This is a genomic window from Vibrio sp. 2096 (assembly GCF_033339595.1).
GTDB lineage: Bacteria > Pseudomonadota > Gammaproteobacteria > Enterobacterales > Vibrionaceae > Vibrio > Vibrio alginolyticus.
The window spans coordinates 519045-634387 of the sequence record NZ_JAWOUX010000002.1 but is presented as its reverse complement, the minus strand read 5'-3'; the positions used below and the strand labels follow the sequence as shown (position 1 = coordinate 634387).

General features: G+C 43.9%; 89 protein-coding genes (2 of these 89 cut by a window edge). 40 read left to right on the top strand and 49 right to left on the bottom strand.

The annotated features are described in order from the left end of the window. Positions 1-887: the start of a methyl-accepting chemotaxis protein gene (locus R7Q41_RS06110; protein WP_005377618.1), read on the bottom strand. 1132 nt of this gene lie to the left of the window's left edge; only the first 887 of its 2019 coding nucleotides appear in the window; its start codon is at positions 885-887; its stop codon lies beyond the left edge, outside the window. Between the two features lie 134 nt (positions 888-1021). Here R7Q41_RS06110 and R7Q41_RS06105 point away from each other — a divergent pair, with 134 nt between their 5' ends. Continuing rightward, the gene (locus R7Q41_RS06105) at positions 1022-1516 is read left to right on the top strand and encodes an NlpC/P60 family protein (RefSeq protein ID WP_054579488.1); all 495 of its coding nucleotides are present in this window, start codon (positions 1022-1024) and stop codon (positions 1514-1516) included. A gap of 45 nt (positions 1517-1561) precedes the next feature. On the opposite strand, the gene R7Q41_RS06100 is transcribed toward R7Q41_RS06105, so the two are convergent. The 3 genes from R7Q41_RS06100 to R7Q41_RS06090 form a co-directional block, all read right to left on the bottom strand. Continuing rightward, a complete protein-coding gene (locus R7Q41_RS06100) occupies positions 1562-1906 on the bottom strand; it encodes a DUF3802 family protein (RefSeq protein WP_005377620.1) in 345 nt (114 codons plus the stop codon). Between the two features lie 190 nt (positions 1907-2096). Then, positions 2097-3059, bottom strand: a complete 963-nt coding sequence (locus tag R7Q41_RS06095; RefSeq protein WP_005377621.1) for a GGDEF domain-containing protein — start codon at positions 3057-3059, stop codon at positions 2097-2099. Beyond that, positions 3059-4033, bottom strand: a complete 975-nt coding sequence (locus R7Q41_RS06090) for a response regulator (RefSeq protein WP_262606076.1) — start codon at positions 4031-4033, stop codon at positions 3059-3061. The genes R7Q41_RS06095 and R7Q41_RS06090 overlap by 1 nt, the downstream gene beginning before the upstream one ends. Before the next feature lie 224 nt (positions 4034-4257). Here R7Q41_RS06090 and R7Q41_RS06085 point away from each other — a divergent pair, with 224 nt between their 5' ends. Beyond that, on the top strand, positions 4258-5124 hold the full coding sequence (locus tag R7Q41_RS06085) for a fructosamine kinase family protein (protein WP_005377623.1): 867 nt from the start codon (positions 4258-4260) through the stop codon (positions 5122-5124). 253 nt (positions 5125-5377) lie between these two features. Next, positions 5378-5572, top strand: coding sequence for a CPXCG motif-containing cysteine-rich protein (locus tag R7Q41_RS06080; RefSeq protein WP_005377624.1), 195 nt, complete (start codon positions 5378-5380; stop codon positions 5570-5572). A gap of 75 nt (positions 5573-5647) precedes the next feature. On the opposite strand, the gene R7Q41_RS06075 is transcribed toward R7Q41_RS06080, so the two are convergent. Beyond that, positions 5648-6259: a riboflavin synthase gene (locus tag R7Q41_RS06075; protein WP_005377625.1), complete on the bottom strand. Its 612-nt coding sequence runs from the start codon at positions 6257-6259 to the stop codon at positions 5648-5650. 392 nt (positions 6260-6651) lie between these two features. Between R7Q41_RS06075 and R7Q41_RS06070 the strand changes: the two genes are divergently transcribed. Together R7Q41_RS06070 and R7Q41_RS06065 are read left to right on the top strand one after the other, a co-directional pair. After that, positions 6652-8022 (top strand): MATE family efflux transporter, encoded by a 1371-nt coding sequence (locus R7Q41_RS06070; RefSeq protein WP_005377626.1) that lies wholly within the window; start codon positions 6652-6654, stop codon positions 8020-8022. A gap of 134 nt (positions 8023-8156) precedes the next feature. Next, positions 8157-9155 (top strand): DUF3080 domain-containing protein, encoded by a 999-nt coding sequence (locus tag R7Q41_RS06065; RefSeq protein WP_031778966.1) that lies wholly within the window; start codon positions 8157-8159, stop codon positions 9153-9155. A 15-nt stretch (positions 9156-9170) separates the two neighbouring features. Here R7Q41_RS06065 and R7Q41_RS06060 read toward each other — a convergent pair whose 3' ends face one another. Further along, positions 9171-10016: a DNA ligase gene (locus tag R7Q41_RS06060; RefSeq protein ID WP_005377629.1), complete on the bottom strand. Its 846-nt coding sequence runs from the start codon at positions 10014-10016 to the stop codon at positions 9171-9173. A 422-nt stretch (positions 10017-10438) separates the two neighbouring features. On the opposite strand from R7Q41_RS06060, the gene R7Q41_RS06055 reads away from it, so the two are divergent. From R7Q41_RS06055 to R7Q41_RS05980, 16 genes are all read left to right on the top strand, one after another. Then, positions 10439-10759: an STAS domain-containing protein gene (locus R7Q41_RS06055; RefSeq protein ID WP_005377630.1), complete on the top strand. Its 321-nt coding sequence runs from the start codon at positions 10439-10441 to the stop codon at positions 10757-10759. Positions 10760-10785: 26 nt separating this feature from the next. After that, complete coding sequence (locus tag R7Q41_RS06050; RefSeq protein ID WP_005377631.1) at positions 10786-11652, top strand: OmpA family protein; 867 nt, start codon at positions 10786-10788, stop codon at positions 11650-11652. Beyond that, the gene (locus R7Q41_RS06045) at positions 11649-13751 is read left to right on the top strand and encodes an SLBB domain-containing protein (protein ID WP_005377634.1); all 2103 of its coding nucleotides are present in this window, start codon (positions 11649-11651) and stop codon (positions 13749-13751) included. The genes R7Q41_RS06050 and R7Q41_RS06045 overlap by 4 nt, the downstream gene beginning before the upstream one ends. Continuing rightward, positions 13751-14437: an AAA family ATPase gene (locus R7Q41_RS06040; protein WP_005377635.1), complete on the top strand. Its 687-nt coding sequence runs from the start codon at positions 13751-13753 to the stop codon at positions 14435-14437. The genes R7Q41_RS06045 and R7Q41_RS06040 overlap by 1 nt, the downstream gene beginning before the upstream one ends. Positions 14438-14448: 11 nt before the next feature. Further along, the gene (locus R7Q41_RS06035) at positions 14449-14829 is read left to right on the top strand and encodes an Hpt domain-containing protein (RefSeq protein ID WP_005377636.1); all 381 of its coding nucleotides are present in this window, start codon (positions 14449-14451) and stop codon (positions 14827-14829) included. Between the two features lie 308 nt (positions 14830-15137). Beyond that, entirely contained in the window at positions 15138-16664 is a 1527-nt protein-coding gene (locus tag R7Q41_RS06030; RefSeq protein ID WP_031778967.1) for a sigma-54-dependent transcriptional regulator, read from the top strand. Then, on the top strand, positions 16639-17709 hold the full coding sequence (locus tag R7Q41_RS06025; RefSeq protein ID WP_005377638.1) for a glycosyltransferase family 4 protein: 1071 nt from the start codon (positions 16639-16641) through the stop codon (positions 17707-17709). The genes R7Q41_RS06030 and R7Q41_RS06025 overlap by 26 nt, the downstream gene beginning before the upstream one ends. A gap of 144 nt (positions 17710-17853) precedes the next feature. After that, the gene (locus tag R7Q41_RS06020) at positions 17854-19038 is read left to right on the top strand and encodes a glycosyltransferase (protein WP_005377639.1); all 1185 of its coding nucleotides are present in this window, start codon (positions 17854-17856) and stop codon (positions 19036-19038) included. A gap of 11 nt (positions 19039-19049) precedes the next feature. After that, positions 19050-20222 (top strand): glycosyltransferase, encoded by a 1173-nt coding sequence (locus R7Q41_RS06015; protein WP_005377641.1) that lies wholly within the window; start codon positions 19050-19052, stop codon positions 20220-20222. Beyond that, on the top strand, positions 20215-21645 hold the full coding sequence (locus tag R7Q41_RS06010) for a lipopolysaccharide biosynthesis protein (RefSeq protein ID WP_005377643.1): 1431 nt from the start codon (positions 20215-20217) through the stop codon (positions 21643-21645). Before R7Q41_RS06015 ends, R7Q41_RS06010 begins: the two co-directional genes overlap by 8 nt. After that, positions 21642-23006, top strand: coding sequence for an O-antigen ligase family protein (locus R7Q41_RS06005; RefSeq protein WP_005377645.1), 1365 nt, complete (start codon positions 21642-21644; stop codon positions 23004-23006). The genes R7Q41_RS06010 and R7Q41_RS06005 overlap by 4 nt, the downstream gene beginning before the upstream one ends. Positions 23007-23121: 115 nt before the next feature. Next, a complete protein-coding gene (locus tag R7Q41_RS06000) occupies positions 23122-24246 on the top strand; it encodes a glycosyltransferase (protein WP_005377646.1) in 1125 nt (374 codons plus the stop codon). Continuing rightward, entirely contained in the window at positions 24243-25676 is a 1434-nt protein-coding gene (locus R7Q41_RS05995) for a chain-length determining protein (protein WP_318144417.1), read from the top strand. Before R7Q41_RS06000 ends, R7Q41_RS05995 begins: the two co-directional genes overlap by 4 nt. 221 nt (positions 25677-25897) lie before the next feature. After that, positions 25898-27016, top strand: a complete 1119-nt coding sequence (locus R7Q41_RS05990; RefSeq protein ID WP_318144416.1) for a glycosyltransferase — start codon at positions 25898-25900, stop codon at positions 27014-27016. Beyond that, entirely contained in the window at positions 27009-28196 is a 1188-nt protein-coding gene (locus R7Q41_RS05985) for a glycosyltransferase family 2 protein (protein ID WP_006742949.1), read from the top strand. Before R7Q41_RS05990 ends, R7Q41_RS05985 begins: the two co-directional genes overlap by 8 nt. A 10-nt stretch (positions 28197-28206) precedes the next feature. Next, positions 28207-28845 (top strand): sugar transferase, encoded by a 639-nt coding sequence (locus R7Q41_RS05980; RefSeq protein ID WP_005394228.1) that lies wholly within the window; start codon positions 28207-28209, stop codon positions 28843-28845. A gap of 20 nt (positions 28846-28865) precedes the next feature. Here R7Q41_RS05980 and R7Q41_RS05975 read toward each other — a convergent pair whose 3' ends face one another. From R7Q41_RS05975 to hrpA, 5 genes are all read right to left on the bottom strand, one after another. Next, entirely contained in the window at positions 28866-29255 is a 390-nt protein-coding gene (locus tag R7Q41_RS05975) for an ATP-binding protein (RefSeq protein ID WP_065646747.1), read from the bottom strand. Between the two features lie 121 nt (positions 29256-29376). Next, the gene (locus R7Q41_RS05970) at positions 29377-30957 is read right to left on the bottom strand and encodes a BCCT family transporter (protein ID WP_124008885.1); all 1581 of its coding nucleotides are present in this window, start codon (positions 30955-30957) and stop codon (positions 29377-29379) included. 372 nt (positions 30958-31329) lie between these two features. Beyond that, positions 31330-31845, bottom strand: coding sequence for an outer membrane beta-barrel protein (locus tag R7Q41_RS05965; RefSeq protein ID WP_318144415.1), 516 nt, complete (start codon positions 31843-31845; stop codon positions 31330-31332). Positions 31846-32044: 199 nt separating this feature from the next. Continuing rightward, positions 32045-32524, bottom strand: a complete 480-nt coding sequence (locus R7Q41_RS05960; RefSeq protein ID WP_005394221.1) for an outer membrane beta-barrel protein — start codon at positions 32522-32524, stop codon at positions 32045-32047. 182 nt (positions 32525-32706) lie between these two features. Continuing rightward, complete coding sequence (gene hrpA / locus R7Q41_RS05955; RefSeq protein ID WP_318144414.1) at positions 32707-36693, bottom strand: ATP-dependent RNA helicase HrpA; 3987 nt, start codon at positions 36691-36693, stop codon at positions 32707-32709. A 185-nt stretch (positions 36694-36878) separates the two neighbouring features. On the opposite strand from hrpA, the gene R7Q41_RS05950 reads away from it, so the two are divergent. Beyond that, positions 36879-37463: an FMN-dependent NADH-azoreductase gene (locus R7Q41_RS05950; RefSeq protein ID WP_005377667.1), complete on the top strand. Its 585-nt coding sequence runs from the start codon at positions 36879-36881 to the stop codon at positions 37461-37463. A 94-nt stretch (positions 37464-37557) separates the two neighbouring features. Here the strand turns inward: R7Q41_RS05950 and R7Q41_RS05945 are convergent, their stop codons facing one another. Both R7Q41_RS05945 and R7Q41_RS05940 read right to left on the bottom strand, forming a co-directional pair. Further along, on the bottom strand, positions 37558-37947 hold the full coding sequence (locus R7Q41_RS05945) for a hypothetical protein (protein WP_225452445.1): 390 nt from the start codon (positions 37945-37947) through the stop codon (positions 37558-37560). Between the two features lie 62 nt (positions 37948-38009). Next, positions 38010-39314: a MipA/OmpV family protein gene (locus tag R7Q41_RS05940; protein WP_170897094.1), complete on the bottom strand. Its 1305-nt coding sequence runs from the start codon at positions 39312-39314 to the stop codon at positions 38010-38012. A gap of 235 nt (positions 39315-39549) precedes the next feature. Between R7Q41_RS05940 and R7Q41_RS05935 the strand changes: the two genes are divergently transcribed. The 3 genes from R7Q41_RS05935 to R7Q41_RS05925 all read left to right on the top strand — a co-directional run bounded on the left by R7Q41_RS05935 (position 39550) and on the right by R7Q41_RS05925 (position 42480). Next, complete coding sequence (locus R7Q41_RS05935) at positions 39550-39900, top strand: hypothetical protein (protein WP_005377676.1); 351 nt, start codon at positions 39550-39552, stop codon at positions 39898-39900. Positions 39901-39909: 9 nt separating this feature from the next. Then, positions 39910-41850, top strand: a complete 1941-nt coding sequence (locus R7Q41_RS05930; protein WP_170897095.1) for an alkaline phosphatase D family protein — start codon at positions 39910-39912, stop codon at positions 41848-41850. 189 nt (positions 41851-42039) lie between these two features. Next, positions 42040-42480 carry a TerB family tellurite resistance protein gene (locus R7Q41_RS05925; protein WP_017820644.1) on the top strand — a complete coding sequence of 147 codons (441 nt, stop codon included), beginning with the start codon at positions 42040-42042 and terminating at the stop codon, positions 42478-42480. Positions 42481-42722: 242 nt separating this feature from the next. On the opposite strand, the gene R7Q41_RS05920 is transcribed toward R7Q41_RS05925, so the two are convergent. Both R7Q41_RS05920 and R7Q41_RS05915 read right to left on the bottom strand, forming a co-directional pair. Next, positions 42723-43253, bottom strand: coding sequence for a 3'-5' exonuclease (locus R7Q41_RS05920; protein WP_005377684.1), 531 nt, complete (start codon positions 43251-43253; stop codon positions 42723-42725). A gap of 83 nt (positions 43254-43336) precedes the next feature. Beyond that, positions 43337-44878 (bottom strand): sensor domain-containing diguanylate cyclase, encoded by a 1542-nt coding sequence (locus tag R7Q41_RS05915; RefSeq protein WP_005377686.1) that lies wholly within the window; start codon positions 44876-44878, stop codon positions 43337-43339. A gap of 291 nt (positions 44879-45169) precedes the next feature. On the opposite strand from R7Q41_RS05915, the gene R7Q41_RS05910 reads away from it, so the two are divergent. The 3 genes from R7Q41_RS05910 to R7Q41_RS05900 all read left to right on the top strand — a co-directional run bounded on the left by R7Q41_RS05910 (position 45170) and on the right by R7Q41_RS05900 (position 50638). Next, entirely contained in the window at positions 45170-45802 is a 633-nt protein-coding gene (locus R7Q41_RS05910) for a DUF2760 domain-containing protein (RefSeq protein WP_017634945.1), read from the top strand. Continuing rightward, a complete protein-coding gene (locus R7Q41_RS05905) occupies positions 45802-47766 on the top strand; it encodes an Hsp70 family protein (RefSeq protein WP_318144413.1) in 1965 nt (654 codons plus the stop codon). Before R7Q41_RS05910 ends, R7Q41_RS05905 begins: the two co-directional genes overlap by 1 nt. 61 nt (positions 47767-47827) lie before the next feature. Beyond that, positions 47828-50638 carry an Hsp70 family protein gene (locus R7Q41_RS05900; RefSeq protein WP_318144412.1) on the top strand — a complete coding sequence of 937 codons (2811 nt, stop codon included), beginning with the start codon at positions 47828-47830 and terminating at the stop codon, positions 50636-50638. 85 nt (positions 50639-50723) lie between these two features. On the opposite strand, the gene R7Q41_RS05895 is transcribed toward R7Q41_RS05900, so the two are convergent. After that, entirely contained in the window at positions 50724-50918 is a 195-nt protein-coding gene (locus R7Q41_RS05895; protein WP_005377692.1) for a hypothetical protein, read from the bottom strand. An 86-nt stretch (positions 50919-51004) separates the two neighbouring features. Here R7Q41_RS05895 and R7Q41_RS05890 point away from each other — a divergent pair, with 86 nt between their 5' ends. Continuing rightward, complete coding sequence (locus tag R7Q41_RS05890; RefSeq protein ID WP_005377694.1) at positions 51005-51691, top strand: DNA-3-methyladenine glycosylase I; 687 nt, start codon at positions 51005-51007, stop codon at positions 51689-51691. An 84-nt stretch (positions 51692-51775) separates the two neighbouring features. On the opposite strand, the gene R7Q41_RS05885 is transcribed toward R7Q41_RS05890, so the two are convergent. Further along, positions 51776-52753: a Gfo/Idh/MocA family protein gene (locus tag R7Q41_RS05885; protein ID WP_262647597.1), complete on the bottom strand. Its 978-nt coding sequence runs from the start codon at positions 52751-52753 to the stop codon at positions 51776-51778. Between the two features lie 11 nt (positions 52754-52764). Beyond that, the gene (locus R7Q41_RS05880; RefSeq protein ID WP_169697506.1) at positions 52765-53052 is read right to left on the bottom strand and encodes a putative quinol monooxygenase; all 288 of its coding nucleotides are present in this window, start codon (positions 53050-53052) and stop codon (positions 52765-52767) included. Positions 53053-53155: 103 nt separating this feature from the next. Here R7Q41_RS05880 and R7Q41_RS05875 point away from each other — a divergent pair, with 103 nt between their 5' ends. The 6 genes from R7Q41_RS05875 to R7Q41_RS05850 all read left to right on the top strand — a co-directional run bounded on the left by R7Q41_RS05875 (position 53156) and on the right by R7Q41_RS05850 (position 61087). Then, positions 53156-54034, top strand: coding sequence for a LysR family transcriptional regulator (locus R7Q41_RS05875; RefSeq protein ID WP_005389067.1), 879 nt, complete (start codon positions 53156-53158; stop codon positions 54032-54034). A gap of 424 nt (positions 54035-54458) precedes the next feature. Further along, entirely contained in the window at positions 54459-55802 is a 1344-nt protein-coding gene (locus tag R7Q41_RS05870; RefSeq protein WP_318144411.1) for a sodium/glutamate symporter, read from the top strand. A 204-nt stretch (positions 55803-56006) separates the two neighbouring features. Further along, positions 56007-56498, top strand: coding sequence for a type II secretion system protein (locus R7Q41_RS05865; RefSeq protein ID WP_005377704.1), 492 nt, complete (start codon positions 56007-56009; stop codon positions 56496-56498). 271 nt (positions 56499-56769) lie between these two features. Further along, positions 56770-58509, top strand: a complete 1740-nt coding sequence (locus R7Q41_RS05860) for an ABC transporter transmembrane domain-containing protein (protein WP_065274505.1) — start codon at positions 56770-56772, stop codon at positions 58507-58509. Positions 58510-58512: 3 nt separating this feature from the next. After that, positions 58513-60288 carry an ABC transporter transmembrane domain-containing protein gene (locus R7Q41_RS05855; RefSeq protein ID WP_169644495.1) on the top strand — a complete coding sequence of 592 codons (1776 nt, stop codon included), beginning with the start codon at positions 58513-58515 and terminating at the stop codon, positions 60286-60288. 250 nt (positions 60289-60538) lie between these two features. Next, complete coding sequence (locus tag R7Q41_RS05850) at positions 60539-61087, top strand: hypothetical protein (RefSeq protein WP_017820633.1); 549 nt, start codon at positions 60539-60541, stop codon at positions 61085-61087. Between the two features lie 42 nt (positions 61088-61129). Here R7Q41_RS05850 and R7Q41_RS05845 read toward each other — a convergent pair whose 3' ends face one another. The 8 genes from R7Q41_RS05845 to R7Q41_RS05810 form a co-directional block, all read right to left on the bottom strand. Then, positions 61130-63352, bottom strand: coding sequence for a TonB-dependent siderophore receptor (locus tag R7Q41_RS05845; protein ID WP_315957020.1), 2223 nt, complete (start codon positions 63350-63352; stop codon positions 61130-61132). Between the two features lie 200 nt (positions 63353-63552). Next, on the bottom strand, positions 63553-65529 hold the full coding sequence (gene fhuB, locus R7Q41_RS05840) for a Fe(3+)-hydroxamate ABC transporter permease FhuB (RefSeq protein WP_318108056.1): 1977 nt from the start codon (positions 65527-65529) through the stop codon (positions 63553-63555). Next, positions 65526-66410 carry an iron-siderophore ABC transporter substrate-binding protein gene (locus R7Q41_RS05835; RefSeq protein ID WP_318108054.1) on the bottom strand — a complete coding sequence of 295 codons (885 nt, stop codon included), beginning with the start codon at positions 66408-66410 and terminating at the stop codon, positions 65526-65528. The genes fhuB and R7Q41_RS05835 overlap by 4 nt, the downstream gene beginning before the upstream one ends. A gap of 10 nt (positions 66411-66420) precedes the next feature. Next, positions 66421-67185, bottom strand: a complete 765-nt coding sequence (locus tag R7Q41_RS05830) for an ABC transporter ATP-binding protein (protein ID WP_005394180.1) — start codon at positions 67183-67185, stop codon at positions 66421-66423. 325 nt (positions 67186-67510) lie between these two features. After that, positions 67511-67729: a hypothetical protein gene (locus R7Q41_RS05825; protein ID WP_005377723.1), complete on the bottom strand. Its 219-nt coding sequence runs from the start codon at positions 67727-67729 to the stop codon at positions 67511-67513. An 87-nt stretch (positions 67730-67816) separates the two neighbouring features. After that, complete coding sequence (locus R7Q41_RS05820; protein ID WP_054574122.1) at positions 67817-68941, bottom strand: HD-GYP domain-containing protein; 1125 nt, start codon at positions 68939-68941, stop codon at positions 67817-67819. Positions 68942-69215: 274 nt separating this feature from the next. Further along, positions 69216-70421, bottom strand: a complete 1206-nt coding sequence (locus R7Q41_RS05815) for an aromatic amino acid transport family protein (protein WP_158156337.1) — start codon at positions 70419-70421, stop codon at positions 69216-69218. Between the two features lie 161 nt (positions 70422-70582). Then, positions 70583-71776: an iron-containing alcohol dehydrogenase gene (locus tag R7Q41_RS05810; RefSeq protein WP_213971266.1), complete on the bottom strand. Its 1194-nt coding sequence runs from the start codon at positions 71774-71776 to the stop codon at positions 70583-70585. Positions 71777-72405: 629 nt separating this feature from the next. On the opposite strand from R7Q41_RS05810, the gene R7Q41_RS05805 reads away from it, so the two are divergent. After that, positions 72406-73671, top strand: coding sequence for an HD domain-containing phosphohydrolase (locus tag R7Q41_RS05805; protein ID WP_258481446.1), 1266 nt, complete (start codon positions 72406-72408; stop codon positions 73669-73671). Between the two features lie 54 nt (positions 73672-73725). Here R7Q41_RS05805 and R7Q41_RS05800 read toward each other — a convergent pair whose 3' ends face one another. Both R7Q41_RS05800 and R7Q41_RS05795 read right to left on the bottom strand, forming a co-directional pair. Then, positions 73726-74328 carry a 2OG-Fe(II) oxygenase gene (locus R7Q41_RS05800; RefSeq protein ID WP_005377733.1) on the bottom strand — a complete coding sequence of 201 codons (603 nt, stop codon included), beginning with the start codon at positions 74326-74328 and terminating at the stop codon, positions 73726-73728. A gap of 160 nt (positions 74329-74488) precedes the next feature. Continuing rightward, positions 74489-75259 carry a TerC family protein gene (locus tag R7Q41_RS05795; RefSeq protein WP_017820626.1) on the bottom strand — a complete coding sequence of 257 codons (771 nt, stop codon included), beginning with the start codon at positions 75257-75259 and terminating at the stop codon, positions 74489-74491. A gap of 411 nt (positions 75260-75670) precedes the next feature. Between R7Q41_RS05795 and R7Q41_RS05790 the strand changes: the two genes are divergently transcribed. Beyond that, complete coding sequence (locus R7Q41_RS05790; protein WP_318144410.1) at positions 75671-76609, top strand: LysR family transcriptional regulator; 939 nt, start codon at positions 75671-75673, stop codon at positions 76607-76609. 19 nt (positions 76610-76628) lie between these two features. On the opposite strand, the gene R7Q41_RS05785 is transcribed toward R7Q41_RS05790, so the two are convergent. From R7Q41_RS05785 to R7Q41_RS05770, 4 genes are all read right to left on the bottom strand, one after another. Next, positions 76629-77510: a YjjW family glycine radical enzyme activase gene (locus R7Q41_RS05785; RefSeq protein ID WP_170890610.1), complete on the bottom strand. Its 882-nt coding sequence runs from the start codon at positions 77508-77510 to the stop codon at positions 76629-76631. A gap of 22 nt (positions 77511-77532) precedes the next feature. After that, entirely contained in the window at positions 77533-79077 is a 1545-nt protein-coding gene (locus tag R7Q41_RS05780) for a YjjI family glycine radical enzyme (RefSeq protein WP_172563279.1), read from the bottom strand. Between the two features lie 211 nt (positions 79078-79288). Further along, a complete protein-coding gene (locus R7Q41_RS05775) occupies positions 79289-79912 on the bottom strand; it encodes a LysE family translocator (RefSeq protein ID WP_021033866.1) in 624 nt (207 codons plus the stop codon). Positions 79913-80112: 200 nt separating this feature from the next. Continuing rightward, positions 80113-81330: an HD-GYP domain-containing protein gene (locus R7Q41_RS05770; RefSeq protein ID WP_149191818.1), complete on the bottom strand. Its 1218-nt coding sequence runs from the start codon at positions 81328-81330 to the stop codon at positions 80113-80115. Between the two features lie 487 nt (positions 81331-81817). Between R7Q41_RS05770 and R7Q41_RS05765 the strand changes: the two genes are divergently transcribed. Beyond that, entirely contained in the window at positions 81818-83521 is a 1704-nt protein-coding gene (locus R7Q41_RS05765) for a putative bifunctional diguanylate cyclase/phosphodiesterase (protein ID WP_226083630.1), read from the top strand. A gap of 107 nt (positions 83522-83628) precedes the next feature. On the opposite strand, the gene R7Q41_RS05760 is transcribed toward R7Q41_RS05765, so the two are convergent. The 5 genes from R7Q41_RS05760 to R7Q41_RS05740 all read right to left on the bottom strand — a co-directional run bounded on the left by R7Q41_RS05760 (position 83629) and on the right by R7Q41_RS05740 (position 87959). Then, positions 83629-84102 carry a response regulator gene (locus R7Q41_RS05760; protein WP_005377744.1) on the bottom strand — a complete coding sequence of 158 codons (474 nt, stop codon included), beginning with the start codon at positions 84100-84102 and terminating at the stop codon, positions 83629-83631. Next, positions 84089-85426: an ATP-binding protein gene (locus tag R7Q41_RS05755; protein WP_318144409.1), complete on the bottom strand. Its 1338-nt coding sequence runs from the start codon at positions 85424-85426 to the stop codon at positions 84089-84091. The genes R7Q41_RS05760 and R7Q41_RS05755 overlap by 14 nt, the downstream gene beginning before the upstream one ends. A 3-nt stretch (positions 85427-85429) precedes the next feature. Further along, a complete protein-coding gene (locus tag R7Q41_RS05750) occupies positions 85430-86848 on the bottom strand; it encodes an SLC13 family permease (RefSeq protein WP_104979129.1) in 1419 nt (472 codons plus the stop codon). A 248-nt stretch (positions 86849-87096) separates the two neighbouring features. Continuing rightward, a complete protein-coding gene (locus R7Q41_RS05745; RefSeq protein WP_017820619.1) occupies positions 87097-87561 on the bottom strand; it encodes a GNAT family N-acetyltransferase in 465 nt (154 codons plus the stop codon). Positions 87562-87596: 35 nt separating this feature from the next. Then, a complete protein-coding gene (locus tag R7Q41_RS05740) occupies positions 87597-87959 on the bottom strand; it encodes a hypothetical protein (protein ID WP_017634013.1) in 363 nt (120 codons plus the stop codon). A 479-nt stretch (positions 87960-88438) separates the two neighbouring features. On the opposite strand from R7Q41_RS05740, the gene R7Q41_RS05735 reads away from it, so the two are divergent. Next, the gene (locus R7Q41_RS05735) at positions 88439-88996 is read left to right on the top strand and encodes a DUF3750 domain-containing protein (protein WP_064353879.1); all 558 of its coding nucleotides are present in this window, start codon (positions 88439-88441) and stop codon (positions 88994-88996) included. A gap of 51 nt (positions 88997-89047) precedes the next feature. Here the strand turns inward: R7Q41_RS05735 and R7Q41_RS05730 are convergent, their stop codons facing one another. The 11 genes from R7Q41_RS05730 to R7Q41_RS05680 all read right to left on the bottom strand — a co-directional run bounded on the left by R7Q41_RS05730 (position 89048) and on the right by R7Q41_RS05680 (position 113277). Next, positions 89048-90625 carry a sensor domain-containing diguanylate cyclase gene (locus tag R7Q41_RS05730; RefSeq protein ID WP_005389121.1) on the bottom strand — a complete coding sequence of 526 codons (1578 nt, stop codon included), beginning with the start codon at positions 90623-90625 and terminating at the stop codon, positions 89048-89050. A 184-nt stretch (positions 90626-90809) separates the two neighbouring features. Beyond that, a complete protein-coding gene (locus tag R7Q41_RS05725) occupies positions 90810-91280 on the bottom strand; it encodes a heme-degrading domain-containing protein (protein WP_053350586.1) in 471 nt (156 codons plus the stop codon). Next, entirely contained in the window at positions 91277-92317 is a 1041-nt protein-coding gene (locus R7Q41_RS05720) for an oxidoreductase (protein WP_167415181.1), read from the bottom strand. Before R7Q41_RS05720 ends, R7Q41_RS05725 begins: the two co-directional genes overlap by 4 nt. Positions 92318-92328: 11 nt before the next feature. Then, positions 92329-93102 carry a DeoR/GlpR family DNA-binding transcription regulator gene (locus R7Q41_RS05715; protein WP_025766712.1) on the bottom strand — a complete coding sequence of 258 codons (774 nt, stop codon included), beginning with the start codon at positions 93100-93102 and terminating at the stop codon, positions 92329-92331. Between the two features lie 178 nt (positions 93103-93280). Then, a complete protein-coding gene (locus R7Q41_RS05710; RefSeq protein WP_054574114.1) occupies positions 93281-94123 on the bottom strand; it encodes a hypothetical protein in 843 nt (280 codons plus the stop codon). Further along, on the bottom strand, positions 94113-94733 hold the full coding sequence (locus R7Q41_RS05705; protein WP_054574113.1) for an OmpA family protein: 621 nt from the start codon (positions 94731-94733) through the stop codon (positions 94113-94115). The genes R7Q41_RS05710 and R7Q41_RS05705 overlap by 11 nt, the downstream gene beginning before the upstream one ends. Next, entirely contained in the window at positions 94726-96039 is a 1314-nt protein-coding gene (locus tag R7Q41_RS05700; protein WP_258494240.1) for a TolC family outer membrane protein, read from the bottom strand. Before R7Q41_RS05700 ends, R7Q41_RS05705 begins: the two co-directional genes overlap by 8 nt. Before the next feature lie 15 nt (positions 96040-96054). After that, complete coding sequence (locus R7Q41_RS05695) at positions 96055-97368, bottom strand: HlyD family type I secretion periplasmic adaptor subunit (RefSeq protein WP_021033865.1); 1314 nt, start codon at positions 97366-97368, stop codon at positions 96055-96057. Then, on the bottom strand, positions 97365-99536 hold the full coding sequence (locus tag R7Q41_RS05690) for a type I secretion system permease/ATPase (RefSeq protein ID WP_258494239.1): 2172 nt from the start codon (positions 99534-99536) through the stop codon (positions 97365-97367). The genes R7Q41_RS05695 and R7Q41_RS05690 overlap by 4 nt, the downstream gene beginning before the upstream one ends. Next, entirely contained in the window at positions 99533-111673 is a 12141-nt protein-coding gene (locus tag R7Q41_RS05685) for an Ig-like domain-containing protein (protein ID WP_318144408.1), read from the bottom strand. Before R7Q41_RS05685 ends, R7Q41_RS05690 begins: the two co-directional genes overlap by 4 nt. A 152-nt stretch (positions 111674-111825) precedes the next feature. After that, positions 111826-113277 carry an arylsulfatase gene (locus tag R7Q41_RS05680; RefSeq protein WP_047100656.1) on the bottom strand — a complete coding sequence of 484 codons (1452 nt, stop codon included), beginning with the start codon at positions 113275-113277 and terminating at the stop codon, positions 111826-111828. 232 nt (positions 113278-113509) lie between these two features. Here R7Q41_RS05680 and R7Q41_RS05675 point away from each other — a divergent pair, with 232 nt between their 5' ends. Further along, the gene (locus R7Q41_RS05675; protein ID WP_005377761.1) at positions 113510-115027 is read left to right on the top strand and encodes an arylsulfatase; all 1518 of its coding nucleotides are present in this window, start codon (positions 113510-113512) and stop codon (positions 115025-115027) included. A 107-nt stretch (positions 115028-115134) separates the two neighbouring features. Here the strand turns inward: R7Q41_RS05675 and R7Q41_RS05670 are convergent, their stop codons facing one another. Beyond that, positions 115135-115343 carry the 3' portion of an HAD family hydrolase gene (locus tag R7Q41_RS05670; protein WP_054579698.1) on the bottom strand. It continues 790 nt past the right edge of the window, so only the last 209 of its 999 coding nucleotides appear in the window; its start codon lies beyond the right edge, outside the window; it ends in the stop codon at positions 115135-115137.

Here is a 115343-nt window from a genome sequence, read left to right as displayed (position 1 = left end):
GTTTGGGAGATTTGATCAAGTAACCGCATGGTTTCATCCGCAAGCATCGAAGCCTGTTTAAACTCTGAACGTTGCAATTCCCCTTGTTCTAGTTTGGCGAGGATCAAACGCAGCACGCCCTTTTCACTAAAGCCTTGTTTCACCATCTCATATGGTGCGGTTAAGCTTGCATATTCACTTACTTCAGGATGGAAAGATTGGAAGTCTTCATAGGCGAGTTTAATACCTGCTATGCGATTTCGCATTTCTCGGTATTCTTTTTCGGCTTTGTTTAATTCTGAGTGCATCATCATGACTAAGAACGTACTTTCCATTGAGCTTGCAGAAGCAATGAAACGGTTAGCGGCATCGCTCGACTCAGGATTATCAGCACTAAGGAACGAACTGATTCGATTCATTTCCGGGCCGATAGAGCTAAGCCCATAGCGAAAACCACCAACAGCGGCATCAATATCCATTTGAATTTGTATCACCGAAGATTGCTTCAACAAAATGGACTGCGTGATGTTATGTAAACGCGCTAGTTTGGTGTCTAACTCCTCCGAGAGTTGCTGAGCTACACCAGACGCTTTCACAACCAAAGTTGTGCTTTGAGTTGCAAGAGAGTCGATTTGCTCTTTTATGAGAGGCAACTCTTTCGGCTCAGTAATCTGCATACCATGGTTGAGTAGCTTAACCATCTCCAATACATTCCTGGTTAACTTTGCGTTTGCCATCGCGATTGGTAATGCTTTTTGCGACAAGTCTTCAAATTGTTCCCCTACCTGTTCCATTCCTTTGAAACTTGAGACAGAAAGGGCTATAACAAGAGCAATGATAGTTAAAAATGTTGCACTGACAGCCTGAATCAGTGAAAGTGATGTGCGTGAGCGTTTTCGCTTTGCCATAATCAATTTTTATTCTTTCTTAAGGTTGAATCGGTTCTGCAGTGATTCCGTCACATTTGTGAGACAAAACCGTGATTTGCAGCCCATACTATGGATTGGTTATGACACTAATATTTCAGTTGTGGGTCATAGAGATGACAGGTGGTGATTTGCGTCGAGTATATTTTCCTTTGATAATCAGTGTGCTACTAAGCGCCTGCTCTTCTGGGCCTGAGCCTAGTGAGCAAGCACAGGTGACAACACCTACAAATCAGCTATTGTCGGACAACCCTGACTTGTTCGACTTTTACACAGAGTGGCACGGCACGCCTTATCGCTTAGGCGGGACACAGAAATCTGGAATTGATTGCTCAGCATTTGTACAAAAAGCGTTTGTTGAGGCTTATCAGCTCTCGTTACCGAGGACAACTAGGCAGCAATCAAAGCAAGGTGTGGAGTTAAGTTGGACAGATGCCAAGCAAGGGGATCTAGTGTTTTTTAAAACAAGACGTACAACTTATCATGTCGGAATTTACTTGGGTAACAAGCAGTTCATGCATGCATCGACGTCTAGAGGTGTGATTATTTCAAGAATCGACAACCCATACTGGGCATCTAAGTTTTGGCAAATAAGAAGAGTTACAATGTAACTCCTCTCACTCTTTAACCGGACATTGCTGTAAGTTAAAACAATATCAGTCGTAAGTCGCAACAGCATTATCGAACAGATTTTTGACCAGAGCGATGTATTCATCAAGGAACGTGATCTGTTCATTGGTCGCTTTTTTATGCCATACCCCAGCCAATATCTCACCAAGATCTTCAACAACTGCATCAGCCTCTTTCAACAATTTGAAGCGTACGCTCGAGTGAAGTTCTGGATTTTGCTCAAAAATCGCCATGATGTTTGAAGCCACCATATCGGTGACAACATCTTCGATGCTTTCGGATCCAGTGTCGCCAATTTCGGTCGTAAAAATATCTAGATTTAGAGACAAGTGCTCGATAAGAGCGAGATATCCATCGGTTTCTAAAACCACTGTTTTTCTCCGTTTATTGCAAGCCTTCGAAGCTGAAAGCAGAATAGTTTCAATAGTAAGACATGCCGAGAAAATTTCATTAACTTATTTCATATTAACAAACATTCACGAACCAACTGGATGATTTTCAAACAATTGAGCTTTGCTTCACTGAATTCGGATGCAGGGTTTCTTCAAACCTTTTTATATTTCAGCCATTTTCATGCAAACAGGTTTGGTTACGACCATTTTCTTTTGCACGATACAGCGCAGCATCGGCACTCTTTAACCATTGAGTGTGAGTTTCAAAATAAGGCTTATACTCGCAAACACCAATACTTATCGTGTAATTAATCAAAAAATCTTCCACTTTCACGATCTCTTGCTCAATTCTTTTGCGCAAACGCTCTGCGAAATAGCAAGCTTGCTCCTGGTTTGTGTGAGGAAGTAGTACCGTAAACTCTTCACCACCAAAACGACCGCAGATATCACTGCTCCTTGCTGTTTTTCTCAACAATGCAGAGGTTCGACGAATGACTTCGTCCCCTGTCGGGTGACCATAAGTATCATTCACCTTCTTAAAGTGGTCGATATCGAATATTACTAATGAGCATGGTCCGTCGATAACTTTTAAGTGAGCAAACTCATCTTTCAATGATTGCTCCCAATAAGCGCGATTAAATAAACCTGTTAAACCATCTTTGCGACTGATTTCCGACAAATGTTGATTTGTTTCTTTCAAATGAATGCGATTTCTCGCAGTTTCAGAAACATCATTGACTTGAATCGCTATGTGGCTGACCTCTCCTGAGAGCCCAATTAACGGCGTGATCACGATATCTTGATACATAAAATCACTGCTGTTTGAAACCGGAGAAAAATTGTTGAACTTAAAAAGATACGGTCGGTTTTCCCAGCTAGAAAAAGAACGAGTTTCCAGATCGGCGGCAGCTTTTATCTTGGTTTCTAGCCAAGTTCTTGGCAGCTCTTCAAAATGCTCAAATAAACATTCACCAAGAATTTCTTGTGATAGAATGCCACTGTATGACTGCATAAAACTGTTCCACACACACACTTTATACTCTTGATCCAAAACAATAAGCCCTGAATCCATCGTATCGAGAATTTGTGTGACCCAATGAAAGTCTGCTATGTCCAGCGTGATATCGGACATTAGATTAGCTCCATGATTTCATAGATTATTTCTACGGATGGCTTATCAATTAAAAACAGTACCTCGCACTCGAAATCGAGCGCTTCTGCCATGTAGGTGTATTCGATAGTAAAGAGCTCACCCAACTCGCCTTGCTCTTCACAATAAGGTGTTAAGGTATCCACAATGCCTGGCTGACGAAGTGAGAACTGCTTGTCGAGTTGATCGCCCAATGATGTGAGAAATGACGAAACCAGTAGGTTAGAGATATTCAAGATGATTTCATTATGAGGCGTAAACTCAAGGAGGTAACCTAATTTTTCCCCAATCTGATTGATATCCCTACCACGTAAGCACACCAGTGCCTCTCCGTGAATACCACCACCGACAAACCTCTGCGCTACCGCAACGGAACTGTCACGCCCAACCACATCAACCAGTGTCATATGAAGCTCGCCGTAGGACAACGGTCCAACATGAGGAACAGGAAGTTGTATGAACTCATGTAAATGGTCGGCCATAATCGCAGCCCCTTTACCAAGGGCAATGTTCGCAATTTCACGGAATTTGGCTAGTAAGGAAAGCTCTTCGCAACCCTGGTTTTTAGAATCAACCGAATGACTAGGTTTGAACGCATAATGCAGTCCTAATTGTTCGTATAGTGGGAGCACCTGCTCTTCTGTCAGAGGCTTAGCGATAAAAGCTTGAGCACCAAGACCGAGACAGCGCTGTTTTGCCTCTTGTTGAACATCTCCAGAAATAATGACGATTTTGGTCGGGTACTGACTAACAGGTAATGATTCGAGGACCTCAAAACCATCCATTATGGGCATCGTTAAATCGAGAAACAAAATATCGATATTTTGCTCAGCAAGAATATTAAGCGCCTCATAACCATCTTGCGCTTCAATAAGATGCAATGATGTATCTTGTACGATAGAACGCGCAATAAGCTTTCTTGCAACAGCTGAGTCATCACATATCAGTATTTTCATGCCACCAATGGAACTAACGTCAAAAAAATCATAATACCTGTTGTAAACGTTCATCTCCATATGCTAAGCCAACAAATCAGAGGCTTATAAGCGATTTGATTCACATTTATACAAATTGACTACACTAAGAGGAAGGTTTCTTTACTAAGTATGCTCAACATAGCGCCAACTCCCTGCTATTTATCCTAAACTATTGGTGGTCAAATAGATTCGCGAGGTTTTGTATGTGGCAAGCAATATCGCAACAGCTTTCTGATACTTTATTGTTCGATTACCAGATCACGGAAAAAGTAAGGCTGTCTGGTGGGGATATCAGTGAAAGCTACATGATCAATGATGGCGAGCAACGTTATTTTGTGAAAATTAACGATCGCGAGTTTTTGTCTAAATTTGAGGTAGAAGCTGAAAGCCTGCATCTTTTGCGTGAAACATCCACCCTATTTGTACCTGAGGTGGTATTGGTTGGTAAAACCAAAAATGCCTCATTCCTAATTCTTAACTACCTTCCAACGAAACCATTAGAAGATGGTCCCAACAGCTTTAAATTTGGGCAGCAATTAGCTCACCTACACCAGTGGGGCGAGCAAAAAGAGTTTGGTTTTGATACCGACAACTATCTCGGTTCGACTCTACAGCCCAACAAATGGCACAAGAAATGGTGTGTATTCTTTGCTGAGCAACGCATAGGTTGGCAATTACAGCTCCTTAAAGAAAAAGGCGTCACCTTGGTTGATATCGATGACTTTATCGATGTCGTAAAACAGCGGCTAGCAAACCATGCTCCGGAACCTTCTTTGTTGCATGGCGATTTATGGAATGGAAATGCGGCACTCACTGCATTCGGTCCTATCTGTTACGATCCTGCGTGCTATTGGGGGGACAGGGAGTGTGATATTGCGATGACAGAGCTTTTTGGTGGATTTCAACCAGAATTTTATCAAGGCTACGAATCGGTTATGCCACTTTCTTCAAGCTATGAGGAACGTAAAGATATCTATAACCTTTACCATGTTCTCAACCATTGTAATTTGTTTGGCGGCCATTACTTGGAACAGGCTCAACTGGTTATTAATAAAATCATTTCTTATTAATTTGGAAGCCACTGCATATTTCAAGATGTAAAATCTCGAGGCACATCACTACAGAAAATCACCCTAAGCTCAAGGTTGAGTTTGGGGTCAAGTTTTGTACTTATTTCGACTCAATTAGCAACAACTCGACCTAATATCAAAGGAGACTTAACTTTGGATTGTGCCTATTTTCCTTGTAGGCAAAGTAAGTAAAGGGCTGTACTTCCTTGATGAATAGTGTGTTTAAAAGCCCTGCGAGATTAGGAGTTGTTGTATGAAAAATTATACCGAAAGGTATGTAAAGTGCCCGCATTGCGGACACTCTATCGGCATTACATTGGATGCAAGTAATGGTGACCAAGAGTTTTATGATGATTGCCCAGCTTGTTGCCACGCTATCCACCTAAATATGCGAGTGGATGAGTTACAAGATAAGGTCGAACTAATTATCGATGACAATTACGAATAACAGCTCGAGCATGTGAACATCAGAAATATAAAAACGCTTAAATGAAAAAGGAGCATTATGCTCCTTTTTCTCATTCTAAAGCTGTTTTGCTGCAAGAACGCGCTCAACAGTATCAACAATTGCTTGAGTCTGAGGATCAAACTCAATATTAACACGCTCCCCTACTTGTCTCACTCCGAAAAGCGTTCGCTGCAAGGTTTCTGGAATTAGGTGTACCGAAAAACGACACGCTTCAACTTCACCAATAGTTAGCGAGCAGCCATCTAAACCAATGTAACCTTTCGCTAATACATATTTCATTGATTCTTGCGGCAGTTGAAACCAAATCGTGCGGTTATTGGGCGTATCGATGATATCGACAATATCTGCCGTCAAACTAATATGACCAGACATGCTATGCCCGCCTATTTCGTCACCAAACTTAGCCGCGCGCTCAATGTTTACGCTATCCCCTTCCACCAGCCGACCTAAATTAGTAAGAGCCAATGTCGCTTGCATTAAATCAAAACTGATAAGGTTGCCTTCGATCTTAGTCACAGTTAGACAACATCCGTTGTGTGCAACGGATGCACCAATTTCTAACCCTTTACAAAGTTCATCGCTTAACTCGACAACGTGCGTTTGAAAGCGTTCTTTTTTATCAATTTTAACGACCTTCGCCGTACCCTGAACTATTCCTGTAAACATTTCTTTTTACCTATTGATTTAATACCAACTGTAGTCGAAGACTAAGCTCTAAACACTGCGCTACAGGTCGGAAATAAAGACCGCAGACGATAAAGCCATGGCTTAATGAACACTGGTTTGTTCTCATGCATGCTTCAACATTACCATGATTCGCTGCTGTTCTCAGTAAAAGCGTATCCTTAGCGTGGAGAGCGTCCAGTCAGTGTTATCGACTATTCGCTACCTAGCTATGGAATATAAACATACAATTGTTTATCATTTGCGCGGAGTTTCTCCGAGGCATTTTTTCACCTTATCGTGACTAAAATCAACCATCAGATCCGTTCACCACATCTTTTGCCCTCGAGTACTCTCATTCTTTCAACTTATTGTTCCGCTCTGGAGTATTTTTCGTGCATCGCTATAAAGAAGAAGCATCAAGTCTTATCAAATTGGCGACCCCGGTATTGATCGCATCTGTCGCTCAAACTGGTATGGGGTTTGTTGATACCGTAATGGCTGGAGGCGTTAGCGCCACCGACATGGCTGCGGTTTCTGTCGCTTCAAGTATTTGGCTACCATCCATTTTGTTTGGGGTGGGTTTATTAATGGCATTGGTCCCTGTTGTCGCACAGTTAAATGGCTCTGGTCGTCGAGTGAAAATCCCGTTTGAAATTCAGCAAGGCGTCGTTTTGGCATTGCTGATCAGTGTGCCGATAATTGCAGTCCTGCTTCAAACCCAGTTTATTCTCGGGCTGATGGATGTTGAAGCACTGATGGCTGAAAAAACGGTGGGATACATTCATGCCGTTATATTAGCAGTACCCGCTTTTTTACTTTTCCAAACGCTTAGAAGCTTTACGGATGGTATGTCATTGACGAAACCGGCAATGGTTATTGGCTTTATCGGTTTGCTGCTCAACATTCCTCTAAACTGGATTTTCGTGTACGGCAAGTTTGGTGCACCTGAATTAGGCGGTGTTGGCTGTGGTGTAGCAACCACGATTGTTTACTGGGTCATGTTTGCCATGCTATTGCTGTATGTGATGACATCAGAGCGATTGAAAAGCATCAACCTATTTGGAGAATGGCATCGCCCACAATGGAAAGCGCAAGTTCGTCTATTCAAGCTCGGCTTTCCTGTTGCAGCAGCGCTGTTTTTTGAAGTGACACTGTTTGCTGTTGTTGCACTGCTCGTTTCACCACTGGGTCCTATCATTGTGGCAGCGCATCAAGTCGCGATTAACTTCTCCTCGTTGGTATTTATGCTACCAATGAGTATTGGTGCAGCAGTAAGCATTCGTGTCGGCCATCGACTTGGTGAAGAAAACGTAGATGGCGCGCGCGTAGCGTCACGAGTCGGCATTATGGTTGGTCTAGCTTTGTCCGTTCTCACAGCGATTTTAACCGTCTTGTCTCGCGAGTGGATCGCCGAGCTTTATACTAGCAACCCAGAGGTCATCACTCTGGCGATGCACCTGCTCGTGTTTGCCGCTGTTTATCAATGTACGGATGCGGTTCAAGTGATCGCAGCTGGTGCATTACGCGGCTATAAAGACATGCGAGCCATCTTCAACCGTACTTTTATTGCTTATTGGATTCTTGGCTTGCCAATTGGTTACGTCCTTGGCCGTACAGACTGGATTGTTGAGCCAATGGGAGCACAAGGCTTCTGGCTTGGTTTTATCATCGGCCTATCTTCTGCGGCCTTTATGTTAGGCGTCAGAATGCGTTGGATGCATCGCCAAGAGCCAGAAGTGCAATTGAACTTTTCAGTTCAATAAAAAGTAAAAAAAGCCAGCATCCGCTGGCTTTTTTGATCGAATAATCACACGGTTGAGTATACTTATAACAAGATTACGAAGCGGTTGATTTTGCTCTCTAGACAACGGATACGAAGTTATAAAAAAGGATATTTGTGCGGTCTATTTTATTGTTCTTAATCTTGATTCTTAATGGTTGTGATAACTGGTTCAATCCAGAGAACGCCATGTTTGATAAGTATCATCAACGTGTAGCCAATGTATTGGACGTTCCTGCTATTCCAATAACATTACAGTCTACGGTAACGATTCCTGCGAAACGCGTTTTGTTCGAGCCATTGCCAAGGCTATCTATTGGCCTGCTAGAGAGCTATCAATTACGACAGTGCGGACTCTTCAATTTACTTGCTGAGAAAAACTCGCAACTTGGAAAGGTGCAGGATGCCTTTCATGATTTTGATTATCAAACTACCCTTTTAAGAGTCATGCATCGATGTTTATCCGAATTTCCACTTAGCGATGAAGAACGCGCGACATTGACAGAGCTTTACTCAACCAAGTGGCAACATTTAGACATTCATCTCGACAACTTACTACTCGTAAGTGACGCCATGCAAAAGCAACTAACTGCCTCTGATTGGCTATCTCAAAATACGACGAATGATATTGCACGCATTAACGATGTCTATCGTATTTTCAGCGAAATGTATGATTTACCCCACCGCGCGGTCTCACGTCTACCCGATGTGGAAGTTACGCAATATCAAGAAGAGTTAGAGAAATCTCGTTTACTCGGACGACTTTACTATTCAATGGTAAACACATCCCTTTGGTTAAAAGCGACAACTCAACTACTTGAGCAGAACCAGAGCAATGTATTGTGCGGGCCGAACAGAGACACCACTCAGTTCCGCTACTTAAGAAATGTCTTTCAATCCATTTACGTTGAAGAAGTGCAACCTTATTTGGCTTATTTAGACAGTACCTATCAACAACTTAATGATGGTGCCACTTTGGTGGAGAACCGTATGCAACTCCATGGTCACCAGTATGGCATCATTGAGGCACATAGGACATTTAGGCAAGAAACCCTAAACCACGTTCAGTTTTGGCAGGGTCTCTTCAAACGATGTGGCGTAACCGTTGGCAACTAGTAAGTGCAGAGCGTTCTATTCCTTCAATCTTTCACGCAAGAATCGAGCAAAACGTGGTTTACCAGTATGTGTAAAACCGTTATATCTAAATGTAATGGTTGAACCAATTTTCGGAGGCTGGCGACGTACTTCATCGGTAAATCCGCTACCGATGTAAAACTCAATGCCATTTGGTAAGCGAACTAACATTGCTCCCATCATACCTAACAAGCGCCCTGTTCCTGGCTTATAACCCACAACTAACGCTTCATCATCTGAGTATCGTTTTAGTTTAAGCAAATCACTACCGCGTCCAGCCTGATAGCGGCTTGATACCTTCCGCAACATCACCCCTTCACCGTCGGATATTGAAATTTTATCCAACTGTGTAAACAGATGAGCTTCATTTTGAATCGCTCGGTGCTCGACATATTTGATATGAGGCTGGTCGACTTCAAGCACTAAGTCTTTGATGTTGTAATAACGCTTCCGATAATCACCAGCGGAATATGGCATATCAAAGATCATAAAGTCGATATGTCGCCAAGCAGACTCTACAGGAGTTTTATCTAACACCGTTTGCTGAACAAGATGGAAATTACCTCTCCCAGCCCAAAGTTCACCGTCCAACGGATAATCAGGTAAAGGTCCTGTAAACCAATCTGGAGCGTAGATTCGATTACCATTTCTCGTCACGAGATGTTGCCCAGTCCAATAAGCGCGAACACCATCAAGTTTTTCGCTATACCAATATTCAGACACATCAATACCATCCTGATAGCTTTGTGCAAGAGAAACTGGTGGTGCGAGAGAAGTATCCGCTTGAAGCTGTGAAGACGCTGCCATAACAGCCAGCGCAATTAATGTCATTTTTAATGGCATAAGAAGACCTTGTACAAAAAATCGTCTTTATTGAAACGTAAGTCCTCTCGATGACCTATTTATTACTAGTTGTTCTTCGACTCATAACAATCAACATTAGTAATAATTTGCAAAGATAATCATAAACTTTAGACAGGTTTTGCATTTAGTCGTTACACGTTGTTCACTTAAGGCGGATGGTTCGTCAATCGAGTTGGAATCTAATCATGACGAGATCCCCCGCTCTAATGACTTCTTTAGGTTCAACACCTCTTATAAGCAAACCATTTCTCTGTGCATTTTTGATTCTCAATTTGAGAATCAGTCCTTTCTCAAATTGAACAATATCATTAACAATATTTAACTGTTTGATTTTTCATTAATTTCAAATTGGCACGTTACCTGCTCTATATCCAATTAGAAAAACAAACGGAGACAGAGTCATGGAATTACGCAAACTAGAAATCAATCAAGACAAGTTAGCCATTGAGTTTTTTGGTGACTTAGACGCAAGTGGCTGTCGACAAGCACAACATCACATTGATGAAGTAATTCACAACAATCATCACAAAGAAGTCGAAATTAACCTACAGCACGTCCAATTTCTTGATTCTTCAGGGATTGGTGCCATTGTTTACTTATATAAGCGTCTAGTTGAACGTGAAAGAAGCATGAGTATTGAAAACGTATCAGGCCAACCTTTAGAAATCATGAGCTTGCTTCGTATCAACCATGCCATTCCCGTTAACTCAAAAAGACACTAAAAATACCGGTTTAAACGGAGGTTGGCATGGTAAATCTTATACGACGATATGCAGTAAGCGGTCTTGTTGTCGGCATGTTTGGTTGTTCGTCGTTTGACTACCCAGAACACGGAAAAGGTGGCTTGGCGGAAAGCTATCAAGATATCTCGATCGAGAATTATCAGTTTTCCCCTGTGATGCCTGACGAGCCTTTAGGTCCAGAACATGGGTTAAGGTTTGATTGGCAACTGACCAAGTTACATCTAGACGCACTAATCCAAGAGGGAGCGCGCTGGTGTTTTCCTGCGGCAGTTGTTCAGGCCCTTGAAAAACAAAATAGAATTGCGCGCGAGTTAGAAGGTGGGCTTTTACTCGACGCTGCCAACGACCTTGTGATTCAGCGTCGACGCTTAAACCAGCTCGAACAACAACTCGACTACGTACTGAGCCAAACCACTTGCACACCGCCCGATGATATTGAAGCACTACGTAGCGACCTAAACATAGTCTCGGATATCTATGCACTACTTAATATCGACAACCAGTTTGCTGTCGATTCAGCAGAAATCAACCCGAAGTACATGGGACATTTGGCAGAAGCAGCCTACATTTTACGTGACCACCCCAACCTATCTCTTGTAGTAACGGGGCATGCGGATGCAACTGGAACACCCGATTACAACCAGAAACTTGCTCAAGCGCGTGCGGAACAAGTAAAGCGTTACCTAACCGTATTTGGTATCACTTCAGAGAGAGTCACTACCAAATCTGTCGGAGATAACCTGCCACTCTATGAAGGTGAAACATCCGCCGTGCGTTTAACTAATCGTCGAGTAAGCATCGAGGTTATTAGCCCTAATTCAGATAGCGATACCTCAATAAACCGCAACCCAACGGCAGGAGGCGCGCTATGAACACGATGAAACCATTTATCCTCTTAATGTTGTTGTGTCTGGTTGCGTGGGTACCATCTTCCATAGCGGATGAGAGCAATATTGTTAAGGTCGGTGATTTAATACAGATTAACTTACCCGGAGAGGCGTCGTTAAACCAAGGGTTTCAGGTTGATCGTCGTGGACGAATTAATTTACCAGAAGTCGGCCCTGTATTAGTGGCCGGCTACAATGAACAACAACTACAAGACGTGATTATCGACAGGCTAAAGACCGTGTATCGTGACGTTAACAACGCTCGAGTTTTTATTAAACAGCAACAGTTGTTAGTGTCCGTTCAAGGCTACGTGGTCAAACCCGGTGAATATACCTTACCTTCTGGGTCCAACATTCAAATGTTTGTGTACGAAGCTGGCGGCCTGCGCGCAGGGGCTCAGCTCGATAAAATGATAGTGAAACGTGGAAATAAAAACATTGAATTTGACTACAAACGCTTCCTTGATACGGGTGACAATAGCCAGCTGCCAAAACTAGAATCACTGGATGTCTTATTTGTCCCCGCTTCCCCACTCGTAGGGAATATTGAGCAAGAGTTTGATGCAGCAAAACTCGCGAATTCAGGTGACAGCGCAGATTCCGCTCGTGCAATCAAAGTCTTTGGTGAAGTCAACGCACCTGGCTCGTTCTCATACAAGCCAAACACCACGCTAGTTGATGTCGTAATGCGAGCTGGCGGCGTGACACGATATGCCAGTGTTGAGCAAATTCGCGTGATAACAAACAATAACCCAACCATGTTTAACCTGAAAAAGTACCTTGATACTGGAGACCAAAGCCTACTGCCAGAGATCCTGCCAGGTGCCACCATCTTTGTCCCAAAACAGGAAGAAGAAATCAAAGCAGGTGCAAATGTGGTTTACGTGATGGGTGAAGTCGCCCATCCTGGGGCATACGAAGGCAAGCAAGGCGCTAGCTTCATGGATATCCTCGCCAACGCTGGCGGGCCCACTCGCTACGCAGAATCTCGCCAAATTCGCGTTATAAAATCCGATGGCAAAGTCATCAAATTCGATCTTACCGCGCATACAGAAGGACTATCTTCAGCCAGACCACCAAATGTTGGACCAGGAGACGCGATTTTCGTACCGGAGAAAACCGATTTCAATGAGAAGTCTTGGTTAAAAGTAGCACCTAGTCGAGCGGTCGCAGTGATGGGAGAAGTTGTTCGCCCTGGACGCATCGAGTGGTCAGACGAAATGGATTTGATTGATCTGCTTGCACACGTTGGAGGCCCAACTCGACGAGCTGATACCACCAAAATTGAAGTCGCCAATAACGGTCAAATGACACAATTTGACTTAGACCAATACATTCTGGATGGCTCACCAACATCAAGCCTACCTCAAGTTTCCGCTGGTACAGTCGTAAGGGTACATGCATTGCCTGACGACCCATCCGATAATAAATCGCAATGGGTAAGCCAAAGCTCTGACGCATCGATATACGTTTTCGGGCAAATCAATGCACCTGGGCGCTATCGTTTCACTGAAGATATGCATTTTCTGGATATTTTGTCTGCCGCCGATGGACCGACAATGGATGCAGATATTCACAACATCCGTGTCACACACCGAGGCCTAGGTTATGCCAAAGTGAGTAAATTGAATTTATCGATGTACTTTGAAACAGGTGATGAATCAATTCTGCCCCACGTTCGTCCTGGTGATACCATTTACATTCCAGAAAAAAACAAAAACTGGTTAGATCGTTCAAAAGAGTCCACGGTACGCGTATTAGGTGAAGTAAGAGACCCAGGGCGATACGTATTCAATGACAACATGACTGTGCTTGATCTGTTAGCGGAAGCAGGAGGACCAACTGACAATGCCTACCTTGAAAAGATCAGTGTGGTCAATATGTCTTGCTGCCAGGGCCAAGCCCGAACATTTGATTTGGTGAACTTTAGTAAAACAGCCAACATTTATGAGCTGCCAGTCATTCGCGCAGGCGACACGATTTACATTCCCCATAAAGACGAAAGCTTTGTTGAAAAAGCGAGGGCCGGATTAAGAGATATTTTACAAATCACCACAACCATCGTGTTAATAGGAGCGTTGTAATGACTATTCCTGCAACTCACGCTGAGATTGAGCAAATTTATCTTCAGAGTGAACAGAAAGGCCACAAAACGATTTGTGTTGTGGGTTGTAAATCTGAAGATGGTGTCACTTCCGTGGCTTCATCTCTTGCAGAGCGCTTGGTTTTAGCAGGCCACAATACTTTGTATGTAGACCTTAACTTATTCAAACCCGCTTATCACACTGTTCACGAATTTGATGATGACGAGAAGGTTGGCCATTTGATCACACGAGAGAATACACACCAAACTTTAGTCGGCCTCCCTGCTCCGTCTCTCGCCAGTACTCAGTTAGCGTACCGAGACCCAACAACGCTGAAACAAAACATTGCACAATGGTTAACGCAGTACGAGCGCGTCGTGATAGATACATCACCACTTCTTAGTGTCAACCGAAGCAATATTGCGCCTCAAGTGATTGCTGGCGTATGTGATGCTACTTTGTTAGTAGCGCATTATGGCTCTACGACTGCAACCCAGCTCGAGCAAGCCAAAAAGCTACTCGATGCTAGCGATGCGAACTTGATTGGTTCTGTACTGAACATGAAGCACACTCCAAGCCTGAAAGATGAGTTAATCCGCCAAGTTTCCAAGCTGCGTTTCTTACCAAAAAAGTGGAAAGAAAAACTGTCTCAGCAAATTAAAAAAAGCGAACTGTTTATGTTATAGGGAGCGCTATTATGACGATAAATAATACATTGACTATCGAGCAAGAATTAGTGGATGAGCATATTCTTCAGCAAATGATCAAAGATACGTGCGCCGAAATCATCCCTACCTTGATTGATCACTATGTCGAAGAGTCACGCGATCGCATGGAGAAAATAGAGCAAGCATTAAGCACAAAAGACCTTCAAACATTAGAGTTCGAGGTTCACACACTGGGCAGTTCTGCTCTCGCTTTAGGCAATCGAACGCTTTCAAGACAAGCAAGAATGATTGAGAAGTACTGTGTCGAAGGAAAAATACCAAAAGCATTGGAGCTTTGTGAAACACTTCCGCAACTCGCCAATGAATCGTTTGATGCGTTAGAAAAGCGAAAAGCTCAAGGGTTTGAGTAGTATTAGTGTCTTACTCCCTAGCGAAGCATCGCGTTTGATAAAGCGCGATGCCGACATCATCTCAGAAATTTAGGCTCCAAATTCAGTCACCCTCTCCAAGCCACATACCTTGAAATTATTTGGGTATAACTTAATCAATTAAAAAGTATGGATTTTTCGCAAATTTCCTACCTTGTGCTAATACTTAAATAACGCTTTTCTCAAATTGAGAATTTTCAGCACTAGAGAGCTATAAACCACTCATAATGCCAAATAGTAGTGCTGACAAAAATCATAAAAAATGAAACAAACTACGTTGGGATGGGACTATGAGACCAAGGGTGTTACTGGTAGAGGACTCTACTTCACTAGCCATACTTTATAAGCAGTATGTGAAAGACGAACCTTATGACATTTTTCATGTCGAGACAGGTCGCGAAGCGATTCAATTTATTGAAAGAAGCAAACCTCAGCTCATCATTCTCGATTTGAAACTGCCCGACATGTCTGGCGAAGACGTGTTGGATTGGATCAACCAGAATGACATTCCTACGTCCGTTATTATTGCTACGGCACACGGCAGCGTCGACTTAGCCGTTAATCTAATTCAAAAAGGTGCGGAAGATTTCTTAGAAAAGCCCATAAACGCTGATCGCCTAAAAACATCAGTCGCATTGCACCTCAAACGCGCCAAATTGGAAGATTTGGTGGAAAATATTCAGTCCAAGTTTGATCGCCACAACTATCACGGATTCATCGGTTCAAGCCTCCCGATGCAGGCGGTATACAAGACCATTGATGCTGTTGCGCCAACTTCTGCCAGTGTGTTTATTGTGGGAGAAAGCGGCACAGGTAAAGAAGTTTGTGCTGAAGCCGTCCACCGCCAGAGCGACCGTAAAGACAAGCCTTTTATTGCAATTAACTGTGGGGCTATTCCACGAGATTTGATGGAAAGTGAGATTTTTGGTCACGTTAAAGGGGCCTTTACTGGAGCAACAACAGATCGAAAAGGTGCGGCGACGCTGGCACATGGTGGTACGCTTTTTCTTGATGAGCTGTGTGAAATGGAACTTGAGATGCAAAAGAAGTTGCTCCGTTTTCTACAAACGGGCACTTACACCCCTCTTGGTGGCACTCGAGAAATGAAAGTAGATGTGAGAATCATTTGTGCCACTAACCGAGATCCATTAACAGAAGTAGAAGAAGGTCGTTTTCGTGAAGACTTATACTACCGTGTGCACGTTATACCTATCGATATGCCCCCATTACGTGAACGAGGAAGTGACATCGTCACGCTTGCCAAGCACTTCTTGACCACTTACGCCAAACAGGACAAAAAGAAATTCTCAACAATCGACAGCGAAGCTCAACATATCATCAAGCATTACGAATGGCCGGGTAATGTAAGGCAACTACAAAACATCATACGTAACATTGTGGTGCTTAATAACGACGAAAAAGTCACGGTGAGCCACCTACCCGCTCAACTTACTAAAAAGTCTAAAGTGACGAAAACAACGACGCCTGCGCATGTTGCTCAAGAGTCAGCAAACATTGCACCAATCACACCACCACCTGTTTATACTGAGGAACCTTCACCTTCTGCGGTCGAACCGTCGATTACCGCAGCGGAGCTGCCTGGTACACCGTCCTCTGCTGCTACCTCACCGTACTTTAACGCTGATGGAACCATTCGTCCTATGTGGCAAGTAGAGCGTGAAGCAATTCAAAACGCAATCGCGTACTGTGATGGCAACGTCCTCAACGCCGCTGTCATGCTGGAGTTAAGCCCATCTACGGTTTACCGAAAAAAACAAGCGTGGGAAGCGGATGAAATTAATCTCGAACAATCTTGATAAACCTGCCATTGGTGAAATTTGGATCTTGCTTGATAGCCGTCTATTCGGCGGCATTGAAAGTCACGTTATCGAGCTAGCTCGGGGATTAATCGCCTTTGGAAACAAAGCTCGAGTTGTGCTAACCACTGAGTATTCGCCAGCCGCTCAGATTGTACAGAAGGCAAAAGAAGCCGCGATCCCTGTGAGTTACTTAAACTATTTGTCTGGCGAGCCCAATAAAGCTTTAAAAATTAAGCACCTAACAAGCGCCGTCGCCAATCACCAACCCTCAGTGGTTCACTCCCATGGTTATAAAGCGTCGATTTTGTCGCGCTGCGCCAAACTGCTCACCCGAACGTTTCCTCGTTTGATTTCAACTTATCATGCTGGTGAATCGTCCTCAGGGAAGCTATGGCTATACGATTGGCTTGATAGAAGCTCAGGCAGCCTATCTGACCATTGCTTTGCTGTCAGTCCAAGTATTCAGCGCAAAGTTTTTTGTTCTTCAGAACTGCTGAATAACTTTGTTTCGATTCCCAACAGTCAACTCAACTATCAGGAAATCGCTTTTGTCGGCCGATTGAGTCAGGAAAAAGGCGCCGATCAATTTATTGAGGTAGCGAGGGTCTGTCCAACATTACAGTTTAGTGTGTACGGTGATGGCCCAGAAAAAGAGTCGCTTAATCAAACTGCCCCTTCAAATGTGACTTTCTTCGGCCATCAAACCGATATGGAAGGTGTTTGGGAAAATATCAGCGTACTTATTATCTCTTCTCGTTATGAGGGTCTTCCAATGGCGGCGCTTGAAGCCATGTCGAGAGGCATTGCCGTGATGAGCTTACGTGTAGGTCGTCTTCCAGATATTATCCAAACGGGTAAAAATGGTTTTATCGTCGAAGACATTCCCTCTCTTGCTAAATGTCTTCATGACTGGATGTCGATTGGTGAAGCGCAACAATCACTCATTCGCCAGAATGCTCGACAAACCATCATTGATGATTTCTCAGCGCAAAGTGTGATTCCCGTATTGCTACAAAAATATCAAATTGAAGCGGATCACTAATCCATATTGGTTCTCAATATGAGAATGATGAGTTCCAAACATAAATATCATATAAGATTCAATCACATAAACTAATGGCATATTTTGGCATCTCTATTGCAGCTCAGCAGTTAACGCAGATTAATGATGAGACAGAGGTGACTTATGACTACGCCAAAACGCATTCTATATGTTCATTATGGTGATAATTGGATTCGCGGCAGTGAAGTGGTGCTTCTGGATCTCATTTCAGGAATCGACCGCAATAAGTTTGAGCCATTCGTATGGTCAAACTGCCAACCATTAATCGATAAGTGCCAATCGCTCGGAATTGAAGCGGAACATTCAGCCTTCAATTTGGTGGGTGGTTGGAGCGCTCCACGCTGGGATATTAGCGGGTGGAATAGCCTTATCAAACAAGGCTCAGATTTGATCGAAAAGCACAGCATCGACTTGGTACACGTCAATAGCGGCGGCCCTTGTCAATGGATGTGTTTGGCTGCTCGCATGAATCATATACCACTTGTCACGCAACTTCATTGCCATTATACATTGCGCGATCGCTTCTCTCTCGGACTTCACCTCTCTCCAAAATTGATTTGCGTTAGCAAAGATGTTGGACGCGAAATTATTCAGGACGGCTACCCACAAAACCAACTTCATGTCGTACACAACGGCGTGTCACTTCAAGGCGTGGATACACCCATCGACATTAAAGATCGCCTCGGAATCCCATCACAGGCCTTTACCTTTCTGTCGGTGGGTTCGCTGATTAAGCGCAAAGGGTTCGACCGCCTTATTCGCGCAATGCGCATGCACAACTACCACCACCACAACCCTCACCTTGTTATTGTTGGTGACGGCGAAGAAAGAGAAGCATTGCAACAGCTTGCCGCGGATCTTGGTATCCAAGAACGAGTGCACTTTGTCGGGGAGCAACACAATGCCGGAGCGTGGATGTGTGGTAATGCAGACGCTTTTATTAGCGGCGCCTATGAAGAGGCCTTTGGTCTCGTGCTCGGGGAAGCGGCTTTAGCTCAACTGCCTATCGTGGCTCCTAAAACGGGAGGCATTCCTGAGTTGTTCGAGCATAATCACTCTGCATTGCTGTACCAGAACAGTGGAATGGCGAGCCTGTTAAACGCGATTCAACAAGTCATGCAAGACGCGGCATTAAGAAACAAGCTGGCGGAAAACGCTTACCTACATGCTAGCCAGCACTTAACGACGACTGCATCTATCAACGCTATTGAACGTATTTACGAAGGTGAACTTAATAACAACGCCATTACACCAATGCCAATGACTCACTGCATGAAGCCTCTTTCACGCTGGTTGAGCATCAATTGAGGAGCCCGGTCATGAAACGTGTATTGATGTTCGACGCCATCCCAATGCAAGGTGGATCCAAAATCGCGAATGCAGAGCTCCTTAAGCAGTGCGATAAGCTGAACGTGATTGGTTATCTACTCACTACAAATCCAGAGCATTGGGCGTCACTGCTTAGTGATACACCGCGTGTGCAAGTTATAAAAATAAAACCATCACCATTTAACTCGACTCATGGACTGACCTACTGGTTGATGAACGCTTACTACTTTCTCCAACTTCTCTACGCGTGCATGAAGCTGCCAAAAATAGATAGCTTTTTGGGCCTATCTTGCCCAAGTAATGATATGCCTTTGTACTTACTACGATTAATTAGCAAAAAGCCTGTGGTACAGATGGTTCATGGCCCTATTGGACGATCGAGATCTGCTGGCTACTGCTTAGTAAAAGCATCGGCAATTTACTACTTGGCAAACACCCGCGAATCAATGGTAGAAGCATTACAGGCCTACCTCAAAACAGAGAAGCCAGCCACCGAACGCTATTGGTGTGGTTTGAATACATCTACGTTTGTTAATGGATTATCGAAAGATCGCTGGCCAAAACAAGCGAATCCGATTTCAAGCCGCGTTTTCTGGGCAGCTAGCTTACTAAAATGGAAGAACATCGATCTTTTGCTTGATGCTTTAACACTTGATGAGTCGAAAAAGATCAAATCCACCGTGTGTTACATCAAACCTAACGTGGCAGGTGTGGAATATTCAACACCGGACTTCAACACACAAGGTGTTGAATGGCATGAGTGCCCAAACAACTTAGATGAATTGCGTTCACAGTGTGGTGTGTTTGTTTCCACCAGTCTCAACGAACCTTTTGGGTTATCTATTTTGGAGGCGCTCGCTGCAGGTATGTGTGTCGTCATTCCACATGATGATAGTTATTGGGACCGCGTGTTAACTCACGGCCGAAATTGTATTAAATACACGCCTAACAATGTGGCTTCGTTACACAACGCAATTCGCCTTTTGAATGAATCGCCGTGGATGAAAGTAACGATGGGTATCGAAGCACTCAATGTTTCTCAACTATACACAGCCGAACGTTGTTATTTGCCAATCGCCCAGCACCTTGCTGCCGAAATTGCTACCAACAATGATTGCACACTCAAGACACCGCGAGACATCAAAGGATATGACCATGTCTAAAGCAATGACCAACATGACGCTATTTGCTATCGCCTTAGTGATCAATAAAAGCATCAGCCTAATCATGCTGCCTGTATTGCCCCACTTTCTCTCACCAGAACAAATGGGCAAGCTTGAGCTTTTAACAACCTTTGGTGTTGTTACGACCTTGTTTGTCAGTTTCGTTTTGCATGAAGCGCTTTATCGATTCGTCGGCGTTGAAAAGGATAAAAATACACGCACAAGCCTACTAAACCAGCTGTACTCACTTGCTTTACTCATCGCTGGCGTCGTCGCTCTTAGCTTGCTCACTATCATTTTAATCGCCCCCATTCCCGCGCCTTTTACGCGAGTCGAATTTGCTATTGTTATGTTTGCTATCGTTCTAGAAGGCAGTATTGCAATCGGCACTGCCTGGTTAAGAACACAAGACGACAAAGCAAGAACACTGCTTAACGTCATGGTCACTACCACCATTTTTCAGGTCATTTTTATCGTCGCGGCGCTGTCTGTTCATCCCCATGTTATTTCTGTTTTGTGGGGTGGCTTGTTGGCTGCTATTACTCAATTTGTTTGGCTGCACATCGTTAACCGTTACAATGTCACCCTTCCTAAACTGACATTGGCAAAACAATACCTAAACTACTGCCTACCAATGATGATGGCCGGTTTAGTAGCATTTTGTCTCAATGGCGCTGAACGCTGGTTCATTGGTGCCAACACTTCTCTTGCGACGTTAGGGATTTACGCGATAGCGGTAAAATTTGCAGTGGGCATGTGTATTTTAGTGCAGCCATTTGGCATGTGGTGGATGCCACGTCGATTTAACTACTTAGAAGGGCGCAAGAGCACTGAAGCAGTGCGCATCACACACTTAGGTATGATTTACATTACAGGTTTGAGTGTAGTGGTCGGCACATTAGCAATGGTGATGATCACCCACTTACTGCCAGAAACCTATCATGACGCGGTATTATTCAGCTTATTCTTGCTGCCTATCTCCATGTTAAAAGAATGGAGTGAGTTGATTAACATCTCCATTTTGTACAAGCGTCGTACTCGCTGGCTACTGGGTATAAATGTCGTCTCTGCGTGCGTTGCGATTGCTTTGCTGTTTGGCTTATCTTCTCTGGGTATTTATGGTGTGTTCATTGCGCTTTATTACGCACAACTGTGTAAGCTGGGCCTGACTTATGTAGTAGGCCAACAATGTATGACGTTGCCTTTTCACCTCAGTCTGATGGTTTTATTACAGATTATATCCGGTGTGGCACTGTTCCTGCTTCACTCTTCACAATCAATAGGAATCGCCATCGCAATTTGCATTTTGACATGCAGTTTGCTGGCATGGATAGCCACTCGCTACATGAGTAAAGAGACGCTCAATGCTCTCACTCGATACATAGTGAAAAGGCGTGGACAGGTGAAGAGATACTCGTTATGAATGAAACCAAGGTGAGAACAAAACAGTCCATCGCAGCACTGACGATTACAGTCTGTATCGGCCTGCTTTGGATTGTTATGCCTCATCCCATTTTGATTGTTGCGTTGTGTTTCGCACCACTCGCGTTACTGTTTGTTCTCAATCAAACGTTTTGGCTTGTCACACTGTTCGTTATTTTTTCATTCTTTCGTATTCACGAAGCCTTTCCTGTTATCTATAACTTCAAGATCCCATTACTGTTATCACTGGGGGCACTCGCCGCACTCGCCTTTCACCTTCTTATAAGCCGCCAGATTACAGCTTTTTGGCACCCTTCATTAAAGTGGCTGTGTATATTTTGGGGTCTGGTGATCATCGGAATAATATTCGCTTCCAGTCGTGATATCGCAATAACGGTGTTCAAAAATACCTATTGGAAAATCATCATTATGACGTTGGCCATCACCTGGCTTATTACTAAACCTTCACAGCTCGCTCAGATGTCAAAAGCAATTATTTTCGCCGGATTATTGATTGGCTTAGTGGCATTACAAAACGCTGCGAATGGCATTGATTTAGTCGAAGGAACGCGCGTGTCAATAGGACGATCCATAGGTTCAGTACTTGGCGATCCTAACGATTTGGCACTAGTGCTGATGTTTCCCCTTGCCTTTACCGTTAGTCAATTGATGGAGAAGCATTCCCCCAAGCATCTCAGGCTCTTTGCCCTTATCACCTGTTTGGTTTTGTTCTTTGCGATAATTGAGACTCAGAGCCGCGGTGGGTTACTCGGTTCACTGTCTGTATTTGCCTACTTTGCTTTTAAACACATCAAAAGCAAAACATTAGTCTTGGTACTAGGCGCCATCGCAGCGATCGTACTCTACGCATTCGCTGGTATTTCAGGACGAGAATCGGGGGGAGCCGCTGAGGATGGTATAGATGCCTCTGCGATGGGGCGACTTTATGCGTGGGAAGCGGCATTTAAAATGGCGCTGCATCATCCGTTGACTGGCGTAGGTCTAGATAACTTCTACTTTAATTACTATTTCTACAGCCCACACTGGGATGGTATCAACCACGCCGTCCATAGTACTTGGTTTGGCGTGTTAGCAGAAACGGGTTTTGTCGGGCTCGCGGTGTTCATTACTTTAATTGTGTCATTGATCCGCACCTCTTTGCATTCCATCTCATTGCTGACACCAAAATCAGATTACACCCTCTCTGTAGGAGCAAACGCCGTGTTAAGTGGGCTTATCGGTACCATCGTATCAGGTACGTTTCTGACTCAAGGTTTCACTTGGCCAATTTACATTCTAGCGGCATTAACAGTTGTCGTTAGCCGTATTGTTCAAAGTGACTGTCAAAATGAGAAATCCTAGTTTCAAACATAAACAAAACCCATAACTCACTGTTTTAAAATGGCTAATTCCTTGGCACGCATTGTGATTACTCACTTAATTAGTAATCAAATAACCAAGACTCAAGGAGAGCCACATGACGGACATCGTAGTATTTGGAGAAGATTTTGGTGGGTTACCCTCTTCCACTCAGCATATTGTCAAGCAACTAGCAGCGAACCATCGAATCCTTTGGGTGAACTCCATTGGCCTTCGTCAACCTAAGCTGGATTCTAAAGACATACAGCGTGCGTTAAACAAACTCACTCGTGTATTTCATAACGTAGGCTCACACAAGCCAACATTGGACTCTGAAACAAGCCCAAACATTCACATCATCAACTTGCTCACCATTCCTGCCCCTAGTTCTGCATTAGCAAGAAAAGTGGCCGCTAAGATGATGAAACACCAGCTCAATAAACAATTACAAGCTCTTGGTTTTGATAAGCCTGTATTTTGGACGTCGCTCCCGACTGCTGCCGATCTTTGTTCAGAAATGAACCCACGTGGACTGATTTACTATTGTGGCGATGACTTTAGCGCTTTAGCTGGTGTTGACCACGACACGGTGGCCAAGCACGAACGTACTCTTGTTAATGCGGCCAGCGTTATCTTTACGGCAAGCGAAACACTCTCCACCAAATTTCCATCTGGTAAAACCGTCACTTTGCCTCACGGTGTCGACTTTAGTCTGTTTTCTGAGCCAGCACCTAAGGCTGAAGATTTTCCTAATAATGGTCGCAAAGTGCTGGGCTTTTATGGCAGTTTGTCGGAATGGTTAGACTACGACTTAATTGCCCAAGTCGCAGACCAAGCGCCTGACTGGGATCTCGTGTTCATCGGCCCTAACGAGTTCAGTGATAATCCACTTCCACAAAGATGCAACGTATACTACCTGGGCCCGAGAGCGCATCACACTCTGCCACGTTACTCCCAACACTGGGATGCCAGTTGGTTGCCCTTTGTTGATAACGCTCAAATCAAAGCGTGTAATCCGCTTAAACTTCTTGAGTACTTGGCAACAGGAACCCCTGTTATCAGCACACCGTTTCCTGCATTAATGCCCTACAAACATATGCTTCATGTGGTTCAAGATGTCGAAGACGTGCGTGCCAGTCTCGATCACCTCCTACCGCCACCGACAGATTCAAAGTCATTTGTTCAACAGCAAAGCTGGGAAGCAAGAGCCAACCAAGTTGATAAATTAGTGAGGGCGCTATGAACGATTTGAGAGAGAACCTTAGTGTATTACTACATGGCGCTTGGCGACGTCGTTACATGATCGTTATCCCTATGCTTGTCTTGCCGGTGCTGGGCTTCATCGTAAGTAAGCTGGTTCCGACGACTTATGTTGCTCATACCAGCATGCTTATTCAAGAGACAGCGAAAATGAACCCGTTCCTTCAAGACCTTGCCGTCTCAACAATGCTTAAAGACCGATTGAGCGCACTCAGTACTCTGCTAAAAAGCCGACACGTTTTGTATTCTGTCGCAAAAGAACAATCGCTGATCAATGACGAGATGAGTGCAAAAGAGCAAGAGTTCATCATAAAAGATCTTGCGTCGCGCCTGTCTGTTCAGCCACTCGGTAAAGACTTCATTCAAATTCAATTGCAAAGTGGTAAATCAGAAGGAATGGAGTCGATGCTGCTCTCTGTCAGAGAGCATTTTGTCGAACAGCTTTTGGCTCCTGAGCGTTCTTCGATTAAAGATTCGAGTCATTTTTTGACTATCCATATCAACAAACGCAGGGAAGAACTAGACAAGGCTGAACAAGCTTTTGCAGAGTATAAAAATACTTACTCAGACGCGACACCCGAAATGCAAGCTCAAAGCCTTACTCGCCTTGCTAGCCTCAAACAAACGCTAGCCGAAAAGGAGGCGGAGCTTGCTGGTGTTTCACGAAGTCTAGGCAGTTTGGATCAACAACTATCCAAAACGAACCCGGTTATCGGTAAACTGGAAGAGCAAATCATCGACATTCGTAGTGAACTTACCCTGCTTCGCGCTAAATACACAGAGGCGCATAGTTTAGTTCAAGGTAAGTTGCGAGAATTAAACCGGTTGGAGCAGGAACGCTCGGTACTCTTGAACTCTAAACAACCAGAACTAAACAGTGCTCAACTATGGGATATCGCGAGCAATACCACAGTAAACAGTCTTGGCGAAGCACAGCCTCTACTTGTCTCCCAACTACATCAATTACAAATGATGCGTGGACGTTTTGAAGCACTTACGGAAGAAACCAACAGCTTGCGAGACATGATCCAAGAATTAGAGCAAAATGCGCACCAATTTGGGAGCACAGCAACAGAAATCAACCGCTTAGCTCGTGACGTCGCAGTGAAGAGAGAAATGTATGATGAACTCGTCGAACGCTATGAGATGGCCCAACTAACGGGTTCTTTGGGAGAGTTTGAAGAGAATAAGCGCGTAAAAATCATTGATGAACCGTTCACGCCAACGATTCCAACTAACTTACCTAGTTTTGTATTTGTCATTTTAGGATTTATTGGTGGCGCTGGTTTAGGCATTGGATTAGCGACGATACTTGAGTTAGCCGATAACTCTATCCGCTCAAAAAGAGCATTAGAAAAACACCTTGGTGTTCCTGTCATCACCACTTTACCTAACGTAGTGTACGGAAACTAACCGCCATAAGAACTCATTTACAAGCACTCGGTCGGCGAGTGCTTTTCTTTTACTACTGCCTTATACAGCCTCATAGCATGTCCACTAATATGAATCTCAAATTGAGAATAAACATAGAACCTCACACGAACTTAAGCTAACTTATTGTTTTTAAATGTTTAATTTCTTGGCACGTTGTCTGCAATTCCTAAATAAACAAAGAACTCAACGAGGGTTTGAAAATGGAATTCAGACAAAAACACAATAACACTAAGCACAGCAAAAAAGTGATATTACACGTCGTGCAACACTTAGCTCCTGGCGGTTTAGAAACGCTCGTGCTAGAAATGCTTCGTTTTGCGCCGCCAAACCATTCCGTTTTTGTCGTGAGCTTAGAAGGAAGCAAAGAACATGCACTACAAGGCTGGCAAAAACTGTTGCCCTACCAAGGCCAACTACACTTTCTTAATAAAAGACCTGGATTCAGCGGGAAGACCATCGCTACGCTGACTTCAATGATAAAAAGAATGCGACCAGACGTGGTCCACACCCATCATATCGGCCCACTTCTGTATGGTGGTATTCCTGCACGTTTAGCGCACGTACCTGTAGTGATTCATACCGAGCACGACGCATGGCACCTTAATAACAAAAAATCAGCTCGACTACAGTCCCTTTTGCTAACGATGATTCGCCCGCAAGTAGTTGCCGATGCTAACTTTGTCGCCCATCAAATACAGACTAAGTTAAAGTATCGCAAAGTTTGTACTATCCATAACGGGATTGACTGTCAGAAGTTTAAAAGCGGTGACCAAACGGCAACAAGACACTTGTTTGAACTTCCAACCGACAAAATCGTGATTGGCGTTGCCGGGCGTCTAGAAGCAGTTAAAGGCCATAAAGTGCTTATCGAAGCATTCTCTCATCTTGCGCCAAACACACACCTAGCAATAGCCGGTGATGGTTCTCAGCGAACTCAATTGGAAGCACAAGTTAGAACGTTAAAACTTGAAGATCGAGTAACCTTTTTAGGTTTGGTAGACGATATGCCCAGCTTTTACCAAAGCCTAGATTTGTTTTGTTTACCGTCGCTTCAAGAGGGTTTCCCCCTCTCAACACTAGAAGCTCAAGCATGTGACGTTCCTTGTGTCGCAACCGATGTTGGTGGCGTGAAAGAGACGCTCTGCCCGATTAACAGCACATTGGTTGAAGCCAACCGTGTGTTCTCTTTGGCGGAAGCTTTGTCGCTGCAATTGAAATCAACCCATAGTTCTCCTCGAACTTTTATTCTCAAACATTTTGATATCAGAGACATGGTGAGTCGCTACTCACGTTTGGCCAAGGAGGCTAGCTATGAATGATTTACTTTGGATTACAGGTTTTGGTTTATCCGCATTTTTGATTGTCTATCATCATGTTGGTTATCCATTGCTACTTAAATGGCTTCCTTTAAAACAGCAAAAAACCACAGCACCATTTGTAGAGCGAGCTTACAAAGCCTCTCAAACAGACAGTCAGTTACCCTCTATTACTGTCATCGTGCCCGCCTACAATGAAGAACAATGGATAGCAGAAAAGATCCGCAACCTTGCGAGCTTAGATTACCCAAGAGATAAATTGAAAGTGGTGATCGCATGTGATGGCTGCACAGATAACACAGCCGAGATTGCTCAAGCGACGATTCAAGAAGCAATCTGCTCCGATACACTGTTCATCATTAATGACCACCAAGTCAATCGCGGTAAAGTTGCCCTACTCAACGAAGAAATGCGTCATGTTAGCTCGGACATTACCGCACTGAGTGATACATCGGCATTGATTTCTTGCGATTCTCTGTTGCTAGCTAGTCAGCATTATCAAAATGAGAAGGTTGGAGTGGTTAACGCGACATATCAAATAATGAGTACCGATAACCAAGGTGAAGCAGCGTACTGGCAATACCAGTCTCGAGTGAAGCACCAAGAATCCTTGCTGGGTTCAACGATTGGCTCTCACGGTGCGTTTTATACATTCAGAACCCACCTATTTGAACCACTTGAAGTCAGCACCATTAATGACGATTTTATTCTCCCTATGAGAATCGTTTTGCGAGGCTATAACGCTATCTACGAACCTAACATGCTAGCTCTTGAACTCGAACAAAGCTCAGACGACGCAGACTTCAAGCGACGCCTAAGAATTTCAGCGGGTAACATGCAGCAGCTCATGCAATTAAAGAAATTACTGCTACCTCGCTATCGTGGCACTGCCTTTGCATTTCTATCGGGAAAGGTTCTGCGCTTAGCAACACCCTATTTGATGATTGTTTGCTTGGTTTGTTCACTGCTACTGGCACACAACCCGCTGTTTCAAATAATGCTGCTCGCTCAAGCCTGTGTTTATGGTATCGCACTTGTCACTTACTTGGTGCCTGCACTTAACACAGTCAAGCCTTTTAAACTGATTAGCTACATCGTCATTGGTCATCTCGCCAATTTCATCGGCGGTATGAAGTATTTGCTAGGAATGGAAAATGGGCGTTGGAAACGCGTCAACCAATAAGGAAAGCATCATGAAAAACTCACGCTACGATTCAAATGTATGCCACGCGAAAAGAACGTTTGATGTACTGGTTGCAATGTTTATTTTGCTCGTCACTGCACCACTATTCCCATTTATCGCGCTAGCTATAAAAATCACATCCAAAGGCCCAGTGATCTATCGTCAACTGCGTGTTGGGCGCTGTACACCAGAAAAAATGGATCTTTTTCAGATCATGAAGTTTCGCACCATGTATATTGATGCGGAGCAACGCTCCGGTGCAGTTTGGGCAACCGAGAATGATCCTCGAATCACACCAGTAGGACGTTTTTTACGTAAGACCCGTTTAGATGAGTTACCACAGCTGTTTAATGTGTTGAGAGGTGAAATGTCGATGATCGGGCCACGTCCAGAGCGCCCTGCTTTCTACCAAAAGTTGGAAGATGAAATCCCTTATTTTGTAGAACGCACATATGGCGTATTACCAGGAATTACAGGCCTAGCGCAAGTTAACCAAGGCTATGATGCTTGTATTGAAGATGTACGACGTAAAGTTGGTTTTGACCACAGTTACGCACTAAGCTTGGGTTCGTTCTACTCTTGGATTTCAATGGACCTTTCAATCATGAGTAAAACATTCGTTGTGATGATTGATGGACGAGGCCAGTAGTTTCTCGATTCTCGTAACGGTCACTCTTGCCACTGGCGTCGCATCTTTTCGATGGTCGCTGGTGGCACATCATGAATGCTTTGATACGCTCCGCGACACACTTTAACTTCCACCTCAATGCGCTTCTTCACGCAGTAGTCCAAGTAACGCTTCATCTCCCAGTGCCGAACAAACGTATTACTCACAATCACGACTTTCCCTTTGTTCAACCACTTTCGAGTTTGCTGAAAACACCATTCGTGCGCTTGGGGCAATTGAGTCGGGTTAAAGTGATAATCACCTTCATCATTTTCAAAATACATGTCAGCTTCAAAATGCTTAGCACCAAGCTCTATCGCGAGTTGCTTTGCTAAGGTTGTTTTGCCTGAACCTGGAAGTCCACGAATAAGAATGAGTTTAGCCAGTGACATAATGCTGTTAAATGAGGTGGGAATAAGCCCAAACTGTAACGGAATTATTGAAAAAGAAAAGTAGAAATAAAAAATGCCGAGCGCATTAGACTCGGCATTTAAATTCAATAGTGGATAGTGTTTATTTGTAAACTGACAGTTCGGTTCTTAACCCTTTAACCAAGCTTACACACATCAACAACAGAACAAAGGTAAACGGTAATCCCGTTGCAACCACACCTGACTGCAATGCTTGCAAGGCTTCTTTACCACCAACCCAAAGCATAACGGCTGCAATTGCACCTTCAATACAAGCCCAGAAAATACGTTGTGGAATTGGTGCATCAATCTTACCACCCGCAGTGATACTATCGATAACCAGTGAGCCAGAGTCTGATGATGTAATAAAGAACACCAGAATCAGCACGATAGAAAGCATTGAAATCACTGAGCTATACGGTAGCGCATCGTAAACATGGAACAGAGTCAGTGAAATATCAGTTAGACCATTTGCACCTAGCTCACCCACTTTATTCACCACTTGGTCAAGCGCGATACCACCGAATACAGACATCCAAATCAAGGTAACGACAGTAGGAATAACGATCACTGCGAACAGGAATTCTCGAACCGTACGACCTTTAGACACACGCGCGATAAACATACCAACAAACGGTGACCAAGATACCCACCAAGCCCAGTAGAATACCGTCCAGCCGTGCATCCAAGTTTCATCTTCACGACCGTGAGGGTTGCTCAACGGAATAATATTTTCAATGTAAGCCATTGTTGTGTCGCGTAGCGAACCCCACGCCGTATCAAACGTGATAAAGGTAATGAAAATAAGCAGGGCAAACGCAACCACCATATTGACGTTACTCAGTAGCTTAACACCACCATCAATACCACGAATTACTGATAGCACCGCGATAAAGGTAACAAAGGTGATCACAATCATTTGTGTACCAATGCCGCCTTCTAGACCAAAGACATGGTTAATACCACTGGTCGCCTGCTGAGCACCGAGACCCAGCGACGTTGCAAGACCAAACAGCGTGGATAAAACGGCAAGAATGTCGATAACATGCCCTAACCAACCCCATGCTCGGTCACCAAAAATTGGATAAAACGCCGCGCGCAATGAAAGCGGTAAACCTTTGTTAAAAGCAAAAAACGCAAGTGCTAGTGCAACGAGTGCGTAAATACTCCAACCATGCACACCCCAGTGGAACATGGTGGCACCCATCGCGAGAGATTTCGCTTCTTCTGTGTATGGCACTGCGTTCAGTGGCATTCCCCACCAATCAGTGAAGTACGCGGTCGGCTCCGCCACACTCCAGAACAGAAGGCCAATACCCATACCAGCAGCAAAGAGCATCGACAACCAAGAAACGGTTGAGTGATCCGGCGTTGCTTCTTTGCCACCTAAGCGGATTTTACCCAGCGGAGAAAAAAGAAGAGCAACTGCGAATAATAAGAAGAAGTTTGTCGACCACATAAAGAACGCATCAAACTGTTCGATAATTCCGTTTTTCAGACCGTTTAATACATCACGAGCAGTGGTTGGCTCAACAAGAAGAAGTGAAATTAGACAGAAAACAACGAGACCCGCACTGATGCCAAAAACGGGGTTATGTATGTCGAATCCCCACTTTTGAACGTTGTCCTGTCCAACCTGATAGTCTGTTGTGTCGATACTATATTTTTTAAATGCATTATCCATAAATACAAATTTAACGTGAATTTGAAACGCCCCTCAGGTGAGAAGAACTCCAATACCGCCCTCCATTAATTTGAACTCTAAAGTTTTAAAGCGGGGCGAAGTTTAGCAGTAATCACATATTTTTGCAAAAAATCGCCATTTATTGCATTTTTGGCTCAGTTAAAGGCAGATGAGAACAAAGTAATATCAACACAAAAATTATGAGGTCTAACGATTGATTTTATCGTAATTTGATCGTTCGAAAAGCACTGGAAATACTTGCGCTCTGTGGCTTTATCATTGATGGACGCGTAAATTGAGATAAGTAACACTGACTTGGTTTCAAAGCTAGCGATGAAACCATGTCAGTAAAGTTTTCATATAGATTGAGTATTATAGGAAATGGAAGGTAATATTCCCCGTCACACTGCTCACGGTGTCACTATCGCTGTCAATATCCACGCCAAACGCTTGATAGCTTGCCCCAATAGAAACATTATCGAGCAAGAAGTATTCGGCACCGACACCATACATGTAGGAGACACCATCATCTTTATCTAAATTTCTCAGTCCGCCGTCATAATCAACATTGAATGCATTGATGCCACCTTTGGCATAGACATGAAGCGGCCCAAAGTCGATGCTTGGTTTCGCTGCTAAATAGAATGAATCAAAATCAGCACTACCCCTGCTGCCACTCAGTGATAAATCCACCTTGCCGTGGTTAAAGTAACCTGCCTCAATGCCAATGAATGGCAAAATACCAGTACCTACATGAATACCGTAGGTTGTATCGTTTTCGCTATCGATATCAGATTGACCGATTTGACCGCCAGTGTAAATCCATGAGTCTGCCATTGCTGATGTTGAGCACAACGTTAGAGCTAATAACGAGAGTGTTTTTTTCATACTATCCCTTCCTGAGCGATTCCTAAGCGAAACATTGCGCAAATATGCGTATTTAATCGCCACTATATATTGGAAAGCATGAGCATTTTAAGATCCAAAAGTGAATAATTTATGTTCAACTTTTGTTTTGTGACTTCCAGACAAAAAAACACCGACATAAAGTCGGTGTTTTTCATATGGGTGTTAGAAAGCTAGACGCTTATAGGAAATGCAGTGTTGCGTTAACAGAGAACGTGCCGATATCGTCTTTACCCGCCGTGTAGTTCATGTAGCTAGCACCAACAGACATCGGACCAAAAATGAAGTACTCTGCACCTACACCGTACATTAGATCCAAATCGTCATCGTCTTTGCCGCCTTTCACTTCTTTGTCCCACTGGTGGAAGCCACCTTTTGCATACACATGCAGTGGACCAAAGTCGATGCTTGGCTTAAGTGCTGCGTAGTAAGACGTTAGCTTAGTGTCTTGACCATTTACGTTAAATTCACCGTGTTGCGTCACACCAGCTTCAATACCAATGATAGGTAGAATGCCTGTACCAACGTGAACAGAGTATGATGTATCCGTCTCACCTTTGTAGTCAGACTGACCTACTGTTGCACCACCGTAAATCCAAGAATCTGCCATTGCCGCAGAAGATGCGCCAAGTAGCGCCACTGCTAATAGAGTTTTTTTCATCATCTACCTTTACTCTTTATTATTCCCACGTCTGCATAACTCAGTCGTTGGTACTACAAATAAAGGGAGGCGAACCATTGCCTCCCAGAACTAAAAATTTACGCTTATTGAGTTACTAGCAATTAGTGTACCAGTAACCTCATACGCGATAATTACAAATCTGACGCTATTTTACTGGTTGATTAGCAAGCATCAATCGCGTTTTTGACTCGTTTATCAGAAACAGGATAAGGAGTGCCTAATTGTTGAGCAAAGTAACTCACGCGAAGCTCTTCAATCATCCAACGCACTTCTTTTACGTTTTCAGGAATGGCCACGCCTTTCGGGATCTTGTTCAGCAACTCCTTATAGTCTTGAGTCACAGATTCAATCTTCAGCATATGTAAACGATCTTTGTTTGGATCGATTGGCAACTTCTCCATACGACGCTCTATCGCACGCATGTAGCGAAGAATATCCGGCAAGCGTTTCCAGCCACATTCCGTCGCAAAACCTTTGAAGATCAAGCCTTCAATTTGTGCTTTGATATCCGACAGAGCAAACGCCATTGTGAAGTCGATTTTGCCTTTTAGCTTCTTATTGATGCTGAACGCCGTTGTCAGAATAGTCTCAACCTGTTTCGCGATCTCTACGACGGTATCACCCAGTTCAGCACGAACGTGTTCTTTCAACGCTTCGAACTTCTCTGGCTCCCAAACTAAGCCACCCTGCTCTTCAATAAGCTTATCGACACCACAGGCGATACAGTCATCAATCAGATCAAGCACTTTGCCGTAAGGGTTAAAATACAAACCCAACTTCGATTTGTTCGGTAAGTTAGCGTGCAAATATTTAATTGGAGACGGCACATTCAACAAAATCAAACGACGCTGACCAGCACGCATTGCCGTTATCTGCTCGTACTCCGTTTCGTAGAGTTTGATTTCAACGCTGTCTTTGCTATCAACAAGTGCTGGATACGCTTTTACATCGTAGCCGCCACGTTTTTGTTGATACACTTTCGGCAATTCGCCAAAACTCCACGTATGCAGACCTTGCTGTTCGATATCGTCATCCGCAACTTTGGAAAGCGTTTCTTGAACTTTGTCTTTCAAACTTTCTTTCAGTTCATGAAGGTCTTTGTTTTCCTTCAGTTTACGATTTCGGTGATCAACCGCGCGAAACGTGACTTTCAAGTGCTCAGGTACTTGTTCCAAGTTCCAGTCTTCACGCAGCACTTCTACGCCCGTCATGCGTCGCAACTCTTTCTCTAATGAATCTAGCAGCGGCGCTTCCATTGGCGTAACGCGTGCTAAGAATGCATCGGCATAGTTCGGCGCAGGCACAAAGTTCTTACGAATTGTCTTTGGCAACGATTTAATCAAGCTAACCACAAGCTCATGGCGTAAACCTGGGATCTGCCAATCAAAGCCCGCTGGTTCAACTTGGTTTAAAATCGGCAACGGCAAATGCACTGTGACACCGTCACTATCATCGCCTGGTTCAAATTGGTAACTCAATTTGAGCTTCAAACCATTTTGATGCCAGAAGTTCGGGTAATCCAAATCGGTCACATGGCTAGCATCACCCTTGAACAGCATCTCTTTTTCAAAGTTCAGCAGTTCCGGATTTTCTTTAGATGCCTTTTTCCACCAAGTATCGAAGTGTTTGCCAGAAACGACTTCAGTACCAACACGTTGGTCATAGAAATCAAACAGCTCATCATCATCCACTAAGATGTCTCGACGACGAGATTTATGCTCAAGCTCTTCCACTTCTTGCAGAAGCTTACGGTTTTGCTTAAAGAACGCGTGTTTGGTTTCCCATTCACCCTCAACCAATGCACTACGAATAAAGATTTCGCGGCTAACGGTCGGATCGATACTGCCGTAGTTGACCAAACGCTTCGGTACGATTGGTACGCCGTAAAGCATGACTTTTTCATGCGCCATCACCGCCGCGCGTTTCTTCGACCAATGCGGTTCGCTGTAACTGCGCTTGATAAGATGTTTGGCTAATGGCTCAATCCACTCCGGCTGAATCTTGGCAATGATGCGACCCCAAAGTTTCGAGGTTTCCACCAACTCGGCTGACATTATCCACTTAGGTTGTTTCTTAAATAGACCCGATGCAGGGAAGATATGGAAACGAGCGTTGCGCGCGCCTTGATATTCATTCTTTTCTTGGTCTTTCATACCGATGTGCGACAACAAACCAACCAAGATCGCACTGTGTACGCCATGGTAAGACGCAGGCTCATCGTTCAGTTTGAATTCCATTTCACGCATCGACTGGTGAATTTGGAAGTACACATCTTGCCACTCACGCACGCGCAAGTAGTTCAAATAGTCTTGCTTACATTGCTTGCGGAACTGGTTGCTAGACAAGGCTTTTTGCTGCTTTTGGATGTATTCCCACAAATTTACAAACGTCAGGAAGTCCGACTCTTCATGGAAGAAACGACGGTGCTTATCATCTGATGATTGTTGTTTGTCTGAAGGACGCTCGCGTGGATCTTGAATCGACAAGGCCGCTGCAATGATCATCACTTCTTTAAGCGCACCATATTTTGGCGCTTCCAAAACCATACGCGCCAAGCGTGGGTCGATTGGCAAACGAGCTAATTGGCGACCGATGGAAGTCAGGCGTTTTTTCGGGTCTTTTACCTCAGAATTAATCGCGCCAAGCTCTTCCAGCAAACGAACACCATCTTGGATGTTACGTTTGTCCGGCGCTTCCACAAATGGGAAGGCTTGAATGTCGCCCAAGCCAAGTGCGGTCATCTGTAAGATAACCGATGCTAGGTTGGTACGCAGGATCTCGGGATCGGTAAACTCTGGGCGCGACTCAAAATCTTCCTCTGAGTACAGACGGATACAGATACCCTCTTCCACACGACCACAACGACCTTTACGTTGGTTCGCACTCGCCTGAGAAACTGGCTCAATTGGAAGACGCTGAACCTTAGTACGGTAACTGTATCGACTGATACGCGCCGTACCCGGGTCGATAACGTACTTAATACCCGGAACAGTTAGCGAGGTTTCTGCCACGTTGGTTGCCAGTACAATTCGGCGACCAGTATGAGGTTGGAAAATCTTATTCTGCTCACCTGCCGACAAACGCGCGTAAAGCGGCACAATTTCCGTGCTCTTCAGATTACGTTTGGACAATGCATCTGCGGTATCACGGATTTCACGTTCACCATTCATGAAAATCAGGATGTCACCTAAACCTTCATCGCACAGTTCATCTACCGCTTCGAAGATGCCTTCAAGCTGGTCACGATCATTGTCGTCATCACCGCTTAGTGGGCGGTAACGTGTTTCTACCGGGTAAGTACGACCCGATACTTCAATGATTGGTGCATTGTTGAAGTGTTTTGAGAAGCGTTCTGGGTCGATGGTTGCCGACGTGATGATCACTTTCAAATCAGGACGACGTGGCAGCAACTCTTTCAAGTAACCCAAGATGAAATCGATGTTGAGGCTGCGCTCGTGCGCTTCATCGATAATGATGGTGTCGTATTGATTCAAGAAACGGTCATGCTGAATTTCAGCCAACAAGATACCGTCCGTCATCAATTTGATTTGGGTATTTTCAGAGATCTGATCGTTGAATCGAACCTTGTAACCAACAAACTCACCAAGCTTGGTTTCCATCTCTTCGGCAATACGGTTAGCAACCGAACGCGCTGCAAGACGACGAGGCTGAGTATGACCAATCAGACCAAATTTACCGCGACCAAGCTCAGCACAGATTTTTGGTAGCTGAGTGGTTTTACCAGAACCGGTTTCACCCGCGACGATAACCACTTGGTTTTCTTCGATCGCTTTCGCAATATCGTCACGTTTTTGGCTTACAGGCAGGATTTCTGGGTACTCAATCGTTGGTTTGTAGTTGCTGCGCTGCTCTGCAACCATCATGGATTTTGCGATGTCTAATGCGATTTCGTCGAACACAGCATTACGCGCTGCGTCCTTCTTAATTTTGCTTGCACCAGAAATACGTTTACTCAAGCGGAAACGGTCGCGCATCATGCACTGATTCAGCGCTTTACGCAGAGATGCAGCACTATTCACTTGAGCCTGAGGTGTTTGAGCTTGTTTCGCTGTCGCTTTTTGCGCACCATTTGACGGTGTCGCTTGCTCTTCAGCTAGATTCTTTTTTGGGGGCTGTGACGAAGTCAAAGCGTTTCCTATTCTTTTCATTACAAAAACTGCGCGGATTGTATCACACAAGATCTGTAACAAGATAACCGAAAGCTCATTCAATTTTTTCGAACATGTTCAGCGAATCGCTAGGCTTTTGAACTCACTTACGTTGCTTATAATGGCTCCCATAGTCGAAAGCACTTATTTAAGGAATAACCATTATGTCTCGTGTACTAGCTCTAAAATCAAGCATCCTTGGCGATTACTCTCAATCAAACAAATTGGTTGAAGACTTCATCAAAAATGTAGACCAAGACAAGCTTACTGTTCGTGATTTGGCTGCAAACCCGCTACCTGTTTTGGACTTCGCCGTTGCGACTGCACTGCGCGCTACGGAAGATCTTTCACAAGAACAGCAAGCGGTAGTCGACTTGTCTGACACCCTTATTGAAGAAGTAAAGGCCGCAGACACTTTGGTTATTGCCGCTCCAATGTACAACTTCACCATCCCGACTCAGCTTAAAAACTGGATTGATTTGATTGCTCGTGCAGGCGTGACATTCAAATACACAGAAAACGGTGTTCAAGGTTTGATTGAAGGTAAAAAGGCGATTGTAGTAACGACTCGTGGTGGTATTCATAAAGATTCACCAACTGACAACGTTACGCCGTACCTACGCACTGTACTGGGTTTTGTAGGAATCACTGATGTGGAATTTGTTTACGCAGAAGCGCTAAACATGGGTGAAGATGCAGCTGCAAAAGGCATTTCAGAAGCGCAAAGCCAACTTGCAACAATGGCGTAAGTTAGAATAAACCAGAATACAAAAGGGATTGGTTCGCGCCAATCCCTTTTTAGATCAAGATGCCTTGATCGTGTTTATAGGGTCGCTTACATCGTCAAAAACGATTCACTTTCTCCAAGTTACGTATTGCATCGAGGTAGACTTTTTCTAAAGACCGCTCAGCTTCGCATATCATGTTCTCGATCATCGCATTAAACGCGACATCGCTACGGACTTCTATATTGTCTCCCGCCTTAACGTCAAGAGAGTTGACGTACAACACCAACCATTCATCGCCCTCCAAATGCCCTTCTCCGTGAATGGCAAAAAAGCGTTTGGCAAATTCAGCGTTGGTACAATTTATCGCTTCAATTTGAAGATTGAATGAGGAGTCGATACTCATGGTGCTCATGCCATCCGACTCATCAGATGCATCACAAACAGCCTTAACTCTGGCACGATATACGAAATTTCTCGTTGAAAGCAGCATAGTATTATTCATCATTACTCATAATGGGCGATAAATAAGTCAGTTGCAAATCCGACTTATATGCATCTCGCGATGCGCTAAAACTCGAACTGGAAATAAATAGTATTGTAGTTACTCCCACCTTTAATTCGCCCAAACTGGGAAGCGCTTTCAAAAATCGCCGAGCGGTGATGCAATGAATAGCCCACCCACATATTGTTCCAGCTCTTTTGGTTGAAGAGATCGCCTACATTGACATCAAACGAGAAATCTAAGTAATTGAGCAACTTGCTTGGTGTATAACCCTTGTCTTCCATTTCTGTGCCTTCAATATAGGTAATGCTATCAATGTATGACACACCTTCCGCTACACCAAATCGCCAAGTCGTAGGCCAATTAACCGTATAATAAGCCTTAATCGCCATGACGTATTCTGTGCTCGCAGACTGAACACTGGACGACCAGTGATGAACCAACCCTGGCGTTAAATAAATATCAAGAGGAAAACCAAACAGCTCATCCGTTAATGGATGCCCATAAAACAATGAAGTAAGTTGATTGTCGTATGGGTCTTTTTCTCTCTCAAAGCTAAATATTTCACCGATGTTCGAAGGCGTCGCCCAACCATGCGCAATACGTAGATATGCTTTATTGCTCAGTGTCGGTTTCGGAGCTTTGCTTTTATCGTTGAAAAAGCCAAAACCGACAAACACTTCTCCCTGATATCGATCTTCTACAAGCTGACTGTTGTAGGCGTTATCATCTAAGCGAGTAACACTCGTCTCACCCAATAAATACAAATTTGAAGTTACATGGTAACGCGCTTTAATACCAAGATTGGTGTCAAGCCCAGCTCCAATTCTCTCGCCAGTAATATCCTTAAAGGAATAATATTCACTATTGAAATCAGCGTCTTTGTATCGAATCGTAATCGATGGCTCTAATTCCCAATCCCCAAATACATAATTGGCAGCAAGGCGGTAATTAGAGTGAAACTGGAGTTCGTCGTCCGCCATCAACTCTACTTCTGCGCGCCAATTGTCGTTAATGCTATAACGCACTTGCCCACCGAAATCGACTCTGTCCCCTTCATTAGCATTTTGTAGTGACATGGGAATATCGACAAATCTCAATCGCATGAGTGCGCTCGCACGCCAGTCAGAATCACTCTCGTTATACAAAAAAGCGCCACCTTCAATGCCATTGATATACACATGTTCGTTTTCAAAGAACATCATTGGTACAAATGTACTCACCGTAGAGTCATTATCGGCGGTATAAAACGGAATCGATGCTGTGCGATACATCGCAGCAATCCCCCAAGTTGGTTCTTCTGAACCATGCGCAGAAGAAACTGCCGCAGCTAAAGGTAAAGCGAGTGTTGTTAGAATTAATCTCTTCATGAGTTCGAAAAATGTTGGTTGAGAAGCAGGCAAACATCAATGATTTGCCATTAAAAGCTTATGTTCTGCTGATGATAGCCGTTACAATGGCAAATGTTGTCATCCTCGTGACAGTTTGAGTCCCAAGATCATATTAATATTGCACGACTAGGTGAGCTTGTTTGCGAATATTTTACCATCACAACAAGCGCTTAAACTCTAGCTTAGTTCTAAATCAAACATAATGAAGTAAAAAGTGAAAGCATCAGAACTCATCTCTACCTTGAATCATTTACCCGCAGATACAGACCCAGACATTGTGATGGGAGAAGCATGGCTGCCAGAGAGGTTGATAGGGACTCAACTCGATGGTGACATGTTGTTTTTGCACTTTGATAATGCACCAGAAGATGGTCAAGGTGACGAAGAAGGGCGTGGCTTCGTCGAACACGAAATCGACCTAATTAGAACTCGGCTTCAGCAAATTTTGGATGAAGACAGTGATAACGCGTCAAAAGCCGATGCGATGCTTGGTTTGTTCCTTATGGGACATGAACTTAGTAGCTCGCAAGTTATCGAAATATTAGAAGAAGAAGCTGACACATAAGGAGCCGTTTTGCCAGCATTGATGAACACGACTGAAATTTCTTCACTTCCTCTTGTCGTTGCAGGTCCGATCCTACGTAAAGTGACCGCAACTGAAATCAATATTTGGCTAGTCACCACCCAACGCTTGGAGGGTATGGTGCAAATTACGGATGAAAATGCCTCCATCCTTTATCAAGCCCCTTTAAGTGAACAAAAAGAACAGCTTCAAATCGGCCTCAATGCGTGGTGTTGCTTACTTAAATTAGAAGGCGAGTTTCCAACCCATCAAGCGTTACGCTATCAAATAAAAACGCAATATGGATTAGTGACGGAACTGCTCCCTCACCTGACTTATGAGCGAGATAATACGCCAAACTTGGGTATTGAGTTCCTCGTTAGTGAAAAAGCGGATTATCTCCTACATGGCTCTTGCCGTAATCCCCATCACTTCAGTGATGATACATTGGTCGCTGCGGATCATAAAATCGCGTCTCAATCCATTGAAGAGAGACCGGATATGCTCATCATGAGTGGTGATCAAATCTATGCAGACCATGTTGCAGGCCCCACTCTCGATGCCATTGAGCAAGTCATAGCTTTATTGGGTTTGCCAGGCGAAGAATTCGATCAAGCTCCGATAAAAAATACCAATGAGCTCTACCAACACCCTGCTTGCTATTATGGTCGAGATAAATTGTTGCCTCATTATGTGAGTGATGACAGTTTACTAAGTAAGTTTTTTCCACACCGAGGGACACCAATATTCAGCGCCAAAGAGTGTGAGAATCACCTAATAAGCTTTGCTGAGTGCTTTGCAATGTACTTATTGGTTTGGTCTCCGACCTTGTGGAAGCTTGTTCGAACGGATCGTTTATTAGAAAACGAATTTACTGTCGGCGGAGAAGTTCTTGAACCCAAATGGCAGCAGCAATGGCGCGAAGAAAAAAAACAAATTGATAAATTCGTCGCAGGTCTGGACAAGGTTCAACGCTTACTCGCTCACATTCCAACCTATATGATTTTTGATGATCACGATGTCACCGACGATTGGAATCTCACCATAGGCTGGGAACAAGCCGCATACAGCAACACGTTTGCAAAACGCATTATCGGTAATAGCTTGATTGCTTACTGGCTTTGCCAAGGTTGGGGAAATGCGCCAGAAAAATTCAATGATGAATTTATGAGCCTCGCTCAACGCTTTATCGATGAGCGAACCTCGCAAACCCAAGATGCATTTATTCAATATTTGTATCGCTTTGAGAATTGGCACTACACCATTCCTACGACACCAAAAGTTGTCGTGCTAGATACACGAACCAGACGCTGGCGTTCTGAGTCTAAAATGAACAAACCTTCTGGCTTAATGGACTGGGAAGCGATGATTGAGTTCCATCAGGAGCTCGTGCATCAAGACAAGGTTGTTATTGTTTCTGCCGCGCCAATGTTTGGTGTGAAATTTATCGAAGCACTACAACGTGTGGTGACCATACTTGGTAAACCATTGATGGTTGATGCTGAAAACTGGATGGCTCACCCCGGAAGTGCGAATACTCTTATTAGTATTTTCACACACACAAAGACACCAACTAACTTTGTTATTCTCTCTGGCGACGTGCACTACTCTTTTGCATACGATATTAAGCTCCGCTATCGAAAAAACAGTCCGAATATCTATCAAATCACCTGTAGTGGAATTAAAAATCAGTTCCCTACACAACTGCTCAATATTTGTGATGGCCTAGATAGACTGCTATACAGCCCTCGCTCACCTTTAAACTGGTTCACAAAACGTAAACGACTCAAGATTTACAAACGCGCACCAAGTACGCACAACTTTTATCGCTTGGTTAACCATAGTGCCATTGGTGAGCTACGCCTTGATGATGAAGGCAAACCAAGTCAAATTAGTATTCTGACGAGTGATGGTGACGAAGTTCATTTTCCACCGACACGTGCTGAAAGCTGAGTATCAATCCCAAAATGACTTGCCCTTTGTAAGAGGCAAGTCACCTTGAACTAACTCAGGAGTTTAGGTTTTTTGGAGAGAAAGTGGCCGTTCTTAAATGTCAACGGCGTGCTAAATTTGGTATCGCACCTTGAGATCTTCCGTATTTATTACCATGTTAACCAAATAAACAATAGCTCGGTGTTCATTATGTTTAATTCTCTCACATCATTATTTAAACAACTCATTGATGGCTCTGATTTAAGCCAAACCAACACACTTTCCCCTAACATGGCTATCGCGTGTTTGCTTTGTGAAGTTTCTGGCGCAGACCATAGTGTCGATGATAGAGAACAAGAAACAAAGCGCTCTTTATTGATGAAACTGCTTTCGTTAAATGAAGAAGAATCAAATACTTTGTTAGAGCAAGCGCAACAGAAAATAAAAGATTCCGCTTCGCTGTACGACTTTACCTCTCAACTAAGAGAACTGACTCAAGAAACTCGTTACAACTTAATCAAAAGCATGTGGGAAGTCGCTTACGCAGACGGCGAAATTGACCCGCTAGAAGACGCGGTGATCCGTAAAACAGCAGAGCTACTCTATGTTGATCACAGCGAGTTCATTCGAGCAAAGTTACAGTCTCAGTAAAGTAACGAGATGAGTATATAGGTCTCTGGCTAGCTCCAGCCTACCCCTATAATGACAACAGATATCGCTTCTGTAGCCATAAAAAAACGCGCACTCTGCGCGTTTTTCAATAAGCCAACGACATTGTTATTTAAAGTACTGGTCAAGGTATGTGTTTAGCTCTTTCCACACTAAACAGACTGCATGACAAAACAACAATGGTTGGATGATAATTTAATTACAAGCTAGCTAGGTTCGAATAACTAAAACATGGTCAAAGCAAGCTTAGCTAAGTTGTATGCATCTACATAGCCAGAGTGTTGACGCCCTTCCCAGTCTATTCCTTTTGCTTCTTGAGCGGCTCGATGGCCTATACGTTTATCTTTAAGACGATTTTGAATACGGTAGAGTGTCGCTAAGTTGATGAACTCTGTGAACGGTGCTTCAATACCTTTTTGCTTACACTCTTCTAGAAGAATAAGGTCATCTCGCCCCCAAGATGCAAAGATTTTGTTGCGACCACCGAAGTTCTTAACCATGGATTTAAGCACTTCTTCTAGTGGGCGTCCTTGTTTTTCAATCTTACGTGGTGTGATGCCCGTTAACTCAGCGCAGAACAGAGACACTTCATCGTGTTCTGGTTTCACGTAGTATTGAGCACGCTTGACTATCTCACCTTTAGACAAATCTATTTCAGCTAACCCCACTTCGATAATTTCACCCGTGCTGCCGACGCCATTTTCGTTCCAGCAACACATTTCTAAATCGAAGCATACAATACGGTTATGGTTCATAGTTTGCCTTGGTTCCTAACATAAAAATTTAAAGCGTGCGATTCTATCGTAACACGGCGTAAAACTCGAATTTGTGCGCCCATTTAATCGCCGATCGACACATTATTACGGCCGTTTTTTTTACTCAAATAGAGTTGACTATCCATTTTGTGATACAAGCTCTCAGGATCTTCTTCTTTATGGATAACCGCACCGATACTCAACGTACAGATGATTGACGCATCACCATAATCAAAAGCCGTACTTGCCACAACACTCCGTAATTTTTCTAGGTAAGCTTCTAGCACTGCTCTATCAATGACTTTAGAAATAATACAAAACTCGTCACCACCAGCTCGGTAAAACTTATCTCCCGGTTTTAAATTAGCACTGACCAGCTTAGTAACATGTTGTAACGCTTCATCTCCACCTAAATGGCCGTGTTTGTCATTAATCACTTTGAAGTGGTCGATATCAAAACCAACCAAGGCGAAGTTAACACCTTTGTTTATCTGATTAAGCAAATGATCGTTGAATGCTCGGCGATTCAGTAGTTGAGTTAGAGGGTCTCGCTCTGCCATTCTTTTTAATTCAACGGTTTTGAGCTCCAACATGACCGCTAAGCGCTCTTTTTCTCGAGACTGTAAATTCACAATCCAACTGATCAAAAAGGCGATTACCAATCCGGCTAGCGTCGTGCCCGCTAAAATAGAACGCTCCCAAGCTGAGACTGCGTCAGAAAGCTTAAAGTCAATACGCCATTCACGGTTAGGCAGTTGAATGGTTCGGCTTATAACGGTTCCTCGAATGTTATCCCAGCTAGCACTTTGAAAGAGAACAGGGTCATCTGCTGCGTCGAATCCCAAGTCTTCTACGCGCACCGACATATCGAGCTCCGTCGCGGTTTTCGTAATCAAATCCTCAAAGTAAACCGTACTTCGGATAACGCCGGTCACTACTCCTAATAAATATTTGTTCTCGAAGTCGAACACTGGATGGAACACCAGCAACCCAGTCTTAGGTATGGACTTGTCATAACCATCTTGCAGTAAGCGAACTTTATCCGAGACATTCGCTCGCCCATTTTCGGAAATATCATCCAAGATTAAATCGAAGCGTTTGCGCGAAAAATAGAAACCCAATAGAGAAAGGTTTTCCGGTGTTCTTGGGTAGATATCCGACGCGATAAAAATTGGCTCATTGTGTTCAAAAATGTACCCGTAGGTTTTGGGACCATCTTTAGGAACGGTAAACGGTTGGAAGTTTGGAAATTTTTGACGGGTCTTTAAAATATGTTCATCAAGATCTTCGAATTCGACCTTTTGCATCCATTGAAGTCCAATGAGACTTCGCGAGCTATTAATCACTTGTTCCGCATACATGGGAAACGATGGCCAATAGCTTCGCTCAATCGAATGGAAAAAGTTTGCGCCCGCACCAATGAACTTTAGATCATTCTCGACGTTTGCTTTAAGTGATTCTGCTTGTCGGTCGGCTAAAGTATCAAACGTCGTCTGTGTATACCGTTGCTGCATTGTATAAGCAGCACCTACTACACCAGCAGTGACACATAAAGTCGCCAAAAAAGCTAAAATAGAGTCTGAATGTCGTTTTATAAAGCTCTTATGAGCGGTGCTTTGTGTCATATCGTAATTTTTGATACTTCCGTAAGTTAAACTTCGGGATCTATTGAAATACTGCGTTAGCAACGCACAAACATCAAGCAACAACCTATATTGGGGAGTCTGATCGTCGATTTTTCACGCTGTTCGTACGGTATAGTCACGAATTATTACAGCCTTAAGCCTTGAATATGCTACCATCCGTCATCATTTTAATGTCTAAACTTGGTGCAAGATCGCAAAGACGATCGTTTTAGTGAACAAATATGAGCCAATACTGAGCACCAATAAATCAATAGAAAGAGAAAAAACGTCATGAACATTGATTTGAACCTAATTCCTCAAACGTTCGATATGCTTCACGCTGGCCTAACCGCATCGAGCGTTTTGCTTCTTCTAGTTGCAGTGTCGCGCAAATCAAAAGTGGTCGAGAAAGTGGTAGAAAAACCAGTCGAGAAAATCGTCGAGGTTGAGAAACCAGTTGAGAAGATCGTTGAAGTAGAAAAAGTAGTGGAAGTAGAGAAAGTCGTAGAGCGTGTTGTAGAAGTTGAATCAAAACTTGCAACCGCATCAACAGACTCTGCAATGCAGCTGCTTTCTATCATGCAACAAGAAGCTCGTCTGATTGACTTCCTAAAAGAAGACCTAACGTCATTCTCTGATGAAGAAGTAGGCGCAGCTGCTCGCGTAATCCACACTGGCGGTCAGAAAGTACTGAACGACTACGTGACGCTAGCGCACGTTCGTAACGAAGACGAAGAAACTCGCATTACGGTTGAAGAAGGCTTCAACCCACAAGAAATCCGCCTAACTGGCAACGTAACAGGCAGCGCGCCATTCAACGGCACGCTAGTTCACAAAGGCTGGAAAGCAACATCAATGACGTTGCCTAAACTTGCTGAGAACTACGATGCTTCTGTGATCGCTCCAGCTGAGGTTGAGCTGTAATGGAACACATGAACCAAGAAAACCATTCTCAAGAAGCGTCTGTTGAAACTCAACAGACGCCTAAATTCAGTGTTGGTATCGACTTAGGTACAACACACTGTGTCATGTCTTTTGTTGATACACACAACGAAGACGCTCGCGTTGAAGTGATGCCAATCCCGCAGTTGACTGCGCCGGGTACGGTAGAGACTCGTAGCCAATTAGGCTCTTTCCTTTACCAGCCGCACGAGCACGAAATGAACCCGCAATCACGCGTTCTTCCGTGGTCGAGCGAGCCAAAAGCTCTGGTTGGTGCGATTGCACGTAACCTAGGTTCGAAAACGCCAATTCGTCTTGTTGCAAGTGCGAAATCTTGGCTTTGCCACGCAGGTGTGAACCGTCGTGATGCTTTCCTGCCAGCAGGTAGCCCAGAAGAAGTGGAAAAAGTATCCCCTCTTCGTGCGACAGAGCTTTACCTAGAGCACCTAAAAGACGCTTGGAATCACGCGAACCCAAATCACAACCTTGCCGATCAAGACGTAACCATTACGGTTCCTGCTTCTTTTGATCCTGCTGCTCGCGATCTAACTGCAGAAGCAGCACGCAACGTTGGTTTTGTGCACCTAACACTTCTAGAAGAGCCACAAGCTGCACTTTACAACTGGATCGATAACAGCAACGACAAATGGCGCGACGAAGTTGAAGTTGGCGACATCGTGCTTGTGGTCGATATCGGTGGTGGTACAACCGACCTTTCTTTGGTTGAAGTAACTGAAGACAACGGCAACCTAACTCTGAACCGCATCGCGGTAGGTGAACACATCCTACTTGGCGGTGACAACATGGATCTTGCACTTGCGTACCGCTTGAAGATGAAGCTAGCGCAAGAAGGCAAAGAGCTACAGCCATGGCAAGTTCAGGCAATGACACACGCATGTCGTGACGCGAAAGAAGCGTTATTGAACGACAGCGAACTTCAGTCAGTGCCAATCGTAGTACCAAGCCGTGGTTCTAAACTGCTTGGCGCAACGCTGAAAACAGAACTGACTCAAGAAGAAGTACAACAAACACTGGTTGATGGCTTCTTCCCTCAAGTTGCAATTACTGACCACCCTGTTCAACGTAACCGTGGTGCACTAACGCAAATGGGTCTGCCTTACGCACAAGATGCAGGCATTACTCGTCACATTGCAGCGTTCTTGTCTAAGCAAGCCAATGCTCTTTCTACTTCAGGAAATGGCGCAGAAGCAGCAGCTCAAGATTTCAATCCATTCGCTAACATGCCTGGTATGCCAGGTTCGGATGCAGCGCAATCGGCTGACTTCATCAAGCCAACCGCAATCCTATTCAACGGTGGTGTTCTGAAATCGAAACTTCTAGCAACTCGTCTAGAAGACACGATCAACGAATGGCTAATTGAAGCAGATGCAGAAATGGCAAAACGCCTAACAGGTGTGGATCTAGACCTTGCGGTTGCTAGCGGTGCGGCTTACTACGGCTCTGTGCGTCGTGGTCAGGGCGTTCGTATCCGTGGTGGTATTGCTTCGGCGTACTACGTGGGTATCGAAAGTGCGATGCCAGCTATTCCGGGCATGGCGCCGCCAATGGAAGCACTTTGTGTTGCACCATTTGGTATGGAAGAAGGCTCAAGCGTTGACGTACCAAGCCAAGAGTTTGGTTTGATCATCGGCCAGCCAGTTAACTTCCAATTCTTCGGCTCAACGGTTCGTCGTGATGACCTAGCAGGTACTCACCTAGACTACTGGGCACCAGAAGAGCTTGAAGAGCTTCCAGAAATTCAAGTAACGCTGCCTGTATCTGAAGGTCGTCGTGAAGGTGAAGTGGTTCCAGTTACCCTAGCCTCTCGCGTCACAGAGCTTGGTACGCTTTACTTAGAAGCCATTGCCGCTGATAACGGGCAAAAATGGCATGTTGAGTTCGATGTGCGTGAAGACGCGAAAAGTGACTCAAACGAAGAACAATAATTAGAAGTCAAACGGCATCCAATCGGGTGCCGTTTTTAAATACACGAAGGTTTGGTTTTGTATGGCATCTCCTCGTTTCCTTGTTGGTATTGACCTCGGCACCACAAACACTGTGGTGGCCTACTGTGAAATCACCGACAACCTTGAACAATCCGAAGTATCCCTATTCGACATCGACCAACTGATTGGTCCGGGCGAAGTCGTTCGTAAACCACTTCTGCCCTCTTTCCGCTATCATCCAGCTGTAGGTCAAATCTCCCCTTCTGATCTCACTCTTCCTTGGGACAACGAACCTGTTGCTGGCGACATTAACAATCTCATCGTTGGTGAATGGGCTCGTGAATTAGGCGCGAAGGTGGAAGGACGTCAGGTATCCAGTGCAAAAAGCTGGCTATCGCACCAAGCAGTTGATCGTAGCTCAGACATTCTCCCTTGGGCTGGCGCGCAAGACGTAGATAAAGTCTCGCCCGTCATTGCCAGTGCAAGCTACCTCAACCACATTCGTCAAGCATGGAACTACCGACATCCTAGTAACAAGCTAGAAGACCAAGATGTGGTTGTGACCGTTCCAGCGTCGTTCGATGAAACCGCTCGTAAGCTCACGCTTGAAGCCGCAGAGTTGGCAGGTTTAAAGAAAATCGTCCTGCTCGAAGAGCCACAAGCCGTATGTTACGACTGGTACGCACGCCATCAGAAAACCGCAGCTGATGAGCTCAAAGAGTTACCGCTGATTCTGGTGTGCGATGTGGGCGGTGGTACCACCGACTTAAGCTTGATTGAAGCCAGTTTCTCTTCTCAAGATGAGCTAGCCCTTGATCGTATTGGCGTTGGCGAACACTTGATGCTGGGTGGTGATAACCTCGACTTAGCATTAGCACACCTTGCAGAGAGCCGCTTCAACCAAAGTAAGAAACTCACTGCAGCAAGCCTGACTAAGCTGATTCAGCAAACGCGTAAAGCGAAAGAGAACCTGCTTTCAGCGAGCGCACCTGACGAAGTGAAGATCACCATGTTAGGTAGCGGCTCTAAGCTACTTGGGGGCACAAAGAGTATTGCTCTAAGCAAACAAGAAGTGCACCAAATCGCATTAGATGGCTTCTTCCCGCTTTCTGATTTCAGTGAAGTGCCGGACAAACGCCGCAGCGCGGTTGTCGAGTTTGGTCTTCCATACGTTGCTGACCCAGCGGTGAGCAAGCACGTAGCCGAGTTCTTAACTCAGCACCAACAAGTTGCTCGTGCCGCTCTTCGCATTGAAGACGACAAACAAAATGCCATTCCGGTAGGTTTGCTACTCAACGGTGGTGTGTTCAATAGTGAACTTGTGACTGAGCGAGTGACTACCCTACTGTCCGATTGGCGCGGCGCTCCGATTACGGTATTAGATAACCCACATCCAGATTGGTCTGTTGCATTAGGTGCTGTTGCATTTGGTAAAGCGCGTCGTGGTGCACAGCTAAAAATTGGTGGTGGCGCAGCGCGTTCTTACTTCTTGCACCTTCAAGAGAAGAACAAGATGGGCAAAGCGCTCTGTTTGCTTGCAAAAGGGACAGAAGAAGGTCATGAGATCCGCTTAAGTGGTCGTCGTTTCTCGCTTACCTTAGGTGAACCCGTTCGCTTTAACCTACTGACTTCTACCCACGACACCTTAACCAATAACACTGCCATTCAAAACGGTGTGATGGTTGACGTTGATCCTGACTTGTTTGCTCCTCTGCCACCTTATATCACCACCCTTGAAGGTGAAGGCGCTGAACTGCAAGCCAACCAGAAAGAGCGTGTAGAAGTGCAACTGGCGTGTCAGTTGACTGAAGTCGGCACACTTAAGATGGAATGTGTCAGCGCAGAAGACGACAACAAACGTTGGGAGCTGGAGTTCGAAGTTCGTAACAAGCAAACTGATGACAGCGAGCAAGTTAAACTTCACCCTAAACTGAACGAATGTAAGGAGCTGATTGCTCGCCTTTACAGCGGTAACAAGAAAAGTGCTGAAAGCAAAGAGATCAAAACCTTAGCCAAAGATCTTGAGAAGAAACTGGGCAAACGTGACGAGTGGGATTTCACTACCCTACGTCAACTTTTTGATACCTTTGCACAAGGTCGTAAGCGTCGCCGCCGCTCTGAACAACACGAAAAAAACTGGCTTCGTTTGGCAGGTTTTGCTCTGCGTCCGGGCTTTGGCGATCCAACCGACTCATGGCGCATTGAACAAGTTTGGGGTCTCTACCAGCAAAACATTCAGTTCAAAAACCATCAAGGCTGGACTGACTGGTGGGTATTCTGGCGTCGTATCGCAGGTGGCTTGAGCCAAGAGCAACAAGAGACCATCTTGGCGGACATCGCGAAATACCTACATCCTGGTGCGATGAAAAACCCACAATCCGCCAAAGCGGCACAAGATATGGGTTACGAATCAATGGTGCGCTTATCTGCCTCTCTAGAGCATCTAGAAGTCGAAGACAAAGTTCTATTGGCTACGTGGTTCTTGAGCAAAGCCATCAACCATAACCAGTTCGAACAAGCACACTGGTGGGCTATGGGTCGTTTGGCATCGCGTACGCCTTTATATGGCAGCCAGCACAATGTCATTCCTCGCGAACAAGCGGAACAGTGGCTACCTAAGCTGTTAGAGCAGAACTGGCAAAAAGAACCAATGATCGCTTTCGCAGCCGTAATGATTTGTCGTAAGACGGGCGACCGCCTATTTGATATCTCAGACGACTACCGTGAGCAGGTACTGGCTAAGTTGAAGCAAAGCAAGGTACCTGAATCTTGGGTATCACTGGTTGAAGAAGTCAAAGAGCTATCTGAGAGCGAATCGAAGCGTATCTTCGGTGATGCACTACCAAGCGGTCTGACACTGGTAAATAACTAGGCTCTCACGCTTATAAACGCAACAAAGCCCTTCTCGTGAAGGGCTTTGTTTTATCTGATTCTAATAGCTGACGAAAGACGACTCGTTAGTTCATTTCCGTATTGATCACCACATCACGCGTTTCATTATCCATATCACTGATGCCAACAACTGAGATTTCACGGTCAGATAAATTCTCAATCATGCTGTCTTCTAACCCACCGTCCGTCATCCACGCATAGAATTTTTCCGCAATACGATCCGAACCTTCCCCGACAAACGTTAATGTGACCTTCTTCATTTGTGACACTCCATCAATTTACGATTCAGCCACTTAAGCGTAGTATGTTTCGCAAATATCGACATAAACTAGGACTAACTTCTTTTATGAGTATCGAAAAATTTGACGCGATTTATCAGCGCGCTGCCGAGCGTAAAGGTGGTGAAGATCAACTTGAAGCGCTTTTGTCTCATCCACTAAGCAAAGAGGAACTGGCTGCGATTCCCGATGACCGTTGGCTGGCCGCTTTTTCGATGAAGGTATTCCAAAGTGGGATTTCATGGAGCGTGGTTCGCAACAAATGGCCGAACTTCGAAGAAGTGTTCTTCGGATTTAAAATTGAGCCGTTGCTGATGCTGTCAGACGAGCAATGGGAAACCAAAGCAACCGACAAACGCATCATTCGCCACCTCACTAAAGTCATGTCGATTCCTGCTAATGCTCGTATGATCCACGAAGCAAAAATCGAATACGGCTCGTTTGGCAAAATGGTTGCCGATTGGCCGCAAGAGAAAATCACCGACCTATGGGCGTATTTGAAGAAACGCGGCAATCGCCTAGGCGGAAATACTGGCCCTTACACACTGCGTCAAATGGGCGTTGATACCTTCATCTTGTCTAGCGACGTTGAAGCTTACCTACGTAATTGCAAGATCATTGAAGGTGGCAAAGATACGAAAAAATCGCTCGATGCAACCAACAAAGCGTTTGTTCAATGGCAGCAAGAAAGTGGTAGAAGCCTGTCTGAGATCAGCCAAATCATTGCGTTCAGTACCGGCGATAATCGCATTTAATCCAGACTGAACCCAAAATACAAACGGCGCACTGATCATTGGATTTAGTGCGCCGTTTTTATGTTCATTGGTTCAAGTACACACTTACTTTGAAGCCAGTGATTCCCACTCAGTCAGTAGCTGCATAATACGATGAGAATCGTCCCATGTTGCACAAGGGTTTTCTAACGAGGTACGCCCCTCTTCAACCGCTTGGCGAATATTGCGCACTTGATAGAAGAAAGCGTCCCCAGTTGCCGGTACAGACACTTCCCGCTTCGACGTCTCGTAAATTTCCACACTAAACTGGTTATCTTGCGTTGGTAGCCATGGGTTTGAATCTAAGGTAATACAGCCTTTGCTACCCAGAATGGTGAACTGGTGTTTCAATCCATGATCTTCGGCAGTATGTACGCTCACCGTTTGTTGCTCACCAAATTGCATCATCAAGCTCGACTCGCAGATATTCCCATCATTACCTCGTCGGCCAATCGCTTTCATTGAACGGTTCTCAAAGGTTTGTTCACCCAACATGGTTTTAACCACCAAATGCACTAATGACATTGGATAGCAACCTAAGTTATACAAAGCACCTTTGCTGTCTGGATTAACAAACTGCGCAATCGACGCAATATAAGACGTATGGATGGAGCGAAGTTCACCAATCTCTCCCGATTTAAGCACCGAAACCAACTCACTGATCAATGGGTGATGCAAGTACATTAAGCCTTCAGCAAAGAATACCTTGTGCGCTTCTACGGCTTGAAGTGCCAGCTCGGTTTTTTCCATATCTACCGAAAGTGACTTTTCACACAGGATCGCTTTGCCCTGCTCAGCCGCTTTGACGATAAAGTCATGATGAAGGTGATTTGGCAATGCGATATAAATAATGTCGACTTGCTCATCAGCAATCAACGCATCGTAATCGTTGAACGTATTCTCGATGCCATATTGCTCAGCGAATGCCTGTAAGTTCTGCTCCGAACGCCCAGCAACCGCGTACAGTTCACTCTTGTCATCGCCTTGGATTGCCTCAGCCATGACTCCTGAGATAAAGCTTGTGCCTAAAATGCCCCATTTCATGTTCACGTCTCCTATTGAGCTTGGGTTTCGAATGCTTGAACTAACTCTGCCATTTCAGCCGCAATAAACGCTTGTGTATGCGGCATAGCAAAATGCGCTTCAATCGCGGCGCGGTTTTCATATCGCTCCCAAAGAATCACACGTTGTGGAGCTTTAGAATCGTAGGTCGCATTCGCTTGCAAGCACCCCGCTTCGCTTTGCATATCAAGGCAAAATTGTTCAATGGCTTCAACCACTTGTTGTCTTGGCTTATCGGCATTCATTTTCAGTTCGGCGGTAACAAAAATCGTCTCATTCATGATGGATCTCTTTCTCCATTCTTAATCATACGCCCACTGTAATTAACCTCGTTTGATTGATAAACTCTGCTTTAGTTATTTCTTTATCAACTCTGGGTGTGCAATGGATAAATTAACAAGCATGAAAGTTTTCGCTTACGTGGTCGAACACGGCAGCTTTCGTAATGCTGCACACCACTTTGATATTTCACCGACTATGGTTGGCAAGCACGTGAGCTTTCTTGAGCAAAGCTTAGGTACACAGCTGATTCATCGCACCACGCGTAAACAGTCCCTGACCGAAGCTGGCAGACTCTACTACCAAGAGTGCCACCGCATTATTGAAGACATCACCAACGCAGAGAACCTGATCCAGACGCTGATCAACCGTCCAACCGGAACTGTAAAAGTTAACTGCCCTGTCACGTATGGCAAAAAGGTCATTGCTCCTATCGTGGCTGACTTCTTAGCTGAATTTCCCGATTTGAACGTTGAGCTGATGTTGGACAACAATTTGATTGACCCATATCGAAGCGAAGCTGACGTGATTATTCGAATCGGTGAGTTGGTCGATTCGTCGTTAGTCGCGAGAAAATTGGGTGAATACCACATGACTTACTGCGCCTCACCCTCTTACCTTGAACAACATGCCCCTATCCAATCGCTTGATGACCTTGAACATCATCATTGTTTGGGGTTTCAGTATCACCAAGGAGAAAGCCAACAAGTGGTGAACATGCCATCTAATACCTTTGGAAACAGTAACACCCGATTAACGTCTAACAATGGTGATGTGCTTAAGTTTGCTGCGTTAAAAGGCTCTGGTGTTCTTCTGCAACCAAAGATCTTAGTTGAGCAGGAAATCCAATCTGGTGCCTTGGTAGAAATTCTCCAGCAACATGCTCCCAAGCCAAAACCGATCCACCTGCTTTACCGTTCAAAACAGCTTTCCCTTAAAAACCGCACCTTGGTTGATTTTGTTCTTTCGCATGTGAATCCGTAACGCCACCTCATAAAGCGGCGACAATTTAACCACTCAATCAACTTTTGTTGTCGATACAACAAATATTATTGCTTGTTAATTGTCTTTATTTTTCATGTTGTTAGTCAGAAACACCCATAACTAGGCATAATTTATTGATTCACACCAATTGCATTGCTCTGACAAAGTGACTAGGATTGCCGCCTTTCCTGAGTGAACTATCAAAAAATATCGAGAAATTTAATCTAATTTCTCTTCCTGTTCGTGTGCAATCACAACATTTACACTCATTTCAAATTGCATAAGCACATTCCTTTGCTTATGAAAACGACATTGATTTCTCAACGCTTTTAGTCACGTATGTGGCTTTTTGGCTTGAGAGAGATTTTTATTCAAGGTAGGTCACAAGGACGCTACCCCTTGACTGCATTTACTGGAGGATAAGATGCCTAAAGGTCTAATGCTGACTGACTTAGCCATCGCTGGCTTACTATTGATTTTGGCAAAAGTCATTCGCGTTCACGCGCCATTACTACAGCGTATGTACATTCCATCGGCGGTTCTCGCAGGATTATTCGGTCTAATTTTTGGACCAGCCCTGTTAGACGTACTGCCTTGGACCGATACGTTTACCGCTAACGCAAGCCTATTAACTGCTGCACTTTTTTCTGCGTTAGGTCTGGCAACGGATGTTCCATCACCTAAAGCCGTCGCACAGCGTGCTGGCTCATTGTGGGCGTTTAACCAAATCGCTTCTGTTTCTCAGTGGTTGTTTGCGGCAATGTTTGGTCTAGTTCTCACAACCTTCTTCTGGCCAGAGATTAATCCCGGCTTTGGTGTGACAATGTCTGCGGGTTTTATGGGCGGACATGGCTCTGCATCTGTTGTTGGTGAAATCTTCACGGGGCTTGGCTGGGAAGATGGCTTCACACTTGGCTTAACGTTCGCAACCGTGGGTATTTTCATTTCAATTTCTGTCGGCATGCTCATGCTGCAATTCGCATTGAAGATGGGTTGGATTCGTAGCTTTACGACATTCGATAGCATGGATGAACACGAACGCAAGGGGCTCGTTAAGCCTGATGATCAAGAGCCGGTAATGAAAGACACCATGTCTTCCCTGTCGGTTGATTCTTTTGCGATTCACGCGGCGTTGGTTGTAGTGGTAACAGCTTTCTCGTATGTAGCGGCTAACTACTTATCCTCTTTCCACGATAAGGTACAAATCCCTACGTTCGTAACTGGCTTCCTTTGCGGCATGCTCGTGCGAATCGTCGCGAAACAAACGAAAGCTTCACGCTATCTTTGTGACGGTGCATTCAAACACGCTGCGGGCATCAGTACCGATTATTTGATTATCTTTGGTATCTCAGCCATCAAGATTACCGTCCTAGCCCAGTATTTAATGCCGATGGTAGTGCTTGCAATCGGCGGTGTAAGTTTCACACTTTGGTTAATCTTTTGGGTAGCGCCGCGAATCATGGGTGAAGATTGGTTTGAGAAAGGCATCTTCTCTTGGGGTTGGTTGACCGGTACGGTAGCTATGGGCATTGCTCTACTTCGTATTGTTGATCCAAAGATGCGTAGCAAGGTACTTGATGATTACGCCATCGCTTATGTCCCAGGCTCAATCACTGACATCTTCATCATCTCTTTGATGCCAATCGCGATGTATAACGGCATGCACTGGCAAGCGCTTGGTGTAGGATTAGGTTACATCGCAATTGTCTTATTTATTTGGCGATTCATTTTTAAACGTAACAGCAGTGCTCTGACACACGAATCTTAGTCGCTTTACTCGGGAGGATTTTATCCTCTCGAGTTCATTCCTTGGTTTTTATCAAAATCACTCCTCATCTCGAAAATAAGCAACTTGTTTTATATTTGAGATTTGCAATCCCGATCTCTTACTATCATTCTTTTTTAATACTTGACCTGAAAGTTTCTATATCAGAATAGCCGCCTATTCGTTTCTAAAACATGGAGAAAGGCTGTGCGTCGCTCTCAAGGATTTACTCTTATTGAACTCATTGTGTGCATCATCATTCTTGGTATTGTAAGCGTCGTTGCATTTCCTAAATTTCTTGGCTTACAAAAAGATGCCAGAGTGGCGGTTCTATATGGAGCCAGAGAAGCACTCATGACCGCCAACAACTTTGTCTACACCAAAGCAGTGATTCAATCTCAAGAGACAGTAGATGGCGGCATACAATATAACATTGATCTAGATAATGACGGCCATAACGACCTAATTGGTTACTTTGGATTTATCAAAAATGTTATTCCAGCAAAAGAGCTAGCAGGCTTTGATCCGCAACTCACTATCAACACTTGGTATGGGGTAGATAGCCCAGACGAGCCCTACTTCCTTATTGGTTTTGCAAACAAGCCTGTTGGTCCAGAACATATGTGTTATGTCGAAGTTTACTACCCAGAAACTCCTGGTGGCCAAGTGAAATACAAAATACAAACTGACGATTGCTAATTCCCATAGAGAGTGGCAGTAACACTTTTACTTTTGGTGTCTTCATCGTTATTGCAAGGTAATGGCTCCAAAACCATCATTAACAACTATTTCACATAATGTCGTCGCACAATGAGCTCATAGAGATAAAACCAGTAATTTGCGCCGACACATGGCTATAATTGAAACAATCTATCGTTTTTAAACCCGCCTATAACTTGTGCTTGTAAACTCATCATTTCGCTCAATAATAGTTCTATAACAAATTCAATAATTTAAAGCGGGAGGCGTAATGAGAATATTCTGGCAGCTACGTTGGTATTTCCAACAAAAGTGGAGGCACTATGTCGGATCCATTCTGCTTTTCGCTGTTATATCAGCACTACAGCTTGTTCCGCCCAAAGCAGTTGGCATCATAGTTGATGGCGTCGTAGACAACACTTTAGATACAAATACGCTGATTCTATGGCTCTCAGGGTTAACTGTACTGATCTTTACTATTTATGGGTGTCGCATCTTATGGCGAATTTGGCTTTTCGGCGCAAGCTGGGAGCTCGGGACCATTCTACGTAACCGTCTATATAGGCATTTATCGACACAGCCACCTCGTTTTTTTGAACGTTACAAGACGGGGGATCTGATGGCTCGTGGCACTAATGATGTGCGTAATATCGTTATGACTGCCGGCGAAGGGGTTTTAACCGCCGCAGACTCTTTGATCACTGGTATTGCGGTTTTAATCATTATGGTAACGCAAGTAAGCTGGAAGCTCACCGTAATGGCGCTTCTTCCAATGCCATTTCTTGCCATCATCATCTTCTTTATTGTGCGTATCCTACATCAACGCTTTCGTGTCGCTCAGGAAGCCTTTTCTACCATGTCAGACATGACACAAGAGTCACTTAATGGCGTGCGAATGCTGCGTGCTTTCGGATTAGAAAACCAAGAGCAGCAACGTTTTGAAGAGGTTGTGGATGATACTGGCGAAAAGAACATCGCTGTCGCAAGAGTCGATGCTAGATTTGACCCGGCAATTCAGTTAACCATCGGTCTTTCTTTCCTTCTTAGTGTCGCTGCTGGTGCTTACCTTGTTGATAAAGGTGAGATCACGCTTGGTGATCTGACCGCATTTACGATGTATTTAGGGTTGATGATATGGCCGATGCTGGCATTCGCATTCCTATTTAACATTTTAGAAAGAGGCTCTGCTGCATGGAACCGATTACAAGAGATCTTTGATGAAAAGCCAGAAATTATCAGTGGCAATAAGCCAATAGAAAATAAACCACTTCCGTTAAAAATTGATATCGACGATTTCCATTGGTCTAGTGATTTACCGCCCGCTTTGACGGAAGTAAACATCGAACTGGAACCCGGAAAAATGTTGGGAGTTGCAGGGCCGGTAGGAAGCGGAAAATCGACCCTGTTAACACTACTTTTGCGTCAACATGATTTAGAAAACGGCTCAATTAAATTCGGTGATGTCGAGATCAAGGATGCCCTACTTCCACAGTGGCGCAACCGTTTTGCTGTCGTTAACCAAAGTCCGTTTCTATTCTCCAAATCTATCTTCGACAATATTGCCTTAGGCAACCCTAATGCAGAGAAAGAAGAAGTCTATAGAGCAGCAAAGTTAGCCTGTATACATGACGATATTGAGAAGTTTCCTGAAGGCTACCAAACAGAAGTTGGTGAAAAAGGCATTACACTCTCCGGCGGGCAAAAACAACGTATTGCGATAGCACGCGCTATGCTGCTGAATGCCCAAGTGTTGGTTTTGGACGATGCACTTTCCGCTGTTGATGGACGGACCGAACATCAAATCCTTAAGAATTTGGAAACACACTACCGTGATCAAGCCCTAATCGTTATTGCACACCGCCTCACCGCATTGGAAGCAGCAGACGAGATCATTGTCTTGAATCACGGCCACATTACTGAACGTGGGCAACATAGCGCTTTATTAGCGCATCAGGGATGGTACGCCGAAATGTTCGAGTACCAAAAACTAGAACAGGCGATGGAGGAATAATGAATGAACCAGACCAGCACGTTTAAACGGTTAATGTCTTACCCATTATCTCAACCAAAGCCAATGATTAAAGGACTCGCCTTGCTGTTTATTGCAGCGTTAGCTAGCGCCGGCGGCCCTTGGTTGATTCAATATTTCATTGATGAGCACATCGCTAAAGGTGACTATTCACAAAATGTTCTGATTTCGCTAGCAGTAGGTTATATCGCTCTTCAGATCGTATCGGCAACATTCCAGTATTTTCAGTCATTGCAATTTAGCATTGTCGCGGCTAACACGATCAAAGCGATTCGTAAGCAAGTATTTTCTGGCGTGATTAAGCAGCCGTTATCTGCGTTTGATTACACGCCTGCTGGAAAATTGGTGTCGCGAATCACCAACGATACGGAATCTTTACAGCAATTTTATGAGCTTTTGATCGCGACCGTGGTGAAAAACGTGGTCATGATTGTCGTAATGCTTGGCGTTATGTTTTTCATGAGTTGGAAGCTCACACTCGTTGTGCTTGTATTGCTGCCGATCGTCATCGGCTTTATGTACTTGTTTAAGCAGCTAAGTACAGAAAGCTACCGAAAGATGCGTGACCTATTGACTGATATAAATGCGAATCTGAGTGAATCCATTCAAGGGATGAGTGTCATTCAATTAATGCAACAAGAAGAGCGTTTTAATAAACAGTTCAACGAGCTAACCGCAGAGCATCTGGTGGCATCTAAACGAGTGATTCGGCTAAACGGCTATCTGCTAAGACCCTTAATGGATTTGCTCGCTGGTCTTGCGTTGCTTTGCTTGGTTGCGATCTTTGGTTTTAATGGTATTGAGTTGATTGGTGTGGGGGTACTGTATGCATTTATCAGTTATCTTGCGCGAGTTACTGAACCACTAATTGAGATGACTCAGCAACTTGCTCTACTTCAGCAGGCGTTAGTATCAAGCGAACGTGTTTTTGAATTGATTGATGCGAAAGAACAAACTTACGGGGGCGATCATCAACCATTAAGGTCAGGTGCTATCGAACTTAAAGACCTCACATTTAGCTACGATGGTAAACAGGACGTCCTAAAAGACATTTCGTTGAAGGCCAACCACCAAGACTTTATCGCGCTTGTCGGGCATACAGGAAGCGGTAAAAGCACATTAGCGTCACTGTTAATGGGCTTTTATCCAACGCAATGTGGTGAACTGCTCATAGATGGTCGTCCACTTAAAACATTAGGGAAAGACGTACTTCGCAAAGATGTGGCAATGGTTCAACAAGATCCACATATTCTCCCTGCTTCAGTCAGAGAAAACATCTCTCTCAGTCGGGCGGTTGATGACAATCAAATATGGGATGCGTTAGACAAGGTAGGTTTGGCAGAACAAATTCATCGTTACCCTAACGGGCTAGACACGCAGTTAGGTCAAGGCGAAACTAATTTATCTGCAGGTCAGAAACAGCTTTTGGCGTTAGCACGTGTGCTTGTGGTAAAACCTAAGATATTGATATTAGATGAAGCAACCGCAAATATTGACTCAGGAACAGAGGCTTTAATCCAAAAGAGCTTGGCGGTCCTCAGACAAGACATGACGCTCGTTGTTATTGCTCATCGGCTTTCAACTATCTTAGATGCAGACCAAATCATTGTTCTTCATCATGGGGAGTTAGTCGAGAAAGGCACACACAAAGCACTCTTAACGCAAAATGGTCGTTATGCTCAAATGTATCAGTTACAGCAAGCAAACCGACACCTACAACAGATTGAAGAAGACACCAAGCAACTCGAAGAAGCGGTGTGATTTTATGCCCGTGCCTTCTTTTATTTAGTCGGCATGGGCATAATTGGTGTAACTTCAAAATTTAGCCTTGTAAGCTTCCAATTTCTTCATAATGTGAACTAATTTTCTATTTCTTACCTATTATTGACATAACCCCTCGCTATATCACGCAAGGTCGTTGTAAAATCGTACGGTACTTAAGTCTACTGCCTGTGGCATTGGGCTGAATTCCGCTTTCTAATTATGCACATTAATCTCATGACACAAGTCCATGGACAAAGATAAGTTTACTAACATCTATCGCTTGCCTGGTTCGATTCAAATTCGTATCGGTAAATGGCAAAAGACGTTCCGCGGCACCTCTGATTTAGTTTTACATCAGGCGCTAATGGAGCGTAATAAGCAATTTAAGAAGCCAGACTTTTTACCTAAAGGCTGGTGTGTCACTCCTGTTGATGAAAACGACATTACCATTACGCATCACGGTAAATATATCCAAACCGTTATGCGCACAATGCTGGACAGAAAGGTCTCATACAAGCGACTGTTCCTATCTCGAATGAGTCTCGAAGATGGTGAAAAAGTGCTCCACAATTACAAGCTGGAGTGGGTAAGAAAACATAACCAGATCGCCAAAAAGTACAATCAAATTAAAAAGAAACAATATATGAACTTTGCAAGAGAAGAAGAGGAAACCCTCTACCCTTCGATTCCAAAGGGTGAGTTTGACAAAACATTATGGAACAAACTTGTCGTATCATCGTTTGGTCCGCAGAAAAAGTACAAAAACCCGCACTTTGTCCGTAAAGCCGATTTCTAAATAAACACCCCTAAAGTTAGGGGTGTTTATTTATACGTTAACTCACCAGTCGTAAGTTAAACTTGCAATAACATTTTGTCGGTCGCCATACCAACAAAAACCATCACATGTCGCTATGTACTTTTTATCCGCGATGTTTTTAGCTGCGACTTGTAGCTTGTAATCGCCGATTCGATAACTGACCGTCGCATCCATTAAGAAATAACTTGGTACTTTTAGTCTCTCTTCATTGTCTCCGTATGACTCACCTGTATAGCGCGCGCCTAAGCCAACAGCAAAGCCATCAAGAGGTCCATCAAAGAAACGATAATGTGCCCAAGCTGATGATACGGTATTCGCCACTTGGGAAGGTGTTTTGCCAACCCATGCCTTATTGATGTCTTCTTTTATCTCTGCATCAACGTACGCAATGTTCCCGATCAATGTTAAGGATGGTGTCACATTAGCTACAGCTTCAAACTCAACGCCGTTATTTTCTATTTTTCCTATTTGCGTTAATTCACTCAAGTAGATACGAGCCAAGTTTTCTTTTGTTGCCCGATACGTTGCAATATTGAAATAGCCATCAAATGAATCCGGTTGGTATTTCATACCGATTTCAAATTGATCACCGCTTTCAGGCTTCGCTGGCTTACCATTGCTGTCTTCTTGAATAATTGGATCAAAGTACTGAGAGTAACTAAAGTATGGCGTGAAGCCAGAATTAGAAATATAAGCCGTTCCCACGCTAAACGTCCACTCTCCATTATCGACTTTCGTGCGAGCACCCGTGGTAACATTATGTACTTCATTACTTGTATCGTCGTAACGTGCGCCCAATAACATCGCCCATTTATCGTTGATCAGCATATGATCTTGAAAGTAGACGCCGAGCTGCTGATTATCGATTTTCGTTCTTTGTTTATCGGTTTCGCTCAATGGTTGTAGCGTATTCGGATCGAGTAACATTATGTTATCCGAATAAGTAGGATTAAATACATTAAACCTAGGATCGGGCAAAGCTCCCATTGGTGTGTTTAATAATGCATTACCATCAGCAACTATAGGGTCATTGGCAAAATCTTTACCATCGATACTGATCATTTGAAAATCTATGCCCAACATCAAGTTATGCTCAACACTTCCCCCATTTACTTGGTGCATCAAACGATTATCGATATTAAAAGCATCAGATGACCCATCTTCTGTTGAAGCACCCCGAAGTATGGTTTTGCGTTCATTTGATGGGTCCAAAGCCGGCCCCAACGCAGGCACGTCAGCCGAGTAAACGTACGAATACATTTGTCTTAGCTTAACATCCATTTCGCTGTAACGAGCTGCTTGAACAAATGAAGTGGTATCATTAAATGCATGAGAAAACTCATAGCCTAAAGACACCTGCTCACGCTCAAACGTCTCCCAGTTAGGATTGCCTATCGCTAAACTATCACTGATCTTTCCATTTTTGTTTGGCGTTAACGTTCCTTCAACTGGCAAAAATTGCAGATAAGGATCTGAGTCGTCTTTTTGATAGCTCGTTAGAAAGGTAATTTCAGACGTCTCATTAAATTTGTACGTCATCGATGGAGAGAGAAGAATGCGCTCTGCTTCTACCCCACTAATTCTCGTCCCATTTTTTCTCGCTAACCCTTGAAAGCGGAAAGCTAGCTGCTCACTCACCTCAGAGTTTACGTCAAGAGAAAGTTGTTTACGGTCTTCAGAACCGTACTCCAAAGATACAAGTCCTGACCCCCCATCAAATTGAGGTCGCTTACTGACAACATTGATAACCCCACCTGGAGGGTTTTGCCCATAAAGAACAGACGCTGCACCACGTAAAACTTCAACCCTCTCTAACGCAAACGGATCTATTTGCCAACTATAGAAGCCAGAAGAATATAAACGGGTACCATCTTGATACAACCCGCTGTTCGCTTGTTTAAAACCACGAATAATAAACCAATCTTGCTTGTTATCTTCGCCGAAATAATTAGTTTGAATGCTTGGTGTGTACTGTAGTGCGTCAGAAATGCTAATAGAGGCACGATCATCCATTTGCTCTCGCGTAACAACAGACACCGCTCTTGGAGTCTCATTGATAGCAATATCAGTTTTCGTCGCTGCCCGACTCTTCGCTCCGAGATAACTAAAATCTGGACCAACTGCACTGTCTTGCTGCTGGCCAATCACAACTATATTTTCATCTTCCTGAGCCAAGACATTTGGCGTTGATAAAGCTAATACAACCGCCATCGACGTTGGTGTCAGCATAAACTGCCGAGTCATATTCTTCTCCTTTTTGTCGGCAGCCAAACCAACCCTTCATGACTTCAGCGACCGCTGAAAGAAAAGCGAGTTACGGCATCGCCAGTTGTTTCCGTAAAAGACAAACCAGAGGTTTTGCATAAAGCACTCGCATAGGTTACGAATGCCACTACGAGTGCTTATTTGTATAAGTACTTTCTTGGTTGAGGCTTAGCTCATTTCTATAAGCGGCGTAAACCCCACATTAAATACAAACCGCCAATGAGAGACGCCATAAGCCCTGTTGGTATTTCTTGCGGGTAAAGGACCTGTCGTCCCAACCAATCAGCCAACAACATCACCCCTGCCCCCAGTATCGCGGCGCATAACATGTGTTGTGACGCTTTGTTAAAACCAAATAAGCGAGCTAAATGCGGAGCCAACAACCCAACAAAGCTAATCGGGCCAACAACCAATGTCGCACTGACCGTGAGACAAGCAACTAAAAGAAGCAGTATTGCGCGTGAACGATCAACTCGAATTCCAAGTGCTTTAGAGGAAGCGGCACCGACAGGAAGAATATCTAGCCATCTTACGCAGAGAAAACTCAACCCTATAAAGACAAGCGCAGATAAAGACAATGGGAGTAACGTTTCAACCGAGACATAGTAGGTAGACCCAGACAACCAACCCAATGCTTGATAACTTCTTGGGTCACCAGTGGCTAGAATAAAGCTCTGTATTGCATTCATCAGTGCGGTTATTGCAATACCAGTCAACAAAATACGCTCCGGCTGAAAGCCTGACTTACGGTTTAGCAGCACAATGACTAATACCGTCGCTAATGCGCCTACGAGCCCGCCTAGAGAAAGAGTGAAAATTGACGAACCAAACCCAGTAAACATCGCGATGATCAATCCCATCGCTGTCCCTGAACTGATACCGATCACTTCAGGACTTGCCATTGGGTTTCCACTTAGGCGTTGAATCATGGTTCCAGCAATCGCTAACATTGCCCCCGCAATTGCTGCTGCAAATAATCTAGGTGCGCGCCATTCCAAAAAAATCCAATTTTGGCTAGCAAATAAGTTTGTCCACCCTTCATTTTGCACAGCAACCGTGGCAAAAAGGACAACGGAAATTAACGTACCGATCAACGCCAATGAGATCGCTTTAGGGTTTAGCTTGTAAACATGTTGACGGTGTCGAGTTAACACTGTTTGAGTATGGCCCTGCGTCTTTTGTGATAAACGAGGTAACAGCCATAACAGTAACGGAGCGCCCAATGCAGCCGTTGCTGCTCCCGTTGGTATAAAACTCGCCATTAGCCCTGGCAGTTGCTGAATAACCAAATCGGTTAAAGTCAATAACATGGCACCAATCAGCATTGATACCCAAAGCTTATGCTGGATTTTATTGATACCTATCAATCGAGTAATCGCTGGCGCCGCTAACCCGATGAAACCGATGATTCCTACGGCAGAAACCACCCAAGAAGTGATTAACACCGCAAGCCCAAGACAGACAAAACGCAACTTAGCTAACGAGACACCTAAACTCTTGGCACCTTGCTCGGAGAGTTCCAACAGACTTAACGGCTTTGCAATCACAAATGCGATAACCGTAGCAAGTGCGATTCGAGGTGCAAGATACGAGAAATCTCCCCATCCACTCTGAACAAGCGAACCGGCTCCCCATATCATTAACCCATTCAGCTTTTCGGTATTCATCATCAGAATAACCGTACTTAATGATGCAAAGTACAGGTTTATCACTAACCCAGAAACGACGACAACCGTTGGAGATAACGCTCGTCGCCATGACAACAACATCACCAACCCCATCGATATCACACCGCCGATGAGAGCAACCAAATTAGGCGCGATATCCAACATCCAAGGTGCGAATAGCGTAGCTAACATCAAAGCAAAACTTGAACCGCTCGCCACACCAAGTGTCGTGGGTGAAGCGAGAGGGTTACGCAGCACTTGCTGCATCAATACCCCAGCAACCGCTAATCCAGCACCAGATATAATCGTGGTGAAGACTCGAGGCCACCAGCTAAAGTGAAGTAAAACAGAATCGATAGATTGAAAGTTAGGCTCCCATAAACTGCTTAGAGCCAACGAAAATGAGCTTACTTGGTACAATTGGAAAGCACCAATAGAAAAGGTAAATGCCGAAAGTAACACCACAAAGCTTAAAGGCATCGTTTTCATTGTGTTAACTCCTCGACCTTACTCGCCGTAACTAACTCTGCGAAACGGAGGGCTGAAGGCATAGAACCAAAACTCCAAACGGGCGCGACTTGCATGACCTTTTCACCAGATTGTTGAACAACATATTGCCAAAATGGGTCTTGAGAGAGCCGCTCCGCTCCACCATAAGGTAATGGCTCTACGATAACGATTTGAGCTTTTATGCCAGCTAACTTGTCGATGCCAACTAGGCTGAAGCCCCAGCTATTCGTCTTTTCATTCCATGCATTACTCAGCCCAATCTTTTCGATAGCCTGGGAGTAAAGACTATTTTGACCAAAAACACGTACGTGCTTTGTATCCATAAACTGAATCATTAAAAGCGGCGGCTGGTCTTTGTTTATGCGCTGTTTTAATAAAGAGAAACGTTTTTCATATTGTTGGATAAGCGCCTCTGCTTCCGCTTCTCTTCCCAGCTCTTCACCAAACCTCCGAGTGAAACGAGTAAGTACCGACCAATCTGTGATCCCGCTTTCATATAAGTCAATCGTGGTAACGGGGGCAATATCGACTAAACGATGCTTCATTGAGGAGAAGTACGGGGCAATAAAAATACGGTCAGGTCTGAGCTCGTAAATACGCTCTATATTGGGTTGAGTTCTTAACCCTACATCCTTAGTTTGAGGTGGTAACGGTGGCGATTTTACCCAAGCATCGTAATCTTGCCCTTGAGCGACGCCTACGGGCACAACCCCTAACGCCAACATCGTTTCAGTTTGTGTCCAATCAACCGACATCACCCGAGGTGACGCCTCAGCTACTGCTTGAAAGGAACTGACCAAAAGCGCACTAAGTGAGAGAGCGAAAGAGAAATGCTTAAGTCGAGTGTTTGTACTGCTCATTATTCAACCTCTAGCTTGGCATCGCCACCGGATAACCCGCAGGGTGGTCAGAGATCTTCATCTCTATCCCGTATATGTCCCTCAGCTTAGGTTCAGTAAACACCTGTTCAACATTGCCTTGTGCAATCAAATCACCTTGATGTAATGCAACGATATGATCGCAAAAGCGCGCCGCTAAGTTGATGTCGTGCAATACGATAATAACGCCCAAACCCAACTCTTTACTGAGTTTAGAGATGAGCTTCAACATATCGACTTGATGGCTGATATCTAGCGCAGACAAAGGCTCATCAAGAAGCAAATACTCGGTTTTTTGCGCTAATAGCATGGCTAGCCACACTCGTTGGCGCTCTCCTCCAGATAGCGTATCAACTAAGCGATCTGCGTATTTTAGTGTTCCTGTCATCGCCATTGATTCTTCAACAATGTCATGATCTTTCTTGCTCAAACGACCAAGTAAACCATGCCATGGGTAACGACCAAAACCGACTAAATCTCGACCTAAAATACTGTCGGTCACCGGAAGATGCTGAGGCAAGTAGGCAATGTGTTGGGCGAATTTTTTCGCTGAGAGATCGTTAATGCTCGTTCCATGCAGAACCACGTCACCAGCGGTGTATGGCTGTTGCTGTGCCAGCAACTTTAACAATGTGGATTTTCCTGAACCATTGTGCCCAACAAGAGCGTATGTTTTCCCAGGTTCAAATGTCACATCAAACGCTTTTAGCAATGACTTGCCTTCAATCTCAAACTGGAGTGCTTTAGCTTCCAACATCCCTACTTCACCTAATAGCCATTCACAAATGAAAGCTAATCAATCGCTTTCATTCGTTAATCACGTTTGCCGTTCTTATTCAACAGAACGATTAATAAGGGAGGTTTTATATAACAACAAAGATACAAATGCAAACCGTTGTCATTATCATTACATCAACAAGATCATTGAGAGAATTGCTAAGTGTTAGTGATAATTTGCTCAGCTGAACTTCATTAGTAAATTATAGGCAGGTCAACGAGAGCAGCGGTCTCACACTGCTCTCGAATAAATTTGAACGAATACTGCAGCGTATGAAGAAATGAAAAATGCCGCAGTGAATACATTAATGACGAGCGTCAGCGCCAAACTCTACTTCTTTATAGATATCGGCCAGCGACTTTTTACCTTGTTTGTCTTTGGCTGAACGCTTTTTCTTAGTTTGATAATGGTATTCTTGCTCCTGAAGTGCTTGTTCGTGCTCTTTTGCTGACTCAACAAACTCAGGATTTGCAAGTGCTTGTTGGCGTAAGCGGTTTACTCTTTCAAGGGTTTCCCACAACATACTTCACCTCCAAACTCATTACTGTATATAAAAACAGTATTGTTTAAATATTCCTCCTCGTCAATATTTCAACTTTGTTACTGCTCTTCACATTAACCCCAAGCCTGTATAGTGCTCGGGATATTTGTGGATGATTTGCTTTATATAACCTTGATGCTCTCGCAGAGCATCAACACATTCTCGAGATAACCATCCCTGATATACCCATTTTTCAAGTTCTAACAATGCGTATGGGATGGACCACGCTTGTCTGTACGGATGGTGCGTTGTCATAAAATCAAAGGCATTCGCGACAGCCGTAATTTGCGCGGCGATTGGTATATCATCATTGGTTAAACCATAAGGATAACCAGTGCCATTTAAGTTTTCGTACTGATAAGTAACCATCTGCAAAAACAAAGTCACACTCGGGTGAACCGGATTTCCGATACGGGCAACTATGTCATCCGCTGAATCGATACAACGCTCAATATGTTGAATCAATATCGCCTCTTGTTCTTGAGAGTAATTTGTTCGGCGGCTAGCAATTTCAACTGGCAGCTGACTATCACCGAGCGCATGGAACTGAGCAAAAATACCAATATCTTCGACCATTTCGTCATTCAGGTGATAACGATCCGCTAACTGCGTTGCGATAATTTGACTGTAGTACTTCATGCGTTTGGTATGCGCGTAATACTCAGGTGAATAGCCTGGCATCATACATTGCATTCGGTTCGCTAGCGTTTCTATCGCATTGACTACTTGAGTCTCTGATTCAACCGCAAATCGAATCATTTCGAAATAAGGTTTAAGACCATTCAGCGCTTCTAAACTAAACGCATCACGTTGAGTGGAGTTCAAAAATACAAAACCAGTAAAAGCTTTGTTGTCATAACAAGGAATAGCAGCCGACGACTGATATCCGTGTTTGAGTAAAATTTGAACCCGAGGACAGTGATTAATATCATGAAGGTCTTCGACGATACGAGGAACCGCGTTTTTAGAGGCAATATTAAGGTGGTGGAGTTTACGGAATGCTGATTCGTGATGGGCTAAACACCAAGTGTCGAACTCACTTTCTGCAAATGACTTGAGCACATCTTGGTCTGGGTGATATTTTGCAAATGACACCCTATCAATACATGGCAAGTGCGCCTGCATCCTGCCTTTTAGCGTTTGCAGTTGCTCGTTAAGCGGTTTTGCAAACGGGTAAAAACTCCGGTGCGCCATGCTTCACCTCCACACCAAAGCAGAGAAACAAGAAAAGCTCATTGTGTTGCAAATTCAATGGTATTTTGAGCGGTTTTCTCCACTTAAACTATCGATATACCACAACTTAAGTGTACGAAATAAAAGCACATTTCTACCAATTTTTTCACCGGATATCTTACGGTAATTTGATCCAGATTAAAAAAGCCAACGAGCAAAACTCGTTGGCTTAACAATACTGATTGATTACGATGGATTCAGTAACTAGAGGTTATTCAAAGAACGTTCTGAACAACTAGCCTAGAGCAGGAAGCACACCCAGCGTAATTAACACCTGAGCGAATACGATGCCAGTGCCAGCGATGCCCGTTATCACTAGCGCACCATGACCACCTGCGACGCGGTACTCCCCAGTAAAATCATCCGATTTACGAACCTTGATCACCATAACCAAAGGCAAAAAGATGGCTAAAATCGCTAAGGCAATCGCTGCATAGCCCAAAGCCATAATAAAGCCTTGAGGATAGAAAAGTGCGAAGCCTAGCGGTGGAGTAAACGTCACTAGTGCCGCAATCAAACGATTAGGCTTATCGTTACTTCCTTTGATGGTATCACCCAAAAATTCGAATAGACCCAAACTCACGCCAAGGAACGATGTCAACAATGCCAAGTCAGCAAACACACCAACAATGCTACCCAAATTTGATTGGTGTACTGTCTGAGATAGTTGACCAATCAGTGCGCTCAACCCTCCGTTCTCAACAAGCGTACTTTGGCTAACCACACCCAACGTCACGATTTGCCAAAAGATATAAATAACGAGTGGAATCGTCGAACCAATAATAACGGCTTTGCGTAAAGAAGAAGTGTCACCGTCTAAGTAATTCACAATTGCAGGTATACTTCCGTGGAAACCAAACGAAGTAAAGATCACCGGAATCGCCGCTACAACAAGGCCTTGTTCGATTGGCATACTTAACAAGTAAGATTCCGTAACGTTTGGAGCAAGAAAAGAAAGCACCGCAACCATCGCAATGAGCTTCATCGCGAACAGTACTCGGTTTACTTTATCGACCGTACCGGTACCCACTGTCACAACTAAAGTCACAATTAAGGTAAAGATTATCGTTGATGTAGGCCCTGAAATATCGAGGTCAAACCATTGTGCAAGGCGGTCTCCGAACTGAGCACCACCGCCAGCGATATACGCTGCACACAACGAGTAGAAAAGAAACAACATCGCAAAACTTGCCACCCACTTGCCTTTTTGACCTAGGATCTGTTTCGCCAAAGTATGAAGTGTAGCACTACTCTCCGCATGTTGATGAAGCTCAAGCATAAGCAAGGCAGTGAAAGCCATCAGAGCCCATAAGCCTAGCATGATGATAATAGAAGTTGAAAAACCAATGCCGGCAGAGGCAAGTGGAAGCGCTAGCATACCAGCGCCTATTGTAGTGCCCGCAATAATTAGCGTACTACCGAATACTTTAGAACGACTCATTGTATATTAATCTTTACACTTTATTAGAAATTATCAGTATTAGATCGGGCAACGGCGCACCGAAACCAACACCATATTTGTATTACCGTCGATATTGTAGGATCTTTAGCAGAAGATCAAGCAAAGTGTAAGGATAAAAAACCACACATGTAAACTAAAATTTACACCCTACTGATAGTTAACAATAACTGTGTGCATTCTTCCCTGTTCATGAACTTGGGAACAGGGTAATTCCAGTGCGCCTCTTTCAGAATTAAATCAACAAGCGCATCAGCATCTTCACGTTGAATGAGCGCACTGGTTTGCTCAATATCAATAGTTGAAAACAAGGACTCCAGATTCGCCAAAAAATGCTGAGCACTTGCGTTACCTAACTGCCCCTCGGCCGTCAACTCATCGAGCTTTCTTAGTTGAGGCTCAATCTCTGATAATGAAAAGCGCAGCACAGGCAACAAGGCTAATCCGTTTGCCATACCATGAGGTATTCCATATCTCGCACCGAATGTGTGAGCAAAGGCATGAACATAACCCAAACTCGCTTTGGTAAATGCTAAACCCGCGTAATAGGATGCCATAGCCATTTTATGACGAGCTTCGACATCATCCCCTTGCATCACAGCCCTAGGAAGATATTTAAAAATGAGTTTAATAGCGGCAACCGAATAAGCCATCGTTTCTTGAGTAGCGTTTTTCGATACATAGGCCTCAATAGCGTGGGTTAATGCATCAACGCCAGTATCAGCCGTGATCTTAGGAGGTAAACCAATCATTAAATTCGCATCTAAAGCTGCCATTAGTGGCACCAACTTTGGATCCATTAAAGGGGTTTTAATGTGTGAGGAGGGATCTGACACGACCGCAGCGATAGTAACTTCACTTCCGGTTCCAGCCGTTGTTGGAATAGCAAAAAGCGGCGCTGGCATTCGCCATACCTGCAATAGTCCAGCTAATTTTTTTATTGGCCGTTTATTGGTAACTTTCGCAGCGATAACTTTTGCACAATCCATTGCAGAGCCGCCACCCAAAGCTAATATGCCCTCACAATGAAAACGATGATAAGCCTCTAGACCGCTCTCTACCTGATCATAGGTAGGATCGGGCTTAACTTGCGAGAAAACATCTAACTGTAAATCGAGTTGTGCTGCTGCCTCAAGCACCTTATCTACAATACCGACTTGGACTAACCCTTCGTCGGTAACTAACAAAACGCGTTTAAATCCCAGCTCGGTCATCGATTCTAATAGCTCATTCATCGAACCAGGGCCGGAAAACAAGGTTGGTCTCGGCATAGGAAGGATATGGGCTGCTATTTTTAACCCTGCGGTGTAAGTCCGATATAAACGATGCTTCAACATACGAAATCCTTTTCATTTAGAGCTATCATTCTAGCTACTTTTACTACCTATGCTTACTTTGCAATCACACATTTTCAATAAACTTATCTCACTAAAAGGGCTAGCATCGCTGGGAAACCGTACCATTTTATTATCTTTCCTCAACGACATGAGCTACAGAGTAAATGTTTTCAACGACGCTCTATTGTCATGTAGTTAGCAAGCTGCTTTCCCTATTACTCTGTTAGTTACAGAGCAAGCCTCGAAGAAGTCTTCTTATTTTTTGCCTTCAAAAGCAACAATATGAATTCTGTTAATCAGACATCAATACCGTGTGTCTCTGGTTGAGCCCGAACACGATCTACAAAAATAAAAATAAGAATGCGTTACATCATGATTTATTGTCGTTTTCAAATAAGTCAACAAGAGCAACAATAATCTTTCAAAACTTATACTTAGTTCAAATATCTGACTCTTAACCATGAGCTTCAGGTGATATTATTATGCAACTAGGATTATTATCCCGCCCATAATCAAAACTATGTCTAAACGCCCACCTTTTTGGGGTCTATTCGCTGTCGTACCCAATTTTTCCTATCACCTTCTGATTTGGGTTTAGCGTGGGCTAATTAGCAATGTCGGTATAAACCATGAATCATTCTTGCCATTCCCATACGGACATGGGCTTTGAAGTCGATCTGAAACAAGCACTTATCTGGGTTGCTCGAGCACTCGACTATGTCGGTGTTGATGATACGCACCATAGCCATCGTGTCGCTTACATCGCTTACCAATGTGCTCGGGTCATGAACTGGGAACCAGAAAAAGCGGAGTTTTGCTACTTCGCAGGGATGATCCACGATTGTGGGGTCTCCGAAACACAAGAACATAAAATGTTACTTGAGGAGTTGGTGCCACAAGATGTAAAAACACATTGCTTAAGAGGATACCGAAGCCTCAAGCAGTGTCGTTTGTTGCGTCAGTTTGCTACACCTGTTCTTTACCACCATACACATTGGAGTGAACTAAAATATCTTGATTTACCGCCTTTTGAAAAAGAGGTCGCTGCCCTACTCTATTTAGCCGATCGTCTGGATTTTATGCGTTCCAAATACGTCATGAACTGCCACTGTGACATTGTCACTCTTCATGAAGAACTAATTGCAGAATGCATCATGGCAAACGCTGGAACTTTGTTTAATCCAGACATGGCTAAGGCAATGGTTAGGCTCGTTATGACCGACGCATTTTGGTTCGCGATGGAGTCTGAAAATATAGAAACCATCGGATTAAACTTTAAAAGCATTGATTGGCTTCAAAAACAGCTCACCATCCAAGATATGAATAGTTTGGGCATGTTTATCGCTCGAATTGTTGACGCAAAAAGCCCATTTACTTATCAACATTCGCAAAAAGTGGCGGAGTTATCTCGGTATCTAGCCATCAAGCTTGGGTTCTGTGAGCACGACCAAGAGATGTTATTTATTGCTGGGTTGGTGCATGATATCGGAAAGTTAAAAACACCAGATGAGATTCTTCATAAAGAAGGCTCTCTTAATAAACAAGAGTATACGCGTATTAAACGCCATACAATTGATACTCAGCTCGCATTACACAAAGTGTTTCCCAACGCTAAAATAGCGGAGTGGGCCTCTAATCATCACGAGCGTTTGGACGGTTCTGGCTATCCTTATCATAAAACAGGAGACGAACTCGATGTACCATCGCGTATTGTCGCGGTTGCCGATGTTTTTCAAGCTCTGTCTCAGGACCGTCCCTACCGCGGACGAATGGCTCAAGCACAAATCGCCGCGATTATGGGTGAGCAAGTCGCTAAACAAGAACTTTGTCCTGACGTCTATGAAGTACTAGAGCGAAACATGACCGAGTGTTACGAGCTATCAACTAATGTTTAATCGATAAAGGGCGTATCTACGCCCTTTGCTGATTTTGTGCAGGTTGCAAACCAATCATTTTGCAATATCAAGTACATTGTCTCGCACACCATTGATTCTGAACCAACCTGCAATGCTGAACCGCTCTGCGTTGGTCGGTAAAACCTCATGCGGGAATTGCTCAGATAAGAATAAAAGTAAGCGTCCTGATTGAGGAGGGATGGTTGCTATCTTATTATCATTTAGATCGTAAACCACCAATTCACCTGCATCCTTTTCCGTCCAAGATTCGTTCATGTAAAAAACGGTTGTCAATCGACGGTTTTCATTGCCCTTAAAACAATCTAGATGCTTTTGGTAGAAATCCCCTTCCTCGTACTTGGCAAAGTGAGCTTCATACTCAAAAAGTCCCAGAAACAAGTGACGGTTCACTTCTTGGCGTATTTCTTCCATCTTATCTAAGTAAGAAGTAACCGCGTGCCCCATATTGGGCGATAACCATTGAATTTTGTCACTTCGAATTGACTCAATACGTGTCACATCGTCATTACGACCAATACGCGCTTTTTTCCAGTTACTTGGAATGCAGTCTCGTAATTGAGCCACTTCTTGTTCAGAAAGAAAATCATCCCAGATGTAGTAGCCATGGGTTGCTAACGCATCGATCATTTTATCCATTATTGTCGTTCACTCATATTAGTTGGGCGGTCTATATAAAAAATCTTCAACCCCACAACAAATGCGATTTTTTGTCGAAACGACAACAAAATAAAAAGAGAGTAAAAATAGGTGATGACGAATATAAAAATGCCGCTCATATGAGCGGCAATATCTTTTATTATTGACGAGCTTCTAATCTGGTTGGATGAACTCGCAACGGACTAAGACGTTTAATAGTCGGGCGTTGTTTGTTTTTTAACTGGATATGACAAAGTTCCAGAATTAAGCCGAATGCCATCGCAAAGTACACATAACCTTTGTTGATATGAATTTCGAAGCCTTCTGCCATCAATAAACCACCTAACAAAACGAGGAATAACAAAGCAAGTGTCTTAAAACCAGGGTAACACGACACCAGGTTATTGATTTTTTCGGCTGTCATGACCATCACGATAGCAGACGAAACAATCGCTGCGACCATAAGTGGGACATCACTTGTCAAACCAACGGCGGTTATCACCGAGTCCATCGAGAATACAGCATCCACGGCAACAATCTGCAACAGAACTACCGCTAAACCAGTACGGGCGTGAGTTGAGTGAGCTGACTCGTTGTGATTTAACCAACTCCACAACTCTTTCAGGCTTTTAGCCAAGAGGAATGCACCACCCGCAATCATGATAACGTCTCTTCCGGTAAACGCATGGTTCGCCAAAGAAAATAGCGGTTGAGTCAGTTGCATGATCCAAGAGATTGAAAACACTAAACCAATACGAGCAATAACAGCAAGACCAATACCAAGGTTTCTTGCCAGCTTACGTTGGTGCAGCGGCAGTCTTTCACATAAGACAGAGATAAAAACGACGTTATCAACGCCTAAGACAACTTCAAGCGCGAACAAAGTGGCGAAAATAGCCCAAGCTTCTGGTTGCATAAAAAGTTCTAGCATGAGCATGTCTCCAATAATAAGAAGACATATGGTGAAGGGTTTTGTCGACTAAAGGGGTCGTCCATTAATTATTTATACCTTTGTTACTGAGGGATCATGAGTAAATCACCAAACAATCAACAAAACAATATCTATTTTAATTAACAAGGAACAAGTTTAATTCGTGTACAAATCAATCAACTCCTCCAAATTGATTAAAATTACATAGAAGCTTTAGAATTGAATAAATGAAAGCATTAAAGTCTAACAAAACTAAGATAAATTTCTAGACTTATAAGCACCATCAATCCTTATGCAACCCATTAAATGCATTGAGCTCAAAGAGAAACAGGCGTATTTCCGAGATAAACAATAGTAAAAATTTGTTTCATGCTGATATACTGCCAAAAATCATAAGAAACCATGCTATTTATGGACTACATTGCTCTTTCGCGTATAAGCCTTAAACATCTAACTGTTTTACATATGTTGTTAACCACTCACAGCGTCACACTTGCGGCAGAACGCTTGTGTGTAACACCATCGAGCGTCAGTAAAACGCTCGGACAGTTGCGCGAAACACTAAAGGATGACCTTTTTTACCGTGATGGCACTCGCTTAGTGCCGACAGCTTTTGCGCTGCATATAGGCCCGTCAATCCATGGCATACTCTCCAGTATGAATGGGTTATTACATCAAGGCTCTTTTAATCCGGCTTACTATCAAGGTAGTTTTTCATTAGCAATGCGTGAAAGTTCGTTTGAGCTCTTTGCGCCAGTTCTACAGCATCTGTCCCAACAACTGAGCAATCACGCGCACTTGAATGTCCATGCGAAAGAGGAAATGAGCTTCGATGCATTAGCAAGAGGTCAAGTGGATTTTTTGTTGCTTCCTCACGATCTCAGCCAACCACCCACACAAAATAAAGACTTGGTCTGGAAAACCATTTTGAAAGACGAAATGGTTTGCTTAATGAGAGCATCGAACCCACTCGCTGAGCAACCCTTATCTGTTGAAAGTTACCTTTGTGCAAGACACATCGGTATTCATGATAAAGATCTGTCACAACCTTATTTTGAGCAAAATCTCACCCAAAGGCATTCAAAGCGAAACTTGGCCATGCGTGTAGCCGACTTTGGTTCAGCTGCGGTGATGTGTCAGCACTCGGATTACTTGTTCACATGCTCCAAGCTTTGGGCAAGAGCGGCAATGCAAGCAAAAGGTTTGGTTGAGCAAGCTCTTCCATTCGATTACGGGCAAGTAGCCTACAGCCTCGTTTGGAACAAAGCGAGCTTAAACGATCCCGCTTTAAAATGGTTACAGCAACAATTACTCGACGCTTGCGCCATGTTAGATGCCTTTGATGCGTAAGCATAGATAAACAACGGTACTACGTGAGTACTGTCGGCACTGTGATAGGGTTACTCACGTAGCATCGAAGCTCTGATTTTAAGCGTTCGATATCATGATGAGAGCACATATCCCAAGTTAACGCCTCCCCCACTACTCCTTGATGCTGAAAGGCATTTAAACGGATAAGCACCGATTCAGGAAGAGTACTCAAGTAACGTCCAATTGCTACGATTTCTATATCTAAATCACTTTTTCGGGGAATATGCAGTAAGCGGACCTCGTACAATTTTTCGTGCTCAACAAGGTACTGAAGGGTTTTAAATACACGATGATTATCACGCCCAGTTAGCCACTGATGCGTCTCCGTCTGCCACGCTTTCAAATCGATCATTGCGCCATCCAGAAAAGGTAGAATACGCTGCCAACCAGCAACCGCTAAAGAACCGTTACTGTCGATGAAACAAGAGAGGTGCCGTAATTCAGGATCTTGTTTTATCCCTTTAAACAGCTCAATAATGAAAGGAAGTTGTAAGGTAGATTCCCCACCGGATACAGTAACACCACTGATGAAAAAGCGATGTTTGCGTATCAAATCGAGCATTGTTACTACAGAGTAGTCAGTAATTTTTGGATTAGATTGGTTCTGACATATCTCTATACAATGATCGCAGTGGGTGCACTCCTCTTTAAGCCAAACAACGTTGTTGTTTTCGTCGAACTTCAATGCGCCTGCTGAACATTCACTCACACACTCACCACAATGATTACAATGGTTTATCGTGTGAGGATTGTGGCAGTTCAAACACTGATAGTTACAACCCTGTAGAAAGATGACTAGACGATTTCCTGGCCCATCAACACAAGAGAAAGGAAGGATACGAGTGACTTTTGCCAAAAGGCTTCCACTTCGTCTAGACATCTTGTTCTTTCCTAAACCGAACTTATGCCTGCGTGTAAGTCGGTGTTACTTCATGACTCACCACACGTGGCGAGCGTTCTAAAATTTTGGTATTTTTTGCTGCTTCTGCACCTAGAAACGTCGTGTTGGTTCTCGAACCTTCTTTATCATATTTCGCGACATCTGAAAGTTTGATCATGTAGCCTGTCACGCGAATTAAGTCATTTGAAGTGACATTCGCGGTAAACTCACGATAACCAGCATTTAGTGCCCCTTTACATAAATTGAACATCGCTTCTGGGTTAGATTTCACCGTTTCATCAATCGTCAAAATATCGCTGATACCCGCACGATAATACTGATGATGCTTCGCCGTTGCTTGTACATAAGTGACAGGGTCTGGCTCTGCACCATAAGGCAGACGTACACCTGGCGTAACATCATGATCTAAGCTAATGCCGCCTTGTGCATGTAAGAGCGCTTTGCCATCTAAACCATATTTCACCGGGGTTGAGTCCACCAGTTTAGCCAGTGTTGCTGAAACATCATGAGCAAAAGTATTTGCTCGATCATTTTTTCCGTATCGCCCTATTTGCCCTTCTTTTTCAAATAGAAGGTTTACCGCTTCGGCCATGCCGTAAACGCCATACATTGGCGCGAAATAGGACTCTTTTATCAACCCTTCTTGCGTCAAAAAGCCTTGAAAGAAGTTCGATTTTTCATGCAAGTGCGTGCTTCTTGCGTTTATGAGCTCGACCATTAATCGATGGTAAGAAGGCAACGCACTGTTTAAGAAGTCGTTACAGTCTGATGCTCGTTTTGCAACTTCTTTTAAATTCATTCGCACCAATGTGTTCGAGCCACCTGCTAATGGAAGCGAGTTGTAGCAACTTACAATACCAAAGCGTGAGCCGTTGTAGGCTTTCGCGTGCATTGGGTAATTGGCGATATGCGGTTTACTGCATTCACAAATGTTCTGTGTCGCTTGACGAAGTAAATCATCAGGTGTAACTGTCTCGTCGTACATAAAGGTGAGATTCGGTGCGATCTGCTTGAGCTCCGCATCTACTTTTAAAACAGTGCGACAAATAATGTTGTCTGTCGGTCCGACATTCACATGCATAAACGCATCTGGCAATGTGCGATCCAGCATGATCCAAAAATGTTTTAACTTTTTGTAAATCTGGCTCTCTGTTAGGTCGCCTATGTAAGGCAACAAGACATCATCTAACTGGCCTAAGTAAACCGGAATGTTCGTTACCGAAGGAACATGATGGTAAATGATGGTCAGCATGTTCAACGCATCATCGAAATCATCAGCCGGAGACAACTCTAAATAGTCTGAGCCTTGCGATAGAAATTTAGCGTAATCAGGCAACACGTAGCGAGGTTTAAACGGTGCATGACCTTCAAACATATCGCAGATGATGCCTTCATCCATTGCTTGTCTCAGTGATGGAGATACGGTCATATAAGGAATGCACGCTTCCGCCTCTAAAGCTAAAAAACTCGACTTCTGTTTTGGAGAAAGACAGACGTCGGTCGCGATATCTAGAAAACGTTGTTGTAGTTTAGAAAGGCTTGTCATCTAAGATATTCCTACAAAGTAACCACAAGCCCACAAGACAAAATACGAGCTCTACCCCTAAAGAGTAAGGTGATTTTACTCCTGCTTGGCTGTTGCCACTAATGAAAATAAACAAAACGCCTATTTCCATTCTGGAAATAAGACAAAGCTAAATTAGCGCATTCCAACTTACTATATGGGAAACCTAACTGCGTACCGAAGTCTGTCTTATTTATCGGTTTGCCGTCGACAACATCACGCCTGCACCAATAAATACTCCACCAGTCAAACGATTAAACAACTTCGCTCTTCCAGCGACAAACAACCAATCGGAGGCTTTTACCCCTAACAATGCATAAAATGTTAGCCAGCTAAGCTCAAAAACCACAAATGTAGACGCGAAAATCGCGTATTGAGCCAGTAGCGGTGCGGAAGGTTCAATGAATTGAGGAAACAAAGCGGTGAAAAAGACTATCGCTTTGGGGTTACTAGCGCCAACAATGAAACCACTAGTGAACGCGCTGAACGCTGTCGCGGAACTTTGAGTCGTTGCCGTTTTATTAAAATCTCTCTGAGATGAGCGCAACGCTTGAATACCTAACCAGATTAAATAAGCGGCACCACACCATTTGATAATATTAAAAACTAACTCAGATGAAGCAATGACAACTCCCAGCCCGGTAAATGAGAGCGTAAGGATGCTCGTAATCGCAGACAAACTGCCAAGTGCAGTCATGAAAGCAATACGAAACCCACTACTCACTCCTTTACTCAAACACAACAGTGAGCTTGGTCCTGGTGAAGCTGTGAGCACGAGAATGGCAAGAGTGTAAAAAATCCATGTATCTATTTGCATTGGCATCCCTTCCAGCAAAATGAGGTTTATAGCCCATTGTGTAGAACTATTTTATCGCCCGGTTTCTATCCATGAAGCCGAGGTCTTAATAACCATCTTGCATCTAAATAACTTAGAAAAAATTAATAGATAGTTATGCAAATAAAATACGATCTACATGCAAGGATGTAAAGCCTGTTGTATAAGCTTATCTATTTCTCTTAATCATAAAAAGGCTTAGGATCGATCTCTAACGATGAAGGCGCGATCGCTCTTTCAATTTTGTACGCACTCGTTTTTAAATCCACCATCGTGACATCAATATATCGTTTATACTTGCGGGAGTAGAAACATTTCACTTCTGGCTTTAATGCTTGAGATTCATTTGAAGACCAAACAATACCAACACGCCCATCGTTCAACTCGACAATGGAGCCTACGGGATACATCCCAATGCAATTAATGAATTTGTAAACTAAGTCGGCGTCTAAATGAAATGGCGTTAGACTCAACAAGATTTTAAACGCTTCGGCAGAACTCATGCCTTTTTTGTAACAGCGATCAGCCGTTAGCGCATCGTAGATATCTACAATACAGCTCATACGGCCGTGAATTGGAATCTCATCCCCCTTCAAGCCTCTAGGATAACCATTGCCATCTAACTTCTCGTGGTGCATCAAACAAACATCACGGCTTACTTCACTAAGCCCTTTTACGTGAAGGATAATCTCACCTGCGAACACTTGATGTAGCTTCATATGTTCAAATTCTTCAGGCGTTAGCTTCGCTGGCTTGTGCAAGATCTTATCATCGACTTTAATTTTACCTACATCATGAATAATGCCACCTACAGCAAGCTGTTTTAGCGTTGGCTTATCCAAGCCCAAGTACTTACCGAATGACACTAAAAGACAAGCGACATTGACGGAGTGTTCCAATAAATAAGAGTCTTTTTTTCGGAGCGCAGAGACACACTGCAACGCATCTGAGTCAATCAAAACACTTTCAATGACATCGTCAGCCCAAGCTTCTACTTCATCAACTTCTATGATTTTTCCTTCAAAAGTTTGATTCAATAGTTTTTGCGCCAAATCTTTTGCTTCGGCGATCAGCTTTTTGGCTCGCTTGTGTTGGATGTCTCTCGAACGATAAGTTCGTTGACCCCTCTTAAAATCTGAGTGTTTCTGCTCTCGCGTCTCTTTAGTGGCATCAGTTGATTCATCTACAGGCTTGAAGACACACTGCTGCGAAGATAATGTTTGATCTACCCAAACATACTTTACGCCACTTGTAGCAAGCTTCTTAATGCCTTCAGGGCTAGATATCCGCCCTGCATTGGCTAAATTGACGCGCTTGTTGTGCTCTATCGCGGTAACAAACATACCAACGCCGATATCAGCGAGCGCAATTTTGATTGAATTTTTCGGATCGTACTGCATATAAAGAAGGCTTACTCGATATTAACGTCCGCATTATAAGAGATTTGATTACTTGGCGTGATAATAAATTTGAATTGATTACAATTAATGAGCATCCTGTCAATTAATAATCGGTCGCGCTCATTAAGTCCTTTTTGTTATTATGGTTTTATCCAAGATAACATATATACAAATGACGTTAGAAAACAACACATTGGTACCGACACAACTGAAAATAACTTTAGGATAATTATTCATAAATATTTATAGATTGCGGACGGCATCAATAACTGTATTTTATAAATGATTTTTACTGTTGACTATTTTTTATAAATGTCGATGATTAGCCGCCTAATCTTAGTATGTTATTAACCTAGTAGCGCATAAAATGATAGCCAAACAATTTGAACTGACACTTTTGTGATTGTAATGTACGCCAGCAGATCAACTCTATGTTATCAACCCCAACACTCATCTCTGATGCTAAAAGGCTCGAGGAGGAAATATCTTGACCACCCTATTTGACCAACAAGTCTCAGATAGTGACCGAGAGTTCCTAAAAATCGTCGAAGAACGATTCATTCATATCTTCGATGTATTTAACGAAGGCCTCTTTTACATGGATGAGTTTGGCACCATGGTATTTTATAACAAGGGCTTTTATGAGCAGCTTGGTATCAACGCTGGTCGAATCAGCTTAGAGCAATGGTTAGACCTTGTTCACCCTCTCGATCGAGAAAGACTCTCCACTCGGGTCGATGCTCACATCATTACCAACAACACGAGGGTCACAACGACCTACCGCGTGCGTAAACCCAATGGACAGTACGTCTGGATTGAAGGCGTAGCCATGACCAAAGAAACAGAACATGGTCATTATATGGTTGGTAGCCACCGTGATATTTCTGAACGCAAGCTGATGGAAAGCTACATTCATCAAGTCGCATTTCATGACAATGCGTCAGGTATGGCTAATCGCGCCCATCTCTTGCTGGATATTGAAGATAGTGTGCGAGCCACTGATTCTTGTGCATCTATCTGTTACATTCAGATAGAAGAGATTAAATCTTACTTAAATCAATATGGCAGCGAGTTGGTCGATGGGTTAGTGGAAAAATTGCTACAAACTCTCAGTCACCTACCTTCTCCAAATAGTTCTGTATATCGCGTACATGATGATGACTTTGCGATTTTGATTCACGATGAATGCTCGGTAGAAACGCTGCAAAGTTACGCCGAAAGTTTAAAGGAAACCTACCACGAGGCAGTGATTGAAGAGGGCCAATACTTAGGAAGTAACATTAGTATTGGTTTGTATCCTTGCATAGATCCAAGTCACTCAGCAGAGGAAATATTACGTAAAGCAGCACGAACTTGTCAGTACGCAAGCGAGCAGAATAAAGACCGTGTTGCGGTTTACAGTGAGAAAACTCAGCATGCCGTAGACCGTTATTTCTTTATTGAACAAGGTCTAAAAAGTGCACTAGAAAAACAGACATTAAGCGTTAAGTTTCAGCCAATTATTGACGCCAAAAGCTCAAAAGTAGTGAGCTTCGAATCTCTGGTTCGCTGGCGTAGCAAAGAGTTTGGCGAAATTTATCCAGACGAATTCATCCCCGTCGCAGAGAACAAAGGTTTGATTGTCGAGCTCGGATATCAAGTCTTTGCCAAAGCGTGTGAATTTATCAAAAACTACCGTGAGCGTTACCAAAACCAAGTTCGTGTAAACGTGAATGTTTCTGTACTTCAGTTAATGAATAGTGAATTCCCTGCGCGAATTAAAGCCATGGCGGATGAGATTGGTGTCGATCCTGAGTCTATTGTGTTGGAACTAACAGAAACATTTATTTTGGATAATAATCAGACAGCCATTGCCCCTCTGAATACCCTCAGGGAACTAGGATTTGCACTCTCTCTGGATGACTTTGGATCTGGTTACAGTTCATTAAATAGCTTCTTCGACCTCCCGATGACACAAATCAAAATTGATAGGTCGATGGCGTGGAAAACACTAACCAACCGCTCTTCACAAGAATATCTGAAGTTTCTTATCACTATGTGCCAGGAAAATAATATTGAAGTAGTGATTGAGGGAATTGAAGACGCCAAAATGTGTGAATTTTTTACCGAAATGGGCGTCGATTATCTGCAAGGTTATTGGTTCTCTAAGCCACTTTCTGTTGCCAGTGCAAGCCGCTATTCGTTGAGTTAAGCATACTAGAGCAATATTCCGCACGGCCACGTTAAACATGCTGAACTATTCACTATAGATTTCAGACACTAACTGGCCGTGACGAAAACAAAGCTTAATGCCCCCTATTAACGTAGGCGTTCAAACACCACACTCTGATCTAAATGCTCGTGATACTGAGTGTAATCTAAGCCCACATCAAAGATATATTGGGTCACCAAGTTTCTAACACACTCTATTAATTGGCTTGCTTGCCATGGTTTTTCAAAGTAGCGGTCAATGCCTGCGGAGTTGATCGCATTAATCGTATCGGTGTGCGTCGCTTGCCCGGTAAGAAGCACTTTCCTCGTAAAGCCAAAACGACCGTCTTTTGATACATCGGTCAGCAGTTCTACTCCCGTTTTACCTGGCATCACATGATCGGAAATAATCAATGCGATCATCTCGCCTTCTGCATCAAATTCATCCATCAGTTCTAGAGCCTCACCTGCTGATTCGCAGTCTTCGACATTCAACCATTGATTTAACGGCTCTAAATCTTGTAGAACCGCGCTTAGTACCTCTCGTTGGTCATCAACGCAAATTACATTAAGCTTCTCCATGTTCACCCTCTACTGGTAACTTGATTCTAAAAATCGTTTTTTCACTGTCGCTCTTTACCACAATAGAGCCGTTATATCCGGCGATAATGCGCTTCACAATCGACAGACCTAACCCTAAACCAAACGACAATCCCCCCTTTTTAGTGGTGAAGTTTGGCCGGAAAATTTTTCTACGTGTCGCTTCATCAATTTCTGGTCCATTGTTAGCAATCGTGACCAAAATTTTACCCTTACTCTCCCGAGTATGTATTTCGATACCGGGTTTCTCCGTTTCACCAAGTGCATCGCACGCATTCTTTAATATATTTACCCAAACTTGGACGAGTTCGGTTTGAGAACCAATAAAAGCAGGTAAATCCGCAGGGCTAAAACGAACACTCACTCGTCTTAAGTCACTTTGCAATAGAGCCAAGGCGCGATTGATTGAATCATTGATGTTAATCGCTTCATCCAAGTCGATATCCGTGCGCCCCAATTGTTTTACGGATCGCACAATGCCAACGGTATGTTTAGAAGCGATGCGTAAGTCATGGAGATCTCGCCCCATTTGCCAGAAACGTATCGCTTCTTCTGGTCTTTTTAGCCAATGTTCCGAAAGGAAATTATTTGGAACGGCACGAGCAAGATCACGAGCAACCTCCTTGGTTAAACCGTAGTATTTTTCGAAGTGGCGCCCCCGCTTTCTCGCTTCGCTAGAAGAGACTTTCTGCCCTTGCATTAAACCAAAATCAAAAAATTGACTCGCTTCCGGATGAACTTCTTCAAGCAGTTCCATGATAACTGTCTCTAGCCGTTCTGATTTACTACTTACAACGCCTATCGCATTGTTCAACTCATGAGCAATACCCGCTGCAAGCTGCCCCAACGTTGTCATTTGCTCTGCGGTATGAAGCTTTTGTAGTGCTTTTTCTTTAGCCAATGCCTCTTGCATTGCGCGCCGTTGACGACGAGATAATTCGTTAACCATCACAGGCATAAATTGTGTCGTCAATGGTCCGTATGTCGCCTCTTCCACGGCAGGCGTATCACGCTGTATCCAAGCCAATTCAACATCTGTTTGAGCAATCACTGTCGAAGAGGCAGTCCACGTACCAGAAAAGAAACTATGTACGCCAATAAACGCACCTTGAGACGCAGAAAATACCTGAATCGGTTTCTTGTCATCTTCCGCGTAATAGCCCGCAAGTTCTCCCGACAGCACATAGTACAAGCGATCGTTGTAGCCAGCTTGCTTAATAAGCACCGACCCGGATAGAACCGTTAATCGGCGTTCAAGGTGATTAAAGTAGCGTTGTACTAACGCGTCTAACTTCGTTTCGTACATGGGTTATCCAATATGCCCAACAGTATGTAAAATCCACACCATCACAAAGCTGAGTAATACGCCAATCACGCCTAGCACGGCACCGATACGAGCCATTTGGCCGCTCTCGACATGCCCTGTTGCATGAGCTAACGCGTTTGGTGGCGTACTGATTGGTAACGACATACCGAGTGAAGCAGCAAATGTCACGACCAAGATCAGAGTAACTTCACCGCCGAGAGGCGTTAGCGAAGCCATAGAAGTACCCAGCGCAGCCATAATCGGCATCAGCAAGTTTGCGGTGGCTGTATGCGACATAAAGTTTGCCATTAACAAGCACAAGAAAGCCGCACCAAACAAGACAACATATGGCGAGAACTGATCAAACGGAATGCTGTGTACCACCAGCTTCGCAAGCCCGGTTTTATCTAGAGCAAGGCCCAGAGCAATACCGCCTGACACCAACCAAAGCACATCCCAAGAGATTTTCTTCAAGTCTTCTTTGTTGATGATGCCCGTCAATGAGAACACTGCGACCGGAATTAATGCTACTGTGTAAGAATTCATTCCATGTGCAGACCCCATCAACCAAAGAATAATCGTGCCGGCAAAGGTGACGTAAACCATTATTGCTTTGGGTGTTTTCAAAAACTTGCTTTTAATGTTCAGATCGATGGTGGTTTGTTCGGCTTTATATAAAAAGCCAATCAGAAACCAGGCTAACGCCATCATCACAATAACGAATGGCACACCAAATACCATCCATTCACCAAACGTAATTAAGTTGTCACCAACCAAATATTTTAGGGCGATGGCATTCGGTGGCGTGCCGATTGGAGTACCAATGCCACCAATGTTGGCTGCAACAGGAATACACAAGGCGAATGCAATTCGACCTGGGTCTTTAGGCCCGAAAACCGCTATCACAGGGGTTAAAATGGACAACATCATCGCTGTTGTTGCGGTGTTTGACATAAACATGGAAAAAACAGCGGTGATCAGCATCAACCCCAGCATAACGAACTTTGGTTTTTGTCCAAATGGTTTGAGTAACACTCGGGCTAAGTTGACATCTAACCTGTACTTTGTCGCCGCCATAGCCAAAAAGAAACCGCCGAGGAAGAGCATAATAATCGGACTAGCGAAGGTCGCCATTATCTCGTTGTATTGTAATAGCTCACCAAAATGTGGCAGCCCTTCTTGCAAACGAAAGAGCACAATACCTTTATTTGATACAAGCAATAGCTCTAGGACAATGATCACAACCGAAGTGGCGTAGATTGGAATTGGCTCGAATACCCAGCAAAGTGCGGCAAGCAAGAAGATTGCAATCACTCTTTGCTGGACGATAGTAATGCCATCAAATGGGAACGCAGAGAGAGGCATCAACCAAACAAGCAATGGTATCAATGTTGGAACAACGTATTTGAGATAAGGGCGCATAGTACTACTTCTCTTCCTGAGATGGTTAGCCAGACACATTTGGCGTTTGGAACGCTATTACCCGCCGCAAAACCAAAACTTTCAGACTGTTTTTAAGCCTTCAGAGACGAGATGCGGTAATGGCGTTCCAGAGAAGATTATGTACACTGTTTTCAAACAAAACGTTGGTGCGAGATCAATGAACTCGTTTTCACATTGGAAAACATTTTATATCTGTGTTCAAGCTCACTAAATGCTCATGATTTAAGTTAAATATACTTTTCCATCATAAAGTTAGTTAAAGTTTCTCCCCTAACCTCAACACGTTGTCGAGACTTAACTGTGAAACCCATTTTCTCGTAAAAAGGTCGGGCGGTAATACTCACTTCAGAATACAGTCGTTTTATCCCCTGTACTTTCGCCTGTGAAAAAAGAAAAGACATCAAATCACGACCAACACCTTGTCCTTGGTATTCATGATGGCAAAAGAAATGATCAATCAAGCCGTCACCTTGCAAATCACAATAGCCAACGACCTGCCCTTCTATCTCCGCGACGTACGGTTGAATATCGTCCATTTTTCGTTGCCACACATCGAGGTCAAAATCTGATGGTGCCCAAGCGGAAACTTGTGATTCCGTATAATCGCGACGATTAATGATTCGCACAGTATGGTAAAAGAGTGCCCACAGTGTTGGGGCATCCTCGGTGCGATAGCAGCGTATTGAGAGCATCAATTTCCTCATTCCTATTCAATAAATACTAAGCATTAACGCAAAGTGATACTAGTGAACTCATCATTTTCAATGCCAATCACTAAAGGCTTCCCAATCTGATCACTGTTCATCAATACGGTTGTATTCAGCTCTCGGCTTGATCTGCGTATATTGCTTTTTCTTATGATATGAATATTCACAATATAATCGGAATACTCCTTTGTGATTCCGCCGGAAAATTCTACGTGCTCACTTTCATTGTCTCGGACAACATGAAATTTTCGATTGGCTTGAATATCAGTACTGATGGAAGAGTCACCGTAGTTCAGCACAACGGACGTTGGTTCGCTATCTTGATTGGCAAAACAGCCAAATGCGAACATGCTTAATGCGAGTATACTTTTTGATTTAAACATTAATTATTCTATTTCTAGTTATTTTTCTGCTATTTGCATGACCAAACAGCACTTGTTCTGTGAGCGCCTATTGTGCCATAGCTGAACGCTGACTCTAAACGCGCAAAAAGATGAGCGATGAAAATTCCGTCCAAAACAAGCAAATGTGAGACAATGTGAGGGTCCCAAACTCACTCAACCAGTCAAAGGCCACTGTAAATCTCTGTTTTTTTATGCTTTTAATTCATGTGACCGTGTAAGGAATACATACAACCTCTTACTTTTTCATACGCAACTAGATGAATCGTTCGAGAAATACGGCATCGTCTATGCCACATGTTACAAATCGGCTTACCTTATTATTACGTATGAACTGGAATTATGGCACTAACTTCCCTCTCTCTTTTAATAAGGAGAGGATTTCAACAATCAGGCTTGCCACGTTTTTATAGCTAAAATCAGTAGAGCGTTACCAACATCGGTTGGTCTAGGAGCAATAAATGAAAGACCCTCTCAACTTTACTCACCTTGTGAAAATTTGGCTCATGTCAATCGCGGTTATGCTGGGTGGATGCACTCAAGGAGATTGGCGTACCGCAAGCAGAGAACCTGCGGGTATCGCACCCGATCCTTCCAATGTTAAGCATGCTGTGATTGAGTTTTACGCCGCAGACGCGTTTGGTTGGCGAGGCTGGTTTGCCGTTCATACATGGTTTGCAATAAAGCCTGAAAATGCGAACGAATATACAGTGTATGAAGTAGTCGGCTGGAGAGTGAATCGCGGACAACCCGCTCTATATCAGTACCAAACTGGGACGCCAGATCGATATTGGTATGGTGCAAAACCAGAAAAGATCCTCTCCATACAAGGTGAAAAGGCCCGCCAGCTTATCCCTAAAATACAAAGTGTTATTAACCAATACCCTTGGGCTGAAGAATATACGCTGTTTCCAGGGCCAAATAGCAATACATTTCCGGCTTGGGTGGGTAAACAAATTCCAGAATTAGAGCTGAACTTGCCGTTTCGCGCAATTGGTAGCGGTTACGCCAGCGATTAACAGCAAAGATTAGTCACTGGCTCGTTTTATGTTCAGCATAAAGCGCAATATCTATTGTGCGTCGTCACCCAACTCCGTTCTATTTCTTCCATTATGTTTCGCTTTATACAGTGCATTATCGGCGTCTTTCATTACCGCTTCAATTGGTGTGTCATTGCCTTTCCAGTGAGAAACGCCCAACGAAACCGTGACCTTACCAACCACCTGAAAGTCATGTTGTTCCACGTTGTGTCTAATACGCTCTGCAACATCCATAGCGTGGTTTACGTCTGTTTTTTCCAAAAACATCATAAACTCTTCACCGCCAGAACGACACAGGTGATCATTAGAGCGAGCTTGGTCTTTCATTAACTGCGCAAACTCTCTAAGTAAGTTGTCACCCACGTCATGGCCATAGTTATCGTTTACGCTCTTAAAGTGGTCAATATCTAGCGCCAAAACAGAGAACGCGGTATTTTCCTGCTTAAACAAACCAAGAACTTTATCTAATCCACGTCGATTCAATAATCCAGTCATCGAATCTGTTAATGTATCCAGTTGCAGCTTATCAATGGTTTTTGACACGATACCAAATGCTTTAAGAAAACTAAGCTTCAAATGTGAGACCTCAAAATACCAAGACTTAACCAGTTTGAGATCATCGATAGATGATGAATGTTCTTCGACACCTCGCACAGCACCCGCTAACTGCCAAAGTGGTCTAGAAATAAGAAGGGACAAGAACCAAATTAGCAACAAAGTTAATAAACCAATTGGAATCGACTTAAGGAAAACATTCCACATCTGTTCATCTAGCACAGATAACGTCATCGATTTCGGGCGCTGAGCAACAATTCCCCATCCTGATGACTTTACTGGCGCATAACCAGCAAGCATTTCGACGCCGCGAGAGTTAACAATTTCTTTGTTGCCGCTCTGCCCCATCGTCACCGCTTTGATTGCTTCATTATCGTCGATTACTTCACCAACCCTCGATTGATCTGGGTGATAAATCAGAGTGTTACTCTCATCGACAACGTAAAGGAAAGAACCATCTTTGTATGCGTGCTGGCTGAGTAACTCTGCGAGAATATTTTCTTTTTCTAGATAAATAGTGCCGCCGATATAACCTAAATATTCATTAGATTGAGAAAATATAGGGTATGAGATGGTTAACAAGTAATTTCCAGCGGGCGATATAAATGGTTCAGTAACAACTGGTGCTTGAGCGTTTAAAGATTGGCGTTTTCTTTCACCCACTAACCTTACACCTTTCACCTGAAGTGTTTCAGGTGATACGGAAATAATAACCCCTTTTGCATTAACGACAACCACAGAGTTAAATGATTTGGTTTGCGTTCTTAATCTCTCAGCCTCTTTATCAAGAAGCTGAGCGTCATGCATCTTGTCTTTTAGCACGTTCGCACTGTATTTTAGCTGCGACATTGAGCTTTCTATGAAAGAGTCTGTCATTTCAGACATTTTTTGGGCGTAAACACGGTTTGATTCTAACGTGTTATTGATGATGAGATCCCTTTGAACACGATAAATCGAGTAGAATGCGTTGATCAAAGTGACAAGCACACTGAACACACATAGGGTGACAATAAGATTTCTAAGATTGAGTTTTTCTTTTCTTCTAAAAGACATTGCCAATGGCCAACTTTGAAGGCTTTCTATATGAATGAGCGTATAGGTTATATGAAATTGATTTGATTTTCAGGTAGTAAGTTGGGATCAATGTTAATATTTGCTCACATTAAAGAACACTTTATGAGCTAAAAAGAGAATTCAGTAGCACGATAAAGAACCGTGCTACTTTCATATTTGGCGTTTAAGAGGGTTTTGTCTCTATCATCGTTTTTAATATATCCACAACTAGCTGATGATCATCTAACTGCGGTAAACCCGATACCGTCACAACCCCAACCAAACCAGACCCAGAAAGCCGAATTGGGAACGCGCCACCATGAGCACAGTACTCACGAGCATCGAGATGAGGCTGATTTTCGAAATCACGTTGCTTTTGCTTGTTGTACAGAGAAAGATAGTAAGAGCTGTGGCCATACCTTAATACTGAGTTTCGCTTCCTACGGACCCAATCTAAATGATCAGCGCAGGTTCCTGCCATCGCGTATTGAAATAGCGTTTGTCCAAAGCCGTAAACCTCAATAGCAACAGCCGCGCCGCGAGCTTCAGCCTCTTCTTTTAGAGCGAGGCCGATAGACCACGCAATATGGTGATTAAATTCCGCCAACTGAAGTTCATGCTCTTGCAGGGCCACGAGTTCAAGCGTCAAACTCATGGTTTCACCTGAATCGTTTTACCCGTTTTACTGCTTTCCAATGCCATCTCAATCAGAGCGATATTCTGTACTGCTTGAGCGGCAGGAACCGGGTTATCAGTGCCCAAGCGAATGGCGTCTGCCACACCAACAAAGTAAGCTTGGTACGCGCCTCTCTCCGTTTTGATAGTTTGCGCACCGTCTTCGTCGTAACGGACGCCGTATAACGCCTCATCTTCTTCCGACCAAGCATCGTTTTCCGGCAAACGGCCTTCTTTTAAGTAGCCCTCTTGAGGATCTAATCCAAACTTTTCATATTTAGCTTCCGTACCCAATACTTTGTAGCGGAGATTCGGCTCTGGGCTATACAAGTTTGAATGCAAGTGCACAATATGCTCAGGGTAATGAAGTATCAAGTTGTAATAATCAATCGTCGTCGCACCCGGGCGCATCATTCGACATTGTGCGTCTATCGCATCTGGCAAGCCAAACAACACCAATGCTTGATCGAGAAGATGAGGAGCAAGGTCGAATAAAATACCACCGCCATCTTGAGCCTGCTCTCGCCAGCGTTGACGAACTTCAGGACGGTAGCGATCAAAGTGCGACTCAAACAGCTTTATATCACCTAACTTACCTTGTTCGATAAGAGATTTAACCGTGAGAAAGTCTCCATCCCAACGTCTATTGTGAAAAACGCTCAGCACCAGACCTTTCTCTTCCGCCAAGGCGATAAGTTCATTACCGTCTTCTATACGAGTAACAAACGGTTTCTCGACGATGACGTGTTTCCCATTGTTCAACGCACGCTTTGCAAGTTCGTAATGTACGTCATTTGGCGCAGTAATGATTACGAGCTCTGCATCACTATCATCGAGTAAAGTATTCGCATCAGAAAACCACTTAGCATCTGGCCAATCATTTTGAACCGCCTCCTGTTGACGAGAGCTTATCGCGCTCAGCGTTAAATTTGGTAGCGCTTTAATGAAGGGTAAATGAAACGTTTTTGCTGAATATCCGTAACCAATCACAGCGGTTTTTACGGGATCGTAAGCCATTCTAAGATTCCTTATTTCGGTGACACAACAATACATTCAATATCATTGTGATCGAGGAGTTGTTGAAAATCTGATTGAGGGGGATGATCGGTAATAATGATGTCGATCTTTGACAAATCACATACGTGGTGGAAATTGTCGCTACCAATTTTTCGGGATTCACAAACGACGATGACCTGCTGAGCTTGAGCAATCATCGCTTGTTTCATTGTTGCTTCTAACAAACTATTTGTTGTCAGTCCTCGGGATGTCAATGCACACACGCCAATGAACGCTTTGTTCACGTGATACTGCTGCATTTGCTGCTCTGCTTGCGCCCCTAAAACTGCTCTGGCATAAGGGTCAAAGTGTCCGCCTAAGAAATAAACGTCCATTGTGTCGTTTGTTTCAGCAGCGGTCAGTACATCAATGCTGTTAGTGACGACGTTGAGCTTGTTTTCTCCACAATGTGCTTTTCCTGCATAGAGTGGGAGCAGAGACAAAATGGTGCTGGTATCAATAACAAGATGGTCGCGCTCATCCAACAACGCTGCGGCAGCTTGAGCTAGTCGATGTTTAACGTCACTCACGGGTCGACTCGCGTATGCCTCGGTATGGGAAGAGATCGGCGCAAGCATGACACCACCTCGTATTCTTTGTAACCCAGGTTGCTGACTCAACTTAACTAAGTCTCGACGAGCTGAATCTCGCGAGATACCAAAGTACTCACAAACTTCAGACAACGTTACTTTGTTTTGCTGCTCCAGCTTCGCTCTGAGTGCTACGAGTCTTTCTTCTTGTGTCATAACTTAAATTCACTTAAGTGGTTTTAAGTAAACTTGCCACAATAATAGAAAAATTACCAACAAAACCACTTACAACCAACTCAATTGACCAAAGGTTAACCAAAGATAAATGAGCAGCAAGGCAAAACTTCCTAGGGCGGTACGTTCACTCAAGCCCACATAGTTAGGCGTATGAAGTTTATTTATACCCATTTAAAACAACTGGCTCATCTAGCCCTAACTTCACTCTATTTCTTTTAATAAGCGCTTTTGGTAGTGGAATAAACCCAGCATTTCGTACTTGTTGTGTATTGTGGTCGGTTGTAAGGAGTTCAAATAGCTTTGATTTTTTGATCTTCTGATTAGTGTCGAATTGTTTATTTATATAAACGTAATAGACCACGGAAAATGGATAGCGAAGAGAATAGATACAATCTGTGCTCAAAGAGCATGAGTCATCATTATGATGAACAGAGAGAGCCTTGTAGCTCGACCACTGTTCTGAGTATTTAAAATCGGAGTATCGCATATAAGCTTTGGCTGACAAGTCGTCGCTTAAAGCCCGTTTCAATCGGTCTTCATCAAGCATTTGAATCGATGATTGACAACCATTAGAGCTCACATCTGGGTTACTTAAACGCATCTCCCCGAAAGCATACGTATTTGCATCACAGCGTTTCAATTCACTAACGGAAAAACTATCTACCGTACTCTTTTGACTATTGATTACGACAATAGCGTTTGCCATTAAAAACAAACGTGTAGGCCTGTGGCCTCTTTCTCGTTGAAATCGGGAGATGTTTTCATCTGACCATTTCTTAGATGTGATCGCAATAGAGGTTCCGTCATTTAGCATGTCGTTAAAACCACCAGACTGAGATGCAAGCGCTACATTTACATTTGGCTCATCTATCAATGTTTCTATCGTTTCTAGTATCTCTGGTTCGACAAAAATCGATGTTCGAGCCTCAGAGTCAGAAAATGCCAGCGGTGAAATCAAACATGAAGTTAGAGCAAGGAAAGGCAAGACTTTAATTTTCATAATTCAACTCCAACTTCGAATTAGGTGTCAACTCGCTGTCCGAACTAAATATAGTCCACGCTTGTTCAGTACTTTCAGCTTTCGTGTTTACAACAGCAATTGTGCGCCTTTCCCGTTTTTTTAGTTGTACCGTCAATGCCGTATTCTGATAAAACTCTTGCTCTTCAATTCGATTGTCTTGAATGCCGTTTCTCACTAGCAATTCTCGTATAGCTGCCGTTCTTTTCTTTGCCAACGCTTTGTTGTATTCGAGTGACGCTTCAGGGCTTGTGTCTCCTATCAGTATGACTTGCGCATTTGGGTTACTCTGAAGCAATGCTTTCAACTCGCTTAGCGGCATATCATGAGATGACGTTACCTGATGCTCATCCATCGCAAAGAAAAAACTGATCAGGTGTGTCTGCGAGTCGTTGACCCAATTCGCACAGCCTTCACTGTCAACAACGACACCTTTTGGCGTATCTGCGCAGTTATCTCGTTGGTTTATCACGCCATCACTATCATTGTCTTTAAGGTCGTTGTACTGGTAAGTGGTCAACGTCGTATTCGGTGATTCAGCACAGCCTGCTAACATAAAAACTAGAAGACTCGTCACTGCGAATTTATCCATTATTGTTCTCCTTCCAGTTCTCTGGATACTCAACTCGCAACGCATAAGTCAGAATCCCCATCGAGTTGAATAAACGGTAAGTGGCAACCAAATGATCGTACTTTGTTCGGGTATAGTTCCGTCTCGCAACAAACGTTTCAACTTTGGCATCTAATACATCTAACAAACTGCGTCGCCCTACATTGAACTGCTGGATGTACCCTAATTCAGTTACTTTCGCCGCATCAACGTTGACTTTTAAAAACTCCATTTGCTGTTGAAGCAATGTATGTGCGTCCCATGCCAGCCTTACACCTTCATTCGCATCTAGTTCTGCATTTGCTCGAATAGCCCTCGCCTCCTCTACTCGCCAGGCAGATGACTCCACTCGGGAGTCTGTAGAAAAGCCGTTAAAAAGATCGTAGTTGACCGTCAGCATAACCTTTGCATCTTCGTTAATGCCTTCAATATTATCCACGTTGTCTGTTTTGTTGGCTGACAGCTCAAGCTTGAGCTCTGGGTAGTAATCCCCCTTTTCTCTTTTTACTTCATGTCGAGCCGCCTCTAAATCTTTCATCGCCGACTGTATGGATGGGTGCAACCTAACCGCTTGTTTGAGTGCTTCGTCAAGCTTATTCGGAAGCAATTCCTGCGGGTAAACAGGCTCAACTAAGTTTTGCGGCGCTCGACCAACCAAACGTACAAATCTTGTTCTAGCATCGGAAAGATTGTTTTGGGCGGCAATCAATGAGGACTGTGTTGTCGCGACACGCGAAGAAACCTGTGCTAAATCGGAGTTGCTGGTTAAACCTTTTTCTTTTTTATCTAGAATGAAACGGTAGATCTCTTGGTGTTCACTTAGGTTTCTTTCTGTCAGTTTCATCAACTCTCGGGCATGTAAAACATCCACATACGCTCTGACAGTATCTAATGCAACATTTTCCGCAGATGCCAATAAGTCCAAGCGTTCAGCTTCAGCCTCGTAAGATAGGCGATCAACATCAGCACTTGTTTTAAATCCATCAAATAACAGTTGGGAGATTCTTACGCCCATCTCCGTTCTTTCTAATGTTCTATCTTCACTGTCGATGTAGCTTCCGTTGTTATATCGAGTACCTTCGTACCCTGCTGCTGCATACAAATTAACCTGAGGAAGAAATGAACCATTTATGGCATTTCGGTCTCGTACCATCGACTCATAGCGAGAATAGCGAGCAAGCAAACTGGGGGAGCTATCGAGAGATAACGTAACTGACTCCTCTAAAGTCAAAGCGTTTGGCGACGATGATACTGCAAACAAGACCAATAACGTTGATTTAAGCCGCATCTTATATCCTTATGTCTATCTTTCTCTGAGCGAATTCTCTTTCGCACGTAATATAGGTTTTAACCAATAATTCAGTACTGTTTTTTCTCCTGTAAGAATGTCTACCACAACCTGCATTCCCGGGATGATCGTAAACTTATCATCAACCTTGAAAGTAACGTTGGCACGGTAGTAGGCATTGCCCTCTTCATTTTGAAGTGCATCGGCGCTTACGTAGGTCACTTCTCCTTCTAGACCTCCGTAAATGACAAAGTCATAGGCAGACAACTTTACCGTTGCCGGCAGGCCAGGCCTTATGAAGGCGATATTCTGAGGAGAAATTCTCGCTTCAACGATTAACGTGCTATTACGAGGGACTATTTCTAAAATAGGCTCACCCGGCTTAACCACACCTCCGATGGTTCTGACAAAAACATCTTTGATGGTTCCATCGACCGGAGAAAGTAACTGCGTTCGATTCAACTGATCCGCAATCGCCTGACGACTTTCATTGAGCTGCGCTAGTTGCGTCACAACTTCATTGAGCTGCCCTTGTGCCTCTGCCCTAAAAGCAAGCGCAGTACCACGATAATCTGCGATGGATTCAGAATACACAGCCCTTTGCTTTTGGGCAGCAGCTTGTGAACTCGCGATGTCTCCTTTGAGCTTTATAACGTCTCTATTCAGTTTTAATAATTCCACTTCAGCCACCGCGCCACTAGAAACCACCTCTCTCAACATATCTCGCTCTTTCGAGACAATAACCAGACTGCTTTTTAGTGTTTGAATGGTATTCAAGGTATCTAGATAAGCTTGCGATTGTTGCTCAATTCGCAATTTAGCCTCCTCCAGCTCAGACTCCAGTTGGCTCAACCGCTCAAGATAGTTTGCTTTGGCATTCAGATAGGCAGAGTGGCCGGTCATCGAAATATCAAATGGCTGAGGCTCGATACTCACTTGTTGTTTCCAATCCAGTTGGAGGCTATTCACTTTTACCGTTTCTAATTCAATTTGAAGCCTCTGCTTTCTGGCGAGCAAAGATTCAACTTGTTCAGAGGTCTCCGAATAGGTCGACTTAAACCTTGTATCATCCAGAATAGCGATGGTTTGCCCCTTAGTGACGCTTTCACCAGGCATGACAAGTAACTCCTTTAGAATGCCTCCCTCTAAGCTCTGAATCGTCTGAACAGACAAAGTAGGAACAACCTTTCCTTCGCCGACAACCACTTCGTCTAACCTCGCCCACGAGGCCCAAATAATCACACTTAGCACTAACGCGGCAGACAACCAAATCAACGTTCTCGAACGGTTTGCTAAATGAGCATTACTCCAACGAACTGTGCTCATCATTGACCTCCTTCGCGTACAATTGATACTGCGCGTACTCTGTTCGTCTTCGCGTTAGACTGTTGTTTAGCAAAAATTTCTTGGGGCGCTCCTTCCCTCAAAATTGTGCCTTTATCAAGCACAACAATTCGATCACAAAGCGATAATAAGGAATGTTTATGAGAGCTAATAATCATCGTCGTCGAGTGCGGCAACGATTTGAGAGCATTAAACAATGCATTCTCAGCAGGCTGGTCTAAGGAACTGGTTGGCTCATCTAAAATTAATGCTGTTGGGTTTCGATAAAAAGCTCTTGAAATCGCTACAGCTTGCCTTTGCCCCCCCGACAAATAACGCCCTCCTTCTCCGACTTGCGTTTCTAGACCATGAGGAAGGCGACTCATGTACTGGTTCAAACCCGATAATTCTATCGCACGGCGTAATCGTTCTTGATCAATAACATGATGTCCTAATACTATGTTTTCCATAATGCTGCCGTATATAAGATGCGAATCTTGGCCAACCCAACCCGTTTTCTCTCTTATCAATTCGGCAGGCCAAAGCTGACTGTCAATGTCATCGAAATAAACGCTGCCCTGTGAGGCACTTAGTTGATTGGTCATAATGGAAAGGAGTGTTGACTTTCCTGCTCCTGCACTACCAATAACGCCAACGCGTTCGCCTTGCTTGATAGTAAGATTAATATCTCTCAAACATGGCATATCAACATCTGGGTATTGGAAGCTCACGTTTTCTAAACGTATATTCCCTGTAAATTCGGCAGACGTAATGACCTGACTGCGTTGCGCCTCCTGAGGTAAAGACATGATAGAATTTAAGCCTTCAACCGCTGTTTTTGTCTGTTGATAGCGAAGTAACAACATAGCTAACTGGTTAATCGCCCCTGCAGCACGACCGCTAAGCATGACAATAGCAATGAGCCCCCCCATGCTGAGCAATCCCTCAGAAATTCTGTACACGCCTGTTACAAGTAACATTACGGTAATTATCTGCTGGCTAGATTGAATGGAGTAAGCAACGATATTCGAATAGTTTCGCGATTGATTTTGCCAATCAGAAAGCATGGATACCGTTTGCTCCCAACGCTTTTGTGCTTCTCCCGTAGCGTTATTTTGCTTAATCTCTTTTAAAGAGGACAATGAATCAAACAAGTGAGCTTGTCGCTTCATGGATAGTGCAGCACTTTCCGTATGTGATTGTTCTATTTTTGCTTTTACCGCAAAGCCAAGGATCAGCAGGATAAACATGACGGCAATAGGTATGAACATCATTGCCCCACCTAGCCAACCTATTAAGACTAAAAATAACAACGTAAATGGGAGATCAACTAAGGTCACAAGAGATGCAGAAGTAAAAAAATCGCGAACACTATCAAAATCTTGTAGTTGTCGAGCGAATGCACCGACTGATGCAGGACGGTGTTCAAGTTTCATCCCCATAACTTTAGAAAAAAGTATCGAAGAAAGCTTGTTATCGATGTACTTACCCGCTGTATCAGTGACAACTCCCCTTGCTTTACGCAATAGCCAATCAAAAATAATGATGACGGAGACACCAGCGACCAAAACCCATAATGTACTGAAAGCTTGATTAGGCACTACACGATCGTAAACGTTCATAGTGAAAAGCGGAATAACTAGCGCTAGCATATTGATAAGGAAAGAGGCAATCAAAAGATCTCGATACCACGGAGACATTTCTTTCACTACGGCGAAAAGCCAATGTTCATTGTAATCCGCTTGAATAGAACTTATCCGTTTGTCCAGCTCTGGACGCATAGAAACTTGCCATGCTTGAGGCTGGAATTGATTCTGCAGTTCCTCGCTCGTAACGTATTGCGTTTCACTCTGGTCTTCACTAAATAACGTGACTTGATAATCGCTGTTATGTCGCTCAGATATAATAGCGGGTTGTAACGTCTTCCTATTGATTACCACCAATGGAAAGCTCAACATTGCGGTGGATTTTAAATCGATTAATGTGAGTTCAAGATCGGCTCGCTCAGCGGCTCTGATGAATAAGTTACTATCCAATCTACCCTCAGCAAGAGGTAATCCAGAAAGCACCTTTTTTGTATGGTGTCTAACTTCAAAATAACGCATCAACCAAGTTAACGATTGCCCCCAAGGATCGTTAGTCAGCTCACTTGATGAGGATGAGTGATGCTTCATGACATACCACCTACTAGCAAGTTGTTGTCATCAATCATCTTCTGTAAGACATTTTCTTCGGCTACGCCAGTCGAGTCACCTTTGTAAAGCTGATCGAGAGTGACGCCCTGCATAAGAATCTGTTGTTTTGTCCCCGTCTCTTCTGGTTTTATGTGAAGCGTTACGCCATCATCATTCTCTGTTAAATCGAGCTTATTATCGACTTCTGTTATCGAGGTAGCGGTGATTATCGAGGCGATGTCAATTGTGTCATTATCATCACCAATAACGGATATTTGGAAATCGTTGATCACATCGTACGAGGGCTTTAACTCGTTACCGAGCCCTGAACTGTCAAACTGGAATACATCGCTGCCACTTCCTCCAATAAGCAAATCATTAGCATCTGTCGCAAGTAAAGTTTGGCCCCCTTCTTCCACTAAGGTAACGTTGACTGTCTGAGCAGCACCTTCTGCGACTGTAGCACCCAGTGTTGCAATCGGTTTTATCGACAACGTAAAATCACTTGCACCGCTAAACCCGCCAACGATGGAAAGATCAGCGACATCCTCTTGATCAACAGTATAAATGCCGTTCAATCTTTCACCATGACTCAACTCTAGATCTGTTGGTAATCCGCGAATCTCCACACTTCCAAACTCTTCGGGTGCAGGATTGACCAAATTCATGCTCAACCCCAAAGGAATACTCCCAGACGCTTCAGACACAATAGACTGATAATCGGCCGTTAGTGTTGGCTCATCAGCTTCAGGGGTAACAACAATGGTTAGATCGGTGCTTTGCACATCTCCAAAATCGGTTTCGAGTTTCCCTGACACTATCGCTTGATCAAACGTTCTAACATTGAGAGCAACATCCATCGTTCCAAATGCATCCTTGGGAACGAACTCCAAACCTGACACTTCATTTGCTCGCACTAATACCGTCGCCACGGCATTGCCCGCGTCATCGAAGGTAAAGGATGAGAATTGAGTCCCGATACGAATCCTACCTAAGCCTTCCAATGCAGAGGGTTCAGAGCTTGCTTTGATCAACATCGACACTTCTATATATTCGTTGCTATTTGTTTCAAAACCGCTCGCTAAAAAGTCAATCGAAATGGAATCACCTTCATCTCCAGTGAACGTGTTAGAGGTTGTATTCAACGATACATCATCGCCAATCGGTTTTACGCCGACGTTGAACTGAGAAGTGGTATAGTTATAGTCGTTTGATCCAGACTCTTGGGTAATAGCTTGCAGTGTTAGTGGAATATCCCCACTAAAATCTAGTGGCGGTAGAAAGTAAACCTTATCAAGTTGTGCTTGAGTTAACTGCCACTCCTTGCTCTCACCATCCGTTGAACCGTTATTAGGGAGTAATTCGAACGTCCCATTATTGTCCCAAACCAACACGGCTCCGTCTGGCACTCCTGTCATGACCAAAGACATCGACTCAGAACCATCTTGATCGATTAGTGATGCAGATAAGTTTCCTAAATAAATATAATTATCTTCATCACCAACTACGTCTTCTGTTTCCAGAACCGCTTTATCAACCACTGGGGCAACGGTAACGGTAACTTCTGTTGATTTAGTTTGAGTATCTTTCGCACTGTCAGTACTTAAACAACTTCCCGTGACTTCATCAGTAATGTTTGCGTCAACGGAAATAACAAACTCTCCACTGTAGTTTTCAGGTGGGATTAGCTGAATTTCGTTTAGACGCGTAGCATCTGTCACTACCCATGTTCCATCACCGTTGTCAATGAGTAGGCTCGGGTCCACGGCAGTAAACCGCGCATTCTCGTCAGATACAGATAAAGAAACCCAATTGACACTTTCAAGGCCAGTCGCTGCGTCACCTTCTCCAGTAATGGACTGCATTGGCCCTTCACTATCGCCCAATACAAGAGCAAGATTCAGGTTGGTTATAGTATCTTCTTGAACCGTAACTTGGCTTGGTGCTATCGCGATATCATCGACAGCAGGAGAGATTTGTACCGTAATGGTCTGAGAGGTTGTTTTCGAGTCACCATCGCATGGGGCCGTTTCTGTCACTTCTAAATTGAAAGTAATGCATCCAGCAAAGTCCTCATCCACGCCAGTAAGCGTCAAGGAAGACAATCCAGCGCTAGAAATTGAATAACCCAACAGATTGCCCGCATTATCATAAGCAGGTATCACCCCTTCGCCAGTAAGCTCGACTCCTTCAGGTAAAGAATCTGCGGCGACAAAGAAGGAAACTAAGTTATCATCACTACTCGCCACATCAGGGTTTAAAAACGCCCCAATTGAGACATCTTCACCTTCTTTACCTACAATATCCCCACTTTGAACGCTTCCTGGTTCACCAGGATCAGCACACTGGTCTCCATCTCCTTCATGGCCAGTAATTTGAATTTGGAACTGACCTGTGATGTATTGAGCATCCGTTCCATCTCGAACATACGCTAACACATTCACATCAAGTATCTCTGTGTTAGATGGGCTATAAATCGATGCGCTAGCAAGCAAATCTTGAGCGGTTTCCAACACGCTATCACTTGTGATTCCTTCCATTGGAATCAGCCAGTTCCCATCGGCATCTTGAGAAGCACCATTCGGATGAGTAACAATGAGGTCTTGACCCTGCGGTATCTGTAAAACGATGTAATCGAGATACTCTGAACCATCAATATCCGCTTCTGTAAATGTAATGCCTCCACTCACGTCGACAGCAGACCCATCCGTACTTGTGAATACTTCAGTCGCGCCTTCTAAACGTGTTTTGTCAATATCTTCATTACCAATATCCACTTTGCCAGAAACCACGACGCTCAAAGAGCCATTGATTGCCTTTACATCAGTCTCCATCGTCGGAGACGTGTCTGTCACTTCGTACTGAACTTCCAGGCTAAATGTCCCACTTAGGTCTTCATTAGCTTTTACAGTGATTCGTCCACTGTTTAACAACTCAGATAATGTTGCCGAGCTACCATCAAGTAGTTCATTGAGCTCTAACGGTAAGTTACTTTCCTCTACTGCATTACCATCAAAGTAAAGCGTTAAGCCATCTGGAATGGATACAATGGTGTATCCTGTCAAGGACTCACTAGAATCTATATCTTGATTAACGACAGGCTCAAGATTTAGTGTGATGAAATTGTCCTCAATACCATTGCTTTGTAATTCTTGGCCGTCAGTTTGATCAACAATAGGTGAGATTTCCATTTCCACTTTAAGAGGGGTTTCAGCAGAATCACCATCCGGCTCTGTTGAAACGACGATAACATCCATGCTCAGTGTTCCACTAAAATCTTGCTCTGTTTTGAGGTAAGTGTTTTCAAGAACAGCGTTCGAGACCTGATAAACTGGCCCCGTTATTGGGTCCACGTATGCAATTGGAAGAACAATAGGGTCACCATTTACATCTGTCAGTTGTGTTCCCACAGGGATGTTCTGAAGCAAGATATTAATTTCTTCTGATAGATCGTCGTCTGATGTCTGGATGATAAAATCCAGTTGTATCAGGTTATCTTCGTCTAACGTAGAGAGATTACTAATTACTTTAGTCGCTTGATCATATTGCCAATTCCCCTGTCCACCATCTAGGACAATTGGTTCATCGACCACGCCTTTTAGCTTAATGTCAATGGTTGCAGATTGGCTCTCGGCGGTTTCATTAAGAGGTGCTAAGCCATCAATAGTCGACTCTGTTGAAATGGCGGTTACTTGAAGGGATAGAGATTCAGTAAATGAGCTGATATCCGATTTTGGTTGAAGTAACGCCTCTGAATTGGCTAGAGCATTGGAGGTCACTAGGTAGGTATTAATACCGATAAGCGTAATCCCAGCTCCGACAGGCAATGTCCAACCATCTTGAACTTCTATGCGATAAGAAAGAGACTCCGAGCCATCTGTGTCAGTGAGCCGCCCTAGGATGTAATCTTTTAAGTCAATCGCTTGGTCTTCAAGCCCCTGAATGTTTTTAACGGTCAGCGTAGGCACATCGGCATCTGGAGATATATCGATAACAACTTGCTCAGTGATCTCCGCTGTTTTATCTTGCTCATCGGCAAACACACTACCCGACTCAGTCGTTACTGCCGTTACATCAAAAGTAAATCTTCCGGCTAAGTTTTCGTTAGATGTGATTTCAATTTGATCTAACTCGGATTGGCTATACGCTTTCCCTTCCTCAATAGCACTTCCGTTAAGTGTTAATATAAGTCCATCTGGAATATTCGAAATTTGGTAGTGGAGCGTTTCAGAACCGTCTTGGTCAAACTTTTCAGCGACAATATTGAGTGAAAGTGATTCAGCGGAATCTTCAACACTTTGATAAGAAAAGTCCGAATCATTAGACCACTCTGGCAAATCTGCAACCGGTAAAACGTTAACATTTAACGTATTATTGCCTTGTAATACAAAACCATCTGGTTCGACATCAGATACGATTAATGCAGACACTGCTAACGAAACTTTGATAGTGTTGCCCGACAGGTTTAGTGCTGGTTGATAAGTGAGATCACCATTTGGAACAGTGAATATACCCACCCCCATTAGCTCTGTACCAGAAAGACTAATAAATCCGTCATTATCATCATCTTCAAGGCGCGCTCCGTCTAAAAACAGAGCCCCTCCTTGTAGAGATTCAACAGAGATCCTTATCGCTTCAACACGCTCATTATTCTCCGTATCCCCAGGAGAAACTCTAATCGGTAACGCGACTGGCGTAGGGTCTCCACTATTATTCGCGCCATTATCTTCTAACGTATCTACATTAACGGTTCGAATAAAGCCCCTAGCATCATCAAGAATTAATTGAGCTTCACTGCTTGCTTGGTCACCGTCTGCATCCGTCACAGTTATCGTTAGATCATCAAGCAAACCACCTACAGGCGTATTAACAATAAGCTCGGTAGTTAGCGTAAATGTCCCATCTTGAGCAATAGTCAGCGTTCCATATTTTAAGTTACCATCACTACTATTGATTAAATCGATGGTCCAAGCATCATTGCTAAATACCGAACTCGCCGTATCGTATGTTTCACCTGCATAGGTCAAACTTGAAATCAACGTGCCATCTGAACTGATTAAGTCGGCATTATTGCTAAACCAGTTTCCCGAAAACTCATCCCCCTCGGTAAGTTCAATTTCTATTGGTGAGCTTGTGTCTTCGGGGATATCATCCACTACACTAACGGTATATATCTCAGCTTCAGACTGGTCGCCATCCTTATCAACGGCATAAATTGAAAAACTGAGTTCTAATGTGTTCTCGTCCGCTGGAACACCGTCAGGTTCATCGTGTTCAAGTGCACGGTATAGATCAAACTCGACAGTCCCATCGGTATTAAATCTAATTCTAAAGACGTCTTGCTCGCTTTCATCTCTTGCATATAACCAACCATTCGAGTCCGGTGAATCAAGCGCAACCAGGCTGCCACTACTTGTTTTATAGCCGAGCGCATTGAACATATCGATATTCACGCTCACACTGGCGATAGAGTCTGAACCTTGTACTAGCGTAATGGATGGTGACGAGCCCTCGATGCCAGAATCAAGCGAATCATCATTCAACCCGCTTTCATTGACTGTGATTCCCTCTGTAATTACTAGTTCCGGAAACAAGCCATCATAGACCTGTATGTTGGACTCCGTAGAGATCTCGCTTCCATCAGAATCTCTCGCCACGATGGGCATAGAGATCGACAATTGCGTCCCATCACCTAAAACATGGTCAAGCGAGTGATAAAGCTCTACAGTTACATTAACGGTAGACGTATCATTTGATGGCAAAGAGAAGTCACTAGGTAACGTGACCCTAAATACAACGTCTCCAGTGTCTGAAATTGCGTCAAAGCTTCCATCATTGTTATCGTACCAAGTGACAGCCTCTCCGTTATAAGTAACAGCATCACCAAGCGTAGTTTTGACAGTATCTCCATCATTTATGTCAACACCCAGATACACAATCGGATCGAATGATGACGTAACTATCACATCCGTATTCGCTATGGCTGAAACCCCATCAGGAGCAATGTTTGTATCGACAGGTGTTTCGGTTAACTCGACATTGCCACTATTGATTAGCGCTTGTCCATTGTCGTTATCTATCACATTAATGTCTAAAACGACCGACGTGTTATCTTGGTCTGAGTCCATTGCAGTAACAACGAGAGGTACGTTTGGATCAGTATTTTCTTGTTGGTCGAGAGCCTGAAAAAGCTCAAAGGAGTAGGTAATGTCGCCATTTGCATCAATAGGTAAAGAAGCATTGAGGATAGCTTGAAAGATGGGAATCTGAGTTTGCCCATCTTCGTCAAGAATATAACCATCAAGTGTTTTGCCATCCGCAGAGACTTGATAAAGCACAACTTGTTCACCACTCGTCAACAAGGGTTGTTCAGAGACGATGAACGACAAAGATTCGAGGTAATCACTGCCAACCTCAACTTGAAAATTCCCTGAGCTCAACACACCTCCATTTGCGAGATCAGATTCTTTTACTTCTACCCCATTCAAATTATTTAAAGTTGGGTCTGCGCCATCCTTTAGAACATAGTCAATTTCATTCTCTACAAGCGGTGTGGCATCTAAATCTACGCCACCAATGGTCAACGGGAAAGTGACCGTATCACTGCTATTGAATTGATCGATAGGGTGCTCAAGAGTAAGCGAAATTGAAGCTAATACATCGTTACCCGACTCAACGCCACTCAACGTTAACGTAAATACAGTGACACCATTCGCAAATGCTGTAATTTGCTTTCCACTGGAACTTAACGTGTAGCTAAGCTCATTATCAGAGACTGAGCTTGTAAGCCCTAATGCTTCTAACTTAGTAATAGATGACCCACCGAAATGCAAACTACTCGGATCCGGATTGTCAGATCCCGCGACAATATTAACAGTTCCTTCAGAGTTCAATATCGGGCCATCCAAAGGGACTTCTGTTACGTCTATAGTCGCATTGCCTACGTAACCTGCTTGTCCATCACTAATATCAATCGTCGCGTTAGCCAAGCCATAGTCTTGGGAGTCATCTGCAGCTAAATAGCTGAAAGAAACACTTTGCTCGACCGAATGATCTAGGTTTCGACCTGCATCAAACTGCCAAGAGCCATCAGAAAATACGGTTAATTCGCCTTTTTCTAAACTAAAACTTACGGATCCCCCCTCTAGAATTGACTTCTGCTCCCCGCCAGCCTCTACAAATTTCACATAAAGTGTTCCATCAAGATCAATATCATTTTCAAGTAGATTGCCCGTAATTGTTTGATCTTCTGCGACTGAGTATGTGTCATCTCTAATCACCGGATCAGAGTCATAAATAGTAATCGTTAACGGTGCCACAACCGTCTCTTGTGTACCGTCAGCATCACTTTGAATGCTTTCAACCAATACGTTAGTCACCAGCTCATCTTGACCTACACCATGATCAATCGCTTCATAAAAAGTAATTTGAACCGTACCATCATCATTGACCTCTGCAGAGAAAACTAATCGGTCGTCAGTCGATGTTCCTTGTAAGCTCAACCCATCTTCTGCAACAACAACATTTATAGATTGACCGACCGATGTAAGCGCACTCAAACTTGGTTGCTCTGCATGCAGTGCTGGCACACCATTTTCTATGTTGATGGCTGCCGAGCAGCTTTGCTCACCAAAAAATCCAACGATGTTTTCAGAAAATACCGTTGAACCGGGTAGCACTATTGTCGGCATGGTATCTACCGCGTGGTTGCCGGCGGCATCCAACACTTCTGCTTCAATGGTCCACGTGTTGTTTAGATTGAGAGTGTTTACGTCAATTGCGGTTACTGTCCACGAACCTGACGCATCAACAAGGCCAGTAAAATTCAGCGTGCTGTCTCCGTCACTTACCCGAATCGTCACCGCCAGACCTTGCTCTACACCACTGGTTGTTCCTCTCATTTCCGTGACTATACCCTCACGGAAATCATCAATGGCAAGACCACCGCTAATATAAAAATCCGTATCGATATCAATGGTGGGAGCAGTGGCATCTATGGTCGTAGCCTCATCCATCGCTTTCGCTTGGTTGCCCGCCACATCATTCACGGAGGCTGATACGGTTAACGCCCCATCGGCTAACGTGGATAAGTTCGCCCCTTCGACTTGCCACATACCATCAACGACAACGGTATTGAACGAGAGCATCACCCCTGAGCTGTCTTGAACCGTGACAGAGACCGTCTGACCATTTTCAACATCACTGACTTGCCCTGACAAAGTGACAGATTGGCGCTCTTCAATGTTTAAATAGCCGTCTCCGCCATCGTCAACGTCCACCGTCACACTTGCGAGCGTATCTTTGATGATGGTGTTTTCACTGGTTGCAGGGTTGCCCGCTATATCTATACTCTCAGCAACAACGGTCAGCGTACCTTCAGACAACCCAGAAAGGTCAACGTCGTCCAGAGACCAACTTCCACCAGTCACCACCGTTTCTAAGTTTATGACCGCTCCTAACGAGTCGGTTACCGTAACTTGGATACGCTGGCCATCTTCAATGTTTTCAATCGTCCCTTCGAGGCGAGTAGTCGCGATTTCGTACTGATTTAAATACTCATCCCCTCCACCATCAAAATTGACGTTCACCGTTGCAAGCGTATCTTTAATGGTCGTATCGACGGCGTTCAGGTTATTGCCATAAATGTCAGAAACCATAGAAGTCACCGTGAGCGGCCCTTCAGCAAGAGAAGACAGATCAACGCCTGATAGGGTATAAGCCTCGTTCTCTACGGTCGTTGTAACAGTAATGGAATTATTGAGACTGTCGGTAATGGTGATAGTAACAAGCCACTCATCGCTTATCTTGAGTGCGTCACCTTGAATCGTGACACTAGGAACTTCAAACTGGTTTTCGTATCCATCACCGCCATCAAGAATATCCACCGTTAAAGAGGCATCATCGTTCAAACCTTCAATTGCCTCTAAGGTAATATCCAATGTTACGGAGGTGGTGTCACCGTCTGAATCTGTTGCATTAACTAACAATGGTATATCCAGGATTTGATCTTTTGACAGATCGAAAGAGCGATATAATTCAAAGGAATACTCTATTTCACTACTCGACTCTACAGGTAATGTGGATAATAGTTTCGATTGAAAAATATTTACTTCCACCCCACCTTCTAAGATATAGCCAGTAATTGTCGTACCGTCATCAGACAGACGGTAAAGCAACTCACTTTCACTACTCACTAATGTGGGCTGGTTTAATTCGCTAAATCGAAGAGAGTCAACATAATCACTCCCGATATCGAGTTGAAGGCTCCCTGTCTTAAAGATTGCCCCACTTTCTAGATTAATCTCCTCCATTGCAACAACAGTCAAGTTGCTCAACGTAGGATCAACACCATCTTTCAACACGAAATCAATTTCATTCTCTACAAGCGGTGTGGAGTCTAGATCTGTCCCTCCAATGGTCAGCGGGAAGGTTACCGTATCACTACTATTGAATTGATCGATAGGATGATCAAGAGTAAGCGAGATTGAAGCTAGTACATCGTTACCCGACTCAATGCCACTCAATGTTAACGTAAATACAGTCACACCATTGGCAAATGCTGTGATTTGCTTTCCACTGGAACTTAACGTGTAGCTAAGCTCATTATCAGAGACTGAGCTTGTAAGCCCTAATGCCTCTAACTTAGTAATGGATGCCCCACCAAAATACAAACTAGTCGGATCAGGGTTATCAGAGCCAGCAATCACATTAACACTGCCTTCGGTGGTTAATAATGCCTCTCCCAGAGGTACTTCTGCTGTGTTTATAGTAGCGCTGCCTACATAACCCGCTTGGCCATCTATAATGTCGATAGTTGCGGTTGCTACACCGTAATCTTTTGAATCATCGGCTGCGAGATAATCAAATACGATACTTTGCTCAACCGTGTGATCTAAGTTGCGACTGGCATTCAACTGCCAAGAGCCATCTGAAAATACGGTTAATTCACCCTTCTCTAGACTAAAACTTACTGAGCCACCATCAGGGACAGACTGGATCTCTCCTCCGGCTCTGACATATCGAATGTACAAGTCACCATCAATATCAATGTCATTCTCCAGTACATTGCCAGAAATGACTTGGCCTTCGGTTACACTATATGACTCATTTGCGATCACTGGGTCGGCATCACTGATGACGATTTCTAGGGGAGCCACAACAGCCTCTTGTGTACCGTCAGCATCACTTTGAGTGCTTTCAACCAATACGTTAGTCACCAGCTCATCTTGACCTACACCATGATCAATCGCTTCATAAAAAGTAATTTGAACCGTACCATCATCATTGACCTCTGCAGAGAAAACTAATCGGTCGTCAGTCGATGTTCCTTGTAAGCTCAACCCATCTTCTGCAACAACAACATTTATAGATTGACCGACCGATGTAAGCGCACTCAAACTTGGTTGCTCTGCATGCAGTGCTGGCACACCATTTTCTATGTTGATGGCTGCCGAGCAGCTTTGCTCACCAAAAAATCCAACGATGTTTTCAGAAAATACCGTTGAACCGGGTAGCACTATTGTCGGCATGGTATCTACCGCGTGGTTGCCGGCGGCATCCAACACTTCTGCTTCAATGGTCCACGTGTTGTTTAGATTGAGAGTGTTTACGTCAATTGCGGTTACTGTCCACGAACCTGACGCATCAACAAGGCCAGTAAAATTCAGCGTGCTGTCTCCGTCACTTACCCGAATCGTCACCGCCAGACCTTGCTCTACACCACTGGTTGTTCCTCTCATTTCCGTGACTATACCCTCACGGAAATCATCAATGGCAAGACCACCGCTAATATAAAAATCCGTATCGATATCAATGGTGGGAGCAGTGGCATCTATGGTCGTAGCCTCATCCATCGCTTTCGCTTGGTTGCCCGCCACATCATTCACGGAGGCTGATACGGTTAACGCCCCATCGGCTAACGTGGATAAGTTCGCCCCTTCGACTTGCCACATACCATCAACGACAACGGTATTGAACGAGAGCATCACCCCTGAGCTGTCTTGAACCGTGACAGAGACCGTCTGACCATTTTCAACATCACTGACTTGCCCTGACAAAGTGACAGATTGGCGCTCTTCAATGTTTAAATAGCCGTCTCCGCCATCGTCAACGTCCACCGTCACACTTGCGAGCGTATCTTTGATGATGGTGTTTTCACTGGTTGCAGGGTTGCCCGCTATATCTATACTCTCAGCAACAACGGTCAGCGTACCTTCAGACAACCCAGAAAGGTCAACGTCGTCCAGAGACCAACTTCCACCAGTCACCACCGTTTCTAAGTTTATGACCGCTCCTAACGAGTCGGTTACCGTAACTTGGATACGCTGGCCATCTTCAATGTTTTCAATCGTCCCTTCGAGGCGAGTAGTCGCGATTTCGTACTGATTTAAATACTCATCCCCTCCACCATCAAAATTGACGTTCACCGTTGCAAGCGTATCTTTAATGGTCGTATCGACGGCGTTCAGGTTATTGCCATAAATGTCAGAAACCATAGAAGTCACCGTGAGCGGCCCTTCAGCAAGAGAAGACAGATCAACGCCTGATAGGGTATAAGCCTCGTTCTCTACGGTCGTTGTAACAGTAATGGAATTATTGAGACTGTCGGTAATGGTGATAGTAACAAGCCACTCATCGCTTATCTTGAGTGCGTCACCTTGAATCGTGACACTAGGAACTTCAAACTGGTTTTCGTATCCATCACCGCCATCAAGAATATCCACCGTTAATATAGCATCGGGATTCAACCGCTCAGGAGCCTGAGTCTCAGAAGTTGGGTTCTCTCTTTCTTGCACTGCTGGCCTAGTAACATAGCCATTAGAAACGAGTTGCTCAGGTAAAACAGCGCGAATATAGGCAACAAAACTTAACCCACCAGAAGACTCACTAAAATCTCGAACGCTCTGATTAAAAGTGGATTCAATACCGTTTTGAGATGCAATTAAAAGATCATTCGAACTCGATTCATCCTCACTTGTTGTATCTTCATTAAATGCAATATCGAGAATGTCAGTATTAAGAACAACCACCTCTACTTCTGGAACTAATTGTTCGTTGGGCAACATTTGGATCCAAGAACCGTCACTTAAAACCGCCCAAAGAACATTACCGATTTGAATGTAGAGTATTGGCTGCATAATTCGCCCCATATGAAACAACGAACTTTAAGTATGGTCGACGAATATGACTGTTCAAATGAAACTAGAAAAAACATGGCCCTAAATGGCTCTAATGAGATATTGAACCAAAAACATACCTCATGTATGCGAGAAAGAGCCATTGGGGTAAACTACTTCTGGCGTAACCCATCCACTGGAAATTGATTGAAATTCCCCTTGCTACAATCGGGCTCATATCCAAATGGAGCAGGGAAAGGAATCGTATCGCAGCTTGTTGAAACGGAAGATTCAAACTTTACTCTCTTTCCTATCATGATAGGAAATAACCATGTGGCATTATTTCTTAAATCAAACTCCTCTTTAGGGTCATCAATCAAATTGTATATTTCAGGGATCTGTAATGGGCGCCCTTTCTCCGGCATGATATCTTGATCAATAAAGTGCATCTTGTAATTTTCCCACTTATAAGCGTAGGTTTCAGATCCATTGTTAACGATGAAACCATCTCGATTAGACTTTTCACTATCTCCCTTTAAAAAGGCCCACTGATCAATACTATCTATTGTTCTATCGCTTGGTAATTTGTATCCACCGACATGGGAAAGTGAGGCAAATAGATCCACAACATGGATAATTTCATCACTCACTCTACCCGGTTTGATGTGGTTAGGCCAAGAGGCAATAAATGGTGTTCGGAGAGACCCTTCAAGAGCCGTAAAGTACGCACCACGCCATGGCCCGCTAGAGCCTTGGTATGGCATATGCCACTCTGGACCGTTGTCAGAAAACCAAATCACTAGTGTATTGTCTTTAATTCCTGCTTTTTCTATTGCACCAATAACTTGCCCAGCTCGAAAATCTATCTCAGCTAACACATCTGAGTAATTTCCTTTGCCTGTTTTACCAATAAAATCAGGATGAGGTAGCGTCGGTAAATGTGGTTGAGTAAAAGTAATTACAGAGAAAAATGGCTTATTCTCTTTCACATTTCGATTTATAAAATCTGTGGCATGTTCAACTAGCTCACTGTCAATCGTTCTACGTGAGTCCAAATTATATTCTTTGACCCCTTTAGGGTCCTGCCCTGCTCTAGCTGAAAGGATTTGAGGTTTAGGTAATATAGCTTTATAACCGGGTTGAGAGCTATATTCTGACTCATCCGTCGTATTTGCAATGCCATACCATTCATCAAAGCCTTGATCCGTTGGAAAGCGCCCTTTTTGGTCTCCCAAATGCCATTTCCCGTAAAGGCTCGTGTTATATCCTTGTTCCTTAAACTTCTCTGCAATGGTTATTTCCCAGTTCACCATACCGTAAGGCACTCCCCAAACAACCTTATCTGTCCCAGATCTAAGCGCTCGCCTCCCCGTCATGAATGAGGAGCGAGTTGGCGTGCATTGCGGTTCCACATTAAAATTAGTAAGGCGTACACCTTCTCTAGCAAGTTGATCTAAGTTTTTAGTTTCAACACCTCTGGTACTCCCATAGGAACTTAGTTCCCCCCACCCAAGGTTATCAACCAACATTACCACGACATTTGGTGTCTCTTCCGCAACCACTTCTAACGGGATACATAGAAACAGGATAGTTGCTATTTTATTTTTCATAGTGTCGCCTTTCATTGAAATTCAATCCTGTAAGTGCGTCTTATCACACTTAAAACACACTAAAGTCTAGTCCATGTTAGTTAACATTTTTGAAAAGCAGGGATTACTTGGAAGCAACAAAAAACCTCTACTATATTCAACTGACTACATTGTCTCATTTGGTGTCATCTCACTCGACTTCGCCATGATGAACACAATTAGTAACGTTATATAACGATAATGGATTCATTTATCGCGGAGGATTTTCATGCGAAACTCGATTAAAAAGGTAATGGCATTGGTCGGTACATTAGCTGCGTCCACAGCCTTTGCTGCCGATAAGCCCAACATCCTTGTGTTCTGGGGTGACGATGTAGGTGTATACAACATTAGTGCGTATCACAATGGTATGATGGGAGGGAAGACTCCTAACATTGATAAAATCGCCAATGAAGGTGCCATTTTCACAGACGCTTACGCACAACAGAGTTGTACTGCCGGACGAGCCTCATTTATTCTGGGTCAACATCCGTTTCGTACCGGTCTATTGACTATTGGTATGCCCGGCGCAAAAGAGGGTATTCAATCGAAAGATCCTACTATCGCAGAGTTACTTAAAAATCACGGCTATGTGTCTGGTCAGTTTGGTAAAAACCACCTTGGTGATCAAGATGAGCACCTACCAACTAACCATGGGTTTGATGAGTTCTTTGGTAACCTATACCATTTAAACGCGGAAGAAGAGCCTGAGTCTGAGTTTTATCCAAAAGATCCAGAGTTTCGTAAAAAATTCGGACCTCGAGGCGTGTTGAAGGCGACTGCGGATGGCAAAATCGAGGACACAGGTCCCCTTACTCGTAAGCGTATGGAAAACGTAGACCGAGAGTTCATGGATGCTAGCTTGGCCTTTATGGAAAAAGCAGTAAAAGAAGACAAACCATTCTTTATTTGGCATAACTCAACCCGTATGCACGTCTGGACACATTTGAGTGAAGAATATCAAGGGAAGTCAGGTTACGGCTTATACGCCGATGGCATGATGGACCTAGATGATCAAGTAGGTGTGATGCTTGATAAACTTGAAGAGCTAGGCGTAGCAGATAACACCATTGTTGTTTTTAGTACCGATAATGGCGCTGAGAAATTTACCTGGCCAGATGGTGGTACTACACCGTTCAAGGGCGAAAAAGGTACGACTTGGGAAGGCGGATTCCGCGTTCCGATGATGGTACGCTGGCCTGGAAACATTAAACCAGGAACGGTTATCAACGATATCTTTTCACAAGAAGACTGGATGCCAACTCTACTCGCAGCTGTGGGCGAACCAGATGTGAAAGAAAAACTATTGAAGGGTCATAAAGCAGCGGGCAAAACCTTTAAAGCACATTTAGATGGCTACAACCAACTTGATCTGCTGACTGGTAAAGCTGATGAAGGCGCACGCAAAGAAATCTTTTACTTCGATGCTGGTGGTAATTTAAACGCCGTTCGTTATAAAGACTGGAAGATCCACTTCAGTATTATGGAGGGTGCCATTAATGAGGCATACCGCAAAACACCTAGTTGGCCTTTGATTGTAAACCTTCGTATGGACCCATTCGAGGTCGGTCCAGATGCAGCACTTTACGTCAGACATTTTTACGCTGATCAAATGTGGATGTTCGTTCCTGCTCAAGCTATCGTGCGTAAGTTCCTAGAGACATTTAAGGAGTTCCCTGCAACGAAAGGTAGCTCGTTAAGTATTGAAAAAGTGGTAGAAACAATGACACAGCAACCTAGAAACTAGACCCTAGGTATCGAAGCTACTGTGGAATTAACTAAGGCCTCAATTGTGAGGCCTTTTATTTCGTTGCAATTGTTTGGTTGCAGCAAGTTATGGTCAAACAAAGATTATCATTTAGTGCTCTCTTTAAACACTTGATTCCAATCTTGTTTCATATCGACAAATAGCCAACCTTGCTCTTCACCTACTTTAAACGATTTATCTAACTTACCAACATGAGAATCTTTATCATACGCCCATTCGCGCTTGTCATCCGTGTGATGGATAATCGCAGAAAATCTTGGACCTGAACCTGCTTTCGTCCACTCTAACATCTGTA

Excerpts from the sequence above, each read along its gene's own strand:
- R7Q41_RS05820 (WP_054574122.1), bottom strand. The coding sequence starts at position 68,941 with ATGGCGCACCGGAGTTTTTACCCGTTTGCAAAACCGCTTAACGAGCAA.
- R7Q41_RS06105 (WP_054579488.1), top strand. The coding sequence starts at position 1,022 with ATGACAGGTGGTGATTTGCGTCGAGTATATTTTCCTTTGATAATCAGT.
- R7Q41_RS05750 (WP_104979129.1), bottom strand. The coding sequence starts at position 86,848 with ATGCGCCCTTATCTCAAATACGTTGTTCCAACATTGATACCATTGCTT.
- R7Q41_RS05745 (WP_017820619.1), bottom strand. The coding sequence starts at position 87,561 with ATGCTCTCAATACGCTGCTATCGCACCGAGGATGCCCCAACACTGTGG.
- R7Q41_RS05825 (WP_005377723.1), bottom strand. The coding sequence starts at position 67,729 with ATGTTGTGGGAAACCCTTGAAAGAGTAAACCGCTTACGCCAACAAGCA.
- R7Q41_RS05705 (WP_054574113.1), bottom strand. The coding sequence starts at position 94,733 with ATGGATAAATTCGCAGTGACGAGTCTTCTAGTTTTTATGTTAGCAGGC.
- R7Q41_RS06005 (WP_005377645.1), top strand. The coding sequence starts at position 21,642 with ATGAATGAAACCAAGGTGAGAACAAAACAGTCCATCGCAGCACTGACG.
- R7Q41_RS05860 (WP_065274505.1), top strand. The coding sequence starts at position 56,770 with ATGAGAATATTCTGGCAGCTACGTTGGTATTTCCAACAAAAGTGGAGG.
- R7Q41_RS05925 (WP_017820644.1), top strand. The coding sequence starts at position 42,040 with ATGTTTAATTCTCTCACATCATTATTTAAACAACTCATTGATGGCTCT.
- R7Q41_RS05710 (WP_054574114.1), bottom strand. The coding sequence starts at position 94,123 with ATGAAAATTAAAGTCTTGCCTTTCCTTGCTCTAACTTCATGTTTGATT.
- R7Q41_RS06080 (WP_005377624.1), top strand. The coding sequence starts at position 5,378 with ATGAAAAATTATACCGAAAGGTATGTAAAGTGCCCGCATTGCGGACAC.
- R7Q41_RS05815 (WP_158156337.1), bottom strand. The coding sequence starts at position 70,421 with ATGAGTCGTTCTAAAGTATTCGGTAGTACGCTAATTATTGCGGGCACT.
- R7Q41_RS06000 (WP_005377646.1), top strand. The coding sequence starts at position 23,122 with ATGACGGACATCGTAGTATTTGGAGAAGATTTTGGTGGGTTACCCTCT.
- R7Q41_RS05875 (WP_005389067.1), top strand. The coding sequence starts at position 53,156 with ATGGATAAATTAACAAGCATGAAAGTTTTCGCTTACGTGGTCGAACAC.
- R7Q41_RS05890 (WP_005377694.1), top strand. The coding sequence starts at position 51,005 with ATGAGTATCGAAAAATTTGACGCGATTTATCAGCGCGCTGCCGAGCGT.
- R7Q41_RS05845 (WP_315957020.1), bottom strand. The coding sequence starts at position 63,352 with ATGACTCGGCAGTTTATGCTGACACCAACGTCGATGGCGGTTGTATTA.
- R7Q41_RS05880 (WP_169697506.1), bottom strand. The coding sequence starts at position 53,052 with ATGAATGAGACGATTTTTGTTACCGCCGAACTGAAAATGAATGCCGAT.
- R7Q41_RS05965 (WP_318144415.1), bottom strand. The coding sequence starts at position 31,845 with ATGAAAAAAACACTCTCGTTATTAGCTCTAACGTTGTGCTCAACATCA.
- R7Q41_RS05830 (WP_005394180.1), bottom strand. The coding sequence starts at position 67,185 with ATGTTGGAAGCTAAAGCACTCCAGTTTGAGATTGAAGGCAAGTCATTG.
- R7Q41_RS06095 (WP_005377621.1), bottom strand. The coding sequence starts at position 3,059 with ATGTCCGATATCACGCTGGACATAGCAGACTTTCATTGGGTCACACAA.
- R7Q41_RS06050 (WP_005377631.1), top strand. The coding sequence starts at position 10,786 with ATGGTAAATCTTATACGACGATATGCAGTAAGCGGTCTTGTTGTCGGC.
- R7Q41_RS05900 (WP_318144412.1), top strand. The coding sequence starts at position 47,828 with ATGGCATCTCCTCGTTTCCTTGTTGGTATTGACCTCGGCACCACAAAC.
- R7Q41_RS05755 (WP_318144409.1), bottom strand. The coding sequence starts at position 85,426 with ATGTACGAAACGAAGTTAGACGCGTTAGTACAACGCTACTTTAATCAC.
- R7Q41_RS05970 (WP_124008885.1), bottom strand. The coding sequence starts at position 30,957 with ATGGATAATGCATTTAAAAAATATAGTATCGACACAACAGACTATCAG.
- R7Q41_RS05690 (WP_258494239.1), bottom strand. The coding sequence starts at position 99,536 with ATGAAGCATCACTCATCCTCATCAAGTGAGCTGACTAACGATCCTTGG.
- R7Q41_RS05895 (WP_005377692.1), bottom strand. The coding sequence starts at position 50,918 with ATGAAGAAGGTCACATTAACGTTTGTCGGGGAAGGTTCGGATCGTATT.
- R7Q41_RS05810 (WP_213971266.1), bottom strand. The coding sequence starts at position 71,776 with ATGTTGAAGCATCGTTTATATCGGACTTACACCGCAGGGTTAAAAATA.
- R7Q41_RS05780 (WP_172563279.1), bottom strand. The coding sequence starts at position 79,077 with ATGACAAGCCTTTCTAAACTACAACAACGTTTTCTAGATATCGCGACC.
- R7Q41_RS05740 (WP_017634013.1), bottom strand. The coding sequence starts at position 87,959 with ATGTTTAAATCAAAAAGTATACTCGCATTAAGCATGTTCGCATTTGGC.
- R7Q41_RS05800 (WP_005377733.1), bottom strand. The coding sequence starts at position 74,328 with ATGGATAAAATGATCGATGCGTTAGCAACCCATGGCTACTACATCTGG.
- R7Q41_RS05695 (WP_021033865.1), bottom strand. The coding sequence starts at position 97,368 with ATGATGAGCACAGTTCGTTGGAGTAATGCTCATTTAGCAAACCGTTCG.
- R7Q41_RS06020 (WP_005377639.1), top strand. The coding sequence starts at position 17,854 with ATGACTACGCCAAAACGCATTCTATATGTTCATTATGGTGATAATTGG.
- fhuB (WP_318108056.1), bottom strand. The coding sequence starts at position 65,529 with ATGAAAACGATGCCTTTAAGCTTTGTGGTGTTACTTTCGGCATTTACC.
- R7Q41_RS06090 (WP_262606076.1), bottom strand. The coding sequence starts at position 4,033 with ATGAAAATACTGATATGTGATGACTCAGCTGTTGCAAGAAAGCTTATT.
- R7Q41_RS05760 (WP_005377744.1), bottom strand. The coding sequence starts at position 84,102 with ATGGAGAAGCTTAATGTAATTTGCGTTGATGACCAACGAGAGGTACTA.
- R7Q41_RS05775 (WP_021033866.1), bottom strand. The coding sequence starts at position 79,912 with ATGCAAATAGATACATGGATTTTTTACACTCTTGCCATTCTCGTGCTC.
- R7Q41_RS06035 (WP_005377636.1), top strand. The coding sequence starts at position 14,449 with ATGACGATAAATAATACATTGACTATCGAGCAAGAATTAGTGGATGAG.
- R7Q41_RS05730 (WP_005389121.1), bottom strand. The coding sequence starts at position 90,625 with ATGTCTTTTAGAAGAAAAGAAAAACTCAATCTTAGAAATCTTATTGTC.
- R7Q41_RS05680 (WP_047100656.1), bottom strand. The coding sequence starts at position 113,277 with ATGAAAGGCGACACTATGAAAAATAAAATAGCAACTATCCTGTTTCTA.
- R7Q41_RS06060 (WP_005377629.1), bottom strand. The coding sequence starts at position 10,016 with ATGCCATTAAAAATGACATTAATTGCGCTGGCTGTTATGGCAGCGTCT.
- R7Q41_RS06010 (WP_005377643.1), top strand. The coding sequence starts at position 20,215 with ATGTCTAAAGCAATGACCAACATGACGCTATTTGCTATCGCCTTAGTG.
- R7Q41_RS05795 (WP_017820626.1), bottom strand. The coding sequence starts at position 75,259 with ATGCTAGAACTTTTTATGCAACCAGAAGCTTGGGCTATTTTCGCCACT.
- R7Q41_RS05700 (WP_258494240.1), bottom strand. The coding sequence starts at position 96,039 with ATGCGGCTTAAATCAACGTTATTGGTCTTGTTTGCAGTATCATCGTCG.
- R7Q41_RS06055 (WP_005377630.1), top strand. The coding sequence starts at position 10,439 with ATGGAATTACGCAAACTAGAAATCAATCAAGACAAGTTAGCCATTGAG.
- R7Q41_RS05945 (WP_225452445.1), bottom strand. The coding sequence starts at position 37,947 with ATGATGAATAATACTATGCTGCTTTCAACGAGAAATTTCGTATATCGT.
- R7Q41_RS05905 (WP_318144413.1), top strand. The coding sequence starts at position 45,802 with ATGGAACACATGAACCAAGAAAACCATTCTCAAGAAGCGTCTGTTGAA.
- R7Q41_RS05920 (WP_005377684.1), bottom strand. The coding sequence starts at position 43,253 with ATGAACCATAACCGTATTGTATGCTTCGATTTAGAAATGTGTTGCTGG.
- R7Q41_RS05770 (WP_149191818.1), bottom strand. The coding sequence starts at position 81,330 with ATGCAGTACGATCCGAAAAATTCAATCAAAATTGCGCTCGCTGATATC.
- R7Q41_RS05735 (WP_064353879.1), top strand. The coding sequence starts at position 88,439 with ATGAAAGACCCTCTCAACTTTACTCACCTTGTGAAAATTTGGCTCATG.
- R7Q41_RS06045 (WP_005377634.1), top strand. The coding sequence starts at position 11,649 with ATGAACACGATGAAACCATTTATCCTCTTAATGTTGTTGTGTCTGGTT.
- R7Q41_RS05870 (WP_318144411.1), top strand. The coding sequence starts at position 54,459 with ATGCCTAAAGGTCTAATGCTGACTGACTTAGCCATCGCTGGCTTACTA.
- R7Q41_RS05980 (WP_005394228.1), top strand. The coding sequence starts at position 28,207 with ATGAAAAACTCACGCTACGATTCAAATGTATGCCACGCGAAAAGAACG.
- R7Q41_RS06015 (WP_005377641.1), top strand. The coding sequence starts at position 19,050 with ATGAAACGTGTATTGATGTTCGACGCCATCCCAATGCAAGGTGGATCC.
- R7Q41_RS05885 (WP_262647597.1), bottom strand. The coding sequence starts at position 52,753 with ATGAAATGGGGCATTTTAGGCACAAGCTTTATCTCAGGAGTCATGGCT.
- R7Q41_RS05725 (WP_053350586.1), bottom strand. The coding sequence starts at position 91,280 with ATGAGTTTGACGCTTGAACTCGTGGCCCTGCAAGAGCATGAACTTCAG.
- R7Q41_RS06085 (WP_005377623.1), top strand. The coding sequence starts at position 4,258 with ATGTGGCAAGCAATATCGCAACAGCTTTCTGATACTTTATTGTTCGAT.
- R7Q41_RS05835 (WP_318108054.1), bottom strand. The coding sequence starts at position 66,410 with ATGAGCAGTACAAACACTCGACTTAAGCATTTCTCTTTCGCTCTCTCA.
- R7Q41_RS05720 (WP_167415181.1), bottom strand. The coding sequence starts at position 92,317 with ATGGCTTACGATCCCGTAAAAACCGCTGTGATTGGTTACGGATATTCA.
- R7Q41_RS05960 (WP_005394221.1), bottom strand. The coding sequence starts at position 32,524 with ATGAAAAAAACTCTATTAGCAGTGGCGCTACTTGGCGCATCTTCTGCG.
- R7Q41_RS05990 (WP_318144416.1), top strand. The coding sequence starts at position 25,898 with ATGGAATTCAGACAAAAACACAATAACACTAAGCACAGCAAAAAAGTG.
- R7Q41_RS05985 (WP_006742949.1), top strand. The coding sequence starts at position 27,009 with ATGAATGATTTACTTTGGATTACAGGTTTTGGTTTATCCGCATTTTTG.
- R7Q41_RS05790 (WP_318144410.1), top strand. The coding sequence starts at position 75,671 with ATGGACTACATTGCTCTTTCGCGTATAAGCCTTAAACATCTAACTGTT.
- R7Q41_RS05855 (WP_169644495.1), top strand. The coding sequence starts at position 58,513 with ATGAACCAGACCAGCACGTTTAAACGGTTAATGTCTTACCCATTATCT.
- R7Q41_RS05950 (WP_005377667.1), top strand. The coding sequence starts at position 36,879 with ATGTCTCGTGTACTAGCTCTAAAATCAAGCATCCTTGGCGATTACTCT.
- R7Q41_RS05685 (WP_318144408.1), bottom strand. The coding sequence starts at position 111,673 with ATGCAGCCAATACTCTACATTCAAATCGGTAATGTTCTTTGGGCGGTT.
- R7Q41_RS06040 (WP_005377635.1), top strand. The coding sequence starts at position 13,751 with ATGACTATTCCTGCAACTCACGCTGAGATTGAGCAAATTTATCTTCAG.
- R7Q41_RS06030 (WP_031778967.1), top strand. The coding sequence starts at position 15,138 with ATGAGACCAAGGGTGTTACTGGTAGAGGACTCTACTTCACTAGCCATA.
- R7Q41_RS05915 (WP_005377686.1), bottom strand. The coding sequence starts at position 44,878 with ATGACACAAAGCACCGCTCATAAGAGCTTTATAAAACGACATTCAGAC.
- R7Q41_RS05785 (WP_170890610.1), bottom strand. The coding sequence starts at position 77,510 with ATGTCTAGACGAAGTGGAAGCCTTTTGGCAAAAGTCACTCGTATCCTT.
- R7Q41_RS05675 (WP_005377761.1), top strand. The coding sequence starts at position 113,510 with ATGCGAAACTCGATTAAAAAGGTAATGGCATTGGTCGGTACATTAGCT.
- R7Q41_RS05715 (WP_025766712.1), bottom strand. The coding sequence starts at position 93,102 with ATGACACAAGAAGAAAGACTCGTAGCACTCAGAGCGAAGCTGGAGCAG.
- R7Q41_RS05940 (WP_170897094.1), bottom strand. The coding sequence starts at position 39,314 with ATGAAGAGATTAATTCTAACAACACTCGCTTTACCTTTAGCTGCGGCA.
- R7Q41_RS06075 (WP_005377625.1), bottom strand. The coding sequence starts at position 6,259 with ATGTTTACAGGAATAGTTCAGGGTACGGCGAAGGTCGTTAAAATTGAT.
- R7Q41_RS05910 (WP_017634945.1), top strand. The coding sequence starts at position 45,170 with ATGAACATTGATTTGAACCTAATTCCTCAAACGTTCGATATGCTTCAC.
- R7Q41_RS05805 (WP_258481446.1), top strand. The coding sequence starts at position 72,406 with ATGAATCATTCTTGCCATTCCCATACGGACATGGGCTTTGAAGTCGAT.
- R7Q41_RS05995 (WP_318144417.1), top strand. The coding sequence starts at position 24,243 with ATGAACGATTTGAGAGAGAACCTTAGTGTATTACTACATGGCGCTTGG.
- R7Q41_RS05975 (WP_065646747.1), bottom strand. The coding sequence starts at position 29,255 with ATGTCACTGGCTAAACTCATTCTTATTCGTGGACTTCCAGGTTCAGGC.
- R7Q41_RS06025 (WP_005377638.1), top strand. The coding sequence starts at position 16,639 with ATGAAATTAATCTCGAACAATCTTGATAAACCTGCCATTGGTGAAATT.
- R7Q41_RS05850 (WP_017820633.1), top strand. The coding sequence starts at position 60,539 with ATGGACAAAGATAAGTTTACTAACATCTATCGCTTGCCTGGTTCGATT.